91 protein-coding genes, 1 tRNA gene and 5 pseudogenes (1 of these 97 cut by a window edge) are annotated in these 100,416 nt (G+C 47.8%); 69 read left to right on the top strand and 28 right to left on the bottom strand.

Annotation, left to right across the window (positions count from 1 at the left end; translation table 11 throughout):
• Nucleotides 1-318: 318 nt before the first annotated feature.
• The 5 genes from DX130_RS20350 to gyrA form a co-directional block, all read right to left on the bottom strand.
• On the bottom strand, nt 319-648 hold the full coding sequence (locus DX130_RS20350) for a hypothetical protein (RefSeq protein WP_116048479.1): 330 nt from the start codon (nt 646-648) through the stop codon (nt 319-321).
• A 163-nt stretch (nt 649-811) separates the two neighbouring features.
• Entirely contained in the window at nt 812-1,012 is a 201-nt protein-coding gene (locus tag DX130_RS20345; protein ID WP_116048477.1) for a YfjL-like protein, read from the bottom strand.
• Nucleotides 1,009-1,650: a hypothetical protein gene (locus DX130_RS20340; RefSeq protein ID WP_206098865.1), complete on the bottom strand. Its 642-nt coding sequence runs from the start codon at nt 1,648-1,650 to the stop codon at nt 1,009-1,011. Before DX130_RS20340 ends, DX130_RS20345 begins: the two co-directional genes overlap by 4 nt.
• Before the next feature lie 291 nt (nt 1,651-1,941).
• On the bottom strand, nt 1,942-3,012 hold the full coding sequence (locus tag DX130_RS20335; protein ID WP_116048476.1) for an HD-GYP domain-containing protein: 1,071 nt from the start codon (nt 3,010-3,012) through the stop codon (nt 1,942-1,944).
• Between the two features lie 38 nt (nt 3,013-3,050).
• Nucleotides 3,051-5,543: a DNA gyrase subunit A gene (gene gyrA / locus DX130_RS20330; protein WP_116048474.1), complete on the bottom strand. Its 2,493-nt coding sequence runs from the start codon at nt 5,541-5,543 to the stop codon at nt 3,051-3,053.
• Between the two features lie 299 nt (nt 5,544-5,842).
• Here gyrA and DX130_RS20325 point away from each other — a divergent pair, with 299 nt between their 5' ends.
• Nucleotides 5,843-6,610: a YheC/YheD family protein gene (locus DX130_RS20325; protein WP_240644611.1), complete on the top strand. Its 768-nt coding sequence runs from the start codon at nt 5,843-5,845 to the stop codon at nt 6,608-6,610.
• A 76-nt stretch (nt 6,611-6,686) separates the two neighbouring features.
• Here DX130_RS20325 and gyrB read toward each other — a convergent pair whose 3' ends face one another.
• The 6 genes from gyrB to dnaA all read right to left on the bottom strand — a co-directional run bounded on the left by gyrB (nt 6,687) and on the right by dnaA (nt 12,966).
• Nucleotides 6,687-8,597, bottom strand: a complete 1,911-nt coding sequence (gene gyrB / locus DX130_RS20320; protein ID WP_116048472.1) for a DNA topoisomerase (ATP-hydrolyzing) subunit B — start codon at nt 8,595-8,597, stop codon at nt 6,687-6,689.
• Between the two features lie 38 nt (nt 8,598-8,635).
• Nucleotides 8,636-8,887 carry an extracellular matrix regulator RemB gene (gene remB, locus DX130_RS20315; protein WP_116048470.1) on the bottom strand — a complete coding sequence of 84 codons (252 nt, stop codon included), beginning with the start codon at nt 8,885-8,887 and terminating at the stop codon, nt 8,636-8,638.
• Nucleotides 8,888-8,922: 35 nt separating this feature from the next.
• A complete protein-coding gene (recF, locus tag DX130_RS20310; protein ID WP_116048469.1) occupies nt 8,923-10,032 on the bottom strand; it encodes a DNA replication/repair protein RecF in 1,110 nt (369 codons plus the stop codon).
• Nucleotides 10,033-10,059: 27 nt separating this feature from the next.
• Nucleotides 10,060-10,278, bottom strand: a complete 219-nt coding sequence (gene yaaA, locus DX130_RS20305) for a S4 domain-containing protein YaaA (RefSeq protein ID WP_116048467.1) — start codon at nt 10,276-10,278, stop codon at nt 10,060-10,062.
• A 35-nt stretch (nt 10,279-10,313) separates the two neighbouring features.
• Nucleotides 10,314-11,456 (bottom strand): DNA polymerase III subunit beta, encoded by a 1,143-nt coding sequence (dnaN, locus tag DX130_RS20300; protein WP_116048465.1) that lies wholly within the window; start codon nt 11,454-11,456, stop codon nt 10,314-10,316.
• Nucleotides 11,457-11,619: 163 nt separating this feature from the next.
• A complete protein-coding gene (dnaA, locus tag DX130_RS20295) occupies nt 11,620-12,966 on the bottom strand; it encodes a chromosomal replication initiator protein DnaA (protein WP_116048463.1) in 1,347 nt (448 codons plus the stop codon).
• Between the two features lie 563 nt (nt 12,967-13,529).
• Here dnaA and rpmH point away from each other — a divergent pair.
• The 12 genes from rpmH to DX130_RS20235 all read left to right on the top strand — a co-directional run bounded on the left by rpmH (nt 13,530) and on the right by DX130_RS20235 (nt 24,410).
• Nucleotides 13,530-13,664: a 50S ribosomal protein L34 gene (rpmH, locus tag DX130_RS20290; RefSeq protein WP_084134421.1), complete on the top strand. Its 135-nt coding sequence runs from the start codon at nt 13,530-13,532 to the stop codon at nt 13,662-13,664.
• Between the two features lie 93 nt (nt 13,665-13,757).
• Nucleotides 13,758-14,096 (top strand): ribonuclease P protein component, encoded by a 339-nt coding sequence (gene rnpA, locus DX130_RS20285; RefSeq protein WP_116048461.1) that lies wholly within the window; start codon nt 13,758-13,760, stop codon nt 14,094-14,096.
• Nucleotides 14,097-14,254: 158 nt separating this feature from the next.
• Nucleotides 14,255-14,983, top strand: a complete 729-nt coding sequence (locus DX130_RS20280; RefSeq protein ID WP_116048532.1) for a YidC/Oxa1 family membrane protein insertase — start codon at nt 14,255-14,257, stop codon at nt 14,981-14,983.
• Nucleotides 14,980-15,600: an RNA-binding cell elongation regulator Jag/EloR gene (gene jag, locus DX130_RS20275; protein ID WP_116048460.1), complete on the top strand. Its 621-nt coding sequence runs from the start codon at nt 14,980-14,982 to the stop codon at nt 15,598-15,600. Before DX130_RS20280 ends, jag begins: the two co-directional genes overlap by 4 nt.
• Nucleotides 15,601-15,733: 133 nt before the next feature.
• Nucleotides 15,734-17,113, top strand: coding sequence for a tRNA uridine-5-carboxymethylaminomethyl(34) synthesis GTPase MnmE (gene mnmE, locus DX130_RS20270; protein WP_116048458.1), 1,380 nt, complete (start codon nt 15,734-15,736; stop codon nt 17,111-17,113).
• Nucleotides 17,114-17,124: 11 nt separating this feature from the next.
• Nucleotides 17,125-19,014: a tRNA uridine-5-carboxymethylaminomethyl(34) synthesis enzyme MnmG gene (gene mnmG, locus DX130_RS20265; protein WP_116048456.1), complete on the top strand. Its 1,890-nt coding sequence runs from the start codon at nt 17,125-17,127 to the stop codon at nt 19,012-19,014.
• Nucleotides 19,014-19,736 carry a 16S rRNA (guanine(527)-N(7))-methyltransferase RsmG gene (gene rsmG / locus DX130_RS20260; protein WP_116048454.1) on the top strand — a complete coding sequence of 241 codons (723 nt, stop codon included), beginning with the start codon at nt 19,014-19,016 and terminating at the stop codon, nt 19,734-19,736. Before mnmG ends, rsmG begins: the two co-directional genes overlap by 1 nt.
• 359 nt (nt 19,737-20,095) lie before the next feature.
• Nucleotides 20,096-20,914, top strand: coding sequence for a nucleoid occlusion protein (gene noc, locus DX130_RS20255; RefSeq protein ID WP_116048453.1), 819 nt, complete (start codon nt 20,096-20,098; stop codon nt 20,912-20,914).
• Nucleotides 20,915-21,017: 103 nt separating this feature from the next.
• Complete coding sequence (locus tag DX130_RS20250) at nt 21,018-21,791, top strand: ParA family protein (protein WP_116048451.1); 774 nt, start codon at nt 21,018-21,020, stop codon at nt 21,789-21,791.
• Nucleotides 21,772-22,623 (top strand): ParB/RepB/Spo0J family partition protein, encoded by an 852-nt coding sequence (locus DX130_RS20245; RefSeq protein ID WP_116048449.1) that lies wholly within the window; start codon nt 21,772-21,774, stop codon nt 22,621-22,623. Before DX130_RS20250 ends, DX130_RS20245 begins: the two co-directional genes overlap by 20 nt.
• 116 nt (nt 22,624-22,739) lie before the next feature.
• Nucleotides 22,740-23,912, top strand: a complete 1,173-nt coding sequence (locus tag DX130_RS20240; protein WP_116048447.1) for an aminotransferase class V-fold PLP-dependent enzyme — start codon at nt 22,740-22,742, stop codon at nt 23,910-23,912.
• 15 nt (nt 23,913-23,927) lie between these two features.
• Complete coding sequence (locus tag DX130_RS20235) at nt 23,928-24,410, top strand: DUF4446 family protein (RefSeq protein ID WP_116048445.1); 483 nt, start codon at nt 23,928-23,930, stop codon at nt 24,408-24,410.
• Between the two features lie 18 nt (nt 24,411-24,428).
• On the opposite strand, the gene yyaC is transcribed toward DX130_RS20235, so the two are convergent.
• Complete coding sequence (yyaC, locus tag DX130_RS20230; protein WP_116048443.1) at nt 24,429-25,037, bottom strand: spore protease YyaC; 609 nt, start codon at nt 25,035-25,037, stop codon at nt 24,429-24,431.
• Nucleotides 25,038-25,143: 106 nt separating this feature from the next.
• Here yyaC and DX130_RS20225 point away from each other — a divergent pair, with 106 nt between their 5' ends.
• The 5 genes from DX130_RS20225 to DX130_RS20205 all read left to right on the top strand — a co-directional run bounded on the left by DX130_RS20225 (nt 25,144) and on the right by DX130_RS20205 (nt 28,611).
• Complete coding sequence (locus tag DX130_RS20225; RefSeq protein ID WP_116048441.1) at nt 25,144-25,383, top strand: putative Se/S carrier protein; 240 nt, start codon at nt 25,144-25,146, stop codon at nt 25,381-25,383.
• Between the two features lie 42 nt (nt 25,384-25,425).
• On the top strand, nt 25,426-26,280 hold the full coding sequence (locus DX130_RS20220; RefSeq protein WP_116048440.1) for a mechanosensitive ion channel family protein: 855 nt from the start codon (nt 25,426-25,428) through the stop codon (nt 26,278-26,280).
• A gap of 2 nt (nt 26,281-26,282) precedes the next feature.
• Entirely contained in the window at nt 26,283-26,501 is a 219-nt protein-coding gene (locus DX130_RS20215; RefSeq protein ID WP_116048438.1) for a DUF951 domain-containing protein, read from the top strand.
• A 93-nt stretch (nt 26,502-26,594) separates the two neighbouring features.
• Nucleotides 26,595-26,685 (top strand) — tRNA-Ser (locus DX130_RS20210).
• Nucleotides 26,686-26,820: 135 nt separating this feature from the next.
• Nucleotides 26,821-28,611, top strand: a complete 1,791-nt coding sequence (locus tag DX130_RS20205) for a WG repeat-containing protein (protein ID WP_116048436.1) — start codon at nt 26,821-26,823, stop codon at nt 28,609-28,611.
• Nucleotides 28,612-29,266: 655 nt separating this feature from the next.
• Here DX130_RS20205 and DX130_RS20200 read toward each other — a convergent pair.
• On the bottom strand, nt 29,267-29,449 hold the full coding sequence (locus DX130_RS20200; RefSeq protein ID WP_116048434.1) for a YjzC family protein: 183 nt from the start codon (nt 29,447-29,449) through the stop codon (nt 29,267-29,269).
• 225 nt (nt 29,450-29,674) lie between these two features.
• Here DX130_RS20200 and rpsF point away from each other — a divergent pair, with 225 nt between their 5' ends.
• From rpsF to rpsR, 3 genes are read left to right on the top strand one after another with little or no spacing between them, the layout of a single operon-like run.
• Nucleotides 29,675-29,959, top strand: coding sequence for a 30S ribosomal protein S6 (gene rpsF / locus DX130_RS20195; protein ID WP_116048432.1), 285 nt, complete (start codon nt 29,675-29,677; stop codon nt 29,957-29,959).
• A 35-nt stretch (nt 29,960-29,994) separates the two neighbouring features.
• On the top strand, nt 29,995-30,519 hold the full coding sequence (gene ssb, locus DX130_RS20190) for a single-stranded DNA-binding protein (protein ID WP_116048425.1): 525 nt from the start codon (nt 29,995-29,997) through the stop codon (nt 30,517-30,519).
• A gap of 26 nt (nt 30,520-30,545) precedes the next feature.
• Nucleotides 30,546-30,827: a 30S ribosomal protein S18 gene (rpsR, locus tag DX130_RS20185; RefSeq protein WP_116048423.1), complete on the top strand. Its 282-nt coding sequence runs from the start codon at nt 30,546-30,548 to the stop codon at nt 30,825-30,827.
• Between the two features lie 170 nt (nt 30,828-30,997).
• On the opposite strand, the gene DX130_RS20180 is transcribed toward rpsR, so the two are convergent.
• Both DX130_RS20180 and DX130_RS20175 read right to left on the bottom strand, forming a co-directional pair.
• On the bottom strand, nt 30,998-32,386 hold the full coding sequence (locus DX130_RS20180) for a TrkH family potassium uptake protein (RefSeq protein ID WP_116048421.1): 1,389 nt from the start codon (nt 32,384-32,386) through the stop codon (nt 30,998-31,000).
• Nucleotides 32,373-33,038, bottom strand: a complete 666-nt coding sequence (locus tag DX130_RS20175) for a potassium channel family protein (protein WP_116048419.1) — start codon at nt 33,036-33,038, stop codon at nt 32,373-32,375. The genes DX130_RS20180 and DX130_RS20175 overlap by 14 nt, the downstream gene beginning before the upstream one ends.
• Nucleotides 33,039-33,673: 635 nt before the next feature.
• Here DX130_RS20175 and DX130_RS20165 point away from each other — a divergent pair.
• From DX130_RS20165 to mnhG, 6 genes and pseudogenes are all read left to right on the top strand, one after another.
• A complete protein-coding gene (locus DX130_RS20165; protein WP_116048415.1) occupies nt 33,674-36,544 on the top strand; it encodes a Na+/H+ antiporter subunit A in 2,871 nt (956 codons plus the stop codon).
• Nucleotides 36,545-36,883, top strand: a complete 339-nt coding sequence (locus DX130_RS20160; protein WP_116048413.1) for a Na(+)/H(+) antiporter subunit C — start codon at nt 36,545-36,547, stop codon at nt 36,881-36,883.
• Nucleotides 36,876-38,366: a Na+/H+ antiporter subunit D gene (locus DX130_RS20155; RefSeq protein WP_116048411.1), complete on the top strand. Its 1,491-nt coding sequence runs from the start codon at nt 36,876-36,878 to the stop codon at nt 38,364-38,366. Before DX130_RS20160 ends, DX130_RS20155 begins: the two co-directional genes overlap by 8 nt.
• Before the next feature lie 17 nt (nt 38,367-38,383).
• A pseudogene (locus tag DX130_RS20150) lies at nt 38,384-38,710 on the top strand (Na+/H+ antiporter subunit E); the annotation flags it as partial.
• Nucleotides 38,707-38,991 carry a Na(+)/H(+) antiporter subunit F1 gene (locus tag DX130_RS20145; protein WP_116048408.1) on the top strand — a complete coding sequence of 95 codons (285 nt, stop codon included), beginning with the start codon at nt 38,707-38,709 and terminating at the stop codon, nt 38,989-38,991. The pseudogene DX130_RS20150 and the gene DX130_RS20145, both read left to right, overlap by 4 nt.
• Nucleotides 38,975-39,325 (top strand): monovalent cation/H(+) antiporter subunit G, encoded by a 351-nt coding sequence (gene mnhG / locus DX130_RS20140; protein WP_240644618.1) that lies wholly within the window; start codon nt 38,975-38,977, stop codon nt 39,323-39,325. The genes DX130_RS20145 and mnhG overlap by 17 nt, the downstream gene beginning before the upstream one ends.
• Nucleotides 39,326-39,422: 97 nt before the next feature.
• On the opposite strand, the gene DX130_RS20135 is transcribed toward mnhG, so the two are convergent.
• Complete coding sequence (locus DX130_RS20135) at nt 39,423-39,776, bottom strand: DUF4870 domain-containing protein (protein ID WP_116048404.1); 354 nt, start codon at nt 39,774-39,776, stop codon at nt 39,423-39,425.
• A gap of 221 nt (nt 39,777-39,997) precedes the next feature.
• On the opposite strand from DX130_RS20135, the gene DX130_RS20130 reads away from it, so the two are divergent.
• The 14 genes from DX130_RS20130 (at nt 39,998) to DX130_RS20065 (ending at nt 56,955) form a co-directional block, all read left to right on the top strand.
• Nucleotides 39,998-41,047 (top strand): LCP family protein, encoded by a 1,050-nt coding sequence (locus DX130_RS20130; protein ID WP_116048403.1) that lies wholly within the window; start codon nt 39,998-40,000, stop codon nt 41,045-41,047.
• Between the two features lie 8 nt (nt 41,048-41,055).
• Nucleotides 41,056-41,466: a CBS domain-containing protein gene (locus DX130_RS20125; RefSeq protein ID WP_116048401.1), complete on the top strand. Its 411-nt coding sequence runs from the start codon at nt 41,056-41,058 to the stop codon at nt 41,464-41,466.
• A gap of 157 nt (nt 41,467-41,623) precedes the next feature.
• On the top strand, nt 41,624-42,529 hold the full coding sequence (locus DX130_RS20120; protein WP_420818541.1) for a DUF2232 domain-containing protein: 906 nt from the start codon (nt 41,624-41,626) through the stop codon (nt 42,527-42,529).
• An 18-nt stretch (nt 42,530-42,547) separates the two neighbouring features.
• Nucleotides 42,548-44,509 carry a DHH family phosphoesterase gene (locus DX130_RS20115; protein ID WP_116048398.1) on the top strand — a complete coding sequence of 654 codons (1,962 nt, stop codon included), beginning with the start codon at nt 42,548-42,550 and terminating at the stop codon, nt 44,507-44,509.
• Nucleotides 44,506-44,949: a 50S ribosomal protein L9 gene (rplI, locus tag DX130_RS20110; RefSeq protein WP_116048396.1), complete on the top strand. Its 444-nt coding sequence runs from the start codon at nt 44,506-44,508 to the stop codon at nt 44,947-44,949. Before DX130_RS20115 ends, rplI begins: the two co-directional genes overlap by 4 nt.
• A 316-nt stretch (nt 44,950-45,265) precedes the next feature.
• A complete protein-coding gene (gene dnaB, locus DX130_RS20105) occupies nt 45,266-46,627 on the top strand; it encodes a replicative DNA helicase (protein ID WP_116048394.1) in 1,362 nt (453 codons plus the stop codon).
• Between the two features lie 165 nt (nt 46,628-46,792).
• A complete protein-coding gene (locus tag DX130_RS20100) occupies nt 46,793-48,079 on the top strand; it encodes an adenylosuccinate synthase (protein WP_116048392.1) in 1,287 nt (428 codons plus the stop codon).
• A 127-nt stretch (nt 48,080-48,206) separates the two neighbouring features.
• Entirely contained in the window at nt 48,207-48,827 is a 621-nt protein-coding gene (locus tag DX130_RS20095; protein ID WP_116048391.1) for a hypothetical protein, read from the top strand.
• Between the two features lie 140 nt (nt 48,828-48,967).
• Nucleotides 48,968-50,557, top strand: a complete 1,590-nt coding sequence (locus DX130_RS27265; protein ID WP_116048389.1) for a M23 family metallopeptidase — start codon at nt 48,968-48,970, stop codon at nt 50,555-50,557.
• A 374-nt stretch (nt 50,558-50,931) separates the two neighbouring features.
• Nucleotides 50,932-51,681 carry a response regulator YycF gene (gene yycF, locus DX130_RS20085; protein WP_116048387.1) on the top strand — a complete coding sequence of 250 codons (750 nt, stop codon included), beginning with the start codon at nt 50,932-50,934 and terminating at the stop codon, nt 51,679-51,681.
• Nucleotides 51,678-53,519: a cell wall metabolism sensor histidine kinase WalK gene (gene walK / locus DX130_RS20080; protein WP_116048386.1), complete on the top strand. Its 1,842-nt coding sequence runs from the start codon at nt 51,678-51,680 to the stop codon at nt 53,517-53,519. The genes yycF and walK overlap by 4 nt, the downstream gene beginning before the upstream one ends.
• Nucleotides 53,516-55,141 (top strand): two-component system activity regulator YycH, encoded by a 1,626-nt coding sequence (locus tag DX130_RS20075; RefSeq protein WP_116048384.1) that lies wholly within the window; start codon nt 53,516-53,518, stop codon nt 55,139-55,141. The genes walK and DX130_RS20075 overlap by 4 nt, the downstream gene beginning before the upstream one ends.
• Before the next feature lie 24 nt (nt 55,142-55,165).
• The gene (gene yycI, locus DX130_RS20070) at nt 55,166-55,918 is read left to right on the top strand and encodes a two-component system regulatory protein YycI (protein ID WP_116048382.1); all 753 of its coding nucleotides are present in this window, start codon (nt 55,166-55,168) and stop codon (nt 55,916-55,918) included.
• A 230-nt stretch (nt 55,919-56,148) separates the two neighbouring features.
• Complete coding sequence (locus DX130_RS20065; RefSeq protein WP_116048381.1) at nt 56,149-56,955, top strand: MBL fold metallo-hydrolase; 807 nt, start codon at nt 56,149-56,151, stop codon at nt 56,953-56,955.
• On the opposite strand, the gene DX130_RS20060 is transcribed toward DX130_RS20065, so the two are convergent.
• Nucleotides 56,924-57,145: a hypothetical protein gene (locus DX130_RS20060; protein WP_116048379.1), complete on the bottom strand. Its 222-nt coding sequence runs from the start codon at nt 57,143-57,145 to the stop codon at nt 56,924-56,926. The genes DX130_RS20065 and DX130_RS20060 overlap by 32 nt on opposite strands.
• A 167-nt stretch (nt 57,146-57,312) precedes the next feature.
• On the opposite strand from DX130_RS20060, the gene DX130_RS20055 reads away from it, so the two are divergent.
• Nucleotides 57,313-58,650, top strand: a complete 1,338-nt coding sequence (locus DX130_RS20055; protein WP_116048377.1) for a S1C family serine protease — start codon at nt 57,313-57,315, stop codon at nt 58,648-58,650.
• Here the strand turns inward: DX130_RS20055 and DX130_RS20050 are convergent.
• Nucleotides 58,584-59,036, bottom strand: coding sequence for an SDR family NAD(P)-dependent oxidoreductase (locus DX130_RS20050; protein WP_420818546.1), 453 nt, complete (start codon nt 59,034-59,036; stop codon nt 58,584-58,586). The genes DX130_RS20055 and DX130_RS20050 overlap by 67 nt on opposite strands.
• 82 nt (nt 59,037-59,118) lie before the next feature.
• Here DX130_RS20050 and DX130_RS20045 point away from each other — a divergent pair, with 82 nt between their 5' ends.
• From DX130_RS20045 to DX130_RS20025, 5 genes are all read left to right on the top strand, one after another.
• Nucleotides 59,119-59,697, top strand: coding sequence for a TetR/AcrR family transcriptional regulator (locus DX130_RS20045; protein WP_116048376.1), 579 nt, complete (start codon nt 59,119-59,121; stop codon nt 59,695-59,697).
• Between the two features lie 284 nt (nt 59,698-59,981).
• Entirely contained in the window at nt 59,982-60,149 is a 168-nt protein-coding gene (locus DX130_RS20040; protein ID WP_116048375.1) for a CxxH/CxxC protein, read from the top strand.
• A 121-nt stretch (nt 60,150-60,270) separates the two neighbouring features.
• A complete protein-coding gene (rlmH, locus tag DX130_RS20035; protein ID WP_116048373.1) occupies nt 60,271-60,750 on the top strand; it encodes a 23S rRNA (pseudouridine(1915)-N(3))-methyltransferase RlmH in 480 nt (159 codons plus the stop codon).
• A gap of 256 nt (nt 60,751-61,006) precedes the next feature.
• A complete protein-coding gene (locus tag DX130_RS20030) occupies nt 61,007-61,447 on the top strand; it encodes a hypothetical protein (protein ID WP_116048371.1) in 441 nt (146 codons plus the stop codon).
• Nucleotides 61,448-61,699: 252 nt separating this feature from the next.
• A complete protein-coding gene (locus DX130_RS20025; RefSeq protein WP_116048369.1) occupies nt 61,700-62,419 on the top strand; it encodes a hypothetical protein in 720 nt (239 codons plus the stop codon).
• Between the two features lie 198 nt (nt 62,420-62,617).
• Here the strand turns inward: DX130_RS20025 and DX130_RS20020 are convergent, their stop codons facing one another.
• Nucleotides 62,618-63,142, bottom strand: a complete 525-nt coding sequence (locus DX130_RS20020; RefSeq protein ID WP_116048367.1) for an ATP-binding protein — start codon at nt 63,140-63,142, stop codon at nt 62,618-62,620.
• Between the two features lie 114 nt (nt 63,143-63,256).
• Here DX130_RS20020 and DX130_RS20015 point away from each other — a divergent pair, with 114 nt between their 5' ends.
• Both DX130_RS20015 and DX130_RS20010 read left to right on the top strand, forming a co-directional pair.
• Nucleotides 63,257-64,306 carry an N-acetyltransferase gene (locus tag DX130_RS20015; protein ID WP_116048366.1) on the top strand — a complete coding sequence of 350 codons (1,050 nt, stop codon included), beginning with the start codon at nt 63,257-63,259 and terminating at the stop codon, nt 64,304-64,306.
• Between the two features lie 294 nt (nt 64,307-64,600).
• Nucleotides 64,601-65,038: an ASCH domain-containing protein gene (locus DX130_RS20010; RefSeq protein ID WP_116048364.1), complete on the top strand. Its 438-nt coding sequence runs from the start codon at nt 64,601-64,603 to the stop codon at nt 65,036-65,038.
• Between the two features lie 138 nt (nt 65,039-65,176).
• Here DX130_RS20010 and DX130_RS26565 read toward each other — a convergent pair whose 3' ends face one another.
• Nucleotides 65,177-65,353 carry a hypothetical protein gene (locus DX130_RS26565; RefSeq protein ID WP_165861378.1) on the bottom strand — a complete coding sequence of 59 codons (177 nt, stop codon included), beginning with the start codon at nt 65,351-65,353 and terminating at the stop codon, nt 65,177-65,179.
• A 330-nt stretch (nt 65,354-65,683) separates the two neighbouring features.
• Complete coding sequence (locus tag DX130_RS26560; RefSeq protein ID WP_165861377.1) at nt 65,684-65,854, bottom strand: hypothetical protein; 171 nt, start codon at nt 65,852-65,854, stop codon at nt 65,684-65,686.
• A 1,081-nt stretch (nt 65,855-66,935) separates the two neighbouring features.
• Between DX130_RS26560 and DX130_RS19995 the strand changes: the two genes are divergently transcribed.
• The 6 genes from DX130_RS19995 (at nt 66,936) to DX130_RS27050 (ending at nt 75,639) form a co-directional block, all read left to right on the top strand.
• Nucleotides 66,936-67,373: a hypothetical protein gene (locus DX130_RS19995; RefSeq protein WP_133297957.1), complete on the top strand. Its 438-nt coding sequence runs from the start codon at nt 66,936-66,938 to the stop codon at nt 67,371-67,373.
• A gap of 559 nt (nt 67,374-67,932) precedes the next feature.
• Nucleotides 67,933-68,490, top strand: coding sequence for a hypothetical protein (locus DX130_RS19990; RefSeq protein ID WP_116048359.1), 558 nt, complete (start codon nt 67,933-67,935; stop codon nt 68,488-68,490).
• 195 nt (nt 68,491-68,685) lie between these two features.
• Nucleotides 68,686-69,294, top strand: a complete 609-nt coding sequence (locus DX130_RS19980; RefSeq protein ID WP_116048355.1) for a hypothetical protein — start codon at nt 68,686-68,688, stop codon at nt 69,292-69,294.
• 510 nt (nt 69,295-69,804) lie between these two features.
• Nucleotides 69,805-72,885, top strand: coding sequence for an AfsR/SARP family transcriptional regulator (locus DX130_RS19970; RefSeq protein WP_116048351.1), 3,081 nt, complete (start codon nt 69,805-69,807; stop codon nt 72,883-72,885).
• Nucleotides 72,886-72,996: 111 nt separating this feature from the next.
• A complete protein-coding gene (locus DX130_RS19965) occupies nt 72,997-75,285 on the top strand; it encodes an S-layer homology domain-containing protein (protein ID WP_165861376.1) in 2,289 nt (762 codons plus the stop codon).
• A gap of 123 nt (nt 75,286-75,408) precedes the next feature.
• Nucleotides 75,409-75,639 carry a winged helix-turn-helix transcriptional regulator gene (locus DX130_RS27050; protein ID WP_116048347.1) on the top strand — a complete coding sequence of 77 codons (231 nt, stop codon included), beginning with the start codon at nt 75,409-75,411 and terminating at the stop codon, nt 75,637-75,639.
• Here the strand turns inward: DX130_RS27050 and DX130_RS19955 are convergent, their stop codons facing one another.
• On the bottom strand, nt 75,640-76,605 hold the full coding sequence (locus DX130_RS19955; protein WP_116048346.1) for a helix-turn-helix transcriptional regulator: 966 nt from the start codon (nt 76,603-76,605) through the stop codon (nt 75,640-75,642).
• 106 nt (nt 76,606-76,711) lie between these two features.
• Between DX130_RS19955 and DX130_RS19950 the strand changes: the two are divergent.
• The 5 genes and pseudogenes from DX130_RS19950 to DX130_RS19930 all read left to right on the top strand — a co-directional run bounded on the left by DX130_RS19950 (nt 76,712) and on the right by DX130_RS19930 (nt 79,623).
• Nucleotides 76,712-77,190, top strand: a pseudogene (locus DX130_RS19950) (GyrI-like domain-containing protein).
• A 23-nt stretch (nt 77,191-77,213) separates the two neighbouring features.
• Nucleotides 77,214-77,636, top strand: a pseudogene (locus DX130_RS19945) (DoxX family protein).
• 110 nt (nt 77,637-77,746) lie between these two features.
• A complete protein-coding gene (locus DX130_RS19940; RefSeq protein WP_116048345.1) occupies nt 77,747-78,226 on the top strand; it encodes a GyrI-like domain-containing protein in 480 nt (159 codons plus the stop codon).
• A 24-nt stretch (nt 78,227-78,250) separates the two neighbouring features.
• A complete protein-coding gene (locus tag DX130_RS19935; RefSeq protein ID WP_116048343.1) occupies nt 78,251-78,718 on the top strand; it encodes a phage tail protein in 468 nt (155 codons plus the stop codon).
• 263 nt (nt 78,719-78,981) lie between these two features.
• On the top strand, nt 78,982-79,623 hold the full coding sequence (locus tag DX130_RS19930; RefSeq protein ID WP_116048341.1) for a DNA alkylation repair protein: 642 nt from the start codon (nt 78,982-78,984) through the stop codon (nt 79,621-79,623).
• A gap of 119 nt (nt 79,624-79,742) precedes the next feature.
• Here the strand turns inward: DX130_RS19930 and DX130_RS19925 are convergent, their stop codons facing one another.
• Both DX130_RS19925 and DX130_RS19920 read right to left on the bottom strand, forming a co-directional pair.
• On the bottom strand, nt 79,743-82,751 hold the full coding sequence (locus DX130_RS19925; RefSeq protein ID WP_116048339.1) for a DEAD/DEAH box helicase: 3,009 nt from the start codon (nt 82,749-82,751) through the stop codon (nt 79,743-79,745).
• Nucleotides 82,748-84,004, bottom strand: coding sequence for a hypothetical protein (locus tag DX130_RS19920; protein WP_240644609.1), 1,257 nt, complete (start codon nt 84,002-84,004; stop codon nt 82,748-82,750). Before DX130_RS19920 ends, DX130_RS19925 begins: the two co-directional genes overlap by 4 nt.
• Nucleotides 84,005-84,446: 442 nt before the next feature.
• On the opposite strand from DX130_RS19920, the gene DX130_RS19915 reads away from it, so the two are divergent.
• The gene (locus DX130_RS19915) at nt 84,447-85,307 is read left to right on the top strand and encodes a S1 family peptidase (protein ID WP_116048337.1); all 861 of its coding nucleotides are present in this window, start codon (nt 84,447-84,449) and stop codon (nt 85,305-85,307) included.
• 41 nt (nt 85,308-85,348) lie between these two features.
• On the opposite strand, the gene DX130_RS19910 is transcribed toward DX130_RS19915, so the two are convergent.
• A complete protein-coding gene (locus DX130_RS19910; RefSeq protein WP_240644608.1) occupies nt 85,349-86,005 on the bottom strand; it encodes a hypothetical protein in 657 nt (218 codons plus the stop codon).
• 112 nt (nt 86,006-86,117) lie between these two features.
• On the opposite strand from DX130_RS19910, the gene DX130_RS19905 reads away from it, so the two are divergent.
• Nucleotides 86,118-87,692, top strand: coding sequence for an ABC-F family ATP-binding cassette domain-containing protein (locus DX130_RS19905; protein ID WP_116048335.1), 1,575 nt, complete (start codon nt 86,118-86,120; stop codon nt 87,690-87,692).
• 300 nt (nt 87,693-87,992) lie between these two features.
• On the opposite strand, the gene DX130_RS19900 is transcribed toward DX130_RS19905, so the two are convergent.
• Nucleotides 87,993-88,667, bottom strand: coding sequence for a hypothetical protein (locus tag DX130_RS19900; RefSeq protein WP_116048333.1), 675 nt, complete (start codon nt 88,665-88,667; stop codon nt 87,993-87,995).
• 535 nt (nt 88,668-89,202) lie between these two features.
• On the opposite strand from DX130_RS19900, the gene DX130_RS19895 reads away from it, so the two are divergent.
• The 3 genes from DX130_RS19895 to DX130_RS19885 all read left to right on the top strand — a co-directional run bounded on the left by DX130_RS19895 (nt 89,203) and on the right by DX130_RS19885 (nt 90,521).
• Nucleotides 89,203-89,403, top strand: a complete 201-nt coding sequence (locus DX130_RS19895) for a hypothetical protein (RefSeq protein ID WP_116048331.1) — start codon at nt 89,203-89,205, stop codon at nt 89,401-89,403.
• A gap of 78 nt (nt 89,404-89,481) precedes the next feature.
• A complete protein-coding gene (locus DX130_RS19890; protein ID WP_133297956.1) occupies nt 89,482-89,793 on the top strand; it encodes a hypothetical protein in 312 nt (103 codons plus the stop codon).
• 35 nt (nt 89,794-89,828) lie between these two features.
• Nucleotides 89,829-90,521 carry a hypothetical protein gene (locus DX130_RS19885; RefSeq protein ID WP_116048327.1) on the top strand — a complete coding sequence of 231 codons (693 nt, stop codon included), beginning with the start codon at nt 89,829-89,831 and terminating at the stop codon, nt 90,519-90,521.
• Between the two features lie 260 nt (nt 90,522-90,781).
• On the opposite strand, the gene DX130_RS27045 is transcribed toward DX130_RS19885, so the two are convergent.
• Both DX130_RS27045 and DX130_RS27485 read right to left on the bottom strand, forming a co-directional pair.
• Nucleotides 90,782-90,922, bottom strand: coding sequence for a hypothetical protein (locus tag DX130_RS27045; RefSeq protein WP_240644607.1), 141 nt, complete (start codon nt 90,920-90,922; stop codon nt 90,782-90,784).
• A 15-nt stretch (nt 90,923-90,937) separates the two neighbouring features.
• Nucleotides 90,938-90,994, bottom strand: a pseudogene (locus tag DX130_RS27485) (S-layer homology domain-containing protein); the annotation flags it as partial.
• A 120-nt stretch (nt 90,995-91,114) separates the two neighbouring features.
• Between DX130_RS27485 and DX130_RS27040 the strand changes: the two are divergent.
• The 4 genes and pseudogenes from DX130_RS27040 to DX130_RS26240 all read left to right on the top strand — a co-directional run.
• Nucleotides 91,115-91,393: a hypothetical protein gene (locus DX130_RS27040; RefSeq protein WP_240644606.1), complete on the top strand. Its 279-nt coding sequence runs from the start codon at nt 91,115-91,117 to the stop codon at nt 91,391-91,393.
• A gap of 24 nt (nt 91,394-91,417) precedes the next feature.
• Nucleotides 91,418-91,855, top strand: a pseudogene (locus DX130_RS27035) (ATP-grasp domain-containing protein); the annotation flags it as partial.
• A gap of 370 nt (nt 91,856-92,225) precedes the next feature.
• Nucleotides 92,226-96,413: an S-layer homology domain-containing protein gene (locus DX130_RS19870; RefSeq protein WP_240644616.1), complete on the top strand. Its 4,188-nt coding sequence runs from the start codon at nt 92,226-92,228 to the stop codon at nt 96,411-96,413.
• A 638-nt stretch (nt 96,414-97,051) separates the two neighbouring features.
• A protein-coding gene (locus tag DX130_RS26240) for an S-layer homology domain-containing protein (protein WP_133297955.1) crosses the window boundary here: on the top strand, nt 97,052-100,416 show its 5' portion. It continues 694 nt past the right edge of the window; the window shows 3,365 of its 4,059 coding nt (coding positions 1-3,365); it begins with the start codon at nt 97,052-97,054; its stop codon lies off the right edge, out of view.

Here is a 100,416-nt window from a genome sequence, read left to right as displayed (position 1 = left end):
CAAGCTGATTAAGTAAACTTCGTTATCGATTCAATCTTGCGATTGTATCGGGCAGTTTCGCTCGTTGTTCAGTTTTCAAAGAACAATCTCTTGTCTTTCGTTTCTTGCGTGTCAGCCGTTTGTCTCAACGGCGACTTAGATAATATATCATGTATGCCTACACGATTGCAAGTGTTTTTTATCATTTTTTTTAATTTCTTTTTCAAACCTCATAATTTCCTTGTAATACCGCTACTTTCAGCCCTTTTCTTCACCTTTAATCGCTACAATAATGCCGTTATATTCTCCATATGCTTTTGCTTTCTCCAATGTAGGCAATCATTCTCCACCATCTATATGCGTATCTCTTACGCCGTAGATCATAAGCAGCTTCTCTCCGAACTCTACATCCATCGCATACTGCTTAATGGGATATCCTTGAGCCTGCGCCCAATCGTGGGATCTGCTGATCCATTCCAAGGCTTTGACCAAATCGGCATCCTCCGTATCTAGGCTCATACTAAGATGTAGAGGAATCGGCAGACGAGGGTCCAGCTTCATATTCAAGCTTAGCCATTCTTTGTAATCCTTCACGTCCTCGGTCTGATGCATGACCAACATATACCGAATTGGAGTACCGATCTGATCGGATATTTCCTTTTGCAGCATAATGGCGTATTCCTTCGATAACCTGCGAAAGGTCTAATCATAATCCATCACTTTAAAGGAATAGTCGTCTCTAATATCGTTCTTCCCATGATACTCGACGCTGAAACGTATGTCGGCGCTCGATTGCGACTGAATATGCGCAATGTAAGAGTTGTCCTTAAAATTATAGACTCCGCGATACGAACTCATTGTCCAACTCCGGATATTGTGCAGCGATGTGCCGCTCAATTGCTGACTTGGCGATTGCAGATGAGATCGGGTTCCCTACAAAGCCGTTAGCCACAAACAATATCACCCCTATTAATGAAAAAGCGGCGATCATTCCCGCAATTACCCGCCATATTATTTTTCGTGATGCTTTCATGATGATCGACTTCCTTTCTGAAAAGAGAATTGTAGCAACAACCCAATTATGATCCCTGTTGCTGTCAGTAAAGCATATATGCCGATATAGGGCAGGCTAGTGCCCCAAACGACCGGGTCCCAGCCCACTCTTATGAAGCTATTAGCGAATTGGTACAGGTAGGACGCCGCGAATACAATCAAAGGCATGGCCAAGCTCCAGCCTCGCTTCATACTAAAGACGCCCATTGCGCCCACAAAAGGCATAATAATCAGGTTATAGAACATACCGAATGAGCCCGTCATCGCAATGCCGATAACAGCCCCTACCAGCAGTACAAAAAGCTGAGTCATGACAACTCCACGTTTGATCGCTTCAAGGATGCGTCGATCTTGCGATGCGTCCCGCTCCGGCGGAACACTTCCGTAACTGTCATATTCCTCGCGCATAGCGAAGTCTGTCTTCATATAATAGTCGACCAACGCGACTGAATCGCTGCTTGCAAACACATACTCAGCAAGCTCTACCGTTATCCTATTACTTTCAATACTTGAGGCTACATATAGTTGAAGCAAGTCACTGTATTCGACGCTGCCCTTTTGACTCTTCAGATGATCCAGCCACTTATGTCTGGCAATAAAGCATAGCCAGGTTTTCAAGGAAGATTATCCTTTGAAACCATGAATCGATTGAATGGCTCTAATAAAGGTTTCAGACAACAAATCGTCCGTAAGCGAAGGATTGTTCGTCAGGACAGCAAGTAATGATACACATCGTGCTTGTACTCTCGATATAACTGCTCAATCTGCTTCGTCCCTGCCCCCCTTCCTTCAATTAGTTGAGGCTCCACAGCATTTCGTTACACTTCCGCAAAAAAAAGAGCAAGCTTCTCTCCGTTCCCGTTGAGCGGAAACGATCGATAAGCTTGCTGTAGGTGGTGCATATGCCGTTTACTTCACGACTTCTTTAATATGAAGATGCCGTGCAACGGTTAAGTTTTCAATGACACCATTAATCGATACCCAAGGTCTTGTTGGATGCGTCCGCTCCGAGAACACAATCTCCCCAATACGATCGTCGCTCAGTCGAACAACGGTGCCATTGTGGAATTGCGTCACTCTCTCGACAAACGTTCTGACATAACTGGCATCCAGCTTGCCGAAGGCGTCGCTCTGAATTTGCTCCAGTACCAGATAAGGCGATGCCGCTTTGCGATACGACTTATTCAGCGTCATCGCATGAAAGATATCCGCAATGCTCACTATTTTGGCATAGGGATGCATTTTGCTGGCGTCGATACCTAACGGATAGCCGGTTCCGTCTATCTTCTCATGATGCTGCAACGCTGCAAGCTTTACGCCTTCATTCAGCGCCGCAACATTCTTAAGCAATTGGTAGCCAAGCACGGTATGTCGTTTCATCTCTTCCTGCTCATCCGGTGTGAGCGCGTTCGGCTTGGACAAGATGCCCCGGTCAATGCGTACATTGCCGATATCCTTCAGAAGACCCGCGAGTGCAACCTGCATCCAATCCTTCTGCGGCTGGCCAACCCATTGAGCAATTAGATAGGACGTCATTGCAGACGTAACGCTATTATGAAGCAAATAATCGCGTTCCTGGAACGTTCTTGGTGCGAACGTAAGAATCTTGTAGTCCGCGATATGCTGGAGCAGACGCTCCAGCTGTATTCGGATATCCATAATTGGCATGCCTTGTCCCGTTACATAGGAATTAAATACATGCCGAAGCACATCGATCATCTTCTCATACTCGCGATGCAAAGGGGTAGCCGGAGGCTGACCCTTCGTTCCGACGATTTCTTCCGGCTTCTCTTCTCCGCTCTTCGACTCGCTGAAGCTGTTCACAACCGCAACGCTGGTCACAAGAAAAGCCTGTAGAATGTCGATTTCCTTCGACGTAATGACCTTTCCCTTCTGTAACAAGACGCTCCCAAGCGGGGTGAGGACATCTTCTCCGATCTTGTCGCCTAGCTTAAGTTGCGCAACTGCTACTGTTCCCACGGAAGTCCCCTCCCCTGCATGCTGGATCTATTATCAATCTATTCGGAATCTGAAGGGCCTTCCACGCCTTCTTCCAGTCCCTCTTCTTCCGATTCGCCTTCATTCACTTCACTGCGGGCTACACGTGTTACGGTCGCAACCGTATCATCATCACGCGTATGGATCAACCTTACGCCCTGCGTATTGCGGCCCATCGTAGAGATACCCTCCATGCTGGTCCGAATGAGCGTGCCGAGAGCGGTCATAATCATCAAGTCCTCGTCGTTTTCCACGACTTTGAGCGAGACGATTGGTCCGTTCTTGTCCGTCACATTCAGCGTCTTGATCCCTTTGCCGCCACGGTTCTGGATTCGATACTCGCCAATTGGCGTACGCTTGCCGTAGCCCTTGGAGGTTACGATCAGAACGTCTTTATCCAATACAACGACATCCATATCGATAACTACGTCGTCATCATCAAGACCGATACCCTTCACGCCTGTCGCGGAACGTCCCATAGAGCGGACATCCTGCTCGGAGAATCGGATCGACATGCCTTGAGCCGTACCCATAATAATCTCCTGGTTGCCGTCCGTCAGCTTCACGCCGATCAGATCATCGTCTTCACGCAAGGAGATGGCAATGAGGCCAACCTTGCGAATATTGACGTAATCATCCAGAGGTGTCTTCTTCACGACACCTTGTCTGGTGGCGAAAAATAGGTACTGATCAGCATCAAAGGCTTGAACCGGGATAACCGCATTGACCGTCTCACCCTGCTCGATCTGAATCAGGTTGATGATTGGCGTTCCTCTTGCCGTACGACTGAGATCAGGAATCTCGTATGCCTTCAGCTTGTACACTTTGCCCTTGTTCGTGAAGAAGAGCAGGAAGTGATGCGTATTGGATACGAATAGATGCTCGACAAAGTCGTGCTCCTTCGTGTCCATGCCGACTACGCCTTTTCCGCCGCGCTTCTGGCTGCGGTACGTCGTTACAGGCAGACGCTTGATATAGCCGGAATGTGTAATCGAGATGATCACATCTTCGCGCGGGATGAGATCCTCGTCGAGAATTTCTTCGTCGCTTGCCGTAATCTCGGTACGGCGCTCGTCTCCGAATCTCTCCTTGATCTCGTTAAGCTCCGTGCTAATAATATCTAGCACCAGCTGCTCATCAGCAAGAATCGCTTTGTATTCTGCGATCTTCTTCATCAGCTCGGCGTATTCCGCTTCAATCTTGTCGCGTTCGAGACCTGTCAGACGCTGCAAGCGCATATCCAGAATCGCTTGCGCTTGCTCATGTGTCAGCGAGAAGCGATTGATCAAGCCTTCACGGGCTTGATCTGCTGTCTGGGAAGCGCGGATAAGAGCTATGACCTCATCCAAATGGTCAAGTGCAATACGCAGGCCTTCCAGAATATGAGCGCGAGCTTCCGCTTTTCTCAGATCGTATTCCGTACGGCGACGGATCACTTCGATCTGATGCTGCAAGTAATGATACAGCATGTCGCGCAAGTTCAGCGTCTTAGGCTCACCGTTCACCAACGCCAGCATATTGATGCCGAAGTTGGATTGGAGCTGCGTCTGCTTGTACAGATTGTTCAGCACGACGCTAGGATTCACGTCGCGGCGAAGCTCGATCACAACACGCATGCCGTTGCGGTCCGATTCGTCGCGCAGATCCGTAATGCCTTCAATTTTCTTCTCACGCACCAGTTCAGCGATCTTCTCCACCAGTCGAGCCTTAATGACTTGGTAAGGAAGCTCATGTACGATAATGCGTGCCTTGCCGCCGTTCTCCTCGATCGTTGCGCGAGCGCGCATCGTCACTGAGCCGCGACCCGTCAGGTAAGCCTGACGAATACCGTTGCGTCCCATCACGAAAGCTGCTGTCGGGAAGTCCGGTCCTTTCACATATTCCATCAGCTCGACCGGCGTAATATCCGGATTGCGGATAAGCGCCTGCGTGCCGTCGATGACTTCATTCAAATTATGTGGCGGTATATTGGTCGCCATGCCTACGGCAATGCCGGTAACGCCGTTGACGAGCAGGTTCGGGAACCTCGAAGGCAAGACAACTGGTTCATGCTCCTCGCCGTCATAGTTCGGCACAAAATCAATCGTTTCTTTGTTAATATCGCGAAGAAGCTCCATCGCCATCTTGGATAAGCGTGCTTCCGTATAACGCATGGCTGCCGCCATATCACCGTCGATCGAACCAAAGTTGCCATGTCCGTCAACGAGCATATAGCGCATGGAGAAGTCCTGCGCCATCCTGACCATGGATTCATAGACTGCCGAATCGCCGTGAGGATGATACTTGCCGATAACCTCGCCTACGATTCTCGCCGACTTCTTGTGAGGCTTGTCCGGTGACATGCCCAGTTCAGACATTGCATACAGAATACGCCGATGCACCGGCTTAAGCCCGTCCCTTACATCAGGCAATGCGCGGCTTACGATGATACTCATCGCATAGTCCATAAAGGAATCTCGCATCTCCGTACCGATATCGCGGTCTGTCACTGACATTCGTTGTTCTTCCGCCATGCTTTACCTCCCTGACGTGATCTATCTGATTGCCCAAACAGGAATTCCATTATATTACTTTCACAAAAGCAGTAGAAGTAAACCTAGATCGGGCTATGTTTCTGGTTATCTGTCCCTTACATGAAGAATCGGCAAAAAATAGGCCAACTTTCACTCTCCATCTTAAAAAAAACGTCATAAAGTAAACAGACCCAACTTTTATTATACCATTCATTCCAGAGTCTGTCTTGTGCCAAGCCAGTTGAGACTAAGAAATATTGCTTATAGATTAATGACCATTTTGGAGAGGAAGAGGTGATATGACGTTGAGAATTCAGCGCGTGAGGAGCAAATGGGCGAAAACAAAGGTTTTGAACAGATCCAGCGACCTGCGCCCATACGTTCCGCTCACGAAACGATTCAACCGCGAGATGCTTCGCTCTATGCTGGATGAGCATAGTATGGTCTATGTGAAGCCAGACAGCGGAACCTACGGCAAAGGCGTCATCCGTGTAGAAAAAACTAACGAGGGCTACAGCTATCAGATTCAGAAGGACGGCCGCCTTGCAGCGACGTTCGACGGACTCTGTGAAGAATTGCAGCGCTACACAGGTAAGAAGGGCTACCTCATACAAAAGGGCGTCTATCTGCTGAAACATCAGAAGAGACGGTTCGATATTCGCGTCATGATTCAGAAAAATTTGCAGAATGAATGGGAGACGACAGCCATTATCGGTCGTCTGTCTCATCCGAGCAATGTCGTCACGAACTACCATAGCGGAGGAACGATGGTGACGTTCGAGAAGCTGATGTCCGAGCATCTGTCTTCTTCCGAGATTAGTGCATATCGGAATCGGTTGAATAAGCTCGGCGCTTCTATCGGCCGGCAATTGAGCACAGCCTACCCCAACTTGAAGGAACTCGGAGCAGATATCGCAATCGATACGAAGCTGCATCCATGGGTGCTGGAAGTAAACACGAAGCCGCATCCGTATATTTTCAAAATTTTGTCCGACAAAAGCATCTATCGAAAGGTTCGAAAATATTCGCTGGCCTACGGCGGCATGAAGAACAAACGGTCAAATTGATGGGAAGCCATCTGCAAGTCACATGTACAAAAGAAGAGCAGCCTCCATGGGAAGCTGCTCTTCTGCTTGCTATATTCTAGAAATCCAAATTGGTTACATACTTCGCATATTTCTGGATGAATTCACGACGCGGCTCAACGTTGTCGCCCATCAGCGTATCGAAGATCGTATCGGCCTCGATCGCATCCTGAATCGATACTTGCAGCATCGAACGGCTCTCCGGATCCATCGTCGTCTCCCATAGCTGAACTGCATCCATCTCGCCCAGACCTTTGTAACGCTGAATGTTCACTTTGACGCCTTCGCCAAATTCGGCGATTACGGAATCTCTTTCCTTCTCCGTCAGAGCGTAGCGAACCACTTTATTGCGTTCAACCTTGAAGAGCGGCGGCTGTGCGATATAGACAAAGCCTGCTTCGATAATCTGACGCATGTAGCGGTAGAAGAACGTCAGCAGCAGAGTACGAATATGCGCACCATCGACGTCGGCGTCCGTCATTATAATAATCTTGTGGTAACGAGCCTTCGCGATATCGAAGTCGTCACTGATGCCTGTGCCAAGCGCCGTAATGATTGCGCGGATCTCGGCATTACCAAGAATACGGTCCAGACGTGCCTTCTCGACGTTCAGGATCTTGCCCCGCAACGGCAGTATCGCCTGGAAATGACGATCGCGGCCTTGCTTTGCGGAGCCGCCGGCGGAATCACCTTCGACGATATACAGTTCGCTGATTGATGCGTCCTTGGACGAACAGTCAGCCAGCTTGCCTGGCAGCGACCCTACTTCCAGCGCGCTCTTGCGGCGCGTAAGCTCACGCGCTTTGCGTGCAGCCTCACGAGCACGAGCAGCTTGCAGGCCCTTCTCCACGATCCGGCGGGATACGCCTGGATTCTCATCCAAGAACTCCTGGAACTTCTCCGCGAAGAACGATTCCACGATACCGCGGACTTCGCTGTTGCCAAGCTTTGTCTTCGTCTGGCCTTCGAATTGCGGTTCAGGAATCTTAACGGAAATAATCGCTGTCAGACCTTCACGCACGTCATCGCCGGAGAAATTGGAGTCATTATCCTTGATGAGATTGGTCTTTCTAGCGTAATCGTTAATAATACGTGTCAATGCGCTCTTGAAGCCGGATTCATGCGTTCCGCCTTCATGCGTATTGATATTGTTAGCGAAGGAATAGATATTCTCGCTGTAGCTGTCGTTATATTGCAGAGCGACTTCGACCTGGATATGATCCTTCGAGCCCTCTACATAGATTGGCGTCTCATGCAGCGCTTCCCGGTTCCGGTTCAGGAACAGGACGAACTCTTTCAAGCCGCCTTCATATTTGAACGAATTCGATACGCCCGAACGCTCGTCCGCCAGCGTAATCTCGATGCCTTTGTTCAGGAACGCCAGCTCGCGAATCCGGTTTTGCAGAATCTCGTATTCATAGACAGTCGTTTCAGTAAACACCTCGGTGTCCGGCAAAAACGTTGTACGTGTTCCCGTCGTTTCCGAGTCGCCTACGATCTTCACATCGTATTGCGGAATACCTCTGCGATATTCTTGCTGATAAACCTTGCCGTCACGGCTGACTTGCACGCGAACATGCTCCGACAGCGCGTTCACGACGGATACGCCGACGCCATGCAGACCGCCGGATACTTTGTAGCCCTCGCCGCCGAACTTGCCGCCCGCGTGAAGAACGGTCATGACAACCTCCAGCGTCGACTTCTGCAGTTTCGCGTTCATCCCTACCGGAATACCGCGGCCATTATCTATAACGGTAATGCTGTTATTCTCGTGAACAATAACATCGATCTTGGTGCAATAGCCGGCCAGCGCTTCGTCGATACTATTATCGACGACCTCCCATACGAGATGGTGAAGGCCTTTCCCGCTTGTGGAGCCGATATACATTCCGGGGCGTTTGCGTACCGCCTCTAATCCTTCCAGAACCTGTATCTGACTCTCGTCATACGTATGCTGTTCCAAAGACATGCAAGTTCACTGCTCCTCTCAACTGCTCTTCCTGTTCGTTATCCGTTCGCCGCAAAATGATGTGCTCGCTTCTTGAGCGTAGAGGATGATATCGGCGAATAATATATTTTCTTATGCGTGACGACTATGGACTTCGGCTCTTCCTCGCCGATGGTTTCCACATCCTTGCGCTTGCGCGCACCCGCGACGAATTGCTTGGATAGCTTGGAAGATTGCTCGATGGAAATATCGAATATGGCCACCAATTCGGCCGCACGGATAATCTTCTCTCCGCCCAAATGAATGTACATTTCCCGTTCACTTCTCCTTATTCGCCCGAGTCCTGTTAGATCGTCACGCTGCCATCGCGCACATGATAGATACCGGCATCTTGGAGCTTCGCCATGTTGACGCTCTCCAGGCCGGTTGTTGTAATAAACGTCTGTACTTTGTCTTGAAAGGTTTCTATTAGCTGCGTCTGCCGATTCTGGTCAAGCTCCGACAAGACATCATCGAGCAGCAGCAGCGGATATTCGCCGATCTCCTCGTTGATCAGCTCGATCTCTGCGAGCTTCAGCGACAACGCCGTGGTGCGCTGCTGTCCCTGCGATCCGAATATTTGGGCTTCCTTGCCGTTGATGAAGAAGGCGAGGTCATCGCGATGCGGTCCCGCCAGCGTAACCCCTCTTCGAATCTCCTGATCTTTCACCTGTGTTAACTTTATCATAAATTGATCAAATAAAACAGATTCATCTTGCATAGCATCCGTATCGAAAGAGGGCCGGTAGTGAATCGTAAGTTTCTCAGTACCATTGGTGATACCGGCATGGATCTGCTCCGCGAACGTTTGTAATTTATGAATAAAGTGTTTCCTTTTTTTCATAATTTTAACACCAAACTCAGCTAGCTGCATATTCCATACGTCCAGCATGGCATTATTCACACTGCCGGGGGATGCGGTCTTGAGGTAATTGTTCCGCTGCTGCAGCACCTTGCCATATTGCGTCAGCGTATGCAAATAGCCGGGCTGCACCTGTCCGATCTCCATGTCAAGAAATCTTCTACGTACGCCCGGCGAGCCTTTCACAATCTCCAAATCTTCCGGAGCAAACATCACCACATTGACCGAGCCGATAAAATTGCTCAGCTTGCGCTGCTCCAATCCGTTAATCTTGGCTTTCTTGCCTTGAGAGGAATAGGTCAGGTCAAGCGTTACGTTTCCGTACCGCTTGCTGACCTCTCCCGCTATTCTCGCCGTATCGCCCTGCCAGCCAATCAATTCCTTGTCCTTCGACGTTCGATGAGACTTGGATAAGGCTAGCGCGAATATGGCTTCCAGCAGATTCGTCTTCCCTTGCGCATTGGGCCCAAGGAAAACATTCACTTTATTCGGTGTCGCAAGCTTCAGCTCACGATAGTTGCGGTAGTTTTGCAATTCAATGCTGTTTAAGAACACTCTCCGAGCCTCCCGGTTCTCCACGCCTCACTTGCCGGCTACGACGACAAATACGCCACAGCCCTCTACTTCCACGCGATCGCCTGCATAGAGCTTTCTTCCGCGTCGATTGTCCGCTTCCCCGTTGATGTGGACAACTGCTTCCTGAAGAAAAAATTTCGCTTGTCCACCTGTGGATATACAATCCGCGAGCTTCAGGAATTGTCCCAGCGCGATATATTCCGTACGAATCTCTACTTCTTTCATTTCTCTGTCGTTCCTCTCGTTGCCTTCGGCTGACGTTAATTCGTCGTGCGGTAAGGCAGAATGACATACATGCTATAGTCATGATCCATTGGCTTAATAATAATCGGTCTCATCGCTCCCGTGAAGCCGATAAACAGCTGCTCGCTATCAATAACCTTCAGCACATCAAGCATATATTTGGAGTTGAACGCGATGCGCAGCGGCTGTCCCGACATGCTCTTCGCTTCCAATTGCTCGGTCACGCGGCCAAGCTCCGTCGAACTGGAGGAAATCTCGATCATACCGTCTTCTTGTGTAGCCAGACGAACAATATTCGTCTTCTCTTCACGGGACATCAGATAGGCGCGGTCGATCGCGTCCATCACATTTTTGGTATCCAGGACAAGCTCCGTTTCGAATACTTGCGGAATAATTTTGGACGTATCCGGGTAGGTGCCATCCAGAATGCGAGTGTAGAACAAAATGTTATCCATTTTGAAAAGCACTTGATTGTCAGCGACGACGATATCGACAAGCGTATTCTGATCTGGAATCAGTCTGGACAACTCTCCAAGTGTCTTGGCTGAGATGACAACATTGCTGAATTGGAGTGTTTCGTCTGCATCAACCTTTGTCGTACGGCTTGCCAGACGATGGCGGTCGGTTGCAGTAAATTTTAATTGTCCATCATGCAGGTTCCATAGCACACCGGTTAGAATCGGCGTTTGCTCGCTAGTGGAAGCCGCTAGAATCGTTTGTCTGATCATCGACTTAACGAGATCACCAGGTATTTGAAGCAGATTATCCTGTTCAATAGATGGCAGAATCGGGAATTCCTCGGGGTCGAGGCCGACCATTTGGATTTCAGTAGAACCTGAACGAATGATGGTTTGGAAGCTTGGTCCTACCTCGATGACGACTTGTTCGGAAGGAAGCTTCTTGACGATTTCTACAAAAAATTTGGCTGGCAGCACGACGCTTCCCGGCTTTTCGACTTGTGCAATGATCGTATCTTCTTGTTCTACGGTGATATAGCTTTGAATAGATATATCAGTATCACTAGCGGTTAGTGTTACGAATTGGTGGTTAACGTCGATCTTGATACCTCCGAGAATCGGAATGGCTGGACGCGAAGAGGCTGCTTTGGCTACTTGTTGAATAGCGTCATTCAGCTCATTTTTGGAAATCGTTAGTTTCATTTCGTCACCCGTTTCTGCTTAATTTAATGATATTTTTTTAAAGATTTATTAGTAGCAGTAGTAGTAGGGGCCCTGAATATGTGGATAACCCCAGAAAACAGTGATAAATCAAGCCTATCCACATGTGCATAGCGTGTGCATAGGCTTGACTAGTTGTTCACATTTAATTTTTTATTTTCTCAGTCAGATTTTGAAGGATTTTGAACAGTTCCTGGTCAACCTTCAACTGCTGTGTAATTTTCTCATGGGCGTGTATAACGGTCGTATGATCTCGACCTCCGAATGCCTCGCCAATCTTCGGCAGAGAGAAGTCTGTCAGCTCTCTGGACAAGTACATGGCGATCTGTCTTGGATACGCTACAGCCTTGGTCCGTTTCCGCGCTTTGAATTCCTCCAGGCGAAGCCCGTAGAACTCGCCGACTTTGATCTGAATGTCCTGAATCGTAATCATTCTCGGCCGGCCGGAAGGGATAATATCCTTCAGTGCCTCCGCTGCGAGATGCGACGTAATGTCCGCGTTTATGAGCGAGGAATAGGCAACTACCCGGATGAGAGCGCCTTCGAGCTCACGGATATTGGTATTGATCTGATTGGCGATATAGTTCATCGCTTCATTCGGGATGTCAAGGTTCTCGGCTTTGGCCTTCTTGCGAAGAATCGCGATGCGCGTCTCCAGATCCGGCGGCTGAATATCGGTGATGAGTCCCCATTCGAAGCGGGAACGAAGCCGATCTTCGAGTGTCGGAATTTCTTTTGGCGGCCGGTCGCTGGAGATGACGATATGCTTGCGTTCCTCGTGGAGCGCATTAAAGGTATGGAAAAATTCCTCCTGTGTTTGCTCCTTGCCGGCCAGAAACTGAATATCGTCAATAAGCAGCACGTCGATATTGCGGTATTTGGTGCGGAAGCTCTCGCCCTGATTGTCGCGAATCGCATTAATGAATTCGTTCGTGAATTTCTCGGAAGAGATATACAGAACCTTTGTATTGGGATTATGGTCCATAATATAATGCCCGATCGCATGCATAAGGTGCGTTTTACCAAGACCTACGCCTCCATACAGGAAGAGGGGGTTGTACACTTTGGCCGGTGCTTCAGCTACAGCAAGCGATGCCGCATGCGCAAAACGGTTATTGGCTCCAACGACGAAGGTGTCGAAGGTATACTTCGGATTTAGCATATGAGAATGTGTCTCTTCGGCGGCCTCGGTTACTTTTGGCGGCTTGGGCTGCATCATAACGCTCTGTTCCGACGCTTTGGGCTCGCCGATGGAAAATCTGACATCGACTTGCTTGCCCAAAAATTCGTATAAGGTCGATCGAATCAGCTTAGTGTAACGGCCTTCAAGCCATTCTGCGGCAAAAGTTGTTGGCGCGGTTATTTCAAGTACGGAATCATCGACGAAAGAAGCTTTGGTTTCCTTAAACCAGGTGTCAAAGCTTGGCTTGCTTAACTTCGTCTGGATGATTGACAATACTTGTTGCCATAAATCGTAAGTATGGCTGTCCACAGACTGTCACTCCTTATCATCTATCGCGCGAGTTGCGCAGGTACGCAGAAATATGTCGAATAGCTATTGTTATTAACGAAATCATCCACATTATGACGGATTGTAAAAATCGAGTTATAAATAGGGGATAAATTTGTTCACAATGTTATCCACAGGCTGTTAATAAATTCGAGGAAGAACTACGCTCATCCACAACGAAAACATATCCATCATAGCAAATGACGCCTTATATTTCAACGAAATTGCGGATATTATCCACATCGTCAATAACTTGTGTATAAGAGTTATCTACAACACAAGATATTGTTTATATCATGTTAAGATTTCGACAAAGTTCGTTTTCAGTGGTGTTTTTCTATCCACATGTTATTAATTTCTACAGCAACGTATACCTGCCGTCATTTATCCACATGATGAATGAGCATGATTTGCCAACGGTTGCATAAAGGGAGTAGACATTGACTTTTGGACGTCAGCATGGTTTAATAGTAAAAGTGATTTTTTATAAAGGGACGGCCGTATGCCGTTTACGAATTCACATGTAATATAGGAGGTGCAGCTTAATGAGACCTACATTTAAACCGAATGTAAGCAAACGTGCGAAAGTGCATGGCTTCCGCAAACGGATGAGCACGAAGAACGGTCGTAAAGTTTTGGCGGCTCGTCGCCAAAGAGGCAGAAAAGTACTGAGCGCGTAAGCTGAAGACCACGTCTGGTGGTCTTTTTTTTTGCTTACATTTAGATACATGAATTATTGGAGATAATGAGGAAGGGAACGGTGACGGGCAGTCATGCGCAGGTCATTGCGACTTCGAAATCGTGAAGATTTCAACCGAATATACAGGGGCGGCAAGTCATTCGCTAACTCACAGTTCGTCGTCTATTGGTCGAGGCAGCGAATTGCCGATCCGTTCCGACTTGGCGTATCCGCCAGCAAGAAGATTGGGAATGCCGTCATGCGTAATCGCATGCGCCGGATGGTGAAGGAAATTGTCCGTCATCTGGAGGACCGCGTTCAGCCGCACACGGACCTTATATTAATCGTAAGAAAACCGGCGACGACGATGTCGTTGAAAGAGATGGAGAAGAGTGTCATCCATGTGCTGAAAAAAGCTGGTTTGCTGAAATAATGAATGAGCTTCGGGACATGCTCCCAGCTTGTTTCTTTGTGCTATAAATTATGGTATAGTCTATCTTGGAATAGAACTATGCGGATAGCTCTCAGAGAGGAGATTACAAGTTGTTTCGGAATTCTAAGCGAAAATGGCTTCTAGTGCTTGGATTGGTCATGTTAATGGGGTTGCTCGCAGGTTGTGTGCCCGCTGACCATACTATGGAGACGGAGGACCTATTAAAGGGTAACTTCTGGGAGAAAAACGTTGTTTATTATTTTGCGATCACGCTTGATTCGTTCGCCGGATGGCTTGGCGGTTCGTATGTGCTTGCGATCTTGTTGCTCACGATAATCGTTCGTACGGCTATCTTGCCGCTGACGATTAAGCAATTCCGAAGCTCCAAGGCTATGCAAGCGCTCCAGCCGCAAATGGCGGAGCTCAAGAAGAAATATAAAGACAACCCGCAGAAGCAGCAGGAAGAGACGATGAAGCTGTTCCAGACGCATCAAGTGAATCCGATGGCAGGCTGTTTGCCGCTAATCGTTCAGATGCCGGTCTTTATCGCGCTGTATAACGCGATCTATTGGAACAAAGACATTCGTATGGACGATATTTTCGGATTTGTGCTTGGCGAGCCAAGCCCGTGGTATTTCTTGCCGATTTTGGCGGCTGCTACGACGTTCATTCAGTCGAAGATGATGCAGAAGACACAAACCCAGCAAATGCCGGGTATGTCGATCATTCTGACGATCTTCCCTGTATTGATTTTTGTTATGTCGATGTCATTCCCTGCGGCGCTTCCGCTGTATTGGGTATTCAGTAACATCTATACAATTGTTCAAAACTACTTCCTGTACGTACGTTCATCAGACAAGGGTAAGAAGGAGGTCCTTGCGAAATGAAGAAAATCGTTGCATCGGGCAAGACGATAGACGATGCTGTACGTTATGGATTGACACAATGGCAAGTTACGGAAGATCGCGTGAAGATTGTTGTGCTGGAGCAGCCCTCGAAGGGGCTGTTCGGATTGATTGGCGTCAAAGAGGCGAAGGTGGAGCTTGAGCTTATACCGGATGCACTGGAGGAAGCCGAGAAATTTCTACTTGATGTAGCAAGAACAATGGGATTGTCGGTTCGTATTGATCGTAAGCAGACGAAGGATGGCACGCAGCTGTCCGTCTCGGGTGAAGGTGAGCTCGGTATGCTGATCGGACGGCGCGGCGGGACGTTAGACGCTTTGCAGTACTTGATTAATATTGTGGCTAATCGTTATTCGAACAGTCATCTTCGTATCGTTCTCGATGCAGAGGATTTTCGCGAGCGTCGGCGCAAGACGTTGGAGGAGCTCTCCGATCGTCTGGCCGGACGTGTCATCCGCACAAGAAAAGAAGTTGTGCTTGAACCGATGACGCCGCTCGAACGCAAGGTTATTCATTCCCAGCTTCAGAATCACCCCAAGGTGAGAACATTCAGCAAGGGCGACGAGCCGAATCGGAGAGTCGTTATTGCGCTGAAGTAGGGATGAACTCTTTCTATACTTATACTCGATATGCAGCAATGGCTTCCCAAGGTCATTGCTGTTTTTCCATTCGGAATAGAAGTTTGACCGGGATATTCAATTTAGGCTTGGCCCTGAGAGGTGCTGATTCAACATGATTCAAGATACGATCGCGGCAATCTCCACAGCAGTCGGGGAAGGCGGCATTGCCATCATTCGCATAAGTGGTCCGCAAGCGATTAGCGGGACCGATGCGATATTTCGTTCGAAAATAAGTCTAAAAGACGCCGATACGCATACGGTGCATTACGGGCATATCATAGATCCAGCCTCCAGCGAGAAGGTGGAGGAAGTGCTGGTTACGGTAATGAAGGGTCCACGATCTTTCACAGCGGAAGACGTGGTAGAAATTAACGCACATGGCGGCGTTATTGCGGTGAAGAAGGTGCTCGACGTTGTGTTGCAACTGGACGGGTATCGTACGGCGGAGCCGGGGGAATTCACGAAGCGTGCGTTTCTGAATGGACGTATCGATCTGATGCAAGCGGAGGCGGTCATTGACCTCATACGCTCCAAGTCGGATCGTGCGTTTTCCGTGGCTCGCAAGCAGGCAGAAGGGGTACTGTCGAAGCGGATCAAAGCGTTGAGACAGACCGTTATTGAGCTGCTTGCGCATATTGAAGTTAACATCGATTATCCGGAGCATGATGTCGAAGCGATGACGAGTGCTTATATTCGAGAGCAGTGTGAGCTGGCGATTGCGGAGATCGATAAGCTGCTAAAAACGGCAAACGAAGGTAAAATATTGCGTGAGGGCATTATGACGGCGATTGTCGGCAGGCCAAATGTCGGGAAGTCATCGCTTATGAACGTATTGACGCAGGAGAACAAAGCGATTGTGACGGATATTCCGGGAACAACGCGTGATGTTATCGAGCAGTTCGTCACATTGAACGGTATTCCGCTGCGCTTGCTGGATACGGCCGGTATTCGGGAGACAAGCGATGTGGTGGAGAAGATTGGGGTTGAGCGTTCCCGTGATGCGCTGCAAGGAGCGGATCTGATCTTGTTCGTTCTGAATTATAACGAACCACTAGTGGATGACGACCGGCAACTGCTGGAGCAGCTGAAGGATCGTTCTGTTATCGTTATTATTAATAAGATGGATCTTCCCGGTCGTTTGGAGCTTGCTGAAGTAGAGCAGTATGTATCATCGGATGCGATAGTTCGTATGTCGGTGCTGCAGGAGAGCGGCCTCGACATCCTTGAGGCGACGATCAGCGAGATGTTTTTCGAAGGACAACTGGAAGCCAATGATTTGACTTATGTCAGTAATGTGAGACATATTGCCCTGCTGAAGCGGTCTAAGCAGTCGCTGGTAGATGCGATAGAGGCAACGCATGTCGGCATACCGATTGATGTGATACAGATTGATGCACGCCAAGCTTGGGAGTCTCTGGGAGAGATTCTCGGTGATGAAGCGGGCGATTCGTTGATTGACCAAATATTTTCACAGTTCTGTCTTGGAAAGTAGGGTGATAGGCAATGAGTTATGAAGCGGGAGAATTTGATGTTATCGTCATTGGCGCCGGTCACGCGGGATGTGAGTCGGCTCTTGCATCGGCTCGTATGGGCTGCGAGACGCTGTTGCTGACGATTAATTTGGATATGGTGGCATTCATGCCGTGCAATCCTTCCATCGGCGGTCCGGCCAAAGGCCACGTCGTTCGTGAGATTGATGCACTGGGCGGCGAGATGGGACGCAATATCGATAAGACGTTTATTCAGATGCGTATGTTGAACACGGGCAAAGGCCCGGCGGTTCATGCACTGCGTGCACAGGCGGATAAGTTCTCTTATCAGCATCTAATGAAGAAGACGATTGAGGAGACGCCTGGTCTGACGCTCCGCCAAGGCATGGCGGAAGAGCTTATTGTTGAAGACGGCAAGTGCGTGGGTATCATTACGAAGACAGGGGCGATCTATCGCGCGAAAGCGATTGTCGTCACAACAGGCACGTACTTGCGCGGCAAAATCATTATGGGCGAGCTGATGTACGAGAGCGGCCCGAACAACCAGCAGCCTTCGCTGCGTTTGTCCGCGAGCTTGAAGGAGCATGGTCTGGAGTTGATCCGATTCAAGACAGGTACGCCTCCGCGCGTGCATAAGGATACGATCGACTTCTCCAAGACGGAGATTCAGCCTGGCGATGAGAAGCCGAAGTTTTTTTCCTATGAGACAAAATCGTCCGATAATGAACAGCTCCCATGCTGGCTGACGTACACGTCGGAGAAGACGCATCAGATTATTAATGACAACTTGTATCGCGCTCCGTTGTTCACGGGCGCTATCGAAGGCACAGGCCCGCGTTACTGTCCGTCCATCGAGGACAAGGTCGTCCGATTCGCCGATAAACCGAAGCATCAGATATTCCTGGAGCCGGAAGGAAAGCACACGTCCGAATATTATGTGCAAGGATTATCCACAAGCATGCCAGAGGATGTACAACTTGATATTTTACGATCTATTCCAGGATTGGAAAAAGTTGAGATGATGCGTAATGGCTACGCCATTGAGTATGATGCGGTTATCCCCACTCAGCTTTGGCCGTCACTGGAGACGAAGAAGATTGACAGCTTATTCACAGCTGGACAAATCAATGGCACCTCGGGCTATGAAGAAGCAGCTGGTCAAGGTGTTATGGCTGGCATTAATGCAGCTCGCAAAGTACAGGGCAAGGAGCCGATTATTATCGGACGTTCCCAAGGTTATATTGGCGTTATGATTGATGATCTCGTGACGAAAGGAACAAACGATCCATATCGCTTGTTGACTTCGCGTGCGGAATATCGCTTGCTGCTCCGTCATGACAATGCGGATCTACGTCTGACTCCGATTGGTTATGAAATCGGATTGATTAAGGAAGAACGCCATAACCAGTTTCTTCAGAAGAAAGCGTTGGTGGAGCAAGAGACTGAGCGCTTGCGCAACACAAAGATTAAACCTGATGATGTAGCGGAGATGTTGGAATCGGCAGGTTCTGCGCCACTGATACAGGGCGGGGATATTTTATCGCTGCTGAAGAGACCTGAGGTAACTTATGACCACCTGGCAAGTGTATCGCCTTCGCCTTATGAATTAACAGATGAGATGAAGGAGCAAGTCGAGATTCAGATCAAATATGCAGGTTACATCGAAAAACAGCTGTTGCAAGTTGAACGATTGAACAAAATGGAGAAAAAACGGATTCCTGTTGATATTGACTATAACGATGTGAACAGCTTGTCTTTGGAAGCGAAGCAGAAGCTGATCCTCGTTCGTCCATTGTCGATTGGTCAGGCATCCCGTATTGCTGGTGTAACACCTGCTGACATTTCCATTTTGCTCGTTTACTTAGAACACTATAATCGTGTAACTGCGGCAAGAGGAAACTAATGGACAATACAACTCAATGGTTTGTTGAAGCGATAAGGGAGAGAGGGATTTCTCTCTCCGAGCAGCAGCTGCAACAATTTGAACTTTATTATACGATGCTGGTTGAATGGAATGAACGGATGAATTTGACGGGGATTACGGAGCGGGCTGCTGTCTACGAGAAGCACTTCTACGATTCCGTCTCCCTTGCTTTCTATACGGATATGAACAAAGTGGAGAGATTGGCGGATATCGGTTCAGGTGCGGGATTCCCGAGCATTCCCTTGAAGATTTGTTTTCCCCACTTGCAAGTGCTGATTGTCGATTCTTTGAATAAGCGCATTGGATTTCTTAATGCATTAAGCGAGCAGCTAGGCTTGTCGAATGTACAATGTGTCCATGGACGAGCAGAGGATATAGCTAGACTAGCAGAGCATCGTGATCAATATGATTTGGTAACGGCTAGGGCAGTAGCCAAGTTAAATGTGCTGAATGAGTTCTGTTTGCCTTTTGTGAAGAAGGGCGGTTTATTTGCTGCGATGAAAGGTTCCCAGTCGGATGAAGAGGTGAAAGAAGCTTCTTTCAGCTTAAGAGAGTTGAGAGGGCGGTTGCAAGCGCAGCATGCTTTCAGCTTGCCGAAGGAGAATGCTGAGCGTCATATTGTGTTCGTTCAAAAAAATGAGGCAACGCCTAAAAAATACCCGCGCAAAGCGGGGACACCTTTAAAGCAGCCTCTTCTGTAGAAAAAAAGGAATGTTTCACGTGAAACATTCCTTTTTTTTAGAATGAAACGTTACTACAACTCTATCGTATGATTACAAGCGACATTCATGTTTCTTTTGTGACGAAAAATTGGAATATATGCGTTGTTTTATCGTAATTTTCATAATCATTTATGTTGTCAAGCAGGAGATTAAACGGAGCTAGTCGAATTTAAGTTATATCGAAAACTCCTCTCAAGTATTGAGTGGATATTTCTCCTCGAAAGAAGTCTAAGCTATAAAGATAAAAGCAACGTAACGATGTCTCAGATGTGCTCTGCTCATCGCATCAAACGTATAGAGCTTAGGATTTATTACAGGGTCGGGTGGTAGTCATCGATATGAAAGAACAATTTTCTCGATTGTTCGGGTTGTCCGAGCAACGTACGGGGCAAGAAGAAGTGCGTCAAATCCCAATTGGTGACATCGATACGAGTCCATTTCAACCTCGTACGGTGTTCGATGATGAGCGAATCGACGAACTGTGTCAGACGATTAAGACACATGGCGTTATTCAGCCTATTGTTGTTCGTGTCCGCAATAATCGATATGAGATCATAGCAGGGGAGAGACGTTGGCGCGCCGTCACAAAGCTGGGCCATGATACAATTCCGGCTATTGTCCGTGAGTTCAATGATTCTCAGACTGCTTCTATTGCGCTTATTGAAAATTTGCAGCGTGAAGGTTTAACGGCTGTAGAGGAAGCGGTTGCTTATCAGAAGCTAATCGAGCTTCATCAGTTGACGCAAGAAAGCTTAGCACAACGTCTTGGCAAGAGCCAATCTACAATTGCCAATAAACTTCGGTTGCTCATGTTACCGGAGACGATTAAGATTGCTCTAATGGAAAGAAAAATTACAGAACGGCATGCTAGAGCGTTATTATCTTTAGATACGGAAGAGCTTCAGCTCAAAGTTCTGGAAGAGATATTAACCAAGGAACTTAACGTGAAGCAAACAGAAGTGCGAATTGCCTTCTTGAAGGAATCTGCCAAGTCAAAGAAAACAAAACGCATCTCTTTCACAAAGGATGTGCGTCTTGCACTGAATACGATTAGACAATCGATTGAGATGGTATCGGGTTCTGGTCTGCAGATTAAGACTAACGAGAAGGATCACGAAGATCATTACGAGATTGTCATTCAAATTCCGAAGAGATAAGCTTTTTTTCATATTTATTCTACATTCAGACGACTATTAGCCGCCTTCTATGAGGGCGGCGATGCCATTTGTACAAAAGTTTCACTCATGAGGTGAGTTAGAAGTGTCCAAAATTATTGCAATTGCAAATCAGAAGGGCGGTGTCGGTAAGACGACAACGTCTGTTAACTTAGCGGCCTGTCTTGCCTCGTTGGGCAAACGGGTATTGTTGGTGGATATTGATCCTCAAGGCAATACAACGAGCGGACTAGGCATTAATAAAGCGGATGTACCGAATTGTATCTATGATATTCTGATCAATGATGTTCATCCGAAGGATGCTATGGTAGAAACTAGCGTGCCGGGACTCACCGTCATACCTGCTACGATTCAGCTTGCCGGCGCGGAGATTGAATTGGTTCCGACTATATCTAGGGAGTTACGGTTGAAAAAGTCGCTTCACTTGGTGAAGCATGAATTCGACTATGTCTTGATCGATTGTCCGCCGTCCCTGGGAATCCTAACGATCAATTCATTAACTGCAGCAGATTCTGTATTAATTCCGATTCAGTGTGAATATTACGCTCTTGAGGGCTTAAGCCAATTGTTGAATACGGTGCGACTTGTCCAGAAGCATTTGAACACAACTTTGCAAATTGAAGGTGTTCTTCTGACGATGCTTGATGCCAGAACAAACCTTGGCATTCAGGTGATAGAAGAGGTTAAAAAGTATTTCCAACAGAAGGTGTACCAGACGATCATCCCTCGCAATGTACGGTTGAGTGAGGCGCCATCTCATGGACAAGCTATCATCACATACGATCCGAAGTCAAAAGGTGCAGAAGTTTATCTTGAACTTGCGAAGGAAGTGATCATGTATGAGCAAGCGGCTAGGTAGAGGGCTTGATGCATTAATCCCATCGCTATCCGTGAATGATGATGATAAAGTCATTGAGGTTCCCCTTAATCAGTTGCGAGCGAATCCGTATCAGCCTCGTAAAACCTTTGATGAGGATTCGATCAAGGAACTAGCGGAATCAATCAAACAACATGGTGTAATTCAACCGATTATCGTCCGTACGGTGCTGAAGGGTTACGAAATAATCGCAGGTGAGCGGAGATTCCGTGCTTCGCAGTATTGCGGGAACACCACCATTCCGGCTGTAGTACGTACATTCTCTGATCAACAAGTGATGGAGATCGCATTGATCGAGAATTTGCAACGCGAAGATCTTAATGCACTGGAAGTAGCGGTTGCTTATCAAGCCTTGATGGATAAATTCAATCTCACACAAGAAGAGCTTAGCTTGAAGGTAGGGAAGTCTCGTTCTCACATTGCCAATTTCGTTCGGCTGTTGTCGCTTCCTGCTGAGATTAAAGAATATGTTTCACGTGGAACAATTTCGATGGGGCATGCGAGAGCATTGGCCGGGATTAAAGAACAACCCATTCAAAAGGATTTGGCCGAATCGACTGTCAGTTCCGGATGGAGTGTCCGTGAACTAGAGGATGCCATTCAAAAACTGGATACGAAACAATCGCCTCAGCAAAAAGCACAAAAGCAGAAGAAAAGAGATCCATATATTGAATCGCTTGAGGAGAACTTGCGTGAGCAGTTCAAAACAACGGTTAAGATCAAGCAACAAAGAGATAAAGGCAAGATTGAAATTCAGTATTACAACAAGCAAGATCTAGAGCGATTGCTTGAGCTTCTGCAACGCATGGCCTAATTAAATACCCGTTCAACTGAATGAAGGGAACAATGGCATATCCAAGTTGTAATCTTTCGATTGAAGGATTAAACTAAGATATGCCATTGTTATTTCAAGGGATAAGGAGCGATCGGATGAATACAGAAGGACAACCATTCATCTATCTGGACCATGCGGCTACGTCTTGGCCAAAGCCGCCTGAAGTCACGGATGCGGTCGTACAGGCGACGCTCCATGATGCGGCGAATCCTGGCAGAGGCAGCCATGCCATGGCTGTGCGTGCGAGCCGGATATTGTTTGAGACAAGGAAGCAATTAGGTAAGTTATTTCATATTAAAAATCCGAATGATATCGCATTTACATCAAATACGACGATGTCACTTAATATGGCCATCAAAGGCTGGTTAAAGCCAGGCGATCATGTTATTGCGACGACGGTTGAACATAATTCTGTACGAAGGCCCCTGTACTATTTGGAGCAGACGATAGGGATTGAAGTTAGTTACATCGAGTCAGACTTGACGGGCAAACTAAAGGTAGAGACTGTGGAGGCTGCTATACGGTCGAACACGACTCTCATTATAGTGAATCATAGTTCTAATCTACTCGGAACGATAATGCCGGTTGCTGATATCGGCGAAATCGCACGAAAGCACGGAGTTAAGCTGCTGGTCGATGCGGCACAGAGCGCAGGGATATTGCCTATTGATGTAGAAGCGATGGGCATCGATATGCTGGCCTTCCCGGGACATAAAGGCTTGCTCGGACCACAGGGCACCGGAGGGCTGTATATAGCTCCGAATATAGAGATTGAGCCGCTGCTGCATGGGGGAACAGGGAGTCAATCGGAAGCTTTGCATCAGCCGCATGTGCGTCCAGATCGCTATGAAGCAGGTACCCAGAATACGCCGGGCTTAGCGGGTCTTCAGATGGGCGTCAGACATGTTCTGGAGGAAACAGTCGCAAGTATTCACGAGAGAGAGTGGGGGCTGTCACAGAGGCTTCTGGAAGGCCTCAGCAGACTGAATGCAGTCCGGTTGATGGGGCCAGGTGTTGGAGAAGAAAGAACAGGCATTGTAGCATTCAATGTTGAGGGGATTGACCCATCCGAATTATCGTTTATATTGGACCAGCACTATAACATCGCGGTAAGAGCCGGCTTCCATTGTACACCGATGGCTCATGCAACAGCAGGCACATCCGACACTGGAGCGATTAGGGCAAGCGTAGGGGTTTATACAACAACGGACGAAGTGGATACGTTCTTGCACTCGATTAAGGAAATTACAGAGCAATATGGGATATAGGGGATGGGATGAATCATGGATGAGTGGTACTTGGATCCGATATTTATCATTACAGCAGCGCTGACGCTTATCGTACTATTGTTATTCATCAGAGTATTGGCGCTCGGGTCAAGGCTAAAAAAGCTTCGGAAGCAATACTTGGCTGTGATGGAGGATACGGGAGTAACGAATATTGAAGAGGTTGTTGTCAGTCTGAAAGATCAACTGAACGAGCAGCGTCAATACATCGACCAACTGCAAAGCGAGCTGAAAAACGTACAAACCGTACTGCCTCAGATGAAAACAAAATTGGGCATTCATCGGTACAATGCATTTTCCGATGGAGGCAGTGATTTGAGCTTTTCCATTGCGATTGTGAATGAAGAGAAGGATGGAGCAGTATTCTCTGGGTTGCATAGTCGCGACAGCACGTATGTGTATGCGAAGCCGGTAGAGCAGGGCGAATCAAAATATCCGCTTACGCCGGAAGAACGCAAGGCGATTCAGGAAGCGAAGTAAACCAGATCAACAAGTTGCTTATGTTAAATCAGCTGCGGCAGTCTGGTCGCGTACAGAAGACGAGATATGAAGATGATTGGCAATCGCGGTGAAAAGACTGGTAGCAATGATATCGGACATTCTCATCACTAAGTAAAGTCTAGTATTCTGTAGGACGAAGTATTCCATAAACCCGCCTACATTCACAATACCGGTCACGTGAATATCACCGACAGGAGGAAGGTCTTTGTTGACGCCAGCTCCTGGACGAACAGGGCCTTCGCCGATTTGAATGCAGCCGACGCTTGCTACTTGACCCAGGCATGCATCGATGCCAATAATGAAAGGCTTATCGAACTTACGATTGATCTCGATGAGTGTATCCTCTAGATTCATAGCATGTACAGGATCTTCTAGCGTGCCAAATAGATGAAAGTTGGGGCTGCGGTACTTCAACAAAGAGGTGCCAATCAGAGGTCCCAGCGCGTCTCCTGTAGAACGGTCTGTGCCAATACAGACAATGACGATTGGACGATTGGAGGGGAGACCTTCCAGGAAGCCTGAAAGACGGTTTACCAGCATACCAACGATATTTGCGGTCGTATAGGGCACCTTAAAAGGGGTATCCTTCATAAATGGTAGTTTCATAGAATCCCTCCCATAAACGCTTATATGATACTAGTATATGGATAGGACAACCATTTTATACGTCGCGAGATCATGGAATTAAGAATGAAGAAGGGGGAGGGGCCATATGCTGATCGCATTTGATTCTACGCAGCAAGCGCTTCGCGCTGAGATGCTGCTTGAATATGCGGAAGTCGAGATCGATATATGTCCGACACCGAAGGAGATAACGGCCGGTTGTGCGTTGTCGATCCACTTCCCTGAAGAGGATCTAAGCAGGGTGAAAGAGGTTATTGAAAGCGAGCATGTTGAAATTAGGGGCATCTTCAAACCGATTGAAGCAGGTTATGAGCAACTAGAGCTATAAGCAGGTTATCCGTCCATTGCGGATGTATGGAGATGATGAATAATGAATAACTGGTATAAGAGCTTGATGGATACGCTCACTAACAGCAATACGTGGGAGGATCTCGGAATAACCGCCATACGTATTGTGTTAATAGTCGTGATTAGCAAGCTCATTATGTGGGTCTTACATAAATCGCTGGATCGTATTGTGCTGGAGCGTGCCAGCAAGCATCCACCAAGCCAGGCGCGTCGTATGACGACGGTAGGCAAGCTCGTTAAAAACGTGGTTACGTATATCATGTATTTTATCTTATTTATGCTGCTGCTATCGGAAGTAGGCATTAACCTGGGGCCGTTGCTGGCAGGTGCAGGTGTAGTGGGCATTGCCATCGGTTTTGGCGCACAGAGTCTGGTGAAGGATATATTGACGGGGTTCTTTATCATTCTAGAGGATCAATTTGCGGTGGGTGATGTCATTCAGACAGGAACGTTCAAGGGCACGGTGGAGGTGATCGGCTTGCGGACGACAAAGATCTTGAGCTGGACCGGCGAAGTGCATATGATCCCGAACGGTATGATCAATGAAGTGACGAATTTCTCCGTCAATAATACGCTTGCTGTAGTCGATGTGCTGGTTGCCTATGAAGCGCATGTGGATAGAGCGCTAAGCATCATATCCGAGACAATGAACCAGCTAAAGCATGAGAACCTGGTGAAGAGACCAGAAGTGCTGGGCGTACAGCTGATGTCAGCTACATCGGTTACGATCCGGGTGACGGGAGAATGCAAGCCGAATACGCATCATATGGTTGCACGGGTGATGAATAAGGAGATCAAGGATGCGCTGGATCGCAACGGCATAGAAGTACCGTATCCGCGCATGGTCACTTATCAGCGTACTTATGAGGAGGGGTAAGGATGGAACGGAAGCATTTCGAGCTTGGCGATATCGTTCAGATGAAGAAGCAGCATCCTTGCGGTACGAATGAGATGGAGATCATCCGCATGGGCATGGATATCCGCATCAAGTGCGTAGGATGCAAGCATAGCGTCCTCATACCGAGAATGAAGTTCGAGAAAAATATGAAAAAAGTGCTTCGCTCAAAGGCTAGTGAAGAGGGACAAAGCGAGCAATAGCGAGTGACTGTTCCACGTGAAATATCTGTTTCATTCATGGAAAAAAGGTGCTTGCGGAGAGACACGTTGTGTGATATATTATTTATTACATGCGGAGAGGTACCCAAGAGGCCCAAGGGGGCTGACTCGAAATCAGCTAGGCGTGTCAAAGCGTGCGTGGGTTCGAATCCCACCTTCTCCGCCATTATATTTTAAACGAACAGCGATCTCATCGGAGGTCGCTTTTTTTGTTGATTTTTTGGAGGAAGAAGGAGTTGGAGGAGGGCAAGGAGAATCATTAGTTTGTACAGTTATTGAACTCGTGAAGGGATTGGGAAAAATGAAACATATGGTCAAAATACTGCTGTCTATTAGTCTGCTAATCACCATGATATTTCCTGCAGCAGTAACAGCGTCTGCTAATCAAATTGGTGCAGAATGGATCATCCAACCACAGTATGATGATATTACAACCTTCAAGGATGGAGTTGCATTTGTAGAGGTTGACGGCAAATGGGGACTGATTGATCGGAAGGGAACATATTTGGTCAAACCGCAATATGAGAACAGCTCACTTAGCTTTAACGAAGGACTTGCAGATGTCTATAAAAACGGCAAGTGGGGATATATCGATCTGAGCGGAAAAGAGGTCATTAAGCTGCAGTTCCCAGAGCAGCCAGGTGACTTTGTAGAGGGGCTTGCAGCCGTTTCTGATGGCGACTACTGGGGCTTTATTAATAAAGAAGGCAAGACAGTCATCGACTTTCAATATGTAGATGTATCCAACTTTTATAAGGGGTATGCACTGGCGCTGACAGAGAATAAAGGCATTGTATTTATAGATAAAAACGGCAAGGTAACAGCAGAGACCTATATGGATTACGTAGATCCGCTATTATACACTGATCCCTATATCTACTCTGATTATGTATGGCTGATGGACGAGAGTGGGAAGTGGGCTTTTTACTCGTATGACGGTAAGGTAATCATTAAGCCAACCTATGAGACACCACTGCCGTTCCAGTGGCGTGATTATATGATTGATCAAATTAACATGTTCAGCGACGGCAAAGCTATTGTCATAAACGACAAGTACGAGCGCTTTTTGCTTGATGAGAAGGGCAAGGAAATGCCTGTTATGTCGAAGTATGATGGTTCGCCATCATTGGTGGTCGGGTCATACAAGGAAGGTATGATCGCGGCTAGCTTGTTAAATGAAAATAAGTCACCGACATGGGGTTTCTTGGATCAAACGGGTAAAGAAGTGGTAAGCCTAACCTCTTACTCAGAGATTCAAGACTTTCAGGAAGGGTTGGCTGCTGTTGGGAACAAAGATGGGGCATGGGGTTATATCAATAAGAAGGGACAGACGGTAGTCCCGCATAGTTATGATTACGCGCTTCCTTTCGAAAACGGACTTGCATGGGTAATGAAGAAGGGGAAGTGGGGAATGATCGATCCGAAAGGCAAGGTTATCGTTCCCATTAAGTATGAAGCGCTTGATGAACAGTGGCAGCAGATGGGCGAATTCCAGGATGGGTATCTGCTTGTATTTAACGGGAAGACCTATAACTTCGTAAATGCTAAAGGACAAGAAGTGTATAAGAATGGTTTTGAGAATGCATGGCACTTCGGAGAAGGATTGGGAGCAATCAAGGTCAAAGGCAAGTGGGGTTATATCGGCAAACCCAAAACCGCAGAAACAGCCAAGCCTACATCAGCCAAGGTTGTGGTAGATGGGAAGGAAGTCGCCTTTGAAGCGTACTCTATTAATGGAAACAATTACTTCAAACTGCGTGACCTTGGTATGGCGCTTGGCGGAACGAGCAAGCGGTTCGAAGTAACGTATGATTCGAAGACAGACTCCATACAGTTGGAAGCGGGCAAGAGCTATACACCGGTTGGGGGCGAACTTGCCGCAACAGGCAAGAGTGGGCATGTCGACGCATGGGCGACCATGTCCAACGTTTATTTGAATGGAAGCCAAGTGGAGCTGACGGCTTATAAAATTAATGGCAATAACTACTTTAAGCTCAGAGATATCGGCCAAGCTTTTAACTTTGCGGTTACCTATGACGGGGACAAAAAAATGATTGTCATGGATACGAAACACGACTATAGCAACGAGTAATCGTAAAGAAAGAGGGCTCATCATGAGCTCTCTTTTTTGTTAGCGGTCCTAGTCCAAGCCATTGCACTCAAATCGCTTTAATTAAAATCGTTCATCACGACTTTTCCTCACCTTTCATTTATGGATAGACGGTTTCCGGCCAGCACTAGGCTCCGAAACGCTTGATTTATGGTTTACAAAAGGAGGGAGGGCGATTCTTTTGGAGTCTAATTGGAAATTATGCAAATTTTATCTCACAGTAGCTTACTAAACCCCAGACTACACATAAGGTACCACACAACAGCAAGAAAAGAGGACCCTTGCGGGTCCTCTTCCTGACGGTGAGCTGGATTGGTTACGAGTATCAATTCACACTTATTAGCTTGAAACGTTGGAGATCAACATTCCTCATCGGAGTTAATCAGCAAACGCTTCATGAATCCTTATGAGCACATATAATCAAGCTGCGCTTATGCGGTCGCTTGGTTATAGGCTCGAAATGTGTGTGTTACAGACCGTAGTCTTTAGCACAACCCCTCGCTTCTATGCTGAAGTGGATGAAAAGAAATACGCTTGAGTACCTTGTACCGAATGGTCCAATGGAACCACACCTCTCTTCCACCGTCGAATCTTAGAATGCCCGTTTACGAAACATTCATACATGATGGCTTAAAAATTATTTCGGCATTCGTATCCACTTGCGCTCATGGTTCGTATTTTCGGGAAACTGTTCGCCTTTGTTCAGTGTCACTTTCTTAGGGTTCTCAATGCCCATGTGGAAGGAGTTGACGCCCGCCTCGATGTACGTACCGTTATTCGGAGCCCGATCGCCGTGGTTAAACATTGTAAATTCACCCATTGCCAGCACCTCCAGATTAAATGTAAGACAAGCTGATAAACAGGAATACAGCATCGTCCATCATTTAGTATGGACTCAATCGCGACAAGCCATGTCTGACAGAAATCGGATGATAGCAAACCTTGTCATTGTGGCAAGGATTTGATATAGTATAGAGATGCGAGCCTAGTGCTCGTTCCTTGCTCCGTGTAGCGGGGCCGTTAGTCCAAAAGGAGGTGAAACAATATGCGCAAATATGAAGTGATGTACATCATTCGTCCAGACGTAGAGCAAGAAAACGTTCAAGCTCTCGTTGATAAGTTCAATGGCATCATCTCCAACGGTGGAGAGGTTACGAAAACAGACGTAATCGGCAAACGCCGTCTTGCGTATGAGATCAACAAGCTTCGTGATGGTTACTTTGTTCTGGTACACTTCAACGCAACAACTGAAGTTGTCAATGAGCTTGACCGTATCATGAAGATTTCGGATGAAGTTATCCGTACGTTGATCGTCAGAGACGTAGCTTAGTTCCACAGGATTTTGTTCGATGGGGAGGTCATGACATGTTGAACCGTGTAATATTGATTGGCAGATTGACGAGAGACCCTGAGCTCCGTTACACGCCAGCCGGAGTAGCAGTGACGCAATTCACGCTAGCTGTAGACCGACCGTTCACGTCGGGTCAAGGAGAGCGCGAGGCGGATTTCATTCCGGTCGTGACGTGGCGCCAGCTTGCGGAGACCTGTGCCAATTACTTGCGTAAAGGCCGTTTGACGGCTGTAGAGGGACGCATTCAAGTGCGGAACTACGAGAACAATGAGGGCAAGCGTGTGTATGTAACGGAGGTTATTGCAGACAATGTCCGGTTCTTGGAGTCGAGCCGTGAAGGTGGAGCTCCACGTGAGGAAAGCGGAGGCGGGTACAGCGGCGGTGGCAATACGGGCGGCCAAAGTGGAGGCGGCAATAGCAACTCTTCTTATAGCGGTGGGAATAGCGGCAACCGTTCGAATCAATCACGGAACGACAATGATCCGTTTAAGGATGACGGACGCCCAATTGACATTTCCGAAGATGATTTGCCATTTTAAATTATCAACGATAAGGAGGATGCATCATGGGTTTTAAGCAAAGAGAAGGCGGCGACGAGCGTCCAGAACGCAAATTCGGCGGCCGTAAAGGCGGACGTAACAAGCGTCGTAAAGTTTGTTACTTCACTGTAAACAAAATTTCTCACATTGACTATAAAGACACTGATTTGCTCAAGAAGTTTATTAGCGAGCGCGGCAAAATTTTGCCACGTCGTGTAACAGGCACAAGCGCGAAATACCAACGTTTGCTGACTGTTGCAATTAAACGTTCCCGTCAAATCGCATTGCTGCCATACACGACTGAATAGTCTGTATTCAGCATGAAGGAAGAGCCCTCCTCGAAGGGCTCTTTTTTATTTTTCATTAGTAAAAGTAATTTCTAATGATTTAAGAAATAAGAGCAGTTAGGGATGATGAAACATGCAGAAAGGCCAGCAGCGATAACCGCTGCTGGCCTTCTTTTTAGGAGAGCTGACCATTATCCAATGAGGATATGATCTTCCGGATAGCCGATCTTGGAGGTTTGTTTCTTCTGGGACAGGGCAAAGGCGAGCGTAAGCGGACCCAGTCGTCCGATGAACATGGTGATCGCCACAATGATTTTTCCAGTCGAAGACAGGTCGCCGGTCAGCCCCATGGAGAGCCCGGTCGTACTGAAGGCTGAAGTCGCCTCGAAAAGCACCTCCAGGAAGTGATCCTCCAGCATATCCTCCGTAATCGTCAGGAGAAGCGTGACAAACAAGACGCAGGTGAGCGAGCTGATGACGACAGCCAGTGCTCGCATGACGGTATCCTGTGATATTTTACGCTCGAACGCATGAATTTGTCCGCCCCCACGGAATGTATTGAAGGTAGCAAGCAGCAGGACCACTACGGTATTAATCTTAATACCCCCGCCCGTACCGCCAGAAGCAGCTCCAATGAACATAAGGATGATGAGCAGAAACTGTGAGACGGCCAGCATGCTTCCAATATCGACCGTATTGAATCCGGCGCTCCTTGGTGTGAAGCTCTGAAAGATGGATGCCATCACCCGCTCGCCAAACGACAAGTGCCCATAGGTTACGCTGTTCCAGCTTTCCAATAGGAACAGAAGCAGGAAGCCTGTTACCGACAAGATGGCTGTAGCCACAATCACTATTTTGGAATGAAGGGACAGCTTGCGCCAGGAACGCTTGCGGACGATATCGACGATGACGATATAGCCAAGACCACCGACAACGAACAAGGTAATGATAATGAAGTTGACGATGGGATCGCCTACATGCTGGCTAAGTCCATCCGACCATAATGCAAACCCTGCGTTGTTAAATGCGGAAATGGAGTGAAACAAAGCGTAATATGCTGCACGGCTGAGCCCCATCTCGCTCTCCCAGCGTAGCGTCAAAAGAATCGTCGCGATGGATTCGAACAAGAACACGATAAGCACCATGTATAAAGACAGCTTCACTAGCCCTTGGGCAGAAGTGGATTGAGTAGAATGTTGAATGATTAGCCTCTGCTTTAATCCGATTTTTTTGCCGAGCAGAATAGCGACCATGACACCTAAGGTCATAAAGCCGATACCGCCGATCTGGATCAGAATCATAATGATAATCTGTCCGGCTATGGAGAAAGCGGAGCCAGTATCCAGCACGACCAGTCCATTAACACAGACGGCGGATACAGCTGTGAATAGGGCGTTAAGGAAACCGACGGATTCCCCGTTGCTGGAGGAGAAGGGCATGCTGAGAAGCGCTGCGCCGACACAGATTAAGCAGAAGAATACGGCTGTAATCAGCTGAGGCGGACTGATGTTGTTTTTCAAGCGAGTGATGGATCTCTCGACAAAGCTCAGTTCATTGCGCCTTTTTCTAAGGGCGTCCATAATCGCTCTCCAAATCTCTTATATCATCATAGCTTCCTATAATGAGAAGAATATCTCCGGTATGAATAGCATCCTCGGCATTAGGCGATACATTGATGCTTTGGCCAGTCTTGATAGCCATAATGGTACAGCCATACTTCGCCCGAATGTTCAGATCCTTTAGAGAAAGACCGTTCATGGCAGGAGGAGCAAGGATCTCAGCGAGATTATATTCGGGCGACAACTCGATATAATCGATGAGGTTATCGGAGCTAAGCTGATTGCCCAGCCGAATACCCATATCTCGCTCAGGATAGATCACATTATCCGCACCGATTTTAGTCAGGACGTTGCCGTGCATCTCATTGCGTGCCTTGGCGGTTACCTTTGGAACCTTCATATCCTTCAGCAGCAGCGTAGTCAGAATGCTCGCCTGCAGATCGTCGCCAATTGCGACAATGGCATGTGAGAAGTTGCTAGCGCCTAGCTCGCGAAGCACGGACTCATCCGTACAATCCGCCTGAAGCGCATGTGTCGCAATGGATGCCATCTCCTGGACAAGCTGTTCATTCTTATCGACTGCGAGCACCTCATGTCCGTTCTCAATCAGCGTGCGAGTAAGGCTGGAGCCAAAACGGCCTAAGCCAATGACCATAAATTGTTTCTTCATCATGAATCACATCCTGGCAATAGTGGGTTCAAGCTGGCAGCGTCCTACCGATCATTAGCTTGATGTGTAACATGATAGGAGACAACATTCCTTTTGTCAAAGGCTATTTCGGACTATGGACGAACGGCCCTCTTCACGATCCGAACATATTCTCTAGGAGAATAAGGAGTGTAGGCGGCGCGGCCTTGTCCAGGCTCGAATTGATCATACATTTGGTAAGAACCTTCAGGTATCGGGGGATGCATAAAATGGTGGCTGCGTTCTTCCTGCACGTGTTGGTGAGTAAACGCGCTTATCCCGATAAGAGTCAGGGACAGGAGGGCGCATATAGTTATTTTGGTCTTCAGCATAGGAATTCACTCCTTTATTAATGAGTAATCCCTTCTGCTTCCTTTTTCATTCCATTTCCTACATCATTTCTTTTGACAACATTTATGATGAAGGCTATAATTAGCTTACATTTTGTACGTGTTCTCTCATATGATTCAAGAGGTGGAGCCTGCCAACAGCGGGCTCTTTTTGCGTTTTTTTAAGGATACATAAACCTATTAGAGCTTGTTCTGGCGGTATAGGCTTGGTATGTCATAGAGTAGGCAATACTGTTGTTGAATGATGAAAAACGAATAGGAGGTTGCATCTTGGTTATTCTTCATCTCGCTATTATCTTGCCTTTTATATTCGCTCTTCTCGCGCCGTTGCTGAATAGGCTGCTGCCGCGCGTTCATACGGGATGGCTGATGCTTCCGGTGCCGGTTGTGCTGTTCGCCTATATGCTCAGTCTTATTCCGGTCATCCGCGAGCAAGGCGATCTGGAGGGGACCATTCCTTGGATCCCATCGCTAGGCGTGGATTTTCATGTCTATGCGGACGGTTTATCTCTATTGTTCGCCCTGCTTATTACGGGGATCGGCTCATTGGTATTGCTGTATTCCATCTTCTATCTGGATAAGAACAAAGAAAAGCTAGTTCACTTCTATGTTTATCTAATGTTGTTTATGGGCGCTATGTTTGGTCTTGTGATGTCCGATAATCTGATGGTGCTGTACAGCTTCTGGGAGCTGACGAGCATCTCTTCATTCCTTCTCATTGCGTTCTGGCACAAGCGGGAGAAGTCCAGATATGGCGCTTTGAAGTCGATGGTCATTACGGTATTCGGCGGACTTGCGATGTTCGCTGGCTTCTTGCTTCTCTATGTGATGACAGGCACGTTCAGCATCCGGGAGATCATGGGCGATGCTTCGGCAATCGCTAATCACGCCTTGTTCATCCCAGCCATGCTGCTTATCCTGCTGGGCGCTTTTACAAAGTCAGCTCAATTCCCATTCCACATCTGGCTGCCGGATGCAATGGAGGCGCCAACGCCAGTCAGTGCGTATCTTCATTCTGCAACGATGGTGAAAGCTGGCATCTATCTCGTAGCGCGAATGAGCCCGATCTTCGCGGGCGAGGCGTTATGGCTATGGCTTGTATCCGGCCTTGGACTTTTGACGTTAGTTTATGGCTCGTACCGGGCTTTGAAGCAAGTCGATCTGAAGTCGATGCTGGCCTTCTCCACGATTAGCCAATTAGGGCTCATTATGAGTCTGTTCGGTCTCGGCTCGGCAGCTGCATTATATACAGGCACAGCGCAAGCAGAGTTCTATAGCAAAGCTACAATGGCGGCTGTATTCCATCTGCTGAATCACGCGATCTTCAAAGGTGCGCTATTTATGGTGGTCGGCATCGTTGACCATGAGACAGGCACCCGCGATATTCGCAAGCTTGGCGGACTCATGTCGGTCATGCCGATTACGTTCACGATTGCCATGATTGGTTCGTTCTCTATGGCGGGTATCCCGCCGTTCAATGGTTTCCTTAGCAAGGAAATGTTTTTCACCGCTATGCTTAATATTCGTACCATGGAGTTATTCGGTATGGAGGCATGGGGAACGCTCTTTCCGGTCATCGCGTGGGTTGCCAGCATCTTCACGTTCGTCTACAGCATGCTGCTCGTCTTCCGTACGTTCGGGGGCAAGGCACAGTTCGACAAACTGGAGAAGAAGCCGCATGAAGCGCCACTCGGTATGCTGATATCGCCGGTTGTGCTTGCAACGCTTGTGATCGTGTTCGGATTGTTCCCGAATTTGGCGTCCTACTCACTAATCGAGCCTGCGATGGCAGCCGTTCATCCTGGACTGCTGAGCCCTGGTGAACAGTTTATGGTATCCATTAGCCTATGGCATGGATTAACGATAGAGCTGTTCATGACGATAGGTGTAGCAACTGTGGGTATCCTGCTATTCCTGATGCATAAACGGACAGCCGTTCTGAATCAGCCGTTATTCGCTAAGGCAATCCTGAATCGCAGCTACGATGGAGGGATGCGTATGATGGAGCGTCTGTCTGGCGCGATTACGAGAGTCTATATGACGGGATCGATCCGGCATTACTTGATCTATATCTTTGTCTTTCTCATTCTGGCTATTGGCATGACGTTGTTCTCCGAGGATGCTTTGAAGGTGGATACAACGGGTTTTGCTGATATGACGTTCTACGAGGCGGCGATCCTGATTGCACTTGTTCTATCTTCAGTCTCTGTATTGTTCGTTACTTCGCGTCTGACTGCTATTATATTGACGGGGGCAGTCGGCTACCTGGTCGCATTGTTCTTCGTAATCTTCCGCGCACCGGACTTGGCTCTGACCCAGTTAAGCGTCGAGACGGTATCGGTTGCCTTGTTCCTGCTGTGCTTCTACCATCTTCCTAAGCTGAAGAAGGAGCTTGTGTCGCTGCGCTTCAAGCTCGGAAACTTTATTATTGCGCTTGGAGTAGGCACGATAATGACACTGGTTGCCCTGAGTGCGAGCGGGACCAGACCATTCCAGTCGATATCTCATTATTTCCTGGAAAATAGTTATAAGCTGGCCGGCGGCAAAAATGTCGTCAATGTCATTCTCGTCGACTTCCGCGGCTTCGATACGATGTTCGAAATTGTGGTGCTCGGCATTGCATCATTCGGCATCTATTCCATGATCAGGCTGAAACTGAAGGAGGACGGGGCAGAGGGCGGCTCATTGAAGCCGGGAACGGCTCTTCCGCTGAATGGGCACAAGAGTAATGATGTTATCTTTAAGACAATAGCGAAGCTGGCGATTGTCATCATCCTTGGCTTTTCCTTGTACATGTTCTACATGGGGCACAACCATCCGGGCGGCGGATTTATTGGGGCGTTGATGGCTTCATCAGCGTTGCTGCTGCTCGGCATGTCATTCGGCATGAAGACGGTCGATCGGATTATGCCTATTTCATTCCAGAAGTTGACCGCGTTTGGCATACTGATTGCGCTGTTGACGGGAGTGGGCTCCTTCTTCTTCGACGCGCCTTTCCTGAGCCATGCCTTCGGCTACTTCCATATACCGCTCCTTGGCGAGCTGGAGCTGGCAACGGCAACCTTGTTTGATCTCGGCGTCTATCTGACGGTCATTGGCGTTGCGATGACAATCATCTTTACTATCGGGAGGGATCAATAGATGGAACTGTATATGTCCTTGGCAATTGGCGTGTTGTTCACTGTAGGCGTCTATTTGATTCTGTCCAAAAGCCTGCTGCGTATCATTCTAGGCACGTCCTTCATTACGCATGGCGTTCATCTGTTGCTGCTGACCATGTCGCGCCTGAAGACGGGCGCTGCTCCACTGCTCGGCGAGCAGGCCGAATCCTATGTCGACCCACTGCCGCAGGCGCTAATTCTAACTTCTATCGTCATTAGCTTCGGGGTGACGTCGTTTTTCATCGTCCTGGCTTACAAGGCGTACCAAAAGCTCGGCACAGACGATATGGAGCAGCTAAGGGGGGAGCAGAATGAATAATACGTTAGTGCTCCCGCTTATCATTCCGTTGCTAACTGCGGTGATTCTCGTCTTCTTGCAAGGTCGCATTCATCTCCAGCGATGGATAAGCGGAGCTAGCGGCCTGGCGAATATTGCAGCAGCAGCGTATATCCTATATCAGGTGAAAACAGATGGTATTCAAACGCTGTATATGAGCGGATGGGCTCCGCCTTATGGCATTGTTTTTGTAGCTGACATGCTGGCTGCGTTGCTTGTTCTAACGACTGCGCTTATCGGGACGTGCTGTATCGTTTACTCTTTCCGCAGCATTGGGGAGGAGCGGGAGAAGCATTACTATTATCCATTGCTTCAGTTCTTGCTTGTTGGAGTCATGGGGTCGTTCCTGACAGGAGATATCTTCAACCTGTTCGTATGCTTCGAAGTCATGCTGATCTCTTCCTATGCGCTTATCGTCCATGGAGGGACGAAGCTTCAATTAAGAGAGTCGCTCAAATATATACTCATTAACATCCTATCCTCGGCGCTGTTCGTTGCCGCTGTCGCTTATTTGTATGGGGTGACCGGGGCTCTTAACATGGCCGATCTCTCGGTACGAGTGGCTGAGGCGGGACAAGGGGGCATCTTGAACGTCATTGCGATGCTGTTCATGATCGTCTTTGCGCTGAAGGCGGGATTATTCCTATTCTTCTGGCTGCCGGGCGCGTATAGCGCACCGCCTACTGCTATTCGCACCATTTTCGCAGCGCTCCTGACGAAGGTTGGATTATATGCCTTGCTGCGCACCTTCACGCTGATCTTCTATCATGATCACTCCGCGACGCATAGCTGGCTCGGATGGATGGCCGGGGCGACGATGGTATTGGGTGCAATCGGTGCATTGGCTTACAAGGATGTCCCGCGCATTCTGAATTACAATGTTGTCATAAGCGTCGGTTTTATCGTATTCGGGCTAGTGTCTGCGAATAAAGATGCGTTGGATGGGGCGGTCTTCTATCTGCTGCATGATATGATCGGGAAAGCTCTGCTCTTCCTGTTAGGAGGTATGATCATCGCTGTCGCTGGCACAAAGAAGCTGTCCCAGATGGGCGGCTTGATTAGAAGCCACCCTTATCTGGGCTGGATGTTTTTCGTCACAGTTCTGGCGATTGCCGGCATCCCGCCGTTTAGCGGCTTTGCGGGCAAGCTGATGATTATACGAGGCGGTTTCGCAGCTGAGAACTATCTGCTTGCCACACTGTCCGTTGCTTCTAGCTTAGTCGTGTTGTACTCCTTGATTCGTATCTTTATGGCTGCGTTTTGGGGAGAGGAGTCTGAGCGTGCAGGGGGAGTAATGGAGGAGAGGAAGTCGGATTACCGGTTCAAGCTGTTGTGCGGAGCGGGGCTTCTCGTCTTGGTGATTGCTATGGGGATCGGGGCTGAATGGGTGTACGGTTTTGTATCGGAAGCGGGTCAGACCTTGATTCAGCCAGCGATCTATATTGACGCGGTGTTAAAGGAGTAGATGAGATGATCATACTGAAGCGGGCATGGGCTGTGATCAAGCTGTTCGTCTTATTTGTGAAAGAGTTGTTCCTGTCCAGTTACGTCGTGTTGCTGCAAATTCTAAAGCCCAAGTTATCGATCAGGCCCGGTATCTTCGCTATGAAGACGGAGCTGAAGTCAGATTGGGAAATTACGCTGCTCTCTTGTCTGATCTGCTTGACGCCTGGCACGCTTACGCTGGATGTATCTCGCGATGGGGAGACGCTGTATATTCATGCCATGGATATGGAGGATGCAGAGCAGTTGTCGCATCAGATCAAAAATAGTTTCGAGAGAGCCATTATGGAGGTGACTCGTGCATGATAGACGGCTTACTGCAAGCTTCTCTTGTTCTGCTGTCGCTTGCGATTCTCGGCGCGTTGTACCGTCTGCTTAAAGGCCCGTCTATATCGGATCGGATTGCAGCGCTTGATACAATCGGTATCCTGCTGTTGTCGACGATTGCAGTGCTTGGCGTGCTGCTGAGAACGACAGCTTACTTGGATATTGTATTGCTGCTTGGTATTCTTACATTTATAGGAACGATCGCGTTTACGAGATATATTGAAAGGGGTGTCGTGCTTGAGTCTGGGGATGATCGGTGAGTGGCTGATCGGGATACTCATATTGCTGGGAGCAGTCGTTTGCGTCATTAGCGTCTTTGGACTTATACGGCTGCCTGATGTTTATCTGCGCTCCCATGCCGCTACGAAAAGCGCGACGATGGGTGTATTGCTCATTCTGTTCGGCGGATTTCTGTACTACTGGCTATTCGAGAATCATATCAGCATTAAGCTGCTGCTGGGCATCGTCTTCGTGTTCATTGCTTCTCCCGTAGCGGGACATCTGAATGGACGAGCAGCTTATCGTTCCGGCGTGCCGCTTTGGAAGGGCAGTGTGCAGGATGATCTGAAGAGGGATACGAAACGGATGAAGTAGACTCAATTCCTTCGAAAGACTAATAAAAAGAGCAATTCGCATCCTGTGCGGATTGCTCTTTTTCGATCAGGTGAAGCATACGCGGTTACGGCTGGGCTTAAAATTTGCCAATTTGCTGTTCCGCCCAATCTCCGATATAAGGCAGCTTGAATAGCTTGCCCTGGAGTGCAAGCAGCATAAGCGCGATCCATAGTATGAAGGTCAATGGCGTGAGGATAAAGGAAACTAGCAGTCCAATGATCGGAATGACGCCGAATATGAGATTAATGGCAACCAGAACGACGAAGACGGCAGTAGACTGCATGGCATGGAATTTGACGAACCGGCTTTGCTTCTCGATCGCCAAAAAGATAATCCCTGTAATAAATCCGACCAAATAACAGAGCAAAGCGGCTACTTTCGGGTCCAGGCCGGTCGACGACGGGTCTGGATTGACTTGAGTGGGCTGCATGGAGAACGTTCATCCCTTTCTGATCATCATTGTTATGTCAACAATATATTCCGGTAGGACTAGCAATAGAACTCACCGCAATACCAATGACTCCCAAGATTGGAACGAACGATTTGTTACGGGTTTGTAACCTGCGCGCACTTTGCTTCGTCTAGAATAAAAAGGGGTATATATGACTACATCGACAAAAAGAGATATCGGAATGGAGAGAATGGTAGGATATGAAGAAATATAAACGGGCCTATATCATTAGTGCAGTTGCTCTCGTCATTTTATCAATGGCCTACTTCAATCGCGGTGCGCTTGCTATGATGGGCTTTGATTGGTTTCTGCAGGGTGAGGTAGAGAAGCGGCTGGAGAACACGTATAAGCCGGTTGAAGGACGCGAGCCGAGACCAGTCAATGTCGACAAAACCAAACAACATCCGTTTTCATTGCTGCTGCTTGGCGTAGACCAACGCGGCAATGAAATTGGTCGGTCGGATACGCTGATCTACACGGTCGTCCGTCCGAGTGACGGCAACATGCTGCTTGTGTCGATCCCACGGGACATGTATGTGGATATTGCCGGCAGAGACCGCAAAGACAAGATCAACCACGCGTTTGCCTTCGGCGGAGCGGGCATGTCAATGGATACGGTCGAGAAGTTCCTGGATGCGCCGGTCAATTACTATGCTTCCATTAACTTCGAGGGATTCCGTGCGGCGATTGACGCAATGGGCGGGATTGCGCTTCCGATTGAACACGATATGGTGAACAAGGACCCGTATCATGAGAAATTTACGATCAAAGGCGGGCAAGACCTGTACAACGGCAAAGATGCGCTGAACTTCGTACGTTACCGCGAGGATGCGGGCGGGGATATGAGCCGTACGGAGAGACAGCAGCAGTTCCTTCATGCTATGATAGAGAAGGCGTCCGCGATGAAGCAATGGAGCAAGATTCCTGATCTTCTGGACATCATGGGCGAGAACTTCAGCACGGATATGCAGCCGGGCAAGCTGATTGATCTGGCGCAGAGCCTCGTGCAATCGAAGAACCGCAATATGTACAGTCAGACGATTCTGGGCGAAGGCCACAGGCTAGAGGCCAGAGGTCCTTGGTATTATTTTGCCAATGAAGACGACTTGGCTGAGGTCCAACTGATGATCAAAAACTGGTTGAACGCCGACACCAAAACGAGCAGCTTAATTCTTCCTCCCCAATATAATGACATCAAGAAAGAGGTAGAGGTACTCTCAAATGCGTCGTCGGTGCATGAAACGGAGTGAATGGAAGGATGAATATTGCCTTTTTCCTGCTGCCTAAGCATGAGGTTGTATGTCTACCGCATGACGCGACACTCAGACAGGCGCTGGAGCGCATGGAATATCACCGCTATTCTGCCGTTCCCATCATTAATGAAGATGGCGGATATATCGGCACGGTCACAGAAGGAGACTTGTTATGGTTCATGAAGAGCCGCTCCGACCTGACGTTTGAGGGCTCCTACAAGGTGAAGCTGATCGACGTACCGCTGCGGATTAACAATAAGACGGTGAATATTGATGCCAACATGGACGATTTGATCTCCCTGGCCAAAGTGCAGAACTTTGTGCCGGTTGTAGACGATCGCGATCACTTTATTGGCATTGTACGCAGAAGCGAAATAATTGATTATTGCCAGAAGGGACTGTCCCAACGGATCTGAATGATTCAGCGGGGGAGTCCTTTCCCTTATGATCCGGGAAATTTAGCCTGATGGAGCGGTCGTCATGGATGCGTACGCGAACTTTCTTTTGTGCTATAATGAGGGATGAATGTCTCCATAACACAAGAACTTAGAAATGGCTTAAGAGGTGAACGGATTGAAGACTGGGTTGAAACCCTTGCTGTGGAGCGGGGCAGCGTTCCTGCTACTGCTGCTGCTGGCTGTACCTTTGTTAAATTTACCGGCATTACTGCTCATGATGGTTCCGTATGTGGTGCTTTATACGACACTGTCTAGGGGAGCGTTCTTGCTTCACTTAATACCTGTATGGCTGCTTGCGGGCCTTATTGCAGGTCCTGCTGTTCTCATTATTGGTTTGTTCTTCCTTGTCCCGGCTATCGTCATGGGGCATTTGTACAGAAGCGGTGCGACCGCGGCCAAAGTGATTCGAACGGTTACAATTGTCATTCTGGCATTGCTGATGCTGGAGCTGGTGCTTTTCCAGTCGATCTTTAATGTTTCTCTGCTTAACGAAATGAGCAATACCATTCGAGGGACGTTCGATTCCATGCAGGAGCAGAATCTGCTTGCATCTGGTTGGAATGCGGACTTTGTAGATCTGCTTATTCAAAGGGTCATCCATATGATCCCACTTACCTTTATTGTCCTGGCATTTGTGTACACAGTATTCTCGCATTATGTCTCGCGCAGAGCGGTTATTCGCAGCGGCCTTGACGTACCGGCGTTCCCGCAAGCGAAGGACTGGCGTCTGCCTCGCGTACTGGTGATCTATTATTTGATCGCGTATGTGATCGACTTGTTCATCAAGCCGGGTGATGTTTCCTACCTCGCAGTGGCGCTGTTGAATTTGGTGCCGTTGCTCAGTTATGTATTCGCGATTCAAGCGATTGGCTTCTTCTTCTTTATTGCACATGAGAGGAAGTGGAACAAAGCCGTTCCGATCCTTATCGCCATACCAGTGCTGCTTTTGCCGCCGCTTAGCTTGATTGGCGTCCTGGATACCGCCTTTCCGATCAGGAAGTCGTTTACCAAACAACAATAGCACGGGAGCGAATGGGAAATGCCTAAGTTTTTAATAACCAGATGGCACGGAATGCACCATGCGGCGGCTCTAGGAGCCATGCTGCTTATGTCAGCCCTGCTTGCCTGGTTCCAGTGGATGATCGGTCTTGCTTCATTGATTGTGACAATCGGAATAGCGGTCTATACTTTCTTTGCGGAACGATCGTTCCGCAAAGACTTGAAGACGTACCTCGGCACGTTGTCGTACCGGGTGAAGAAAGGCGGCAACGACGTGATAAGCGAGTTGCCGTTCGGCATTATTATCTATAATGAAGAGCGCACGGTGGAATGGCATAATCCGTATATCTCGCAGCTGATGGAGAAGGATTCTTTGATCGGCGTGCCGCTTACGGAGTTGTTCCCGACGCTTCAGCACGCCAAGGATCGCGAAGGTACGGTGGAGGCTGCGGTCGGCACGCATATGTATCAGCTCATCTTCCGGCCCAAGGAGCGTATTCTATACGTAAAGAACGTGACCGATCTATGGCAGCTCGGTCGCAAGTATGAAGACGAAAAGCTGTCGATCGGCGTTGTGATGATCGATAACCTGGAGGAAGTGACGCAAGGTCTGGACGACCATCAGCGCGGCACCCTTCTCTCCAAGGTCACGACAGAGATTACGGAATGGGCACAGAAGTATAAGATCTATCTCAAGCGGGTCACATCCGACCGCTTCATTCTGATTACCGATCAGAAGACACTGCGTCAGCTTGAGCATTCTCGTTTTGTCATTCTGGACGAAGTGCGCGAGATGACAGGCGAGCAGAAGATTCCGGTCACGCTCAGCATCGGCTTCGCCGCAGGCGCCGAGCAGATCGTGGAGCTTGGCCAGTGGGCGCACATGAGCCTTGATATCGCGCTTGGACGCGGCGGCGATCAGGCAGCGGTGAAGGTCGGCAGCAGGCAATCCTTCTACGGCGGCAAGACCAATGCAGTAGAGAAGCGGACGCGCGTCCGTGCCAGAGTAGTCGCTCATGCGCTGCGAGACTTGATCCGAGAGAGTCACAATGTCGTCATTATGGGGCATAAGCTGCCGGATATGGACGCTATCGGCGCAGCGATCGGCGTGCTCAAGGCAGCTCAGCTCTTCGGTAAGGAAGCTTATATCGTGCTGGAGGGTGTCAACTCCTCCATCGAGAAGATGATGGAGCTGATCCGGGAGGACGAGAAGCTGTCGAAGCGGTTCGTATCGCCGGAGCAGGCTATGGCGCTCATGACGCCTCAATCGCTTGCGATTGTCGTAGACACGCATAAGGCGTCTATGGTGAAGGAGCCCAAGCTCCTGGCACAGACGGACCGAATCGTTGTCATCGACCATCATCGCCGCGGCGAGGAATTCATCTCCAATGCGATTCTGGTCTACATGGAGCCGTACGCGTCATCTACTTGCGAGTTGGTGACGGAGCTATTGCAATATATTCATGACCGAATCGTGCTTGATATTCGCGAGGCGACCTCACTCTTGGCAGGCATTACTGTGGACACGAAGAGCTTCTCGCTCCGGACGGGGGCGAGGACGTTCGAAGCGGCATCCTTCCTGCGGCGGAATGGCGCAGATACGATGATGATCCAGCGGATGCTTCAGGAGGATCTTGAGGGCTACGTGAACAAAGCCGAAATTATAAAGCATGCACAGATATTGTATGATCATGTCGCTATAGCCGTCGTAGAGGGCGGCAGGAAAAACTCGCAGTTATTAATTGCACAATCAGCAGATACGCTGCTGAATATGACGGACATCTTGGCGTCTTTCGTCATCGGACAGAGACAGGATGGCTTAATCGGCATAAGTGCGCGTTCGCTTGGCGGCATGAATGTACAGGTCGTCATGGAGCGAATGGGCGGCGGCGGTCATCTGACGAATGCGGCAGCCCAGTTGGAGGGCACTGTCGAAGAGGCAGCGGTCAAGCTGAAGGCTATTCTCGAACAAATTGAATCGGAAGAGGGGTTATTCGAATGAAAGTAATCTTCTTGCAAGACGTGAAGGGCCAAGGGAAAAAGGGTCAAGTAAAGGATCTGTCGGAGGGCTATGTACGCAACTTCTTGCTTCCGAAGGGACTGGCGAAGCTGGCATCGGACGGCAACCTGAAGACGCTTGAGGTTCAGAATGCTTCTGAAGAAAAGCGCAAGCAGAAGGAAAAAGAAGATGCAGAGGCACTAGGCAAGCGTCTGGAAGAGATGACCATTGTCGTCAAAGCGAAAGCCGGAGAAGGCGGCCGCTTGTTCGGGGCCATCACAAGCAAGCAAATCGCTGAAGCGCTGGCAGCGAAAGGTGTTAAAATCGACAAACGCAAAATCGAGCTGGATGAGCCAATCCGCACGCTCGGCGTTACACAAGTACCGGTTAAGCTTCACCCGGAAGTGAAAGCGAAGCTAAACATCCAGACAGCCGAGGAATAAGGCTGGATACGATAGGGGGGTTAAAATCCATTTTCAATTAAGTTGAAGCCTGAGTATTGGGCTTCATTCTTAATTGTAAGGGGTGTTCTGCGCGTATGAGCGGAGAGAGGGGAATCGTTCTGGAGAAACGGAGTGTTCGCCTTTGTAGACGGATTCTAACCGCTTGGCGGGTTAGGATAATAGAAAGAATCCGTCTACAACAGCGATCGGAGGAACGATCCCCTCTCGCAGTGTTACGGCGTAGAGCATGGTTTTGAACTATGAACTTATCACTTTTAATGACATCTATGCATACAAACGAAAGGAGAGGCGCACGATGAGTATGGAGCCGATGTTCGACCGGGTTCCGCCGCAAAACATGGAAGCGGAGCAAGCGGTCATTGGTGCGATTCTGCTTCAGCCGGAAGCGTTAATTACGGCGATGGAGCGGATTCGGAGCGAGGATTTTTATAGCAGCGGACATCAACGAATTTACGAAGCCATGATTGAGCTGGGCGAGAGCAGCCAACCGGTCGATCTGGTCACGCTTACGGCGCATCTCCAGGATCAAGGACTGTTGGAGGAGATCGGCGGCGTCAGCTACTTGGCGAAGCTGGCCAATGCTGTACCTACAGCGGCAAACGTCGATTATTACGCCCAGATCGTCGAAGAGAAATCGATGCTGCGGCGCCTCATACGTACCGCAACCAATATCGTCACCGATGGTTATGCCAACGCTGAAGATGTCGGCGTCCTGCTAAGCGACGCGGAGAAGAAGATTCTTGAAATCTCCAACCGGCGCTCCAGCAGCGGCTTTATCTCCATTCGAGACGTATTGATGGAAGTATTCGAGAAGGTCGAGTTTCTATATGCCAACAAGGGCGGCACGTCCGGCATTCCGTCGGGCTTCGTCGATCTCGATCGAATGACGGCTGGCTTCCAGCGAAGCGACCTTATCATTGTTGCGGCCCGTCCTTCCGTCGGCAAGACCGCCTTCGCACTGAATATCGCTCAGAACGTTGGCGTCAGAGCGAAGGAGACTGTCGCGATCTTCTCCCTGGAGATGTCAGCGGCACAGCTTGTACAGCGGATGATCTGCGCCGAAGCGAACGTCGATGCGACGCGGATGCGGACAGGTAACCTGGAAGGCGACGACTGGGAGAAGCTGACGATGGCGATAGGGGCCTTATCGGAGGCGCAAATTTTCATCGATGATACGCCGGGCATTACCGTCGCCGACATTCGCGCGAAGTGCCGTAGGTTGAAGAAGGAACGCGGACTTGGCATGATCCTGATCGACTACTTGCAGCTCATTCAGGGACGCGGCAAGGCTGGCGAGAATCGCCAACAGGAAGTATCCGAGATTTCCCGTACGCTGAAGCAGATTGCGCGTGAATTGGAAGTTCCCGTCATCGCACTGTCGCAGCTTAGTCGGGGCGTTGAGCAGCGGCAGGACAAGCGTCCGATGATGTCCGACCTTAGGGAATCCGGCTCGATCGAGCAGGATGCCGACATCGTATCGTTCCTGTATCGGGACGACTACTATGATAAGGAATCGGAGAAGAAGAACATCATCGAGATCATCATCGCCAAGCAGCGTAACGGTCCGGTCGGCACCGTCGAGCTGGTGTTCCTCAAAAACTACAATAAATTCGTAAGCTTGGACCGAACCCATCAGGATCCGTCGCAAGCCTCGTAATATCCGAACAATTGCATGAGTGACTGTGCAATTGTTCGTTTTTCGTTTGACTTCTGAAGGGGAGACTGCTACACTAATATTGCTGTCTTCTGGCGAGCGCCGCGTTAAAGGAGCTACAGGGACGGTAATTTTCGATGTTCGAAAACATCGGACGGGGGTATGATTATGTCTACGGTAGTTGTAGTCGGTACGCAATGGGGAGACGAAGGAAAAGGCAAAATCACCGACTTCCTAGCAGAGGGAGCTGACGTTGTTGCTCGTTACCAAGGAGGAAACAACGCCGGACACACCATTCTCATCGGGAACAAAAAGTATAAGCTGACGATGATCCCATCGGGCATCTTTAACCATGATAAAACTTGCGTCATCGGCAACGGAATGGTCATCAATCCAGAAGCGCTGATTGACGAAATTAACTATATCCATGACAATGGCTTTTCGACAACGAATCTGAAAATCAGTGATCGCGCGCATGTCATCATGCCGTATCACCTGATTCTTGACGCCTTGGAAGAAGACCGCAAAGGCGATAATAAAATCGGCACTACACGCAAAGGCATTGGCCCTTGTTATATGGACAAAGCGGCGCGCAACGGTATCCGTATCAGCGATCTGATGGATGCGGAGGAATTCGAGTCTCGCGTGCGCAGTGTAATCGTGGAGAAGAACCATCTGATCCAGCAAGTGTACGGCGGCGAGCCGCTTGACGCAGACCAAATCGTGAGCGACTATCTTGGCTTCGCAGAGATTCTGCGTCCATACGTTACGGACACGTCTGTCGTGTTGAATGATGCAATTGATGCGGGCCAAAAGGTGCTGTTCGAGGGAGCGCAAGGTGTCATGCTCGATATCGACCAAGGAACCTATCCGTTCGTTACGTCCTCGAATCCGTCCGCAGGCGGCGTATGTATCGGTTCCGGCGTAGGTCCATCCAAGATTCAGCAAGTAATCGGCGTGGCAAAGGCTTACACAACACGTGTAGGCGATGGCCCGTTCCCGACTGAGCAGGATAACGAGATCGGCCAAATCATCCGTGACAAAGGCCATGAGTACGGCACGGTTACAGGCCGTCCGCGCCGCGTGGGCTGGTTCGACACGGTGGTGGTTCGTCACGCACGCCGCGTAAGCGGCATTACGGGTCTGTCCTTGAACTCTCTGGACGTATTGTCAGGTCTGGATACAGTGAAGATCTGTACGGGCTACAAGTACCGCGGGGAAATCATCGAGCATTATCCGGCAAGCCTGAAGATGCTGTCGGAGTGTGAAGCGGTATACGAAGAATATCCAGGCTGGTCCGAGGATATCTCCGAGGCGAAGAAGCTGGAAGACCTTCCGCAGAATACGCTGAACTACTTGAATCGTGTCTCTGAGTTGACAGGCATTCCTATTGCCATCTTCTCGGTCGGCCGCAACCGTGAGCAGACGAATCCGGTTCGCCCAATCTACGAATAATTTCCCTTACTTATGTAGCGCCTCGGAGCAATCCGGGGCGCTGTTTTTTTGTCCAGCTTTACGCTTGGAAGGAATGCCTCTCTTCATCCTTGACCATAATGGTAGATAGGATAGGAGTTGAGGGTGAATGATAGTGAAGAGCTTGGCCTGGATTGGCAAGATCGTGGCAGCAGGACTTATGATTAGCTTTTTGTCGATCTGGACGACGGGTTATATTGTGACCAGTTATGTCGAGTCGGTGCTGAAGCAGTTTGAATTGCCTATCGAGGTGCCGCCAATAGCGATGTCCGGCGTATGGGGCAAGCTATGGGGCAGCGATCCCCTATTAACCTCTGGTATAGACCAAGAGAACGGCAGCGTAAATAGCGGATCAGAGCCGGATGTCGAGGAAGTGTTCGGCGGGATCCAGGAGGAGCCTGGTTCAGGGAACGGTGAAGGCAATGCTCCTGCTGACGGAAGTGCTGAAGGAGGAGCCCCGACGGGAACCGAGGGGGGGCTTGACGGTACTGAGACGGTGGTGAAAACCGATGATATCGAGTCTGTAAAGGGCGAAATGAGTGAAGAAGATAAGGCGCAATTGTTCGAATTGCTTATGATGAAGCTGCCTCCCGAGTCTTGGCTGGAAATCTCTGAATATATGGAAGGAGGACTTACGGAGCAGGAGCTGACGAGCGTTCAACAGATTATGGCACAGCATCTCGACACGTCGGAATATGAGCAAATGATGGAGATTCTGAAAAAATATTAATATTACGTTATGACGGCAAAGGTTGCCCCTATTGTAAAGGCTGTGATAAAGTATTAGGCGAGTGATCCGACAGGAAAATTCGTCTTTTTTCTGTTTGGTACTCGCAAATCTCTCAGCAGAAGTGCGAAAAGGAGACTATCATGACCGGTTTCAGGGACATGAGTCGTATAAAGAAAGTATGGGAACGAACTACTCAGTACTTTCGACGTACGCGCTCGCAAGACTTGATAGGTAAGACCGAGCAACAAGCGGCTGACGTGATCGTATCTGCCCCACTTTGGCGGAAGAAGTCGACGCAATTGATAGGCGGAGCAGCAGTACTGCTCACGGTTGCCGGTATTATCGGATATCAGCAATATACGCAATACGTTGAACGCAACACATTCCAATTCTATCATGTATATATGAACGGCGAAGTAGTAGGAACAGTAGAGAATCCCGGCGCAGTCGATCAATTGGTAGATGCTGCCGCGGTCAAAGTACAACAAGCGAATCCTGACATCACGATGGTACTGGATTCTGGTGATATTACATACGAAAGCGACAAAGCCTTTAAGGCGGTTCCAGAGACAGAAGCAACACTCGCTAAGTTAGAAGGTATGTTCACCTCCCACGCAGTCGGCGTTGAAGTAAAGATTGACGGTAATGTCATTGGCGTCGTGAAGGATCAAGCGACGGCTGACAGCATATTGAAACGTGTACAGAGCAAGTTCGCTCCGGAGCTGGCCGCGGCAGCGAAGGGCTCAAGAACGGTAACAGCGCTTTCCTACAACAAGGAAGGCAAGGTGGAAGTATCTGAGCCGGAATCGGACCAGGAGCTTACAGAGCCGGGCCGAGTTGTAACAGCAGTATCCTTTGTAGAAGAAGTTCAAGTGGCGAGTGTCGATATCAGCCCTACGGAAATTGCCGAGGGTGAAGAGGTTTACAAGAAGATTATTGACGGCAGTACGAAACCTACCAAATATATCGTTCAATCGGGTGATTGTATCGGTTGTATCGCACAGAAATTCGAGATCTCTCCTCAAGTCATCTATGAGAACAATCCTTGGATTGAGGATGATCGCATTACCGTCGGCGACGAGCTGGACCTTACGGTGCTGCAGCCGGAGCTGACCGTTCGTACCGTGGAGAGTGTAGTTGAGCTGGAGAAGATCGCTGCTCCTGTCGAAGTGAACAAGAACGATAAGATCAGAGTGGGCGAGACGAAGGTGATCAGACAAGGTGTCGAAGGCACACAGCGTCTGACGTATGAGATCGTGAAACAGAATGGTTACGTCGTAACCGAGGAATTGATGAATAAAGAAGTGATCGTAGAGCCAATCTCGGAAATTGTAGAGAAAGGTACAATGGTCGTACTGGGAGAGGGTACAGGCAGGTTCGCTATCCCGGTGAAGAATTACCGCATTACGAGCAAGTATGGACAACGTTGGGGCCGTCTGCATTCCGGCATCGACTTTATCGGCAATAAAGGCATTCGTGCTTCTGACTCCGGCGTCGTAGAATATGTCGGATCAAGAACAGGCACAGGCAAGACGATTATTATTAACCATCAGAATGGCTTCAAGACGCTGTACGGACATTTGAACTCCTACAACGTGAAGCAGGGCGCGAAAGTACAGAAGGGCGACCAAATCGGCATTATGGGCAATACAGGCAATTCCACTGGCACGCATCTGCACTTTGAGATTCACAAGAACGGTGTACCTCAGAATCCAATGAAGTACTTATAATATACCTATTACGAATGGCAAAACAATGTCAAAGAAGCATGGCTTGGACGATCGGTCCGGGCTGTGCTTTTTTTAATTCGTTATTAGATAAACGTTCGAATCTGCTTTATAGTTGCTTCATAAATCATCATTTTTGCCGATTTTTTTAATCCAATTTATGGAATGCTTTGCACGCTAGGCAACTTGATAGGTGTTGTCCGCTTCGGGCACATCATCCCGGGATCTTGCAAGAGTTGGTCCGGACTAGTCGAGATGACAGGAAGCGGCATGGAGGCCTCTGATTGCCGTCGTTATCGGAAGTTTGATTGTGTAGGCAGTGCTCCGGTATGTTAGAATAGAGTCATAACAAAGGACTAGCGACAGGCGGTGTAACGATGCACGGAAAAATATTAGTGGTCGATGACGAGCAGCCGATAGCGGATATATTGAAGTTTAATTTGGAGAAGGAAGGTCACCAGGTAATCTGTGCCTTCGATGGCGGGGAAGCTGTACGTCTTGCGTTCGAAGAACAGCCGGACTTGATCTTGCTGGACTTGATGCTGCCGGTGAAGGATGGCATGGATGTGTGCCGCGAAGTGCGGACGAAGCTTCATATGCCGATCATTATGCTGACGGCTAAGGATACAGAAATTGATAAGGTGCTTGGCCTTGAGCTGGGAGCCGATGATTATGTGACGAAGCCGTTCAGCACACGTGAGCTGCTGGCACGGGTGAAGGCGCATCTCCGTCGTCAGAATAAGAGCGGACAAGCCGCAGACGGCTCTTCGGATAACGGTCAGGATGGAGGGACCGAACAGGCGGGCTTGAAGCTGTTTAATTTGTTCATCGATACGGATATGTATGTGGTATACAAGAATGGCGAGCCGCTGGACTTGACCCATCGTGAGTTCGAGCTTGTCTATTATATGGCGCGCCATAGCGGTAAGGTCATGACGCGCGAGCATCTGCTGCAAGCTGTATGGGGGTTCGAATACTTCGGCGACGTACGGACGGTAGATGTGACGATCCGTCGTCTGCGGGAGAAGATCGAGGATGACCCTAGCCGTCCGGAATACATTGTGACCAGACGCGGCTTAGGCTATATGATGCGCAATGCGAAGTCGGGAGGCTTCGGTTACGGATGAAGGCGCGGAGCTTCTTCCGCACGATTCAAGTCAAGCTGGTCATCATCTACTTGCTGCTCATTCTCGTAGCGATGCAGTTGATTGGTGTCTATTTCATTAGCACGGTCAAAAACTCGCTCATTACCAGCTTCACGAACAACTTAAAGGAGCAAGCCGATATTTTGTCCAAATTCGCGGCGCCAAGCCTGCTGCCGAACTTGGAGGCGGAGGGCGATTCGCCCGACAATACGACGGAGGACCTGAACTTGGTCGTCCGCAATTTGTTCAGCATTAGCGGAGCTGAGGTTCAGGTATTGGATGGGAACGGCAAGGTTGTTGCGACTTCGTTGCAGGTTCATCAATCTTATATCGGTCAGAAGAACAAATCGCTGGCGGTCAGCCGCGCGCTTCAGAATATTCCTGATAATGAAGAAGAGATTATCGATGAAGACAATACGCGCAAAAAAATGATTGCACTGCCCGTTACGTACAATGACAAGGTCGTCGGGGCGGTCTATGTCGTGGCGTCGATGACGGAGCTGTACGAGACGGTGAACCGGGTCAACCAAATCTTCTTTTCAGGCACGTTGATCGCGCTTGGTCTGACAGGTGTGCTCGGCATATTATTGGCCCATACGATTACGAGTCCGATTCAAGGTCTAACGCGCCAGGCGGAGGCAGTTGCTGAGGGACGATTTGACCTGAAGGCCCCAGTTCTCGGAGATGACGAGATTGGACGACTCAGCATGGCGTTCAACGAGATGACGATTCGGTTGAAGGAAGCGCTCTCGGCGAATGAGGAGGAGAACGAGAAGCTGGTATCGGTTCTCTCCAATATGAGTGACGGGGTAGTGGCTGCCGACGAACGGGGCAGAATTATTGTCTGGAATCATCGGGCGCTGGAGCTGCTGGACGTGGAGACATTCCAGGGCGTGGAATTGGCTGATCTGCTCGGCCTCACGCCGGAGAAGCTGGCGGAGCTGCAGTCGGGTCGCGGGCGTACGTTGCTCATTAACCGGGATCATTCGGATACGGAGGGTCATGAAGGCAGCTTGCTAAAGCTGACGTTGACGCCGATTCATCGTAGGGACAAGGGCATTACGGGTACGATTGCCGTATTGCAGGATGCTACAGAGCAAGAAAAGCTGGAGCAGTCGCGCCGCCAATTCGTCGCGAACGTATCGCATGAGCTGCGGACGCCGCTTACGACGATTAAGAGCTACGCGGAAGCGCTTGGCGATGGTGCGTTGGAAGAGCGGGAGCTATCCGAGCGTTTCGTAGGTGTTATTAGCACGGAGACAGAGCGGATGATCCGTCTGGTAACGGATCTGCTGCATCTGTCGCGATTGGATTCGAATCAAGCTCCGCTAAGACGGAGGCAAACCAATATTCATGAGATGCTGGATGAGGTGGCGGACCGTTTCTCCTTCCAGCTTAGTCAGAAGTCGATTAAGGCGAATGTGTATGTCGAACGAGGATTAAAGAAGTCATGGCTTGATCGGGATCAGATCGATCAGGTATTGGACAATCTCATATCCAATGCGATCAAATATACGCTTGACGGCGGTGCCATCCAGATCGCGGCACGCAAGATGGAAGATGAAGGTCTAATGGAAATTAGCGTCAAGGATACCGGCATCGGCATTCCGAAAAAGGATCTGACGCGAATTTTTGACCGCTTCTACCGGGTAGACAAGGCAAGATCGCGCAACATGGGCGGTACAGGACTGGGATTGTCGATTGCCCGGGAAATCGTCAAGGCGCATGGCGGCACGATCTCATTAGCCTCCGAGCTGAATGAAGGTACGACTGTATCGTTCACGCTGCCGCTGCTGCAGGAAGGGGGCGAATTAGAATGATGGAGAAGGCGAAGACCGCTGCGCTTATCGTCCTGGTCGTTCTAAGTCTCCTGCAGAGCTATCTGCTGGCTTATAGCATGCCAGGGCTGGGCGCTACAGTAAGAAGCGACCAGGATTATGTCAATGCTGAGGCGCTTGGGAAAACGACAAGTGTAGAGAGTGTCATCTTCCCCGAGGAATTGATTATTCATATGGGCGAGGATAAGCATACGGTTATCTATCCCGGCACGCAGTTCTATGAGATGATTCTGAACCAGCGAATTGTTGGCCGGGAGTTCAAGGGCTTCCAACGAAGCTCGGCCAGCATTTTGAACTGGGAAGAAATACGCAAGGATGCGATTGGCATCGAGCTGCGCTTCACAAGCGGCATCTCGGTAGAGCTATTGCAGAAGCTGTTGAAGATGGAAGGGGATCCCTTGTTTCTTCGAGAGAAGATCGACAGGATCTGGATATTCAAGACGCCGGATACGGAAGAGATCCGTACGTTCTTCTTCAGCAGCGAGGAGCAAGTCGTGTATGAGTCGGTTAGAGCGGATCTAACGGTTAGGGACGTACAGGATTATGTCGGCTTCGGAACTTATTTGCCGCAATACCGCGTGACGGCTGATGACCTCTACATTCCGACTGAGCCGATTATGGCTACGGAGATCATTTTCCCCTACGAGACGTATTCGCCCGAGCAGATGCAGCGCCTGTTCTTCGATTCCAGTACAACCCGTGCATTCGAGGATCGCAGCGGGTCGCAAATCTTCACCGACGGGAAGAGAGGACTGAAAGTCGAGCAAGACGGCATGTGGATCAATTATACGAATCCAGCGGCTACGATCAGCAGCGATACGCCGCTTAGTGAGAATGTCTACGCGTCTGTTGATTTTATCAATCAGCACGGAGGCTGGGACGGCACGCATCGACTGGTCAGCTCGACGCCGGAGCAAGAGAAGAAATATGTGACGTTCAGACAATATATTGAGCAATATCCGGTTATCGACAGTCTGGCATTCCGCTACGGTCATATTAGATTGACGGTGCAGCAAGGCGTCGTGACGGAATATGCGCGGTCGCTTATTACGCTCAGTACGCAGTCGGAGTCGCGCAAGCCGCGCTGGCTGCAGGGCGGAACAAGGCTGGAGGAGACACTGGAACGTTATCCGCGTCGTGACGAGGTGTCTTCGTTATTCCCCGCGCTGAAGGCCGTTCTTCTGGAGAACAACCGACTGCAATTTGTCCCTGTATGGGTAATGAAGCTGATGGATGGCTCGGAAGTGGTTCTTCTGGAAGCGGAGCAAAAGGAGCAACCGGTGGAGCCGAATACAGAGGATGGAAGCCAACATGCTCATTCAGAACTGCAGGGCCAATCCCAAGAGGGCGGCAACCAGGGAAAACAGGCAGGCGAGGGAGTAAGACAAGGCACTTCTGCAGGTGATGGGGCCGGTTCCGGCTCCGCTATTCTGCCTCCTAAGGAGACGGAGCATAACGAAGAGTCTGTCGATACGGGTGAGTCTGACGTTCCGCCCGATGATCCGGATGGAACAGAGAATGAAGAGTTGGCAGAGAATCCGGAGGAAAGTGTCACGGGTGTGGACGAGTCGGATACTGTTGAATTATTGCGTGCCCGATCATAAGGTAGACTCAGGAGGTGAAGGCAAGTGGATTGGAGCAGGGCGAAAAGTGTACTGATTGTATCGTTTCTGATGCTCAATATTCTTCTTGGGTATCAGCTGTGGGTGGACATAAGCGAGCAACTGAACGCCAACGTGAACTCCGCGGAGCTGCCTCCGGACAAGCTGCAGCTTATGGGACAGAAGCGCATTTCACTTGCTGCCAATCTACCTGTCGGAACGCCTAAGCTCGGTGATCTGACCTATCTGCTTCAGTCGGACAAGAAGTCATCTCCGAAGAAGCTGGAAAAGCCGGTGGACAGTGGGCTCGTCTTCAACAAGACTGAGCTGGTGAAGGCGATGGGTGGTCAAATTCCGGATCTAGAGGATTATGAATATAATTTGCACAGCAGCCGAGACGGTGTATTCGTCTTGCACCGTATGGTTGAAGGTCGCCCAATGTTCAATGTGAAGCTGGAGCTGTACACCAGCAACTTGAAAATCACAGGCTTTCAACAGGATCGGGTAGAGGAAATCGGTCTCGGTGAAGAGAAGCAAGTGATCGGATCGGCGAAGGTCGTTGCTTCTTTGATTGAGACTTACCTGGAGGAAGGTTCCGTCATCACGGAAATCCAACTCGGTTATCATGGTCAGATCTTCGATTCAGAGAAGCAGGTGTCGGCTCCGACGTGGCGCGTCATACTGGAGGATGGAAAGGTGTATTATGTCCATGCCATCAGCGGCGAAGTTGCGACGGAAGGCGCAGAAGAGGAGCCGGGTTCTGAGTCGCCGGCGGCATAGCTGTCGGTGAGATGTCATGTTATGCTTGTCTTATAGAATGATAGAGCAATTAATCTGTTCATGTGGATGATAGAATAGATTGATAGATGATGTGGCGAGATGATTGGCAGACTGCTCGCGGCATGGCCTATTCTGGTTGGGATAGCCAGAAAACAACAGGGGAAATTGGGCGCAAACGAGGTTACAATGGTAGTAGCTTCGTGAGAGGCAATGGGAGAGGACTGGACGTTTTGGGACTTCGATTTACAGTATTGGCCAGCGGATCAACCGGCAACGCGACAATTGTGCAGAGTAGCGAGAAGACGGTGCTGGTAGACGCGGGCCTCAGCATGAAGAAACTGGACGAGCTCATGCGGGAGCGGGGAGTTGCGGGCCATGATCTGGACGCTCTGTTCGTGACGCATGAGCATTCCGATCATATTAAGGGACTCGGTGCTTTCGCGCGAAAATACGAGCTTCCGATCTACGCCAACGAAGCGACTTGGGGTGCGATGGAGCGCCATGTCGGGACGATCGCGGCGGAGAAACGAGTCATTATGGAGACGGGAGAGGCGCTGGACTTTGGTTCGATGCGCGTTCAGTCATATCCAATCTCGCATGATGCGGCGGAGCCGGTCGGTTATTGCTTCCAGGAGAATGGGGAGAAGCTGAGTCTTGCGACGGATCTCGGCTATGTGAGCGAGAAGGTTCGAAGCCAGATTGTGGACTCCGACGTGCTGGTGCTAGAATCCAACCATGATACGGAGATGCTGCGTATGGGCCGCTATCCGTGGAATATTAAACGGCGCATTCTAAGCGACGTCGGGCATCTGTCCAACGTGGCAGCCGGTGAAGCGCTTATTGAGCTTATGACGGACCGTACCAAACGGGTCTATCTGGCGCATTTAAGCTTGGATCACAATCAAATGGACCTGGCTATGCTAACGGTCAATTCTATATTGGAGAATCACGGAATATTTTATAAGCAGGATGAATTTCCTCTGCGCAAAACATATCACGATAAGCCTACCCCATGGGACGAAGTGAGGCAGAAATAAGCGATTCCAGCTGCGCGTCGAGCGCCTCGGCTTTGTTCTCCAGCTCTTCTCTGCTAAGGATGCCCTTCTCTATGAAAAGCTCCAGCATGGCGCTTAACGTGAGAACGGTGCGGTAATGCTCCTCCTTCAGATCGGCTAGCTTGGCGGCTAGCTGCACGTGCTCCCATGCTTGGGATGGCTTGGTGTTCATCGTGGATCTCTCCTTTTTCAATGGATTTCGAGACTGTGCGACTGCTTCTGAAAAAAATGTATCGCTGCAAGCTTTGAATCTATTATTATTTTAGTCAATTCTTCCGAAAACATTCCTAGATTATGAAATTCACTGCAAGGTCCGAAAGAGAGAGAGGAGAGATTCCGATGAGCATATTCGATGACGATTTTTATTCGACCAAGGTGTCCAGGCGAACCGTCCGCAAGAGCCAGCGAGACGATCATCGGCAATCTTTTGGCGGGAGCGAGCGCAAGTGGTCTAATCTGCGTGTCGCGTTCATCTCGTCCTTCACAAGCGCCGTTGCGGCAGCTGTCCTGTTCGGACTTATATTTGGCGGTTTTGGAAGCGGCGGCTCGGCGCCTGGCCATCTTGCGGCATCCGGCGATCCTTCGGAGCGCACAATTGTGGCGACGGCCAAGGTGAAGCCGGCAGTGGTCAGCGTCATCAATGAGCAGATGTTCGGGCTCGGGATTGGCGGCAAGCGACTGGAGGATGCAGATCCGGGTTCGGGCGTTTTGCGCGAAGCGGGTGTCGGCTCGGGCGTCATTATAGAGAAGAAGGCCGGAAGAGCCTTCATCGTGACGAACTACCACGTGGTGGCGAATGCGGAGAAGGTGAAGACGGTGCTGACGACAGGCGAGGTGCGTGAGGCGCGCGTTGTTGGCATGGACCAGATTACGGATCTGGCGGTGCTGGAGATCGACGCGAAGGGCATTAATACGGTCGCAGAGATCGGTGACTCCTCAACATTGCGCGCTGCAGAATTCGTTATGGCGATCGGCAATCCGCTTGGGATGGGCGAATCGATCACGATGGGCGTCGTCAGTGTCATTAAGGAAGTCATTCCGGTATCGTTGAAACAAAATGGCATCATTGACTGGGAGCAAGAAGTGATCCGGGTCGATGCGGCGATTAACCAGGGCAATAGCGGCGGTCCGCTGATCGATCTGAACGGCCGTGTCGTGGGAATCAACAGCATGAAGATTTCTGACTTCGGCGTGGAGAGCATCGGCTATGCGATTCCAATTAACAATGCTATGCCAATCGTGGAGAGTCTGATTAGCAAAGGCTATGTGCCTCGTCCTTATCTTGGCGTCTATACGCTGGACCTGGAGCAGTATTGGGAGCAGCAGGAGCTGGAGCGGATGTTCGGGGAAGAGCAGGCCGAAGAGGGCGGCGTTGACGAATCGACGGACGGATCGACAGATGTGAGCAACGGCTCAGGTGAGATTAAGCTGCCGGATGAAGTGCTGTCGGGTATAATTGTTCTGAAGACTGTGGGACCTTCCGAGAAGGTCGGACTTAAGTTCAATGATGTGATCGTCAAGCTGGACGATTATAAGGTCGGCAGCACGATAGAGCTGCGCAAATACTTATACAGCAAGAAAAAAATCGGTGATGATATTACCGTGTCCTTCTATCGGGACGGTGAATTGAAGTCGGTGAAGTTGAAGCTGGAGGAGCAGCCTCCGGAGGATAGGTAATCTCTATATGCGAAAAGCCGGAAGGCGCGTCTTATGACGGGCCTTCCGGCTTTGTTATGAGCTAGGCTTATGCGGTGAGTCTCCGCATTAGCGCAGCAATGGAATAGGATAGTAGGCTTGTGAGCATTGCCCCCGTCGTATTGACGGCGAAGACGTGTTCCGACAGTTCGTCCGGCAGTTCTGCTGCTGGAAAGAAATTGTCCATAATACCCGGCGTTATTTACCAGGATATCGAGCATGCCGTAAGTGTCTGCGGCTGTATCGATTAGCTTTTGCACGTCCGCTTTTTGGGTTACGTTGACAGCGACGGCGATTGTCGTACCGCCTATGGTATCAATTTTTTGCACGACGATAGTGGCGTTATCAGCTTTCAGGTCGAATAGGATTACTTTTTCAACGTATCATTTGTTCGTTTATAGATAGATAGTACGATTGTTGAATACTTTTTTGTGGAAGGAAGAATAGATCATGGCAGATAGGCGTATTGCGCGCAGCAAAGTGGCGCTCAGGGACGCGCTTCTGACTCTCATGTCGGAGAAGAGCTTCTCGGCCATCACGATTACGGAGATCGTGGAGCGGGCTAATTATAATAGGGGGACTTTTTACACTCATTACGAGAACAAGGAAGGACTGCTGGATGAAGTTATCTCAGAATTAATTGATGAGCTGGTCGAGACGTTTCGGGCGCCTTGCGGGGATCTGGATGTGTTCCGTGTGGATGAGTTGACGGCGAACTCCGTGAAAATTTTCGAGCATATTCATGGACGCGCGTCGGTGTACACGACGTTATTCCGCAGCGATGTGCTGCCTGTCATTAAAGAGAAGATGTTCGGCGCAATTAAGAAGCTGTCCAGCGAGGAGCTGGAGCAGGAGACGGACTCCATCAATCGCGAGTTGATGATGGTGTACAGCATTCATGCCCTGATGGGCCTTGTGTTCCACTGGATCGAAGGCGGCTTCCAGTATTCGCCTGCCTATATGCAGGATCAGCTTATACGGATAATTAACTGGCGGCCGACAGCAGCGACAACTCATGTGAAGAAATAGTGTGCGCGGTGAGCTGAGACGCTTTGTGTAAGAGTTGTGATGAGGTTGTATGAAGTTGTTGGTAGGGCAAGGCTGCTTGAGGGAATAGACTAAGCATCTCTACACAGACTAAGGTGAGGTGATGGGTAGAGTTGGTATCGGCAGGTGGAGCGGTGAGCGGTATACTTGCTTTCTTCGTGCCAGATACTTACGAAATGTTGTCTTCACAGCGAAGGGCCTGTTCTGCTATGCTGGAGGAAGTCGAATAAGCACTTATACTCTCAAAGAATAGGAAGCGAATCAGCATGTATTGTGTATGTAAACCGTGCATTGAGAAAGCATTGGAGCGTTTTGTAGACGAATATGAGGATGCGCCGGATGTGGTCGATCTGAAGGAGACGCAATTCGCGGACTGGGACCCGCCGCGCAAGTGCGATTTCTGTGAGGAAGCTGCGGCGTTCCTGGTGGTATAGCCTAACGAGAAAGATGAACACAAATGAAATGATGGAGCAGACAACTGCTTGTAAAGGTGAGGCAGGCCGTTTGCCCATTTCTGTTCGTGTACAAAAAAATAGATAGAGGGATGGGCCTCATATGCATATTCAGATAGCGTCCGTCGGGAAGCTGAAGGAGAAGTACTTGACGCTTGGCATCGCGGAATATGCCAAGCGGCTCGGGCCTTACGTGAAGCTTACGCTCACGGAAGTGCCCGATGAGAAGGCGCCGGAGACGATGAGTCCGGCGGAGGAGCTGCAAGTGCGAGAGCGGGAGGGGGAGCGGCTTCTGGCGCAGCTGAAGCCGGACGCCCACGTCATCGCGCTCGCGCTCGATGGGGAGCTCTGGTCGAGCGAGGATCTCGCGGACCAGCTTGATAAGTTAGCCACGTATGGGCGCAGCCACGTGGCTTTTGTTATTGGAGGGAGTAATGGTTTGGCTCCCTCTGTACTTAAGCGCGCCCAGCAGAAGCTTAGCTTTGGGCGGATGACTTTGCCGCATCAGCTGATGAGACTAGTGCTGGTGGAGCAGGTTTATAGGGCGGTTAAGATTAATCGGGGGGAACCTTATCACAAGTGACGGCGAAAAATTGGGTTGTGGGTATGGCGGGGTTTGATTGGGCAACGTTTGGAATAGTGTGATATTAGGGCTCCTGAGACCATTTGGCTCAGGAGTTTTTTAGTTCTTTCTAACTAGGTGTATGTCCACTATTTTCCACTAACGTGGTATGATGAAGAATAGGTAAGGGGTTCGGAAACAATGGTATAACGGGGTATTCGCGAAGTTCGTGAATAAGATATTATATGCAATTATATAAAATCAAGGGGGAAATCTTGTGCAACTAAATAGAAGAACAAAGATTATATTAAAGCTTATATTTAATAGTTTCCCCGTTTTTCCATTTACATATAAAGAAGCTATGGAATTAGTAAGAGAATTCAGAAATTCAAATTATGAACTAGACGAAAAGATTGATAAAGCTTTTGAATCACTAAAAGATACTTCAATTTTACTAGAAGAGTTGCAGGAGGCAGTTACAGAGAAGACTGAAAAAGTAAAGTTTTTGAGAAATGAATATGATCGCTTTTCTAAGTTATCAGAATTAAAAGAAGAAGAGGTGAAAGTACTTCTTACGCAGTTTGAGTTAACTTTGAATAAAGGGCGTCCAAAGGAACTTTGGGCTGGGTTTTGGATTAGCACAGTTTCAGGTCTAATCATATTTGTAATAGGCATTATTGTAGGGCCTTATTTAACTAAGTTGATTTTTGGGGATTAAGCTATGTAGAGAATAACAACATAAACACCATGTTAACGCTTCGGGCCATTCGGCCCTCGGTCTGGCAGGAGTCAGATGAGGATCGGAGAATTAATTGGCAGTAGCAGGCAAGCGGAATCAGCCGGACACATCTGCACCACCTAACCGCGCCACTTCGTGGCTTAAGGAGGTGGGACGTCTTGAACACATGAACGTTATCAGAAAGATACGCAGTAATGCAAATAATTAAATTATCAGTGGTGGTGGCGTTTTATGATTTTAGAAACAAAAGAAGTTTTTTTCAATTTCCTTAATTACAGCCATGAGAGTGTACTATTATATGAAAAGTTCAATAACTTAACTTTCTTTTTAGAAGATGAGAATGCTATTGAAGCACATGTAAAAGGAGTCCCTGAAGATCAAAGAGCAGAAATGTTTGATTACCATCGTAGAGAATTTCAAGACTTGATGAATTTTATGAGAAATCAGATGATAGTTAGTATCTCAACATTCAGTGAAGTAATAATTGAAGACTTTTTTTATTGTTTATTTGTTACTAAACCAGCGTTAATAAACCAGTTAATAAAACAAGAAGAATATAAAACACAACTGGGATTTTCTTTTGAAGAATTTATTAAACAGCCTGGAAAAGATCAGTACATGAACATCCTAGCTAGAAGGGCAGCTAAAGCACATAATAATGGTTCTTACAAAAAGATATTTAGAAGAATCAAAGATATTACTAAGCTCAAGATCGATAAAAACATTGAAGATACATTAGTTGAGATGTCCGAAATTCGGAATAAAATTGTACATGAAAATATTCAATTAGTTGTAGATAACTTGTTTATTAAGCGTTTTGTTGATGCAGTTGATACCATGACAATACACTTAGCAATTAAGCTTAAAGAGAATAATGTTAAAGTAATTGATTCTTTTAAATATTTGGATAGATTTGTAGATAGTTCGGAAGAGGGCGTATCCATCAAATAACACCGCATTCACGCGGGTGGGATTATTGGATAACCCTATACCGACTAACCGCTTCACAACCGTCCCCGCTTACGACAAGTCCTTCGGCCACACCATCTATCCGCACCAACTGATGCATGTACTTTGCTGGAGCAGGGGCGATTAGATTAATCGGGGGAGCAGTGCCATAAGTGCCGATGAAGTTTATTTGATTATATTCTATTGAATGGTTCTATTTATAAACTCATGAATACTCTCCGTATTACCAGATTGGGCTACTAAAATGGGAATTTTAAGACTACTGCTAATTTCACGAGCATATTCAATTTCGGCATTTTGAAAGTTTTCGAGGAGGTTAAAATCAAATTGGTGGCCATCTCTTTGAAAAAATCTTTTTTGAATGGAGCTTGTTAAATCAGTCAGTACAATAATTGAGGCAGGCGAAATTTTTTCAAAAGTATCAATTGGAATACGTGTAATCTCACTGGAGGTATTAAGTAGGCAAAAATGCCCATCTAATAAGAACCAGCCACTGATATTAATACGATTTAAGGAATTGGAGAGCAAATCTTGATTCTGATTAATATCAGGAATCAGCTTGTTACGCGAATAGGCTTCTTCCTTTTCAGTGGCAATTAACTTACTCGCTGAAAAGTGAGGAATTTCGTAGCGCGTAGTGAGATCTTCGCACAATGAAGTTTTACCTACGCCATGTATACCTCCAATAAAAATCATTTTTCTCATAAATTCAATCCTCCATTCCGCTTTGAATAGGATTTTACTCAAACAATGCTTCCAAAGGTATAAAAATATGGTAACATATAAGGGTATTTAGACTCAATAAGGGGTGTGATAATTATGGAAGGATATATCCAGCATAAGCTTTTTTCTAATATTGATATTTCCGATCCTTTTTTCGATAGCCTTAAAGGAGACTATCAGGGTTTCGAGGATTGGTTTGAGAGGAAGTCTCAAGAAATAGCATATGTATTATATAATCCTCAAAGAAAATTGGAAGCGTTTCTTTACTTAAAGGTAGAAAACGGTCCAATTGAAGATGTCACACCAGCTATTCCAGCAAATTTGGTCTTGAAAATAGGAACAATGAAAGTAAATCCACATGGCACTAGATTGGGAGAACGTTTTATAAAGAGGGCCTTAGATGTTGCTATTAAAGAAGGCGTAGATGGTATATATGTTACTGTGTTTGCAAAACATGAGACCCTTGTAGGGCTGTTTTTAAAATATGGTTTTATGCAGCGCTCGACCAAGGATTCTAATTCTGGTACAGAACTTGTATTGTGGAAAGCTCTAACCGAAACAAAAAATGATATACTTATAGATTATCCAAGATTTGTTCAAAGAAACAAAAGAAAACATATTCTATCTATTTTCCCTCAATTCCATACCCGGCTTTTCCCGGACTCAATTCTCAATAATGAGAGCTTTGACATTCTTGAGGATGTTTCTCATACAAATAGTATACATAAAGTCTTTATTTCTGCGGCACCCGTTTCTAGGATTAGACCTGGGGATATAATAGTCATGTATAGAACTACTGACAGGCAGGGCCAAGCGAGATACAGATCAGTAGTTACTTCAATATGTGTTGTAGAAGAGGTCGTATCTAAAAAAAGTTTTAATGATGTAAACGAATTTATTGATTATTGTAAAAAGTATAGTGTATATACACCTGAAGAGTTGCGAGGTATTTATTTTGAACGGAAGCGTCATTACGTTATAAAGATGGTTTATAATATTGCTCTTCGGAGAAGATTGACGCGGGGGCAACTTATAGATCAGCTTGGAATAGAGAGTGGTCGGTGGACATTTTTTGAACTCACGGACAATCAGTTTGATTCCATATTGCAGGCGGGAAATGCGCACGAGAGTCTAGTTATTGATTAGGTAGCGAGTGTTATGCGTTAACATATTATTTGGTTGTGTAAGATGACATTCGTTGTCCATGTAGGTATTACACTAACTAAGCGAATTTTTGAAATGATTTTTTTTCTTAGAATAAAAGACACAAAACGGCCATAGACATGTGTTAGTTAGAGATCCGGATTAGATCTATAATAATATATAATGCTGTTTGATTCTTTAGGCTGCTCTTCATTATAAGCAGTTGCTTTAAGAGGGAAATGTCAGTAAAATTTTTTCTTCGATATTGAAGAAAGTCTTGCAATCGAGGTGGGTTAGATGAATGTATTGTTATCGATTAAGCCCGAATTTGTAGAAAAAATATTTAGTAAAGAGAAACGTTATGAGTATAGAAAAGTAATTTTTAAGCAAAAGGTTGAAAAGGTAATTATATATTCAACAATGCCAGAGGGCAGAATTGTTGGGGAATTTCAAATTGAAGAAATCTTATGTGGCGAACCAGAAAAAATATGGGAGGCCACTAATGATTTTTCTGGAATATCTTATGGTTTTTTTCAAGAGTATTTTAAGAGTAAAGAGGAAGCATATGCAATTAAAATTGGTTATTTAAAGCGGTACGAAGATCCGATTGACCCTAAAACTTTGAATTATTCCTTTACTGCACCACAATCATTTTTTTATGTTGATGATAACTACGAAAAAAGAGGAATTCCAAGTGATGCTTTAGATAATCTATATGTTGGTTCAATTTTCTAGACATGTAACCTTCTATTAAAGTATCAAGCCAAACCAAAGGAGAACGTCCATCACAGGCGTTCTCTTTTTTCTTCATATATGATCTTTCATCGCTTCCCTTGCTACTTGCTATGCATAGGCTTCACCAAGGCCGATGGATTACTCCCGCGTTACCGTTTCCATGAGTTCAATCACAGCATAGTGCTGCTCCACCGGGATAAACTGTAAAATTGCCGCTGTGATTGCCTTTTCCCGCGCAACCTCACGTAGCTTGATTTCCTCGAGCCCATAGTGCGTATAGCCGCCTGTACTGCCATTGGTGAACTTGTGTTTCATCTCATAGCCTTAATGGCGGTGGCAGGGCTAATCACTTCCATTTTGCTCAACGTGTCGAAGCCCTTCTGAATTACTTCGTCCAGCAGTTCTAGGTCGTGTCGAATTCGTTTCGGGCTGTCTTGGTCGGTTAGCTCCTTTTCCAGCGTGGGTTTGGCCCGGGCGCGTTCTTCGGCACGGTTAAGCAGTCTGGATGGCAGTAAGATTGGGATCATAAAGCGGATCAATAAAGAGTTAGTTCAAGCGTTTAAGAATGAGCCATTTTCGGGCAATCGGTGGTTTTGGTTTATCTGGATGCATTTAGGTCTTACACCCGCTCTGGATACATGCTGATCACATGGAATCACTAAGCAAGGTGCCTTCCGTATTTACTCCAGCCCAGCGATCATACAGCTTGAGCAATTCAGCTTGATAAGCGTCAATCGATTGTGCGGTTAAAACAGCATCGGTTGCTTGAGTGCCATAGAGCCTATCGAAGCGGCTCCGCAATTCATCCCATTCCATTAACCAATTCCCCTATATTCGGATTCGAGTAAAGCATAGAGGGGGAGCGGGACTAATTACAAGTTTGACTTCGGTGAACGATTAGGATGGAATTATGGGGAACTTGCTTTGCTGCTTCCGCTTTCGTGGTTTCTGACAGTAGTTCGGTAAGCTCTACGTTGCAGAGCTTAGCTGCAAAAACCCAAGTCGCTTTGGAGCCGGGAATGCCGCCGCGTGGTATACTTAGGCGCATTTTTCGTCAACAACACCGGGTCAAAGAAGCGGCTATTATGTGATGAAGGCGATTGATAATAAAGAACGGGCAGGATAGTCAGGAGAATTTATCGAATTATTATGTAATTATATCTCTTACATAGATAAAAGGTGATTTTTCTGAAAACGTTTCGCAAAAGGGAAAAACGAATTATGTTGAATGATTATCAATTCCACATCGTTATTAATGAAATATCTAGTAATGAATTTGTCAATTTCAAAGTGTACTCATCCAAAACCTCATATTTCGAAGTCTTGTTTACATGGAAAGGCAGCTGGCACTTCAACCCTCATAGGCCGAAGAATTGCGAACGTTTGATTACATATGCAATTGCAAATGGGTGGGAATATAGGCTAGAAAAGAAAACGTTGAAAATCGAAAAAGGTGATTTTCTAATTGAACAGTTAGGATTGGATGTTTGATTTCGGATTAAGCGCTAAAGGGGAACGTTAGTTGAATCATTGACATATGGGTCACCGATTTACTTCGGTGGCCTTCGTACATTACTAAGTAGGCATAGTCATGCCTACTTGAGTGAGTAAAACCGTTGGCAATCCTGCGCCACGGCCAGATCGGAATCCATTTTTCGCCGATAGTCCCGTTAAGCTGAACCTTATCATAAGTGACGGCGAAAAATTGGATTGAAAAAGTTCATGTCGCCATACATTCGCCCAGTTCCTAACCATTGTGATGAAAGATAATTAACAGAAACCAGGAAAAAATATTAATAAACTAAGGAGACACTCTCAAGATTTCATAGAAATGATTTTTAGTAGAATAGTTGATAATTTTCAATACTTGGTCTCATTGATTCGGGAGATACTCGTTGTGAAACCGGAGATTCTACATAATAAGCAGCCTACCATTTTAATAGAACAAATTCTTAAAGCAGATTCAATTGATGCTTTATTGAAAGAAACCATAGAAAGCAAGGTTTCCGAACTATCTAATAAAGGTTTTGGGAACATTGAAGAGTGGTGTATCTCGAAAGGAATACCTCTAGCTGTTGATAAAGAAGACAAAATGAAAATTGTTGAAAGTATAGCAATCAGAAATATCATTGTTCATAACCGATGTATTGTAGACGAAAAGTATATTAAGGCAGTACCCGACAGCAAATTTTTGGTTGGATCGTTAAGAGAACTTGAAGTAAATGACTTGTATAACATGATAAATACCTTGACCAAATTAGTCACAGAAACAGATAACAAGTCAATTGAAAAGTTTAGCCTTACAAGGACGAAAATCAATAAAGAAGAATTTTAACTTCGGCTACCTTTGACTAACACCGAAATCATAGACTCTCGGTCGGATGGCCTGATACGTTTACAGCCCCCATAACAGAGTATTCTCGCTTGCGGGGCCATACGCCATTGGTCCGGCAGAAGAATCTTACAGGGCAAGTCTGTACCAACTAACCGCCTCGCCTCGTAACCGTCCCCGCCCACAACAAGACCTTCGGCCGCATGACCTATCCGCACCATATGATGCATGTGCTCAGCTGGAGCAGATGATTCGGGCGGTTAGATTAAGCGGGGGAACAGTGCCATAAGTGACGGCGAAAAATATTGGTTGTGGGAATGTGGCTGGGAGTGTTGTGGGTAGTGTGAATTATGGACCTCTAAGACCTTTGTTTTGGGGGGATAGTTCTTTATGATTAGAAATCGACCACTATTTTCCACGCTGTGATATGATAGGAATTTTGGGATTTGGTTTCAGATAAAAGGCTATAACGTAGGTATTCATGAAGTTCGTGGATAAGACGTTATCGGAAATAATCGCAATACTAAGTAAAACCTAAAATATCTAATTATGGAGGTGTTTTATGAAAACAAGAGCGGAGTTAGCGGTAACCTTACATCACTTTAAGGAATTTATACAAGAAGAAAATTCAATTTTGTCTATAGTACTAAAGGGGCAACTACTAATTGAAAAAGAAATTGAAAGCCTAATTAATAGTGTTTATCAAAATGCAAGTGTGTTAAATCTTGATAGAATGTTCTTTCCAAACAAGATTGATCTGTTAATTGCTATTGGAGCACTTTCAATAGATGAAGGCAATACATACAAACTATTCAATAAGTTAAGAAGAAAATTTGCTCACAATATTGAGTATTGTATGTCTAAAGAAAATTTAGACGAAGTAATATCTTCATTTACTGCTAGACATCATGCTCTAGATGAAATTCTAAATAAGTTAGAAGATGAAATTGATATTGTTGAAAACACAAAAAGAGTAATTAGGATATTACTAGATTTATTACTTTGGCAAAATGCAGAAGATCCAGAAAAGAATATAAAATCGGGTGAATATATAAGTGCAGAAGAAATTGAAGATTATGTAAGAAGACATCGGAATGGCGAGTTTGAAGAGAATATATAATTTAGAATGTTATTCGAAGAAGGCGATTACATCCGATAACATAATATTCACGCATCGGGCGATTGCCCTCGGTCCCAGAAGTGGCTTCAAGGAAGCTGTTGCTGTGGACACATCCGACTTCGTCGGACGTCGCGAATATACGAAACGTTATACGCAATTGCACAAAAATCAATAATTGTTTTTGAGGGGTTACACATGAGGAGAATAATCGAAATTCTGAAAAATACTAGAGTTATATACTTGATCGTTTTCTTATTTATAATTATAGGAGTTTATTTGCCAAGTCCACAAATAAAGTTTTTACTAATTGGTTTTGCGATTACATTGGTATATTTGAACATGTTTTTAAACTCAATTACAAATGCTAATACAATTTTTAGAATAATAAGATGGTTATTAGTTGCGCCGTTCTTAATCGCGTTAGTAGTCGCAAGTTATATAAGCTTTTTTTGGAGTCCAGTGATTGAGGATAGGTATTTTATTTGGTTTTTATTATTTACTTTCGTAGTTTCATGGCTAGCAGCATCATTATTTTTCGAGCTTAATAAAGTTAAAGCAGCTGTAATGTTAATTAATGCTCTCTTTACAACACTTTTGGCAGTTGCATTTTTAACGACTTTGGATTCGAATTTTTCTAGCTTAGTATTTGATCAATCTGTAATTGATACAGCGATTCAAGAAGGACTTTCAGAGAACTCATTAGTTGAAATACTAGTTAAGATTATTACCTTTCCGTTTGTAATATCTTCCATCTGGGCTATGCTTGTTATAGAACTAAGAACTATTGGAATTATTAGAAGATAAGTTTGTAAGTAATTCAATGAAGTGTGCAACAGCGTATAACACAGTGTTCCAGCTTCGCGGCTTTCGCCGCTCGGTCTGCCCGAGGGATTTCGAAGGAGTAGATTCAGGCAGACACATCGATTCCCCTAAGATAAGAGCTATCTAAGGGGAATCGACGTCAGGAACACAAAAACGTTATCAGAAATTGGGGCATCTATAAAGCTCTTAAAAACTCAAAATTTGATGAATCTAATATCAATTATTTGAAAATTAGGGGGATATTCCTCGTGGGGTTTTCTAAGGAAATTATTGAAACCAAATGTGCTTTATGTGGCAAGATCGCCAAACTGGAAGAAAGTCATATTATCCCCAAGTTTGTTTTTAGATATTTAAAGAAAGACTCGTTTACTGGAAGATTGCGGGTTGATATTAATGAGTCAGATATTTGACAACAAGACGTAGGAATTTACGACTTGTTGTCGAAATTACACTTTATTACTCATTTTCTGTCTTCATTCCGGAGGGTACCCAATGATTGTTGCAACGAAGATGCATATTCCTCATGAACGGCATACTTTGGTTATTCGCTCGGATCTGATTCGTCTGCTAGATGAGGGCATGGATGCGAAGCTGATGTTCGTATTCGCTCCATCCGGCTATGGGAAAACGACGACTTTAAGCGAATGGGCCAGACAGAGAGAGAATTCTGTTGCATGGGTATCGCTCGGCAAGCAGGACGACGATTGGATTACATTCTGGAACGCGGTCATTGCTTCGATCCAGAATCGAGTCGAAGGATTTGGTCGGACGGTTGGGCCACTGATAGCTCAAGGGCCTACTGCGTCCTCCGCATCTATGGAGCCGGCAATGACTGCGCTGTTGAACGAGTTAAATCTATTGTCAAGTGAGCTCGTCATCATGTTTGACGACTATCACCTGGTGACGATGCCGGCCATCCAGAAGTCGATGAGCTATTTGCTTGAATGCCTTCCAGACCATATTCATTTATATATCGCAAGCCGCAGTGACCTTTCTTTCCCGACAACAAGATTGTTGGCAAAAGGTGAGATGCGGCGGATTACAATCGAACAATTGCGGTTCCGATTAGAGGAAGTGTCTGAGTTCTTCCAAGATACGACGGAATTGAAACTGTCGGCGGAGCAACTCCATATTCTGCACAACCGAACCGAAGGCTGGATTAGCGGCCTGCGTCTGGCGGCCATCTCCCTGAAACGGAGGGGCAATGTGGCTGAAATGATCCGCCAATTCAGCGGTCGGCAGCAGCTCGTATCTGATTATTTGCTAGAGGAAGTCATTCGCGATCTGCCAGAGGCGATGCGCGATTTTTTGCTGCAAACTTCCGTGTTAAGCCAGATGAATTACGCCTTGTGCGAGGCGGTGACCGGCCGGTTGGGAGGCCAGCAACAGCTGGAGCAATTGGAACAGCTTCAGCTATTCATTATTCCGTTGGACGATCAACGGGGCTGGTATCGTTATCACCATCTGTTGTCTGATTTTCTACAGTCGATGCTCGCTCGAACAGAGCCGGAGTTGTGGGTTCGGGCGAATGGGCGTGCCGCGCAATGGCTCGAAACGAATGGCTTTGTCGAAGAAGCGGCAGAGCATTATTTGGCAGGACGGCATTATGAAGATGCCGTCCGTCTGATTGAGGGTCATCTAAATGAGCTGCTTATTGGCGGTAAAAACGTCGTCGTTGCTCGATGGGTGATGAAGGTGCCTGAGCCATACGTATCGGGTAGGCCAGTCCTTGAGCTTTTTTATTTGTATGCGATGGTTGGTGTTCGGCAGTTTAGTGGCATTTTGGATCGAGCGGAGCGGCTAAGGAACCGTTTCGAAGCGATGAAGGATCATATGGACGCTGACGTATGGTGCGCGACGATGGGAGAAATTTATTATATCTGCGCTTCCGCTTCCTATGTATCCAAAGATCTTGCCCGCACAGCTGAATATTTTATCCGCGGTGATAAGCTGGCGCCTGAGCACAGCTTGTTTATTCAAGGCGGTAACAATAGACATTATTCTGTAGAAGAGTTTGATGACCATCTGTGCTACATTAACGACTATCATGGCTCGGCACAATTTTTCGAAAAGATGACGGGTCATTGGCAGGCTCAAGTGAATCATCCGTTTGCGACGCCGATGTATGCGTCATACGCCAAGCTGTTGTGCGAGTGGAATCGGTTAGAGGAAGCGGAAGTTTGGATCAACCGAATGAACCGAGCGGACGGACTCGCGCCAGTTCCTCGAAATATGTATCAACTGGATGTGGCGGCTTCGAGAATTCAACAAGCGAAGGGAAACTCGCTAGAAGCCATGGCGCTGCTAGAACAACTGAAGCTGAAGATCAATTCACCGGACTATGAAATATTTTTACGCAAAGTCGAAGCGGAGCAGGCCAGACTAGCAGTGCGTCAAGGCGACATGTCGTTTGCTCAGCGATGGTTGGAGCAATGTGGGATGTCGCACTCGGATGAAGCAACGTTGGATCAAGTGCCCGAACAGCTGACGCTCGTTCGCGTGCTTGTGGCATGCGGACAATGCGAACCGGGGCTATCCCTCGCAGAGCGGCTGTATCATCTGTTGACGAAGGAAGACCGCTTGCGCGACCGAATTCAAGTTCTAATCTTGCAAAGCATGGGGTTGTATCTTGATGGTCGGGCGGAGCAGGCACTGATGAAGTTGGATACCGCCCTGCGTCTTGCGGAGCCGCAGGGGTTCATCCGTAGCTTCGTGGACGAAGGATCGGCGATGGCGGAGCTGATGTCTATTTATGTGCGGTCGTATGGAGACAAGGATGGGGGATCGAATGCTGTGTCCGGTTATGCGTGTCTTGTACTAGATGCGTTCGATGTCCATCTCACACTTCCACGAATGAAGATTCGATGTTTTGGACGGTTTCGCGTAGAGACAGAGGACGGCGCTGCGATCAAGTGGCGGACTTCTAAAACCGAAGAATTGATGGCCTTTCTTCTTCATCATCGCGGTGAGACGGTAAGCAGAGATCGAATCCTCAATTGTTTGTGGGGAGAAGTAAACGTTGACCGGGCCGGGGCCCAGTTTAATACGACGACTCACTATTTGCGAAAAGCTATAAGCCAAATGGGACTTGACGGTATCGTTCAGCATGTAGAAGGCGGTTACCGGATCGATATGACCCGATTGGACCTTGATATCGAGGAGTGGGATCGGTTGCTGGCCGCTCAGGCGCAAATCGATGACATTGCATTGCGTGACTATGCCAGGGAACTTGTTCAATTTTACGGACAGGGCTATCTGGCGGGCACTTCGTATGAGTGGGCAGAGCCGATGCGAGTTCGCCTGGGAAGCGAGTACGTCGCGATGTTGCTCCGCCTCCATGACCGTGAGAAGAAGGAAGGGCATTATGATGTCGCTGCGGAGCTGCTTCGGGAGGCACTTGGGCATGATCCGCTGAACGAGTATATCCATGAACAGCTTATTCGCTTGCTCGTTTTGGCAGATGACCGTATTTCTGCAATCAAGCAATACGAAGTGCTAAGGGTGATGCTGTTAACCGAATTCGGGATTGAGCCCAAGGACGCAATAGGGACACTGCTGGATTGTGGCGGATAGGAACATTACGAATACCTGATGAAGCGATCCCATTGTTTAGGCTTTGTTTAGACTGACTGTGATAGAGTGCAATAAATGGCTTTGACACTCATAACAGGAGGGATGAATCCGATGAGAAAAAAAATCATCAGTTTTTCGCTAGCTGTATTTCTCGGCTTAAGCACTGTCATCGGCTTTGGAGGCAGCGCGTCTGCGAGGACGTCTGCTGACTTTGCGGACTTAAAGGATCTGGATGCGGCAACGAAAGCCAAGTTTGACGCTATGATTAGCGCAGGGATTTTCGATGGCATCAGCGATACGACGTTCGGGTTGAAGGAGGAAATGAACCGCGCGCAGTTCGCCAAGGTTGCGGCATTGATAACGGGCATTGAAGTCAATAAAGATCTGAAGACTTCCAGTTTCAGCGACGTCTTGGCGGATGATGCCGCCAACGGATATGCGCTTCCTTTCATCGAAGCCATTAAAGCTGCTGGCATTACGGATGGTTATGGCGAGGGCACGTACAATCCGGCTGGCAAAGTGACCAAAGAGCAGTTGGCTACGTTCTTGGTTCGAGTGCTGGACAAGGAAGCGGATTCAAAAACGAAGACTGGCGACGATAGTACGGTATCCGGCTGGGCACAGGGTTATGTGGCCTTGGCGTTGGAACTAAAACTATTACCGAATGGCATCGACGGAACGTTCGGCGGCAAAACCAACGCAACACGCGATCTGCTCCTTACAGGCGCATACGAAGCCAAGCAACAGTACGTTGCACCTGGGAAAGTGAGCCTTACGGGAGCAAAACAAGCCGGAGCAAAGAAGATCAACGTGACCTTCAATAAGCCGGTCGACACACAGAAGGCGAAGCTTTCTGTCTCGAAGGGGAGTTACTCGGTCGCTTGGTCGGATGATAAGAAGAGCGCTACCTTGACCTTTGACGACAAATTGGTCGCAGGGGAGTATACCGTTACTCTGTCTGGTCTTGATGCTGCTTCTGTGGACAAGGTTACCGCTAGTTTGACAGCAGAAGCCGAGAAGATTGTTAAGATCGAATTTACTAACGACTCAGACACCATTGCTTACTCGGAGCAGGTTGCTATTCTGTTTAAGGCTGCTAATCAGTTCGGAGAAGCGGTTCAAGCTCCCAAACTGGGCGTATATTCTAGCGCCACTGCCAAGATTGACCTCGATCATATGGCTGTCGTAGTGGATACCACGAGTAAAATGCAAGGTGATTTGATACCGATAACTCTAACTAGTACAAATAACAACGATACTGTCACTGTCTCTAAAAACTTTAAAGTTGGACATGCGCCAATTGTTGCTAAAATAGAATGGAGTGGCTTGCTTCGTGACTCGAACGGTCAAGAAGTAACGCAAGCTGAATGGTCTCGTAATTATCATGTCAACTTCAATGCGTATGATCAATATGGTTATTTGATATTGCCGTCATCGTCTAACCCGTTGTCTAGTGCTTCTCTCACATTCTTCCCGTATCTTCCAGCTTCCATTGGAACGATAGATATGGCGCGCACTGGTGAACCAGGCACCTACTCGGTACCTTTCACAATGCCGAGTGAGGGTATATTCGAGGAATACACTCTCACTCTTTATGTGATTACGTCGTCTGTCACACTGAAATTCAATGTTGTGACTGAGCCGCCACAATCAACATCAACACCACCGTCAACACCAAGACCGACACCAACGCCGACACCAACACCAACGCCGACACCAACACCGCCAGCTTCGGAGGAAGCGCCGTTGCTGGATATTAGCAACCTCTCATTTGGATCTAATGGCCCGGGCTTTGGGAATATCATGGGAATAATCACGTTGCCAGCGGGAGCTACCCAGTTGATGATCAGCACGAGCAGTTCGCCATTTGTGACTCCTACGGTTGGTGATGTCATGTCCGGATACATGCCTTGTGCTATGTCAGGCAACATGCTTCAAGGATATTGCAATTACAGTTATGGAAGTGAAACGTATTATGTTGCATTCGCAGCAACGGATACTATTGGTCAGGTGGTAGCATTCGCATCGATCCCAATGAGTGGCAATCTAGAGCAACCTCAGCCGGAAAATGCAAATGTGACATTTGCGCCGGTGCAAGCTGGACCTGTAACGTCACTAACATTAACATTTAATTCACCCGAACTGAGTGAGACAACACTTGAGAATACATCGACTCTTATTGATTCAGTTACTGTCAATCGTGGTGGCTCGAGTACAGATCTAACGGTTACTCAAGTTCAATGGATACCAGGTATGCCACAGCTCCTCATCACACTGGATCCATCAACAATCCTTCTGCCTGGTGAAACGATTACGGTTACATTCGCTTCAGGGGCCTTGATAGATTCAAATAATGTCCCTCTCACGACAACTGTATTCGAAACAACCGTTAGCGTTTAGTTAAAGATGTGGACACTGAAAAAGTCTAATAACTAAAGAAGGTATTGTTGCTTAATTCTATTGAGGGCAATACCTTCTTTGTTATATACATAGGTACTCCATTCCAGTACCTTCAAGTCTGCCTTGTATGAAAGCTGCGGAACGAAAAGGTTCAGCGAGCTTCGTGCCCTGATCCCGTCCATCACCCAGAAGGTACTGACGAATCAGCTCAGGGAATTGGAAGAAAAACACATTGTCCGTCGGGTCGTCTATCCGCAAGTTCCGCCGAAAGTTGAATATTCTGTCACTGAAATGCCTAAAAAGGTCGTACATGAAGGTTGCCTCTTCGGACGATCTTTTTTTCACAATGGCTAATTATTTGTTCCCCAACACATCCACTTTGTCCTGCAATGCTTCTACGACCTCCTTCGGTATTTCCCTGACCTTGATATCTGCACCCAAGAAAAGCAGCCAATTTGTTACATCGGTCAATTCATCCGGATGATGAACATTGAGGAACGTCTTTAAGATCGCCGTAGTTTGATAAGGATTCGTATATGAAATCGTCATTTTTAGAGGATGATACTTTTTGAACTGGGCAATCGCCTTGGGACCAAGTTCGACGACCAGGTTGATGGCTTCTTCCTGTTTGCCTAGTTGTTCTGCAATCTTTTTCTTGCTCATTCTTTTTTTCTCGGGGTATGGTTTGACATCGGTGAGATGGTCGACGGGAATAATCCGCCTCTTCTCCTCCACAAGGTCGAAGCCTTCAATTTGCCATGCGTTTTTTTCGCGATACAGGCGCATGAGATAGATGGGATAAGACTTGATTTCCCTTGCTTCTTCGACGGAAACCGCTAAGTAGCGATCTTCAAGAAGGGTCTGGATGAGTTGTTCTAACATTGGTTGGGGCAGGTCTGACAGATCAAGCAGGTCAGGATTGTGGGGGTTGGTACCTTCGAAGAGCAAAATCTGATTTAACAGAACAAGATCATCTTGCTGGTTTTGAGAGATGAGGCCGAGCAATTTTTCCGCCAAAGAGTGGCGGCTTTTGAGATAAGGGAGCTGCAGATTGCGCGTGGCCATGAAGGCGATAAAAAGGGCCTTGATCTCATTATCGGTAAAGCGGACTGTAGGCAGGACGGAATTGCTCATCACAAAGTAGCCCCCGTCCCTCCCGACTTCGGCGACTAGCGGCATTCCCATCGCTTCAATCTCCCTGATGTCTCGAATCGCCGTCGAACGGGAGATATTGAACTCCTGCATAATTTCCGAGATGGTGAAATGGGCGCGGTTATTAATGTACCGCATGATGATGTTAATCCGTTCAACTTTTTTCATGGAGCCCTCTAAACAGTATCATATTTTGACATGATTAATTGTTATTATAAACCCATCAAGAGGAAAAACAAATGACTTAATCAAAACGAAGAAGGAGCTGGGTATGATGGCAACGTATATCCTTGAGGAAAAAGGCGGCTTTAACGTTGTAGGTATCGGAACGGAACTGAAGAGCGATTACACGGACTATGCAGGCATGAACAAGGAGAAGGAAGACTTCTGGCGGACAGTGGAGCAGGATGGGCGGCTTGACGCCTTAAAGGCTGTCGCTGCGAACGGCTGCACCTTTGCTGTAAACGAATTGGTAAACGGCAAGCGGATGTATTTTGCCGGCGTTATGACCGAGGCATCGTTACCGGAAGAACACAGCGTGATCCAATTCCCTAAAGGACAATACCTCGTCATTCAAGGCGAAGGGAAGACGGCTGAGAGCTCAGCAGCTCGCTTACCGGCATCGCCTTTGGGCAAGTGCTGCCGACAGCCCATAAATTCGCCTATGTCGGCGGCCCCAATGCAATAGTCGAGCTGGGGCGGCGAGACGGCCTTGTATATGGGGAAATGTGGATTCCGGTTGTGCCGAAGTAAACGAGATCAAAGGAGGAATTGAAATGAGCACGATTACTGGTAATGAGAATATCGCAAAGGTTGAAGCTCGTCCTATCGGAAGGACGGCCGCTTATTGGATCGTCACCATCATTCTCGCATTCTCCATTGCCTTAAGCGGGATCGGGCAATTGATGCGATATTGAGGCAATGTCGACTTGGTCACCGATATAGGCTTCCCGTTATATATCACGTACCTTCTCGGGACTTGGAAATTGCTCGGAGTTATTGCGATCATAATCCCAGGCTTCCCCAGGCTTAAGGAATGGGCTTACAGCGGTCTCTTCTTTCTAATGACGGGCGCGTCCTTATCTCATGTGTTTGCTCATGATTACGGCGATGGCGGATTCCATGTGATTCTTCCGCTTTTCTATGCCGCGCTTGGCATTGCCTCTTGGGCGCTGCGTCCGAAAAGCCGCAAACTTTAAAAGGCCGTGACGCTAAACAGTAGCAGATTTTGACACGATTTATGGGTATGATAAACCTATTAAGTCATTAAACAAATCCAATACATTCATTCAAAAAGGGAGCTGGAATCATGGCAACGTATAACTTTGAGGAAAAAGACAGCTTTATCGTGCTTGGTATCGGAACGGAGCTGAAGAGCGATTACACGGACTATGCCGGTATAAACGAGGAGAAGGAGAACTTTTGGCGGACTGTGGAGCAGGATGGAAGGCTCGACACGTTAAAGGCGATCGCTGCGAATACCTACATCTTTGCCGTAAACGAAGCGGTCAATCAGAAGATGATGTATTACGCCGGCGTTATGACGGATTCATCGGTACCGGAAGAGCACAGAGTGATCCAGTTCCCTAAGGGACAATACCTCGTCGTTAAAGGCGAAGGGAAGTCGGCCAATGAGCTCAGCAGCATGCTTACCGGCATTGCCTTTGGTCAAGCCTTGCCGGCAGCTGATAATTACGCCTATGTCGGCGGGCCCAATGCAACGGTTGAGATGGGGCAGCGGGATGGCCTCGTTTATGGCGAAATGTGGGTTCCGGTTGTAGGGAAGTAAACAAGATCAGTAGGAGGAATGAGAATGTCCACTATCATTGATTTTAAAAACGTGTCTACTTCGGGTCTGGATTCTTCGCCGGTAGCAGAAGCGCTAGCTGGTTTGCGCGCGAATGAAGCCCGTTATTTCATGAACAAATACAAGCATGAATTCACGGTCGAACCTGCCGGCGAAAGCCAGGAGACACTAGATTATGTGGAACGAGTGTTAAAAGAAGAACGTGGTATTGCGTTTGCGGCCAAACCGCTGGAAACGGCGCGTTTTCAAGTCGAAAATATCCAATGGGCTTTCGTCTTCTATGAAGACGGTCTGGCGGTTAACGTCATGTATACGGTGGATGATCCGAAGAAGCGAGCCGTAGGGTTTAAGCTGTCCGAGGGGATGGAAGTACCTTCGGAGCTGGAAGAGAAAAAGTTCAAATTCGCAAGACAGAAGTCCAAGCTGGCCGGGACGATTCGAGGTACGTTCTTCGTCATTAAAGGGGAGCATTGAAGCCATCAAGCACTCTGGACAAAGAATTGCATTGCAGCAAGCTCCAGCTAAACACAACGCATGGCGGCCACTAGGCTGCCATTTGTTTTCGCCGATAGTTCCGTTACGGTGAGGCTTATCATAAATGACGGCGAAATGAATGACTCCTTTTACAATTGTTATTGTACAATTGTGTGTAATAAGACTTATACCTAAATTAAGTTATGGCTATATTGCGCCAATGACAATTATGAAACAATGCCTTAACAAAGGAGTTGTGTCAAATGAATGCTTCAAAAGCAGAAAACATTCTATCGCAGATCAATAGTAAAACTAAGCTAGGCGACTTACGAACAATCGCGAAGGACATTAAAAAAGATCACGAACTAGCAATGGAACTTTGGTCAACCGAACAATTTTTGCCCAGACTATTGGCAATCTTAATTATGGATAAAAAACTTCTTTCACAAGAAGTGCTAAATAAGCTTGATAAGGATATGCAGACTCACCCTTTTGATGAGCGAAATAACTTAATGGATTGGTTAATGGCTAATCAGCTCACCAAAGACAAGAAGACCATTGCACGGATGGAGTCATGGGAAAATAGCCCTTCTGCTCTTCAAAGACGGGCTTTCTGGTATTATCAAGCGCGATTGAGATGGACGGGACAAACACCGCCTGATAACACCGCAGACTTGCTATCTACATTAGAAGCTAATATTACGCAGGAAGAACCGGAAGTTCAGTGGGCTATGAATTTCCTCGCAGGCTGGATAGGCGTGTATGATGAAAATAATCGTGCACGTTGTATTGAACTTGGTGAGAAAACGGGCCTTTATAAAGATGAAATGGTATCAAAGGGCTGTACGCCCGATTATTTGCCGGAGTTCATTGCGATTGAAGTTAACAAACGAAATCATAATTAGTTACCCCTGAACAAAGGATCTGAAAGTAAGCTTCCAGATCCTTTTTGCTTGGAGGATAATTTCAAAAGTTTCATCCGTAACAAAGTTTTCGTCTGTCGCAGTGGTTGCCCAAATCCCGCTTAATCGCGCGACCAGTCCCGCCGCAGCGAGAACATTTCCCGTAGCGCATCCGTCGATAGCTCGGTAATCCAGCTCTCCGAGCTGGAGATCACGTTGTCGCTTAGCTGCTGCTTGTTCTCCAGCATCTCGTCGATGCGTTCCTCAAGAGTGCCGAGCGAGATGAATTTATGCACCTGCACGTCGCGCGTCTGGCCCATCCGGTAGGCGCGGTCGGTCGCCTGGTTCTCGACGGCCGGGTTCCACCAGCGGTCAAAGTGGAAGACGTGGTTCGCCGCGGTCAAATTTAGCCCGACGCCTCCCGCCTTGAGGGAGAGGATAAACACGTTCGGCTGCTCGGATGCCGGAAGGTCTCGCGACTGGAACCGTTCCACCATCCGGTCGCGTTGCTTCTTCGGCGTGCTGCCGTTCAAGTACAGCACAGGTTCGTTCAGCTCGCGCTGCAAGACATCCTGAATCATTTTGCCCATGCCAATGTATTGCGTGAAGATGAGGCAGCGCTCGTCCGCCTCGCGCAATTCCTTGACCATCGCTAGCAGCCTCTCGAGCTTGGAGGAGCGGGCGACGATCGCCTCCGTATGTAGCGGGCCATCCTCCAGCTCCGTTCCCGTATCCTCATCTAGCAGAGCCGGATGGTTACATGCCTGCTTGAGACGTGTCAGCGCTCCGAGAATCGCGCCTTTGCGCTGGATGCCGTCGAGCTTCCGCAGCTTCTCGAGAAGCTCCTTGACGCAATTGTCGTACAAGGCAGCTTGCTCGGAGGTTAGAGGAACATACGTCTTCATCTCGTTTTTGTCCGGCAGGTCGAGCTGGATGGCAGGGTCCTTCTTTTTGCGCCGCAGCATGAAAGGTTTCACTAGCCGCTTTAGCTCAGCCGTGCGACGCCCGTCCTGTTCGCGCTCGATCGGGGCAGCGAAGCGGTCCTGAAACGCCTTGGCGGTCCCGAGGTAAGTGGGCACGGTAAAATCGTAGATGGACCATAGCTCCGCCAGCCGATTCTCGATCGGCGTTCCGGTGAGCGCAATGCGATGGAGCGCGGGAAAGCTCTTGACCGCCGCGGCCTGCCTGGTCCCGGCGTTTTTGATATTCTGTGCTTCGTCCAAACAGACGGCTCCCCATTGGAAAGCGGCCAGCGTTTCCTGGTCGAGCGTGGCGGTAGCAAAGGAGGTCAGCACGACGTCAACGCTGCGTGCCTCGTTCCGGAACGCGTCGCCGCTCTTACGCCTGGAGCCGTAATGCATGGCCACCTGCAGCGATGGGGCAAAGCGGGAAATCTCCTTCTGCCAGTTGCCGAGTACCGACGTGGGGCAGACGATCAGCGAAGGGAGGCGCATCTCCTCGTCCGCCTGCTCCTTGGCGTGCAGCAGGTAGGCAATCAACTGAACTGTCTTGCCGAGGCCCATGTCGTCCGCGAGACAGGCCCCGAGCCCGAAGCGGCGGAGAAAAGCCAGCCAGGCAAACCCGTCCTGCTGGTAGCTGCGCAACTCGGCACGCAGACCGGCCGGTGGATCGAGCCGAGGCCATTCGCTCTGCTGATTAATCTTGGCGAACAGTCCGGTCAGATGCGCGTTAAGCTCGACTTCGAGCTCAATGCGGGCGGCATCGACCCCGAATGTCTCCGCGCCGGCGTCCGTCGCCCCGCCATCCGCGTCGCCGTCCGTCTGGCCCTGCGTGAGCAGATGCAATTGCAGCACATCCTGGAAGCTTAATCCCTGGCTCTTGTCCATGCCTTCCATCATGCGGCGGATCTGGGCGATCAACGCCGGGTCGAGCACGATCCAGCGGTCCCGGAACTTCACGAGACGCTCCCCTCGCGCAAGCAGCTCGTCGAACTCCTCCTCGCTCAGGTCGGCATCGCCGATGGAGATGCGCCAGTTGAAGCTCATAATCGCATCCAGGCCAAATAAAGACTTGCCGCCGCCCCGTTTCTTGGATTTGTCCTCCGACTGCACCGCCGCGCGCAGCCGCGGCTTCTTGCGGCTTGCGGCTTCCCACCATGCGGGCAGCAGGACCTGCCATCCGGCTTCAAGCAGCCGGCGGCTGTCCTCGTTCAGGAACCGCCAGGCTGCCTCGTCGTCAAGCGGCTTGCCGAGCACGTCCTCGCCGCGCGACAGCCGATCGTGCGGAAGGCTAACCCGGAGCCGTTGCAGCCAACCGTCCGAACGGCTTCGAATAGCTTCCGCCCATGCGTCAGGCCACTTGCCTGCCGTCGAGCCGTCGTCGCCGAGCCGCACTCTTCGGAGCTTAGCCGGATCGCTCTTGTCCTGCAGTACGAGCCGCAGCCGCCAGCGGGAGTGCTTGTCACCCTCCCACGGTTCCATTAGCTGCAGTAGGGTGCGGAACGGCGCGACATCAGCCTTCCAGCCGATCTGCACAAGCCAGGTCTCGTCGTCGAGTCCTGCCGTAGCGGCTACTGCGTTCTCGCGCGCGAACAGAGCCGGGAACTCCCGGCGCAGATCCGCTTCGTCCGGCTCCATACCGTAGAAGCGGCTCGTTACGGCCGCCGAGAAGGCCGCCATTAGCCCAGCGCGCGCCTCATCGCTCCAACTGCCGCGCTTCAGGTCCAGTTCGTCGCGGCGCGCCTGTCCAAAGGTCGCGTGGACCGCAGCCGCATCCCAAATCCAGCACAGGGAGCCTCTGCGGTAAGCCGCAAGGTCGGGCGCGTACAGCCCTTTCTCCAGGCACTCGCCCAAGAGCGGCGCCAATGCGGCCAAGCGCGCGGCATCGTCCTCCCACTTCCACTCGATATGCGCCAGGAGAAGCCCTGAGGCGAAGAAGGCAATGACCTCTTCGGCGGGCAGCACGACGGCCTCGAGCTCCCCGACTTTGACGTGCGCAAGCTCGGTGCCATAGAAGGACGATTCGTGCCAGGCGAACAGGCGATGCTTCAGCTGGGGTCCGGTCCACTCCCGCAGCGAATCCGGGTCCGCGAAGAACAACGCGTCGCCATGCGACGTCAGCACCATTCGAACCGCGATGGTATCCAGGCGATAAGTAGTAGTCTCCGTCATGGAATTAGTCCTCCCCTCCGCAGCTCTTCCTGGAGGGCCCGCAATCGGCTATACCGGCTGGCAAATATCTCGATGTACGCCTCCCACCGCTGCTCACGCTTCAGCTTCTTGTACAGCTTGGCCAGCCGTTTGAGCAGCTTGACCGCCCGCTTATAGCCATCGCGGTTTTTTAACAACACGTATTTCTCCACGCCTTGGTGGTAAAAAGGCAGCAGCGCTTCCGGTGCCTCCTTCTCAATGGGCTGCAGATCCTTCGCTCGAAAGTCGAGCGGATCGCTGCCGAGGCTAAGCTGATAGTCGATCCACTGCCGGAAGCGGCCATAGCTCATCAGTTTCTCCTCGTACAAGCTGCTGCAGGAGGGAGGCAGGCTCGCAATCGCGCCCCACATTCGTTCCTCGGCCTCCGGCAGTCGCTTGACGACGGCATCCCAATAGTGACCATATTCATCAAGGCTGCCGAGGCTGTGCCCAACTTGCTTGTTCACGCAATGGCTTAGCCAGGCTTCAAGCCGGGTCCATTCGTCATTTCCCTCCAGCTGGCGCAGGAAACGAAATACCTGCCCGGGCTCGAGTCCATGCCGCTCTGCAGCATCCAGCTGCCGCCAAGCCTCTTGATCCTCCCCCAGCCAGAAGCGTATCCAGGCGAGGGCGACGAGCGGGAAGAGCTTATTTTCCTTGCCGGATCCCGCGGTCAAATGCGCCAGCTCCTCCTGGAAGAGACGGGGACTGTCCGCAGCGGATGTTACCAGGATCAGCCACAGCTCCACGTAGATATCCAAATAGGCTGGAGGGGACCATGCATTCACGGTTGTTGTATCACGAATATATGCAGCCGTCTCCAGTAGCCGCCCCTGTTGCTTGACCGCGATCTCCGGCGGCAAGTCGTTATGGAGTTGACTCTCGATGGCATGTAGCGTCTCGGATGCCGCCATCTGGGCGAAGTAGCCGGGGTGGCGACCGGTCGATTGCTTGCGGAGCAAGAACAGACCGATGTTCAGTTCGAACAGCCAGGCTTCCTCAGGTGTGAACTCCGACATGAAGGGGCGCACCATGGAGCGGACCTCGGTGCCATAATTTATTTCGTACGGGGTGTTCGCCGCTTTCCGGGCGCAGCTGGCGATTAGATCCTGCCACTGGACAACGCTGGGCCCAATCGGTGAATTCGAATTCATTTTCGTCATGATGGCAGTTATTCCTTTCTTGAGCTTTGCCGCTCGTAAATCCGTTCCTTCATTATAACGATAATTGGTCAAGACGGCATACAGCCCAAAGACCATTGAGATCTAGGACTCAAGAACAAAAGAAAAAATCAGTTGAAATGAAAATAGAATTGGCTCTAAAAAATACTGATTTTGAACCTGCAAAAGGATGGGTAGATGAGCTGGAAGAGCTGATTAAATGGCTTTAAATGACAACCCTCGAAGTGAAGCCAGTCAGCAATAAAACATGATGAGGGTGGAAACATATCAACGTAGTAACCCAAACAAACCACTCCATTCTGAACTGCACCCCACTTGTTAGTTGTGTCTAACAAATGGGGTGCAGTTCATTCCCGGAAGTGGTTTGTTTGAATTCTCCTTTGCACTAATCATGTATTCCATGCGACACAGGACGTTGCCGCCATCTTTCCCCAATTATAGGCAGTTTGATGATACAATAACGGGAAAAGATTACGGCGAGTACGGAGGGATGCGCATGGAAAATAATCCGAGTCGAAACAAAGAGAATTCTCTTTCTAATTCCGAAGATAAGCAAGAACATGAGAATGACCACCCGTATGCAGACGAGGAGTGGGACTTTGAGTCGGAAGAGGAAGAGGACGACGGGGGTTCATCAGCCAGCCGACGGAAGTGGATCAGAAATACAATCATATTCCTGCTCGTGGCCGCTCTAGCCGTAAATATAGTGGCCTTCTTGCCGCAAATTTACAACATGAAGACGCTCCCCCTCTTGTTCGGGTCGAAGGAATTATCCAGCCAAGCTGAAATCCAAAGCTATAAAGAAGCGGTTGTTACAGTCAGCACGGATAACGGCAAGGGCACCGGATTCCACATTAACGGCGGATACATTGTGACCAACTATCACGTCATCGAAGATAATGGCTATATTATAGTGACATTCCCGGAGCAAAGTCAGAGTTATAAAGCTGAGCTGTTGGGCAGTGATCCCGATCTGGATATCGCCATACTGAAGGCGGACATCGGGGATCAACGGCTGTCGTTTATTGAAGTCGAACGAGACAACAAGCAGTGGGAGCCTGATGAACAAATCTACGTGATTGGCAATCCGCTTCATTTCACGCAAATCGCCGTCGAAGGCGCTATTATCGGCTTGGTCCCGATCCAAGGCCGCCAGAAGCCGGTCATGGCTCTTGATGCGCCGGTCTATAACGGCAATAGCGGCTCTCCCGTCATTAACAAGCGTGGCAAAGCCATCGCCGTTGTATTCGCCACTGCCGATATCCTCCATCAAGACCAAATGATAGAGGCCGGTTTAGCCGTACCGATTGCTGACATGGAGACCCTGCTGCGAACTTCGCTGCCGCAAGTAGAATAAAAACGTTTATATTTTCGACATCATGCTAAAGTATCGATTTACTATTCACATCTGTACTTGAACGCAGGCTCGGTCTGAATATAAAATGCATTTCTTACTTGCGCGCTCCAATTTGCAAAGGCTGATCTCCATTCAGGAGTGCTAAAGAATTGATCAACCGTTTGAGTATCAGAATGCCAAACTATAAATAGGTTGAGTGGAGCAATTCCTCCTGCCCAAATTCCATTATTGAGGTCAGTATCTTCTTCCCTGACTAATAATAAGGGTAGACCAAATTGAAAAGCCATGGAGGGTTCCACTTGCGAATAAACGGATCCTTCCCAAAACGCAGGGGATGGTAGGGGTGTTGGTGGAGTGGTTTGTTCATTGAGCTCGACGGTCTGGATTTTAAAACGACGAAGGTTTACTGCCAACATTCCATAGCTTGATGAAACTAACCGACGAATATCGGTTAAAATGGATTCGGGATAACTTTCGCTTAAAGGTAATGTACGCGGAAATAGCAAAGCATTCTCAATCTCAAAAATTAGACGGTCAAGAAACTGTTGTTGCTTATCGTTTAAATGAGTTGTCGTGCTTAAAAATACGGGAAAACGATAGGCACGTTCAATACACTCTTGGTGTGTCGATCCTATTTTTACTTCATCTTTGCATATAGGGCGATTCTTATTTTTACTTACTTTCCCTTTTATGCTCAAAGAGCGACGCTTATTGTTAATCGATCTCATCTCCTTTTTGATTAGTTTATGGAGAAGGATTAAGAAAGTTTGGACATAGCAACTAGATTCATTATAAAGGGGCTTGATAACCATGAGCGTAATACGTTTGGAGAACGTCACGAAGAAGTATGAAGAGTCCATGATTTTTCGCGATATTTATTTTCGAGTTATGCAAGGGGAACGTATCGGCTTGATCGGACGAAACGGTGCCGGCAAGTCGACAGTATTTAAGCTCATTATGGGCAAGGAAGAGCCGACTTCCGGCAGAGTAGAAATAAATCCTCAGTTAAAAATCGGATACTTCTCTCAATTCTCGGAATTGAGCGGAAGCTTGTCCGTTCAGCAAGAACTGGAAATGTGCTTCGAGCAGGTTGCCCTTATCGAACGAGAGCTGCAAGAGGTAGGAGATAAGCTGGGTTTGGTTACAGACGATAACGAAATGGAGAGGTTGCTAGCAAGGCAGGCGGAGTTATTCGAGCAAATGGATCATCTCGATGGCTGGAATGTGTCCGTCGAGATTAACACAGTGCTCACGAAGCTAGGGTTCAACGACAGATCTCGCAATCAGCCGATCGATGAGTTGTCCGGGGGATGGCGTAATCGTGCGGCGCTCGCGAAGTTACTAATAGAGCTGCCCGATGTCGTTCTGCTCGACGAGCCTACGAATTACTTGGATATGGAAGGCATTGCATGGCTGGAGCAGTGGCTGTACCGGTTCAAGGGAGCGATGATTCTGGTGTCGCATGACCGGCAATTCATCGACAAGGTCGTCACGCGTACGATTGAGATCGAGAATTATCATTTTCAGGAATACGAAGGCAACTACACCGATTACGTCCGTAAGAAGAAGATGCGCAAGAAGGAGCTGGACCGTCAGTTCGAATGGGAGGAAGAGCTGCTGCTCATGGAGTCCGAGGCGATCGACGACCGTGCGAGCAGGAAATCTGCCTCCAAGGACCGTCTCTCGCGGAAGCTGGCGGATAACAAGAAGCGGATCGAGCCGCATCCCGTTAACGTACTGATTACCGATATTTACGAGAGGCTGCGTTTCCCGGACAAGCTATGCGAAGTGAAAAAGATCGGACAGACCTACGAGGGCAGGCAGATCTTCGAAAACATTAGCTTCGATATTCAGAAGGAAGATCGCTTGGTCATCGCGGGGCCGAACGGAAGCGGGAAGTCCACGCTCATCAAGACGCTTACCGGGGCGGAGAAGCCGGAGTCAGGAGAGGTTATCTGGGAGAAGGGCGTTAGCTACGCCTACTTTAACCGGATGTGGGAGGAGCTTGATCCCAAGGATACCGTTAGCCACGCGGTGAATACGTATGGATTGGGACTGGACGCCCCGCGCAAAAAGGTGGCCAAATTTCTATCGATGCTGCAATTCTCGGAGGCGGATCTGAGCAAGGTGATCGGCAATCTGTCCGGCGGACAGAAGGCTCGGGTGGCGCTGGCCAAGTGTCTTCTATCGGGTGCGGCGGTTATCATCTTAGACGAGCCTACCAACCATCTGGATCTCATGAGTATTCAGGTCATGGAGCAAGCTCTAATCCATTTTCCCGGCGCCGTTATTACGGTAAGTCATGATCGCTTCTTCATCGATAAGATAGGGACGAAGATGCTGACCTTCGATCCGGTAACGGGAGTGACCGAACAAAGCTTATAAGGGAGAAGGGTTCTCTTAGGTACCTCTCAGCGTACATGTTACAAAGCAAGGGCACCCCATTGGGTGCTTTAAAATTCGCCGTTAGAGTGATACGGTGAACAGTGTCATCAATAGTGGTAAAGCAGAGGATCGAGTTGAAGGTGGAAGCAGAATGCTGAATCTTCAGAACGGGGTGTAAACATACATTTAACCCATTTAGGAATCTGTTTGAGTACAACTAAAGGTTCAAGCGAGAATTCATGCTTGAACCTTTAGAGTGTCTTTCACCTTATCCATAAAATCATCTATGAAGAGTGAAGCCTATTTATAATATGAAGTAGTTAACGGTACAAAGACCGTAGCACCACTCTTGACTTTCCCATGAATGTACAATGACTTAATGCCTCCGATATCAACTTGGATAGTAACCAAGCCTTCTGCAGATTTAATGACATCTACTTTTTTCAAAATAATATTGTTGTTAGAGTCTTCGATTGTAAAATCAGTAATATCACCGTCAACAGCTGCTATCTGAAGGTACAGTGTTTGATGCTCTTTATTCGGGTGAAGCATGAAGTTAGAGCTGCGATCACCAGAACCTGTGTTGAAATAAGCTTCTTTATAATCTTTACCTTTAAAGGTTGTTTGGGCTGGATCTTTCGTATGATACATATCTTTGAATTCCTTAGCAATAGAGACACCGTCTACCTTCTCGCCTAGAATAATAGTTTTAGTAGCCGAATTATAGTCTACCGCTACACCAAGCGCATCTGATATAGCACGAATTGGGAAATAATTAGTATCTTTATAGCTGATCGGTGCAATAGCGTTGCCGTTTACATCACGCAACTCCGTATAAGTTCCATCAACTTGTACTTTTATTTCAGGGTTAAGATAAGCTTTAATCTCTTGTAGTTTAGTTGCCGCCAGTGCTCCAGTTCCCATACTAGCTAACATTGATACGCTAATAATCGCTATAAATGCTTTCTTTTTCAATCAAATCCACATCCCTTTTCGAAAGATATTTTATACATTACAATATACTTTAAACATAATTTTTACCAGTGAAAATAGTTCTTAGGTGTGAATTCAAAAAAAATTAATACTAACTACCTGTATTAAACGTTTCTCCATAACTCGAAATCTGCATCAGCAATGGGGTTGACAATGTCTTTCAGATGCAACAATGGAACCTATCGTTATAACTATGCTACTGGGACAGTAACAGGTCACGAATTAATTGGTGGATTAGCCGGTTGGTTATACAGGGGATTCGAGCACAAGCGCCTGCTATGGTTACTGATGCTGTGGTTGCACCTGTTACATCGGGTTCTGGAGAATTGGTAGGCTTGGTAAGATACTTTAATGGAAGCATTTAATATTTATTCGCCGTTAAAGAGGTACGGTGAGCCTTACCATAAGTAGGGCTAAGGGTATGATGGGAGAATACTCTGGAATAAGTGTCATGAGACCCCTAAAGTAATAGTTCCAGAACTACGATTGGTTGAGAAAAAATGGGATACAGTACTTTTTGGAAACTAAAAACGGAAAAACATATATTAAAATTGGAAAGTGGAGTTTAAATCCCTTTAACCTTTTTCAACAATCTGTAAACGGTGCTAATTGGGAAAATCTTAGAAAGAAATTGATAAGTAGCTTAGAGACAGGAGAGCATACCTTTAGCAAGGATGACATAAAAGCATTACTGAAGGAAGGTGTGGCAAGGGAGTGACAAATTTAAGTCGCGTTGCCAAGTTGCCGGGTATTGTAGGAATCGGTATTGATGTCCTAGATAATTTGGGCACGATTCGTGATGAAAATGGTAAAGTTAACTTTGTTGGAGCTATTTGAGCAGCAAAAAAAGTTTGTGGTGGATACTTCAATAGACGTACTCTCCGGCTCGACAGCAATGGCAACCGGGGCAGCTGTTGGATCATTAATTGCTCCACCTGTGGGCACAGTTGTAGGTGCGATTGCAGGCGGTGTAATATATGCAATGAGTTGGAAGGTTTTTGGCGATGACCCTAAAAAAAGCGCGGTGGATGCCATAAAGGACGGAGCAAATTCTCTTGCAAATGGTCTTGTAGACGGTTTTCGAAAACTCAATAAAGTATTTTGGTAGGGGAGATCATTCTGAAAACCTTAACAGAAGCGCAAGTGCAGAAGATTAAAGATCTAGGCTGGGCCAGACTTAGCCCCGACGGGATGAGTGCATTTTTAATTGTAGCTTTTATTTATAGCAGTTTTATGAACCTTATTCCCTTTTTTTCCGACCGTTCGCATGAAGTACAAATAGTATGGATTTCTGTAATAATTAACATTTTTTTTGGACTTTGGGTTATACAAGGAGCATTTGTGCTTTTTTTTCTATCTCTTAATCGTGCATTTCATTATCAGCGTCTACAAGCGGTGGTTACCAATTTTGTATTTATTAAACTGACTCTTGACGGTTATCTTTTGTATTTAGTGGATGTAAAAGAAAAACGAAGCGTACTCTTGTTGCTTGGTCTTGCCTCACTAGTTTTAGGAATTGTATATTTGCTCTGGTCCCTTCGCAGAGCGCAAATAAATATTGCGAAAGGTGAAGCTCGAAGAGAGGGACGAGGGATTCTTTATGCTGGAAATTTTAAAATGTGGATTATAATTCCTGTTCTATTTATCATTACATTGTTTATTACAGCGATTATATGTACATTCACAGGAGTAGGTAACATATGGTTACTCCTTTTAATAGCACCGCTTCAATGGATTCTAGGTTATGTATATCCGGAATATTATTTTTTTGCTTACTGTAAGTGGATGAACCCGTCCTTTATCTATGAGCGTCCAAAAGTAAAAAAGAAAGGATAACTTCAAAGATGTGAATTAAAAGAAAGCCCATTATATTTCTTAATGTGTTAAGCCGAGAGGCTCAGTGTCTGTCTGAGAATTGGCATTTGTATGCCCTTCTTGCATAACGATTCGTGGGATACAGATGCATCCTCGCTTTGTCCGAACGCACCTAAAAAGAAGTCGGAACATCTGGCCATGTTTGCTCTGCGCCTGTTAACGAACCGCGATACAGCATCCGGTTAATCAACGTAAGCGCTTCGAAACGTACAATGACGCTATCAGGTTTGAAGGAACCGCTGGTAGTAGCCGGTAATCATACCGTTGTAATATTGCGACTTCATTACCGGAGTTGCCCAATGTTCAGTCTTGACGTCCAGCTCAATTGGCTTGCCTATGTTGAGCTTCAGATAGCTTGTCATGACCGTGGCGAGCTCAGCTCGGCTAACGGGATCGTTCGGACGGAATTCACCATCCGTACTGCCCTCGAAAATCTTATATTGGGTGTCTTTCGATTTCGCTCTATAGATGATACGGCGAGCCTTATCACAAATAAGTGCAAGTTTTTTAGAATGAGATAAAGCGGAATTCTATCAAAAGGAGAGGTGTAATGAATGAGAGCCTATATCCAGGTAAACAAGAAAGGAGAGTTTTACAATGTAAATGCATTTATTGCTTATGAAGGTTTCTCTTCGTTAGGATGGGAGACTTTTAAGTTTTATGATTTAACTGAAATAAAGGGACAGATTCCAGAAGAGCTAGTGGTCGGCGGAATTGGTAACGTGAGAAAGCGTCTTGAAATTTTGGGTGTAGTAAGAAGTCAAGGAGAGATAGATTATCCAACCTCCTTATCTAGTTATTTTGGCAGAAAAATATGGGCTTCAACCATTTAAACACTATTAGAGAACAAACAAGATTGGAATGTTTTTATTAAACCAAAAGAAACCACGAAAAAGTTCGCTGGAAAGGTAATTAGAGAGTACAAAGATTTTATTGGATTGGTTGACCAAAATGAGGACACGATTATTTGGTGTTCAGAAATAGTTGATTTTATTACGAAATGGCGTTGTTTTATACGATACGGAGAAATACTTGATATTAGGCACTATAAAGGTGCGTGGGATTCAAAATTAGATCTAAGTGTTATAAAACGAGCTGTTAAGGATTTCACTGAAGCGCCAGCTGCATATGCTTTGGATATTGGAATTGATCGAGAAGGAAATACGAAATTAGTGGAAATAAATGATGGTCACTCTCTAGGCACATATGGAATGGACCCTATAAAATATGCAAAATTTCTTTCGGCCAGATGGTCAGAATTAGCAGGGACTACAGATTATTTGAGGCACTTATAGTGACGAGCCCTCTTAGTAAATGGGGAATTACTATTAATTTGAATCCGTGAAACACTAGATTCACTGCCTCAAACGGTCGTTGATAAGGTGGATAAAAAGCAGATACGCAAGCTATTATCCAATTTAGGATATACAAAAGGTGCGTTAAGTCGAAAGAGATTGCGAGCATTACGCAGTCTCTTTTTTGCATCTCTTAATCTACTCTTAAACTGAAGCTGATACTATTCGCATAGTGCCCTATTATGTCTGACGGGCCCATTATGATTGTGGAGGACGAAAGCATCAGATATATTTAAAATATTGGATTTATATTCATTGTTATTTTCTAATATATATCAAAGGGGAGATAGGAGTGCTTCATATTTTGGGAATGGTAAAACTGAAAAAGATATTCACGGTCGTCCTCGCTTTGGCAGTGTTCATCAACGTTTATTCGGGGGTCGCTAAAGCTCAGGGTACGGCCATATTGAAGATTTCAACAAATGCCATGGATTCAACTTATGGGGAGGATGTAACCTTTAACGTCACTGCACTCGATCCGGTAATCGGTGGAACGACCCCCAGCGGGACAGTCACCTTCAGGGACGGTAATCAGGACCTTATGACAGTTGGATTAACTACGGCTGAACCAGTGATTACGAGAACGAACTGTGGCTCTGCTTGTCCCCTTATTCAATGGGGGGCATACACCTTCCGGGCTTTCAGTTTTGGGGATAATCGCATTGCGATGAACATTGTTACTTACGACGCTTCCGGCAAAATTGTTAACCAACTGGAAAAGGCAGGAGCACGCTATTTATCGAACATTACGATGGATGCTGCTGCTCAGACTTTCACCCTCTGGGGTCAAGATGACATGACGATTACGGTGGGATGGGGAGAGCTCCTAAGCGCCTCGTCCAGCGCCAGCTTTAAGACATCCGCTCTGGAGATCGGTATGCACGCCATTACCGCTGCCTTTCCAGGGGACGACGCTCATGCCGCAAGTGAAGCGACCACTACGTTTACCGTACACCCTAGGTATACCGTGGTGTATAACGGCAACGGCAGTACTGGAGGAGAGGTGCCCGCTAACAGCGGCTCATATAATGGCATTAAGGTGTCGATTTCTGGAAACAACGGAAATCTAGTGAAGACAGGCTACACTTTCGCAGGCTGGAACACGCAGGCGGATGGATATGGAGTGGATTATACAGCAGACGCTGAAGGCGTGGTCACGTCCGATGTGACGTTGTACGCGAAATGGAGTAAGACTTTAGACGTTGGAACGGGTACTGAAAGTGATCCTTATCAGATTACAACTGGTGAGGAGCTGGATACGGTCAGGAATTATTTGGGTTGGAATCTGTATTTCAAGCTGATGGCGGATATTGATTTGAGCAGCTATGGCCAAGGATGGTTGCCGATCGGGGGGCCTAGCGGCCGATTTCAGGGGCATATGGACGGCAATGGACACAAGATCACAGGCTTGACGATTAATAGGCCTAATGATAATTTTTCAGGGTTGTTTGGTTATATAGACTATGATGCAAGTGTTTCCAATATGATTTTGGAAAATGTAAATGTTACAGGCAAACAATTTGTAGGCGGCTTGGTAGGCCGTATCGATGGCGGTGAGATAAGCAACAGCTATGTATCCGGAAGTGTAACAGGAACAGGCGCCAGTGTAGGCGGTTTGATTGGCTACAATTACTATGGAACGGTTAGTAACAGCATCGCAAAAGCAAATGTAACAGGAAGCAGCACCAATGTAGGCGGTATGGTTGGAGCCAATTTTGGAGAGATCAGCTACGGCTATGCAGCAGGGAACGTAACAGGAACCGGCACCAATGTAGGTGGTTTGATTGGCACCAACAGCGGAGAGATCAGCTACAGCTATGCAGCAGGAAGTGTAACGGGAAGCGGCATCAGAGTAGGCGGCTTGATTGGCAACAATAGTAGTGGAACGATCAGCTACAGCTTCTACGACTCGGGTACAACAGGTCAATCAGATACAGGCAAAGGCGATGGCCGAACGACCACGGAGATGAAGACACAAAGCACTTTTACAGATTCAGACTGGGACTTCACAAGCATCTGGGGGATAAGCCCATTGCGCAATAACGGATATCCCTATTTGCAGGCCATACAAAAGTATGTGACGTATGACGGGAACGGAAACACAGGCGGGAGTGTGCCGACTGACAGCAAGTCGTATTCGCAAGGCGAAACAGTCAACGTTTATAGCAATACGGTAACTTTACTCAAGACTGACTATACGTTTGCAGGTTGGAATACGCAGGCGGATGGAAGCGGGACAGATTATGCTTCAGGCGCTTCATTCAGCATGGGCTCATCCGATGTGATCCTGTATGCGAAGTGGGAATCGAACTCAAGATACACGGTGACGTATAACGGCAACGGCAGTACAGGAGGGATCGTTCCAACCGATAGCAACTCATATAAGAAAGGCGAAACAGTGTCGGTTTACGGAAACAACGGAAATCTGGTGAAGACGGGCTACACGTTCGCAGGGTGGAATACAGCGGCGGATGGAAGCGGCATGAGCTACGACAAGGGGACAAACTTCCCTATAGGTACGCAGAATGTCACCTTGTATGCGCGATGGCTGTCAACGAACACATTGTTGTCCGGCTTGTCAGTGGATCAGGGGACGCTCAATTTCTCACCATGGCAGACCAATTATGCGGTAGATGTGGAAAACTCGGTTGCAAGCCTCAACTTGCTCATTAGTAAAGGGGACCCTAACCAATCTCTAACGGTTACGGGGGCGACTTACGGTTCGGTAGCCGATGATGTGTATTCTTACAATGTTTCAAACTTGGTTGTCGGGCCAAACCCTATTCAGATCGCGGTGACAGCTCAAGACGGCACAAATACGGCATACGTGGTCACGGTCACCCGAAAATATCTCATGGGAGAGCCGGTGCAATTAGATCCTTCGGTACGTACGCTTAAGTATTCGGGCGGACTTACAATCAAGCTGCCTGACGAACTGTTGATTCCCGAAGGGGCGACATTGACGGTACAAGATTCGAATAACGCGCCGTCTGGGGAGGTTAAACTTGCCAGAGCCGGACAAGTTATCGATTTCCAATTTGAAGGTATAACCATCGATCAACCTATTGAGATTACACTCGGGTATGACGGGAATGCAGATCCGAGCAAACTCGCTATTTACTACTACAACATAACTACAGGCGAGTGGGAATACAATCCTTCTCAAATAACGGATAGCGGCATTAAGACGACAGTCAGCCATTTCTCCACTTACGGAGTGCTTGCGGATACGACCGCACCGGACCAAGTAACAGTTACCATGGGCGCAAAAACGGCAAACTCGATCACACTTCATCTTGCCGCGAATGACGATTCGGGTGTCGCTAAATATTTGATTTATCGCGACGGGACGCTCATTGCGGAAACGGCGGAAAGTACGTATGTCGATACCGGGCTTTCTGCTTCGAAGACGTATACCTATACCGCCAAGGCAGTCGATAGGCTGGGTAATATTTCGAATACCAGTAAAAACTTGACGGTCGCAACGAGCGGTGACGGCCGCGGCAGCGCACCGGCTACGCCGCCAAGCGATAAAGTCACCTCGTCGGATGGTAAACTGACGCTTCCTGTAGGCAGCTCAGGCGAGGTTAGCTTAGGCGACGGGATAAAGATTATCATTCCTGCAATGGCTACTGGCAAAGAGCTGAATTTAACGATCGACAAAGTCACAGACATTCAGACACTGATTACAAATAAGGATGTTCTTCTCAGCTCGGTATTCGAAGTTCTGAAAAACTTCGCAGAGAACTTCGAAAAACCTGTCACACTCTCTTTCAAGTTTGATCCAACTGGCTTGAAGAGCAATGAGAAGCCGGTCGTCTTCTACTATGACGAAGTGAAGAAGGAATGGGTGAAGATCGGCGGCACAGTGAGCGGCAACATCATTTCCGTAGATGTTAATCACTTCACAAAATACGCCGTATTGGCGGTAGCCGATGCTGCCCTGCCGGCAACGGATGGGAGCTTTAGCGATATTACCGGACACTGGGCGGAAGCCAGTATCAAGCAAGCGGTAAGCGTCGGCATCGTTAGCGGCTATCCGGATGGCACGTTTAAGCCAGGTCGTACCGTGACGCGCGCGGAATTTGCGGTCATGCTGATGAATGCGCTCAAACCGCAAGGAGAAGGAGCGTCGCTGACGTTCACCGACAAGGCGAAGATCGGCTCTTGGGCGCAGAAATCCGTCGCACAGGCAGTGTATGCGGGTGTTATTAATGGTTATAAAGACGGCTCCTTCCGCCCGAATGAGGAAATCACTCGTGCAGAAATGGCTAAGATGGTTGCAAAGGCCTTGGGCCTGACTGGCGAAATAACTGAGACACATGACTTTGCAGATGATAAAGACATTCCGGACTGGGCCAAAGGCGCTGTGGCTACTATAAAAAATCTGGGTATTATTGAAGGCAAAGGCGCGAACCAATTCGCGCCTGGAGATAAAACGACAAGAGCAGAGGCGGTAACGGTGCTCCTGAAAATGCTGGAACAAAAAAGCAAGTAAAGAAACTAGACCAAGGCTGTTTTGAAGTCAAATTCAAAGCTGCCTTGTTTTGTAGAACCGATAACTCGAATGCCCCGCTGCCGAGAGGGATAACCCGGACTACCTTGGCAATCGATAGCTATGTTATCTGCTCGGGAGCCTCCTCCAAGGCAAAATCATGAGGTCGGAATCGGTAGAAAGACGCTGTAGTGGACTGTTCATTGTGGAAAAGCGTGAAAAACGGCGGTACAGGCAAAACGCTATGCCGTCCACTACATGGTTACTGTATAGATTGTTTGGGAGTTAGCCGCAGCCAAGATTTCGCCCTGTTTGTGATACGGAGAACCGTATCATACACAGGGCGAATTTAAACAAAAAATATCCTCCCGGTATCCAACGTAAAAGACATCTTAACAGATGTCTTTTTTGTTATCTACCACGAGGGAATATTACCATAAAAGTATGGCCTTTAACTTGTCGTTACTGGCGGCGTGGTGAACCGTACTATAAATAGGGCGGATGGAAGAATGGTCACAAGAATAAGTGGGAAACTAAACCACCCAATTAATGCATATATTTTAAAATAATAGAGGAAATTCAGCCCAAACATAGAATTATAATTAGTATCAAAAAACACTTTATATGGAGGTATTAGTAACATGCTACAAGCTAGGGGAATTCGAGCTCGAAGCTGGTATATGCTAGTAATGGTTATTTTATTATGTTCGAGCATGTTTCAACCGTTTTCTCAACATGTAAACGCTAACGCCGTAGATTCGAATACCGATTCGATCGAATGGACGAATGGAATATCTGATTGGCAACTGGATGAATCAGCAGGTATGCTATATGTCTTATCTTCTGCGAACGATAATCTGTATTTTATTGATACTGAAGAAATGAAAATAATGAAAACTTTGGCTGTAGGCTCTAAGCCCAATGCCATGAGCAGATATGGGGATGTGCTCTACATTGCACTCTCCGACAAGGAGGAAATCGCCAGGGTAGATTTGTCGACTCAGACCCAATTGGACTCCATTGCAACAACTGGGAAACCTTACTATGTGGCGGCTACTTCAACGCATCTTTTCTATTCAACGGATAATGCAACTTACAAATATCAATTCTCGGATCAAATCAACGCCTATATGCACGGACGTTCGAAGACCTCGCTATATGCCGATGAGTCAACAAACAGTGTGTACATAGGAAACCCATTTTGGTCGGGTAGCGACTTTACATTGCTAAATTATTTAACAAATGAAAAAATTAGTGAGTCGCGTAGTTTTGATGGAAATCATCTTTATTACCCTAATGAGAAGATATTTGCGGACGAGAACTATGTTTATTATGCTGGATCAAAAATCGATAAGAGCAATGTGAATAGAGTATATGGCACATATCCGGCTAGTGAAGGATCCACCTATTATTATGCCCAGATTTCAGATGTAAATGATCGGTTCGTTCTTACTCATGAGGCGATTTTCGAGAAAGACACACTTAAGAAAGTTGCCGATTTTCCATATCAAACTACTCGAGCATTAATCTCTGATGCAGGGGATACGCTCTACTTTTTCGACGAAAATAATTCTATCATTGAAAGATTTTATTTGGTTGATTCCACTCCTGATACTCTGACATTAATGGAATCAGGCTCTCAATTCCTTCAAGCCAATCATAGGATTACTAACATGGTGACCAACGAATCGACGCCCTATTTATTTATCATTTCAGAAGAGACAAATGATTTGGTCGTACTGGATAAAAACACGAACCAGGTCGTCAATACCTTAACGATTGGCTCAAAACCTTCTGATATTAAACTGTTGAATAATACAATTTACATCGCGCTTTCGGGAGAGAACAATATCGGGAAGATAACCGTAACCGAAGCGTTAAGTCCCAACGGGATACTTGCCCGAATTCCGACTCTTGATTATCCCTATCGGATCGCACCTGGCGGAGGGCGATTATTCTACACTGCTGATTCCCAGCATCAACCACTTCGCGTTTTGACTGAAGCTTCCGGATCGGAGCAAAAATATGGTTCCTTGAGTAATCCAAGCCTGTTCGTGGATCAGGTTAACCACACCTTGTACGCGGCGGACTCTCGTTCCACAAGTAGCCGAATTTATAGTTACTCTATAGCGAATAACGCACTGTCATTAAAAGCGTCTTCTCCGCCGACCTTCAAGCATGTAGCTCAACGATATGTACATGCGGATGGAGAATATGTTTATTATGGCACTGATCAGCTTAAAGCATCTGACTTTACGGTTGTGTACACCTATCCGGAACAAATTATTTATGCTAAAGATCAATTGGTTTTTGGAATGAATGCCGTTTATGACAGAGGGGCATCTAAAGAAAAGGTGAAACTGCCGTTCGTCGCGCTTCATGTCTATGTTTCCGAAGGCGGATCGGTTTATATTTCTAGCGAGAAGAGACTTTATTATTTTGAAAATATGGATGCATTAATTGCTTATGCCCAGAATGCTAATGCGCCAGGCGCGCCCTTGCTTCTGGACCTACATGAAGTAGCGGGTAAGATTCAGGGAAGTATCTATTTTTCCATAGCGGAAGATAGTGGGGGTATTGATTCCTATAATTTATATTTTGCAGATGCCAAAGGAAATAGACTGGGATTCATTGGAAATGCGGATAACCAGTATCGGGTTAGTGATCTGTTCTATGAATATATAATTTTCAATGAAGTCACGATTCCTTCAGGTGCCGTTAGGATTGGTGTTGCCCCGGTAATTAAAGGGTCTGGAATGGATTCAGGCAGCCTCGTACTGGGCCAGCTATGGGATTCTCCAACCTATATGGCTCAAGAGATAAGGCTGACTGATACAGATTCTAGAAATGATCATTTCACTGGAAAGATTACATGGAAAAAGGCTTCCAATGAACCGGTGAATGGGAAATATCGAATCTATTTTACAGATGGGGAAGAGTTACTGGGCGAGCCTATCCGGACGGTGCCTGGAGGATTAGCAAATTATGTTGAGACATTTGGAGATATGATTGTACCTTCTACAGCTATTGGAATTGCGATTATATTAGAAGATTTAGCGGGGAACGCGGGTCCGCTATTCAAACCAATCGCATTCAGCAAGCATATGTCTGCTCCCATTTCTCTCTCTGACGTTACGATTGTAAAAAATGAAACGGAAGCGGATCGGATTACGGTAACTGGTGTTTCGGCCGGAGATCAAATATGGGTTCGCAAGTACGGAAGCAATCTTTTCCTGTATGTAAACACGGCAGCGACTTCGCAAAATAGTTTATCGCTAGATATTTCGAACATTGGAAATCCATCTGACAAACTATTGTTGATTAGAAGAAGTTTCGGGAAGTACTTTAGCGAACCTTTGGTGGTAACAGTCCCTAACGTAAAAACCCCAGGAGGTGGCACTCCAGGAGGCGGTACTCCAGGAGGCGGTACCCCAGGAGGCGGCACCCCAGGAGGTGGCACCCCAGAAGGTGGTATCCCAGGAGAAGTCATTCCTAAGGAACTGCCCGACCTGCCATGGGTCACGAATACTTCAATTATGCCGAATGGAAAACAATCCGTTCAAATTCAACTAAAGGATAACGGTTTTGAAGAGCTTATTAAGAACGAGGATTTCAAGAACTCGAAAATTTTTGAGATCACTTCGCGTGATTCGGCGGAGCGGTATGAGGTAACTGTTCCAATTAAGTCTCTTTCCAGCATGAAATCTCTCGAAGTCTCCTCATCACTTCGGATTTCAACACCAAAAGGATCGTGGCAGCTTTCAATTTCGGCTTTATTAAAAGAGCTTAATCTAACGTCATCTGACCCGGTCGTCATTTCCATTGAGAATGCAGGCGAGGAATATGAAGAGATCTTGAAGAAACAATTGGCGGGTAGCGGGTTGCAGCCATTGGGCAGCTTATTGGATTTCTCAGTTACAGTTAATAAGAAGCCATTTAATCAGTATTCGGAGTACGCAGAACATGAACTGATCATCGAGACCAAACAGATACCACTAAATCAATT

Source organism: Paenibacillus paeoniae (assembly GCF_003388735.1).
GTDB lineage: Bacteria > Bacillota > Bacilli > Paenibacillales > Paenibacillaceae > Pristimantibacillus > Pristimantibacillus paeoniae.
Note: the sequence above shows the minus strand (reverse complement) of the source record. Positions and strands in the feature narration are given on the sequence as shown.

What these genes read in the sequence shown, in the direction of transcription:
- DX130_RS20350 (WP_116048479.1), bottom strand. Translation starts at nt 648, where the DNA reads ATGCTGCAAAAGGAAATATCCGATCAGATCGGTACTCCAATTCGGTAT.
- DX130_RS20345 (WP_116048477.1), bottom strand. Translation starts at nt 1,012, where the DNA reads ATGAAAGCATCACGAAAAATAATATGGCGGGTAATTGCGGGAATGATC.
- gyrA (WP_116048474.1), bottom strand. Translation starts at nt 5,543, where the DNA reads ATGGCGGAAGAACAACGAATGTCAGTGACAGACCGCGATATCGGTACG.
- DX130_RS20325 (WP_240644611.1), top strand. Translation starts at nt 5,843, where the DNA reads ATGACGTTGAGAATTCAGCGCGTGAGGAGCAAATGGGCGAAAACAAAG.
- gyrB (WP_116048472.1), bottom strand. Translation starts at nt 8,597, where the DNA reads ATGTCTTTGGAACAGCATACGTATGACGAGAGTCAGATACAGGTTCTG.
- remB (WP_116048470.1), bottom strand. Translation starts at nt 8,887, where the DNA reads ATGTACATTCATTTGGGCGGAGAGAAGATTATCCGTGCGGCCGAATTG.
- yaaA (WP_116048467.1), bottom strand. Translation starts at nt 10,278, where the DNA reads ATGAAAGAAGTAGAGATTCGTACGGAATATATCGCGCTGGGACAATTC.
- dnaN (WP_116048465.1), bottom strand. Translation starts at nt 11,456, where the DNA reads ATGAAACTAACGATTTCCAAAAATGAGCTGAATGACGCTATTCAACAA.
- rpmH (WP_084134421.1), top strand. Translation starts at nt 13,530, where the DNA reads ATGAGACCTACATTTAAACCGAATGTAAGCAAACGTGCGAAAGTGCAT.
- rnpA (WP_116048461.1), top strand. Translation starts at nt 13,758, where the DNA reads ATGCGCAGGTCATTGCGACTTCGAAATCGTGAAGATTTCAACCGAATA.
- DX130_RS20280 (WP_116048532.1), top strand. Translation starts at nt 14,255, where the DNA reads ATGTTAATGGGGTTGCTCGCAGGTTGTGTGCCCGCTGACCATACTATG.
- jag (WP_116048460.1), top strand. Translation starts at nt 14,980, where the DNA reads ATGAAGAAAATCGTTGCATCGGGCAAGACGATAGACGATGCTGTACGT.
- mnmE (WP_116048458.1), top strand. Translation starts at nt 15,734, where the DNA reads ATGATTCAAGATACGATCGCGGCAATCTCCACAGCAGTCGGGGAAGGC.
- mnmG (WP_116048456.1), top strand. Translation starts at nt 17,125, where the DNA reads ATGAGTTATGAAGCGGGAGAATTTGATGTTATCGTCATTGGCGCCGGT.
- rsmG (WP_116048454.1), top strand. Translation starts at nt 19,014, where the DNA reads ATGGACAATACAACTCAATGGTTTGTTGAAGCGATAAGGGAGAGAGGG.
- noc (WP_116048453.1), top strand. Translation starts at nt 20,096, where the DNA reads ATGAAAGAACAATTTTCTCGATTGTTCGGGTTGTCCGAGCAACGTACG.
- DX130_RS20245 (WP_116048449.1), top strand. Translation starts at nt 21,772, where the DNA reads ATGAGCAAGCGGCTAGGTAGAGGGCTTGATGCATTAATCCCATCGCTA.
- DX130_RS20240 (WP_116048447.1), top strand. Translation starts at nt 22,740, where the DNA reads ATGAATACAGAAGGACAACCATTCATCTATCTGGACCATGCGGCTACG.
- DX130_RS20235 (WP_116048445.1), top strand. Translation starts at nt 23,928, where the DNA reads ATGGATGAGTGGTACTTGGATCCGATATTTATCATTACAGCAGCGCTG.
- yyaC (WP_116048443.1), bottom strand. Translation starts at nt 25,037, where the DNA reads ATGAAACTACCATTTATGAAGGATACCCCTTTTAAGGTGCCCTATACG.
- DX130_RS20225 (WP_116048441.1), top strand. Translation starts at nt 25,144, where the DNA reads ATGCTGATCGCATTTGATTCTACGCAGCAAGCGCTTCGCGCTGAGATG.
- DX130_RS20220 (WP_116048440.1), top strand. Translation starts at nt 25,426, where the DNA reads ATGAATAACTGGTATAAGAGCTTGATGGATACGCTCACTAACAGCAAT.
- DX130_RS20215 (WP_116048438.1), top strand. Translation starts at nt 26,283, where the DNA reads ATGGAACGGAAGCATTTCGAGCTTGGCGATATCGTTCAGATGAAGAAG.
- DX130_RS20205 (WP_116048436.1), top strand. Translation starts at nt 26,821, where the DNA reads ATGAAACATATGGTCAAAATACTGCTGTCTATTAGTCTGCTAATCACC.
- DX130_RS20200 (WP_116048434.1), bottom strand. Translation starts at nt 29,449, where the DNA reads ATGGGTGAATTTACAATGTTTAACCACGGCGATCGGGCTCCGAATAAC.
- rpsF (WP_116048432.1), top strand. Translation starts at nt 29,675, where the DNA reads ATGCGCAAATATGAAGTGATGTACATCATTCGTCCAGACGTAGAGCAA.
- ssb (WP_116048425.1), top strand. Translation starts at nt 29,995, where the DNA reads ATGTTGAACCGTGTAATATTGATTGGCAGATTGACGAGAGACCCTGAG.
- rpsR (WP_116048423.1), top strand. Translation starts at nt 30,546, where the DNA reads ATGGGTTTTAAGCAAAGAGAAGGCGGCGACGAGCGTCCAGAACGCAAA.
- DX130_RS20180 (WP_116048421.1), bottom strand. Translation starts at nt 32,386, where the DNA reads ATGGACGCCCTTAGAAAAAGGCGCAATGAACTGAGCTTTGTCGAGAGA.
- DX130_RS20175 (WP_116048419.1), bottom strand. Translation starts at nt 33,038, where the DNA reads ATGATGAAGAAACAATTTATGGTCATTGGCTTAGGCCGTTTTGGCTCC.
- DX130_RS20160 (WP_116048413.1), top strand. Translation starts at nt 36,545, where the DNA reads ATGGAACTGTATATGTCCTTGGCAATTGGCGTGTTGTTCACTGTAGGC.
- DX130_RS20155 (WP_116048411.1), top strand. Translation starts at nt 36,876, where the DNA reads ATGAATAATACGTTAGTGCTCCCGCTTATCATTCCGTTGCTAACTGCG.
- DX130_RS20145 (WP_116048408.1), top strand. Translation starts at nt 38,707, where the DNA reads ATGATAGACGGCTTACTGCAAGCTTCTCTTGTTCTGCTGTCGCTTGCG.
- DX130_RS20135 (WP_116048404.1), bottom strand. Translation starts at nt 39,776, where the DNA reads ATGCAGCCCACTCAAGTCAATCCAGACCCGTCGTCGACCGGCCTGGAC.
- DX130_RS20130 (WP_116048403.1), top strand. Translation starts at nt 39,998, where the DNA reads ATGAAGAAATATAAACGGGCCTATATCATTAGTGCAGTTGCTCTCGTC.
- DX130_RS20125 (WP_116048401.1), top strand. Translation starts at nt 41,056, where the DNA reads ATGAATATTGCCTTTTTCCTGCTGCCTAAGCATGAGGTTGTATGTCTA.
- DX130_RS20115 (WP_116048398.1), top strand. Translation starts at nt 42,548, where the DNA reads ATGCCTAAGTTTTTAATAACCAGATGGCACGGAATGCACCATGCGGCG.
- rplI (WP_116048396.1), top strand. Translation starts at nt 44,506, where the DNA reads ATGAAAGTAATCTTCTTGCAAGACGTGAAGGGCCAAGGGAAAAAGGGT.
- dnaB (WP_116048394.1), top strand. Translation starts at nt 45,266, where the DNA reads ATGAGTATGGAGCCGATGTTCGACCGGGTTCCGCCGCAAAACATGGAA.
- DX130_RS20100 (WP_116048392.1), top strand. Translation starts at nt 46,793, where the DNA reads ATGTCTACGGTAGTTGTAGTCGGTACGCAATGGGGAGACGAAGGAAAA.
- DX130_RS20095 (WP_116048391.1), top strand. Translation starts at nt 48,207, where the DNA reads ATGATAGTGAAGAGCTTGGCCTGGATTGGCAAGATCGTGGCAGCAGGA.
- DX130_RS27265 (WP_116048389.1), top strand. Translation starts at nt 48,968, where the DNA reads ATGACCGGTTTCAGGGACATGAGTCGTATAAAGAAAGTATGGGAACGA.
- yycF (WP_116048387.1), top strand. Translation starts at nt 50,932, where the DNA reads ATGCACGGAAAAATATTAGTGGTCGATGACGAGCAGCCGATAGCGGAT.
- walK (WP_116048386.1), top strand. Translation starts at nt 51,678, where the DNA reads ATGAAGGCGCGGAGCTTCTTCCGCACGATTCAAGTCAAGCTGGTCATC.
- DX130_RS20075 (WP_116048384.1), top strand. Translation starts at nt 53,516, where the DNA reads ATGATGGAGAAGGCGAAGACCGCTGCGCTTATCGTCCTGGTCGTTCTA.
- DX130_RS20060 (WP_116048379.1), bottom strand. Translation starts at nt 57,145, where the DNA reads ATGAACACCAAGCCATCCCAAGCATGGGAGCACGTGCAGCTAGCCGCC.
- DX130_RS20055 (WP_116048377.1), top strand. Translation starts at nt 57,313, where the DNA reads ATGAGCATATTCGATGACGATTTTTATTCGACCAAGGTGTCCAGGCGA.
- DX130_RS20045 (WP_116048376.1), top strand. Translation starts at nt 59,119, where the DNA reads ATGGCAGATAGGCGTATTGCGCGCAGCAAAGTGGCGCTCAGGGACGCG.
- DX130_RS20040 (WP_116048375.1), top strand. Translation starts at nt 59,982, where the DNA reads ATGTATTGTGTATGTAAACCGTGCATTGAGAAAGCATTGGAGCGTTTT.
- rlmH (WP_116048373.1), top strand. Translation starts at nt 60,271, where the DNA reads ATGCATATTCAGATAGCGTCCGTCGGGAAGCTGAAGGAGAAGTACTTG.
- DX130_RS20025 (WP_116048369.1), top strand. Translation starts at nt 61,700, where the DNA reads ATGATTTTAGAAACAAAAGAAGTTTTTTTCAATTTCCTTAATTACAGC.
- DX130_RS20020 (WP_116048367.1), bottom strand. Translation starts at nt 63,142, where the DNA reads ATGAGAAAAATGATTTTTATTGGAGGTATACATGGCGTAGGTAAAACT.
- DX130_RS20015 (WP_116048366.1), top strand. Translation starts at nt 63,257, where the DNA reads ATGGAAGGATATATCCAGCATAAGCTTTTTTCTAATATTGATATTTCC.
- DX130_RS20010 (WP_116048364.1), top strand. Translation starts at nt 64,601, where the DNA reads ATGAATGTATTGTTATCGATTAAGCCCGAATTTGTAGAAAAAATATTT.
- DX130_RS26565 (WP_165861378.1), bottom strand. Translation starts at nt 65,353, where the DNA reads ATGAAACACAAGTTCACCAATGGCAGTACAGGCGGCTATACGCACTAT.
- DX130_RS26560 (WP_165861377.1), bottom strand. Translation starts at nt 65,854, where the DNA reads ATGGAATGGGATGAATTGCGGAGCCGCTTCGATAGGCTCTATGGCACT.
- DX130_RS19990 (WP_116048359.1), top strand. Translation starts at nt 67,933, where the DNA reads ATGAAAACAAGAGCGGAGTTAGCGGTAACCTTACATCACTTTAAGGAA.
- DX130_RS19980 (WP_116048355.1), top strand. Translation starts at nt 68,686, where the DNA reads ATGAGGAGAATAATCGAAATTCTGAAAAATACTAGAGTTATATACTTG.
- DX130_RS19970 (WP_116048351.1), top strand. Translation starts at nt 69,805, where the DNA reads ATGATTGTTGCAACGAAGATGCATATTCCTCATGAACGGCATACTTTG.
- DX130_RS19965 (WP_165861376.1), top strand. Translation starts at nt 72,997, where the DNA reads ATGAGAAAAAAAATCATCAGTTTTTCGCTAGCTGTATTTCTCGGCTTA.
- DX130_RS19955 (WP_116048346.1), bottom strand. Translation starts at nt 76,605, where the DNA reads ATGAAAAAAGTTGAACGGATTAACATCATCATGCGGTACATTAATAAC.
- DX130_RS19940 (WP_116048345.1), top strand. Translation starts at nt 77,747, where the DNA reads ATGGCAACGTATAACTTTGAGGAAAAAGACAGCTTTATCGTGCTTGGT.
- DX130_RS19935 (WP_116048343.1), top strand. Translation starts at nt 78,251, where the DNA reads ATGTCCACTATCATTGATTTTAAAAACGTGTCTACTTCGGGTCTGGAT.
- DX130_RS19930 (WP_116048341.1), top strand. Translation starts at nt 78,982, where the DNA reads ATGAATGCTTCAAAAGCAGAAAACATTCTATCGCAGATCAATAGTAAA.
- DX130_RS19925 (WP_116048339.1), bottom strand. Translation starts at nt 82,751, where the DNA reads ATGACGGAGACTACTACTTATCGCCTGGATACCATCGCGGTTCGAATG.
- DX130_RS19915 (WP_116048337.1), top strand. Translation starts at nt 84,447, where the DNA reads ATGGAAAATAATCCGAGTCGAAACAAAGAGAATTCTCTTTCTAATTCC.
- DX130_RS19905 (WP_116048335.1), top strand. Translation starts at nt 86,118, where the DNA reads ATGAGCGTAATACGTTTGGAGAACGTCACGAAGAAGTATGAAGAGTCC.
- DX130_RS27045 (WP_240644607.1), bottom strand. Translation starts at nt 90,922, where the DNA reads ATGACAAGCTATCTGAAGCTCAACATAGGCAAGCCAATTGAGCTGGAC.
- DX130_RS27040 (WP_240644606.1), top strand. Translation starts at nt 91,115, where the DNA reads ATGAGAGCCTATATCCAGGTAAACAAGAAAGGAGAGTTTTACAATGTA.
- DX130_RS19870 (WP_240644616.1), top strand. Translation starts at nt 92,226, where the DNA reads ATGGTAAAACTGAAAAAGATATTCACGGTCGTCCTCGCTTTGGCAGTG.